Source organism: Bacillus sp. AY3-1 (assembly GCF_008368785.1).
Classification (GTDB): domain Bacteria; phylum Bacillota; class Bacilli; order Bacillales; family Bacillaceae_G; genus Bacillus_A; species Bacillus_A wiedmannii.
This window is the reverse complement of the sequence record NZ_QORZ01000012.1, coordinates 57,672-173,014: the sequence shown is the minus strand read 5'-3', so window position 1 is coordinate 173,014 and position 115,343 is coordinate 57,672. Positions and strand designations below refer to the sequence as shown.

The window sequence follows — 115,343 nt, the reverse complement described above, 5'->3', positions numbered from 1 at the left end:
CCTTTTCAATCACATCTTTTAACATTTTCACAAGTAAGTATCCCGTTGCTTCTGTATCATAAATCGCACGGTGATGTTGCGTTAATTCAATATCAAGCTTTTTACACATCGTATTTAATCGATGGTTTTTCATTTCCGGGAATAAGAATCTTGCAAGTTCTAACGTATCAATAACAGGATTATTCGTTTTTTCTAGTCCAGCCTTTTTAAAACCTACGTTAATAAAGCCCATATCAAAACTTGCGTTATGAGCAACAAGTGTATGGTCGCCCATCCATTCTTCAAACTTTTTAAACACTTCGTCCACTTCTGGTGCATCCGTTAACATATCATCTGTAATACCTGTTAATTCAATAATCGTCGCGGATAATGGTTGATGTGGATTTGCGAAAGATTCAAAGCGGTCAATAATTTCGCCACCTTTTACTTTTACAGCCGCTAACTCGATAACAGTATCATATACAGCTGATAAACCTGTCGTCTCAACGTCGAAAACAACATAAGTTTCCTCTGCAAGTAAACGATGCGCTTCGTTATATGCAATCGGTACACCATCATTAACTAAATTCGCCTCTACACCATATATAACTTTAACCCCAGCCTTTTTACCCGCAGAATATGCCTCTGGGAAAGACTGCGCAACAGCATGGTCTGTAACAGCGATTGCCTCATGTCCCCATTTACCTGCTTGGGCAACAAGTCTAGAAACAGGAGTAACAGCGTCCATTTGGCTCATCGGTGTGTGAAGATGCAGCTCTACACGTTTTTCACCTTCTGGCGCTTTATCTTTACGAGACGGTCCTGTTATTTCATTTATATCATTTGCAATCATTACTAAATCTCGAACGAATGTATCATTTTGAACAGAACCACGCGCTTTCACCCACATTCCTTTTTTCAAGGATTGCAGCATTGGAATATCTTCTTTGTCACGCGAGAACATTTTGATCATAATTGAATCCGTATAGTCTGTTATTTTTAAAGTTAATAACGTACGGCCACTACGTAGCTCTTTCGTTTCTACATGGAAGACATACCCTTGAACTGTTTTTCTTCTTTCTTCATCTTGAATTTCTCGCATCGGTGTAATCTCTTCATCCGGCTTAATAAGATATCCGAGTACAACCGGTCCTTCATGCACAACGCTACTTTCTTCAGCTTGCTTCTTTGCCATTTCTTCCATAGCTTGTATAACACGTTCACGATCTTCTTGCTGCGTTTGCTCACGAAACTTTTGCATTTCTTCTGTATTTTGCTGTATATGTGTGTCTAACTGAAAACGCGGGAATCCAAAAGTTTCGTATTGATCCCCTACTGGTTTCGCAACGTTTTTCTTTAAAGCAGTAGATTCCAGCTCATTATTCACATTTATTAGCAACTTCACTCCATTCACCTGCGGAAGCTGCTTTTTTAAGTAAGCAAACATAGGTGAAAATGTAATTCGTTCCGTACAAAGTGGCCAATACGCCCTCACTTCTTCTTCTGTAAATTGTTTATTCTCTGTTTCTAATGCAAATGTTGTTCTTGCAATATGAGAAAATGATTGCTTAAGCTTTGTTTCTAGCAATTCATATAATTCTGTAGGCAAAATTCGTGGCACTTGTAAATCAAAATGCCAACTTTTATTCGTTTTATCAATAACGAGCCTTTCAATGCCACCACCTTGTAAATATTGATTTATAAGGTCGTCTGGTATTTGCAACTGCTGGAGCAAAATTTGAAATCGCTCTTGTTGTTCATTTGTTAAAGACATAAGCACTCTCCTTCCATTTGCTATTATAAATTGAAACGTACTACAAAGAAAGATTTCTCCCTTCTTCTTTTACAAAATACGTTTACAAAGAAAGAGAAGGTACCTCATTACGAGGTACCTCTTCTTATTTTAAAATATTTGCAATATATGTTTGAAGTTCTTCTACTTTCACTTCTTCAGACTCGCCTGTAGCACGTACTTTCACTTCTACAATACCTTCGTCTGCTTTTTTACCAACTGTCACGCGAACTGGAAGGCCGAATAAATCTGCATCTGCAAATTTAACACCTGCACGTTCTGCACGATCATCTAGTAATACTTCGTACCCTTGCTCTTGTAATGAGTTGTAGATGTTTTCACCCATTTCACATTGCGCATCAGATTTCATATTTACTGGAATTACATGCACATGGAACGGTGCAACAGCTTTTGGCCAAACTAAACCGTTCTCATCATTAAACTGCTCTGCGATTGCTGCCACTGTACGAGATACACCGATACCGTAACAACCCATAATAAGTGGTTGTGTTTTTCCGTTTTCATCTAGGAATGTTGCGTTCATTGCTTCACTATAACGAGTTCCTAATTTGAATACATGGCCAACTTCAATTCCGCGTGCGAAAAGAATTGTTCCATTTCCATCTGGAGACTGGTCTCCTTCTTGAATGAAGCGTAAATCTGTATATTGACTTACTTTAAAGTCACGTTCTGGATTTACATTTACATAATGGAATCCTTCTTCGTTCGCTCCTGAACATCCGTTAACAATTGATGCTACAGCATGGTCTGCGATAATTTCGATATCCCCTGTTACACCAATCGGTCCTAACGAACCAACTTCACAGTTTAATAATTCTTTCACTTCTTCATGAGAAGCAAGCTCAACAACTGAAGCGCCGTATACATTTTTCACTTTTACATCGTTTACTTCATGATCACCACGAACAAGTACAACTACTAATTTCTCATCTACTTTAAATACCATAGACTTAATGCACTTGTCAGCTTCAATGTTTAAGAATGCAGATACTTCTTCAATTGCTTTTTGATCTGGTGTTGCTACTTTTTCAAGTGCCTTTTCTGCTTCATCACTCTTCGTATACGTAGCTACCACAGGAGCCATTTCGATGTTTGCTGCATAATTAGATGTATCAGAGTATGCAATTGTATCTTCACCAACTTCAGATAATACCATAAATTCATGCGTATCTTTTCCGCCCATTGCTCCAGAGTCAGCAATAACTGCACGGAAATTCAAGCCACAACGAGCAAAAATGTTAGAGTATGCTTTGTATAAGCGATCGTATACTTCATCTAAGCTCTCTTGTGTAGCATGGAAAGAGTATGCATCTTTCATTAGAAACTCTCTTCCACGTAATAAACCGAAACGAGGTCTTTGTTCATCACGGAATTTCGTTTGAATTTGGTACAATGTTAACGGTAATTTTTTATATGATTTCACTTCATCACGTACAAGATCCGTAATTACTTCTTCATGTGTCGCTCCTAATGCGAATTCACGAGCGTTACGATCTTTCATACGCATTAATTCAGATCCGTAAGAATACCAACGGCCTGATTCTTGCCATAATTCTGCAGCTTGCATCGCTGGCATTAATAATTCTACAGCTCCTGCGCGCTCCATTTCTTCTCGAACGATACGTTCTACTTTGTGTAGTACTTTTAATCCAAATGGTAGAAAACTATAAATACCAGAAGCATTTTGACGCATAAAACCTGCACGAAGTAATAACTGATGACTCTTAATCTCCGCATCAGCTGGAACTTCACGTAATGTAGGACTGAATACCATACTTTGTTTCATTTATTCGCACCTCTTCATTTTACTCTTACACGCAGTAAAACCCCTCACCTCGAGTTAGGTGAGGGATTTTATTCTACGAGCTCTATTTCATTATAAGTTTCACTTTATTTTACAAGAAAAACTTACGAATGTCATTCCAAGTTACAACTAACATAAGTAACATTAATAATGCAAAACCAATAAAGTGAACCATTCCTTCTTTTTGGCGGTCAATTGGTTTCCCTCGTAACGCTTCAATTAAGAAGAAGAACAAACGTCCACCGTCTAAAGCAGGGACTGGTAGTAAATTAAATAAACCAAGGTTAATACTTAAAACTGCTGCTAAACTTAATACACGCGTAAATCCATAATCTACGACTTGATCTGTTAGATTATAAATTCCTACTGGACCTGACAACTCATTAATAGAGAATTGACCAGTTACTAATTTCACAAGTGAATCAAAAATTAGTTTTGTCCATTGGTATGTTTGTTCAAATCCTGATTTAATAGAACCCATTACTGTTTTCTCTACTGGAGAGTAAACACCAATTCTACCTACTTCGTCTTTTCCTTCTTTATCGAGTGTTGGCGTTACTTTTACATTAAACTGTTCATTATCACGCTTTACTTGTAACGTAATTTCTTTATTTGGGTTTTCACGTACAATGGTAACAACATCTTTCCATGTACTTGTGTTTTTCCCATCGATTGCTTGAATTGTATCATTTTCTTTTAATCCGGCTTGCTCGGCTGCACTATTCTCCATTACTTTTCCAACCATTGGCTTGTCAACAGGAACACCTTGTACAAATCCAAGAATCACAAAAATAACAAATGCTAAAATGAAGTTCATTGCAGGACCTGCAAAGATTGTTAAGGCACGTTGACCCAATTTCTTGGAGCCGAACTGCCTATTATACGGAGCAATTTGTATTTCTTCACCAGCAGTAATAATACGAGCCTTTTCATTCACTCGGAATGTTTGAAGCTCTTCCTCGTACTCTTCATAGCCCGAAATTGCTAAATTATGCTCTAAATCAGCTTGTTCGACTTCAATGACACGAACATTTGGATACTTTTCATATCCATCAAAAACTAATTTCGTAACTTCGTCTTTTTCATTTAATACAAGGCCAACCTTTTTTCCAGGCTTTAACTCAACTGTGTCTGCATCCTCGCCAGCCATTCTTACATAGCCACCAAGGGGCAGTAATCGAATCGTATACACCGTTTCATTCTTTTCAAATGAGAATATTTTCGGACCAAAACCAATCGCAAACTCACGGCATAAAATACCTGCTCTTTTTGCGAAATATAGATGCCCTAGCTCATGGAAAAATACGAGTGCACCGAAAATTAATATAAAGGCAATCGCTGTATTCAATTCCATACCACCTTTGCTAAATTTGTTCCATCACAAACCGTCTTGTGGTTGCATCAATTTCCAGAATTTCCTCTAAGCTCGGACGTGCAATGACATTGTGATGGTTCATTGCTTTTTCAATGAGGTCTTCCACTGTTAAGAAACCAATTCTCTTTTGTAAAAAAGCTTCAACAGCTACTTCATTCGCTGCATTCATTACAGCTGGCATACTTCCACCTGTTTTTCCAGCTTCATACGCAAAACGCAAACAACGGAAACGTTCTTGGTTCATTTTCTCAAAATGCAATGTTCCCATTTCCCATAAATTTAACTGCTTTGTGTCTGAAAGAGGTAATCGATCAGGATATGTAAGTGCGTATTGAATTGGTACTCGCATATCAGGTGAGCCAAGCTGTGCCATCACACTACGATCTTCAAATTCAACCATAGAATGAATAATACTTTCTTTATGTAAAACAACATCGATTTGCTCATAAGGGATACCAAAAAGCCAATGTGCTTCAATTACTTCTAGCCCCTTATTCATCATTGTAGCAGAATCAATTGTAATTTTCGAACCCATTGACCAGTTTGGATGTCGAAGCGCATCTTCTACCGTCACATGATGCAATTCATCTCTCGTTTTATCACGGAAACTTCCTCCAGAAGCTGTAATAATCAGTCGAGAAATTCTTTTTTCATTTTCACCATTCAAGCATTGAAAAATAGCTGAATGTTCACTGTCTACTGGAAGTAACGAAACATTATGTTTTCGTGCTGCTTCCATTACAAGATGCCCTGCGGTTACTAACGTTTCTTTGTTTGCAATTCCGATTGTTTTTTTCGCCTCAATTGCACGAAGTGTTGGTAACAACCCTACGCTACCTACAACAGCATTTACTACAATCTCTGCATCTGGATGTAATGCTACTTCTAAAAGCCCTTCACTACCATATACAATTTTTGTATTACCAGAGACAGCTTGTAATTTTAAAACATCTTCCTCTCTTTGCACAGAGACAATTTGCGGAGAAAATTCTTGAATTACCTTTACTGCGTAGTCAATATTTTTCCCTACAGAAAAAGCAACGAGACGGAATTGGTCTGGGTGCGAGCGTAATACATCTAAAGTTTGTGTACCAATTGATCCGCTTGCACCTAATAAACTAATGTTTTTCATGACTCCAACCCCTCGTTCATTTATTAATTGTATTGTAATAAGAAGTAGAGAATTGGTAAAACGAATAACCAACTATCTGTTCGATCTAATATACCACCATGTCCAGGTAAAATTGTACCTGAATCTTTTACGCCATAATGACGTTTAAATGCAGATTGTACTAAATCACCAATTTGTCCAAAAATAGAAATGATAATTGTCAACACAATTAAAATCCCTACATTAGCCTCAACTGGGAAGAACATATTGTAAACAAGTGCCACAACAATCCCACAAACGATGCCGCCTAATGAACCTTCAATCGTTTTATTCGGACTAATTTCTGGCCATAATTTTCTTTTTCCTAATGCTTTCCCTACGAAATATGCGCCTGAATCGGTAGCCCATATAACAAATAATGCGCAAAACACATATTTAATTCCTAAAATTCTCGTTTCATTCAAATATAAGAATCCCATTGCAACATATGTTGTTGCCATTAGTAAAAAGGAAGCATGGTCAAAAGTAAATGTATTCTTAGAAAGGACTGTATATGATAAAAGTAATAAAACAATCACAAATGTGATTTCTAATTTACCTAATCCAATCCAAGTAAACAGTTCTGATGCACTACTTGGAATTAAAATAACCCATAATAATACTGCAGCTAAAACTGTTGGTACTGAAATAAGCGTAAGCTTATTCATACGAATTAATTCATATAAACCTATAGAAGCAAGTGCATACACTAAAACCGTAAAAGGCACGCCACCGTAAATTACGATGGGAATGAATAGCGCGGCAGCAACCACTCCAGTAATAATTCTCTGTTTCACTACCAAACCCTCTCTTTCTACACGCCTCCGAATCTGCGCCCTCTATGTTGAAAGTCTGTAATCGCATTTAGCAAATGTTCCTCGGTAAAATCTGGCCAATACACATCTGTAAACCAAAACTCCGAATATGCAATTTGCCATAACATGAAATTACTAATACGTAGCTCTCCGCTCGTACGGATTAACAACTCTGGATCAGGTAAAGAACTCGTCATTAAGTAGGAAGAAAGCATTTCTTCACTTACATCTTCAACACGAATTTTTCCTTCCTCACTATCTTTCACCATATGTTGCACAGCAGAAACGATCTCATCTCGACTTCCATAGTTTAATGCGAAATTAAGAATTAATCCCGTATTCTCTTTCGTATCTTCCATGGCCTTTTCCATCGCTCTGCGTGTATGCGTAGGAAGACGATCTTGTTGTCCTATCACTCGGACTTGTACGTTCTCTTCAATCAATTCTGGTAAAAATGTACCTAGAAATTCTTCTGGAAGCCTCATTAAATAGTCAACTTCCTTTTTCGGTCTTTTCCAGTTCTCAGTTGAAAAAGCATAAAGAGTTAACACTTTCACATTAAGTTTGCTTGCAAATTTTGTGATTTTCTTTACAACTTGCATGCCTTCATGATGTCCCGCAATACGAGGCATCGCTCTCCTCTTTGCCCATCTTCCATTACCATCCATAATGATGGCAATATGTTCTGGGATGTATCCTTTTTTCACTTTTTCAACGAGATGATCAAACGATGCGACCTTTTTACTTTTAAAAAAAGGAAAGTTTTTAAACATCATTCATACCCTCCAGCAAGCAGACGTATGCCTAAAAGTGTAAAAAGACCCCCTTAAGAAGAGGGTCATATTTGCGAAGGTATCGCTATTACACTTCCATGATTTCTTTTTCTTTGTTTTTTGCGATTTCGTCAACTTTTGCAATATATTTATCTGTTTCTTTTTGGATATCTTCAGTATATCCTCTTAAATCATCTTCTGTAATATCGCCAGCTTTTTCAAGCTTCTTAAGATCATCGTTACTGTCACGACGTACGTTACGAACAGCAACTTTTGCTTCTTCAGCATATTTTTTCACAACTTTTACAAGATCGCGACGACGCTCTTCTGTTAATGCAGGGAATGCAATACGAATTACAGTTCCATCATTAGAAGGATTTAAGCCTAAATCTGCTTTTAAGATTGCTTTTTCAATATCACCGATAGAAGTTTTATCATAAGGTTGAATTACAAGTAAACGTGCTTCTGGAACTGTAATGTTCGCTAATTGCACAACAGGTGTTGGTGCACCATAGTAATCAACTTGTACCTTATCTAATACAGACGAGCTTGCACGACCTGCGCGAACTGTTGCCAATTCACGAGAGTAAGCAGCAACTGCTTTTTCCATTTTTTCATTTGAAGACTTCAATACTTGTTGTCCCATATTTATTTCCCCCTTACAACTGTTCCGATATTTTCGCCTAAAACGGCACGTTTAATGTTACCTTTTTCCATAACCGAGAATACAATTAATGGAATATCATTGTCCATACATAAAGAAGAAGCTGTTGAATCCATTACACCTAAACCTTCTTTTAATACATCTAAGTAAGTAAGTGTTTCGTATTTCGTAGCTGTTGGGTCAAGAGATGGATCTGCATTATATACGCCATCTACATTGTTTTTCGCCATTAAGATAACGTCTGCTTCGATTTCCGCTGCACGTAGTGCTGCTGTTGTATCTGTAGAGAAATATGGGTTACCTGTACCTGCTGCAAAGATCACAACACGTTTTTTCTCTAGATGACGCACTGCTTTACGACGAATGTAAGGCTCTGCTACTTGACGCATTTCGATTGAAGTTTGAACACGAGTTTGAATTCCAATGTTCTCTAGGCTATCTTGAAGAGCTAATGAGTTCATAACTGTTGCTAACATACCCATGTAATCTGCTCCAGCACGATCCATTCCCATTTCACTTCCGATTTTTCCACGCCAAATGTTTCCGCCACCAACAACAACAGCAACCTCTACATCAAGTTCTGCAATTTCTTTCACTTGTTCCGCAACTGATTTAATAACAGATGGGTTAATTCCAAATCCTTGTTCTCCAGCTAACGCTTCTCCGCTTAGCTTTAATACGACACGATTATATTTCGGTTTACTCATAATGAACCTCCAATTGCTTACATCTTTATTTTAAAAAAGGGAACACAATGTGTTCCCTAATCTTTATTAGTTGCTACCTTTTACTTGGTTCATTACTTCTTCAGCAAAGTTGTCTTCGCGTTTTTCGATACCTTCACCAACAGCGTAGCGAACGAATCCTTTTAATGTTCCGCCTTTAGACTCAACGAATTGACGAACTTTCATATCAGGGTTTTTAACGAATGCTTGGTCAAGTAAGCAAATTTCTTCGAAGAATTTACCTAGACGGCCTTCAACCATTTTTGCAACGATTTTTTCAGGCTTGCCTTCGTTTAAAGCTTGTTGTGTTAATACTTGACGCTCATGCTCAACTTCTTCAGCTGTTACAGCATCGCGGTCGATGTATTTAGGGTTAACTGCTGCGATGTGCATTGCTACATCTTTAGCAGCAGCTTCGTCAGTAGAACCTTCAAGAACTGTTAATACACCAATACGTCCACCCATGTGTAGGTAAGCGCCGAATGCATCAGCATCAGTTTTTGATACGATTTCGAAACGACGAAGTGTAAGTTTTTCACCAATTTTAGCAATTGCTTCGTTGATGTGCTCTTCTACTGTTTTGCCGCCTTCGATTGTTTGAGCCATAGCTTCTTCAATGTTAGCTGGTTTGTTAGTTAATAAGTGTGCAGCTAATTCTTTAATTAACGCTTGGAAACCTTCGTTTTTCGCAACGAAATCAGTTTCAGAGTTTAATTCTAAGATTAAACCTTCGTTACCGTTTGTTTCGATGAAAGTTAAACCTTCAGCAGCGATGCGGTCTGCTTTTTTAGCAGCTTTTGCAATACCTTTTTCACGTAAGAAGTCAATTGCTTTCTCCATGTCGCCATTAGTCTCAGTTAAAGCTTTTTTGCAGTCCATCATACCTGCGCCTGTTTTTTCACGAAGTTCTTTTACCATTTGTGCAGTGATTGCCATATTTTTCATCCTCCTAAAATATGTATTTATACCTTTTATAAAGGTGTTTATACCTTAAAAAAGGTGATAAAAGGCCGAACCCCTTATCACCTTTCCAAATTTGTTACGCAGTAACAGTTTCTTCACCTTGTTTTGCTTCAAGGATCGCGTCTGCCATTTTAGATGTAAGAAGTTTTACAGCACGAATTGCATCATCGTTTGCTGGGATAACGTGATCGATTTCGTCTGGATCACAGTTTGTATCAACGATACCGATGATTGGAATGTGTAATTTGCGTGCTTCAGCAACTGCAATACGCTCTTTACGAGGGTCTACTACGAATAATGCACTTGGAAGACCTTTCATATCTTTAATACCGCCTAAGAATTTCTCAAGACGCTCTAACTCTTTTTTAAGTTGAACAACTTCTTTCTTAGGAAGTACTTCGAAAGTACCATCTTCTTGCATTTTTTCGATGTCTTTAAGGCGCTTGATACGCTTTTGGATTGTTTGGAAGTTTGTTAAAGTTCCACCTAACCAACGTTGGTTAACGAAGTACATACCAGCACGAGTTGCTTCTTCTTTAATAGCTTCTTGTGCTTGTTTTTTAGTACCTACGAATAAGATGTCTCCGCCTTCAGCAGCGATGTCACGCATCGTTCTGTAAGCTTCCTCAACTTTTTTCACAGTTTTTTGTAAGTCGATGATGTAGATACCGTTACGCTCTGTGAAAATGTAACGCTTCATTTTTGGGTTCCAACGACGAGTTTGATGTCCGAAATGAACACCAGCTTCAAGCAATTGCTTCATAGAAATTACTGACATAATATAGTTCCTCCTAAATGGTTTTTGATATCCTCCGTTTACTTCATCTCTAAGCGAAACTACAAACGTAGCACCAACACTTAAATCAGTAAACGTGTGTACTTTGTACTGACACCACTGCTTACTATATCATACTGAAATATTACAATCAAGTCGAAAATGCGAACAATGTAAAACTTTCTTTGTTCACACTCGAATTCTAGTATTACCAACCTGTATTTCCTTTAAGCAAAAAAATAAAATTCAATTCATAGCTTTTCCGAAAAATACGATTATGACGCTATTTACAAACAACATCAATCTTTTATACACAAAAAAACTCTCCTCAAAAAATGAGGAGAGTTTTTTAAATTAGTTTGTTTTTAATTTAGCAAGTTCCTGTAGAAACTTGTCGTTTAGCACTTTAATGTATGTTCCTTTCATACCTAAAGAGCGAGACTCAATAACACCAGCACTCTCTAATTTACGAAGTGCATTTACGATTACAGAACGAGTAATTCCTACGCGATCAGCAATTTTACTTGCAACAAGTAAACCTTCTGTTCCATTTAATTCTTCGAAGATATGCTCGATTGCTTCTAACTCACTGTAAGATAATGAGCTAATCGCCATTTGAACAACAGCTTTACTACGTGCTTCCTCTTCGATTTCTTCTGCTTTTTCACGTAAGATTTCCATACCTACTACAGTTGAACTGTATTCAGCAAGGATTAAATCATCGTCTAAGAACTCTTGACCAAGACGAGCTAACACTAATGTGCCTAGACGCTCACCGCCACCAACGATTGGTACGATTGTAGTTAAACCTTGACCAAATAATTCTCTATTTTCTACTGGGAATGCTGTGTAAGCACTGTTTACATCTAAGTTTGAAGATGTTTCTGTAATGTTGAATAAGCTTTGCGTGTATTCTTCCGGGAATTGACGCTCTGCAAGCATTTGTTTCATACGCTCATTCTCAATTTGTTGGTGAATTGCATAACCTAGTAATTTACCACGACGGCTTACTACGAATACGTTCGCTTCGATTACTTCACACATTGTGTCAGACATTTCTCTAAAGTTTACAGGCTTTCCTGCTGCGCTCTGTAATAACGCATTTAATTTTCTTGTTTTTGCTAATAATTCCATTTCAAAAGTTCCTCCTACATGTTACTTACATATTTTTTCATCACTTGGAAACTAGGGCGAGTCACCTGATGACACTATTACAAAATAAACTGGCTCACATCTTTATTTTTAGCAATCGTTGCTAATTTCTCCTCAACGTATTGAGGTGTTATCGTTATTTTCTCTAACGTAATTTCAGATGCTTCAAACGATAAATCTTCAAGGAGTTTCTCCATAATCGTATGAAGTCTTCTTGCTCCAATATTATCTGTATCCTGATTAACTTGATAAGCAATCTCAGCAATCTTACGAATAGCTTCGTCTGAAAATTCAATTTCTATACCTTCAGTCGCTAATAAAGCCATATATTGTTTAATTAACGCATTGTCAGGCTCGATTAATATTTTAACAAAATCATCTGTCGATAATTTTGTTAATTCTACTCGAATCGGAAATCTCCCTTGCAGTTCCGGAATTAAATCCGACGGTTTAGACATATGAAACGCTCCAGCTGCAACGAATAAAATATAATCCGTTTTTACTGATCCGTATTTTGTCGCAACATTCGATCCTTCTACAATTGGTAAAATGTCACGTTGCACACCTTCACGTGATACATCTACGCTATTCGACTGCTTACCAGCAATTTTGTCAATTTCATCGATAAAAATAATCCCGAGCTGTTCAGCACGATAAACAGCCTCTTGTGTAACTTCATCCATATCAATTAAGCGCTGTGCTTCCTCATTTGTCAAGAGTTTTCTTGCTTCTTTCACAGAAAGTTTACGTTTTTTTGTTTTTTTCGGCATAAAACTTCCTAACGCATCTTGGAAATTCATTCCCATTTGTTCCATGCCAGTTCCTTGTAACATATCGAACATGGAAGACTGTTGCTCAGTCACTTCAATCGATACAATTTCATCTTCAAGAAGTCCTGCAGCAAGCTTTCTTTCCACATCTTGACGTTTCTTTTCGATTTCAACATCTTCCTGTGCATCAGATGTTTGATTCGAATTTTGAGCACCGCCAAATAGCATTTCTAATGGGTTTTTAAATCCAGATTGTTTCTCCGGACTCGGCACTAAAATTTCAACAAGACGTTGGTTCGCTTGTTCTTCTGCTTTGTCTTGTACTTTAATTACCATTTCTTCTTTCACGATACGAACTGACGTTTCCACAAGGTCACGTACCATCGATTCTACATCTCTACCTACATATCCAACTTCTGTAAATTTGGTAGCTTCAACCTTAATAAAAGGTGCTCCAACGAGTTTCGCCATTCGTCGTGCTACCTCTGTTTTACCAACACCTGTCGGTCCAATCATTAAAATATTTTTAGGTGCAATTTCATCACGTAGATTTTCAGCTAATTTACTTCGACGATATCGATTTCTTAAAGCTACAGCAACCGCTTTCTTCGCATCTTTTTGACCGATAATGTATTGATCTAATTTTTCCACAATTTGACGCGGAGTAAAATGTAAATGCATATAAAATGCCTCCCTTACGATTCTACAATTCTTCCACAATTATATTGTGGTTTGTATAAACACAAATATCGCCAGCAATGTCTAAACTCGCTTTCGCAATTTGCTTCGCTGTTAAATGTTCACTTGCATATTGCTTTAAAGCACGACCTGCAGAAAGCGCATAATTCCCACCAGATCCAATCGCTAAAATACCATCATCCGGTTCAATCACTTCTCCTGTACCTGAAACAAGAAGCATAGTTGTTTTATCCATGACAATGAGCATCGCTTCTAGCTGACGTAACATTTTGTCGCCACGCCATTGTTTTGCCATCTCAACTGCAGCACGCTGCAAGTTCCCATTGTACTCTTCTAATTTCCCTTCAAACATTTCAAAAAGAGTAAATGCGTCAGCAACGGAACCTGCAAAGCCAGCTAAAACTTTCCCTTGGAAAAGTTTACGGACTTTACGAGCTGTATGTTTCATTACAACTGCATTTCCCATTGTCACCTGACCATCTCCAGCCATTGCACATTCTCCATTATGATGAACTGCAAATATCGTTGTAGCGTGGAAATTTCCCATAGAAAAAACTCCTTTATATGTTTTTATAGCTTTAAAAGCAATTTATGCCCGCGGGTGATGCTTCATGTAGACCGAACGCAATCTTTCTTTAGAGACATGCGTATAAATTTGTGTCGTCGACAAATTCTCATGACCAAGTAGCTCCTGTACAGTACGTAAATCTGCCCCTTCATCTAACATGTGTGTAGCAAATGTATGCCTTAACATATGGGGACTTATCCGCATTGTCAGTGAAGCCTTCTTAATGAGTTCGTTTAATACATAACGTACCCCTCGACTTGTTAGCGGCGTGCCTTTCGCATTTAAAAATACCATATGAGAGTGCTCTTCAGTTTTGTGAGCTAACTGTTTTCTCCCGTTCTCTATATAAGTAATTAAAGCATCTTGCGCATAGCTTCCGAACGGAATATACCTTTGTTTTTTTCCTTTTCCCATTACTAAAATTGTTCCCACCGCGAAGTCAATATCGGTAAGTTGTAAATTGACACATTCACTCACACGGATTCCAGTCGCATACATCAACTCTAATAAAGCTTGATTCCTTTGACCTAGCGGCGTTTCCGTATCAGCAACTTCAAATAATTCCTCTAATTCTTCAGCATATAAAAACTTTGGGATTGACAATTCTTTTTTGGGGAGTGACGCAAGTGCAAACGGATTATCTTTCCGATAACCTTCACGCATCAAAAAACGATATAAACTTCGTAAGCTTGATACTTTTCTTGCGACAGATTTACGGGCTAACTTTTCATCGTGCAACGTCGTTAAGTACAAACGAACATCCGCGTATGTAACATCTAAAAAAGAGGATATGCCTTCTCGCTCCATAAATTGCACAAAATGTTCTAAATCATTTTGATAACTTGCAATTGTATATTTTGAATAATTTCTTTCAATTTGTAAATATCCAACGAATAATTGTAACAATTTCTTCACATTCACACAATTCACCTCAATAAAGGCTACTAAATCGTATCACAACTTAGTAGCCTTTGCAAGAAATTTAACTAAATATTTACAAAATTTTGAATTGTTTCTAAAGCGCGTGTTGCATATGCTTCATTTCGTTCTGCTTTCCTCTTAATTTTTTTCTCTAACGGTGCAAACAAACCGAAGTTTGCATTCATTGGCTGGAAGTTTTTCGCGTTTGTCGCAGTAATATAATTCGCCATACTTCCCATTGCAGTTACAGGCGGTAATACAACCGGTTCTTCACCTTTCACAAGTCGAGCAGCGTTAATACCCGCTAGTAATCCTGACGCCGCTGATTCAACATATCCCTCTACTCCAGTCATTTGACCAGCGAAGAATAAATCATCACGTTGTTTATATTGATATGTTGGACGAAGCAAGTTAGGTGAATTAATAAACGTATTACGATGCATTACACCATAACGTACAATCTCTGCGTTTTCCAGTCCTGGAATCAACTGTAACACTTCTTTTTGTGGTCCCCACTTTAAATGCGTTTGGAAACCTACGATATTGTATAACGTTCCTGCTGCATCATCTTGACGTAACTGAACAACAGCATATGGCGTTTTCCCTGTTTTCGGATCTTCTAATCCAACAGGTTTCATCGGTCCAAATACTAGCGTCTGTCTTCCTCTACTTGCCATAACTTCTACCGGCATACAACCTTCAAAGAAAATTTCTTTTTCAAATTCTTTTAAAGGTACTGTTTCAGCAGCAATTAAAGCCTCGTAAAAACGGTCAAATTCCTCTTCCGTCATTGGGCAGTTTAAATATGCAGCTTCACCTTTATCGTAACGAGACTTTAAATATACTTTATTCATATCAATGCTGTCTTTTTCAACAATCGGTGCTGCAGCATCATAGAAATAAAAATAATCTTCACCTGTTAATTCTTTTAATTGTGCAGCAAGATCAGGAGACGTAAGTGGACCTGTCGCGATAACAGTAGGTCCTTCTGGAATTTCAGTAATTTCTTCATTCATCACAGTTACGTTCGGATGGTTTTTCACATACTCCGTTACCTTTGCCGCAAATTCATGACGATCTACAGCTAAAGCCCCTCCTGCTGGTACAGAGCACTCATCAGCTGCACGAATAATAACAGAGTCCATTAAACGCATTTCTTCTTTAATAACACCAACAGCGTTTGTTAATGTGTTTGCGCGAAGCGAGTTACTGCATACTAACTCTGCAAATTTATCTGTGTGATGAGCTGGCGTTTGCCTTACTGGTCTCATTTCATATAATTTTACTTGGACACCACGTTTTGCAATTTGGTAAGCTGCTTCACTTCCTGCAAGACCTGCGCCAATGACGTTTACTACTTGTGTTGTCATATTTATCACCTTTCCTTTTCTTCCCGAAAAAAATGTGAGCAGTTACGCTCACATTTGTTGTTCTTCTTCATAATCACACGAAATACATTGTACTTGCACGCCTTTTTTCAACTTCTTCTCTACAAGCATTCCTTCGCACTTCGGACATTTACGACCAATTGGTTTATCCCAAGATACAAAGTCACACTCTGGATACGTACCGCATCCATAGAAAAGACGTTTCTTTTTATTACTACGGCGTTCAATAATTTGACCTTTATCACACTTCGGACAAGTAACACCGATTTCTTTCACAATCGGTTTTGTATTACGACAATCTGGGAAATTCGAACAAGCCATAAATTTCCCGTATTTACCCATTTTAAAGACCATTGGATGATCACACAATTCACAGTCTTCCCCAGCTGGTTCATCTTTAATTTCCACTTCACGCATTTCTTTTTCCGCTTTTTCTAAACGCGGTTCAAAGCCTACGTAGAAATCATCAACAATTTTTACCCAATTCGCATTTCCTTCTTCTACTTCATCAAGACTTTGCTCCATGTTAGCAGTAAATTCAATGTTAATAATTTCTGGGAAAAACTCTAAAATAAGTTCAATTACTATTTCACCAAGTTCAGTTGGAACGAAGCGTTTATTATCCAAACCTACGTATCCACGTTTTTGAATTGTTTCAAGTGTCGGTACGTAAGTCGATGGTCTTCCAATTCCAAGCTCTTCAAGTGTTCTTACTAGACGAGCCTCTGTATAGCGCGGCGGAGGTTGTGTAAAGTGTTGCTTCGGTTCTAAATCCTTCGAAAATACCGTTTCCCCTACTTCTAAAGGTGGCAACATTTTATCCTTTTCTTCAGCCCCGTCATCTTTCGACTCTACATACACTTTCATAAATCCTGGAAACTTTACAACCGATCCACTTGCACGGAACTGAACATTGTTATTAATGAGTCTAGCTGTCACAGTATCCATTATAGCAGACGCCATTTGACTTGCAACAAATCGCTCCCAAATCAGTTTATACAACCGAAGTTGATCCCGACTTAAGAAACTCTTTAGTTCCTCTGGCCTTCTCATTACCGAAGTAGGACGAATTGCCTCATGCGCATCTTGCGCGTTCGACTTTTTCGTTTCTTTCTTCTTTTCTGTCCCTATGTATTCCGCACCAAACGCCTCAGTAATGTAAGTACGCGCCTCTGTTTGAGCTGTTTCTGAGATACGTGTTGAGTCAGTTCTCATATACGTAATAAGACCTACAGTCCCTTGCTTTCCAAGATCTATCCCTTCATACAATTGCTGCGCGAGCATCATTGTTTTCTTTGCTCGCATGTTTAACTTACGAGCTGCCTCTTGTTGCAAGGAAGATGTTGTAAACGGTAATGCAGGATTACGTTTTCGCTCTTTTCGCGTTACATTTTCAACTGAAAACGCATTATCTTTCATCTGTTCAATTATTTCATTCACTTGCGTTTCATTCGTTAATTGAACTTTTTCACCATCTACACCGTAAAAACTTGCTTCGAATGTGTCTTTCCCTTTCACAAATTCTGTCTTAATTGTCCAGAATTCTTCAGGCTCAAAGATTTGAATTTCTTTTTCACGTTCGATAATTAAACGAACTGCTACAGATTGTACGCGTCCTGCACTTAATCCTTTTTTTACTTTCTTCCATAATAAAGGACTAATATTGTAACCAACAAGACGATCTAGTATACGCCTTGCTTGCTGTGCATCTACTAAATCCATATTAATCGCACGAGGATGTTTAAATGATTCTTTTATTGCATCTTTTGTAATCTCATTAAACACAACTCGGCAATCTGATTCAACGTCCACATTTAACGTATTGGCTAAATGCCAAGCAATCGCTTCCCCTTCGCGGTCTGGATCGGCCGCGAGATAGACTTTCTTTGCTTTTTTGGCCGCTGATTTTAAATCTTTTAAGACGGGACCTTTACCACGAATGGTAATATACTTCGGGGTGAAGTTGTTCTTTACTTCTATCCCCATTTGGCTTTTAGGTAAATCGCGAACGTGTCCCATAGACGCGACAACTTTGTATTTTTTCCCTAAATATTTCTCAATGGTCTTCGCCTTAGAAGGCGACTCCACGATTACGAGGTAATCTGACATGCTAGTGCCTCCTTAAGAGGTGGATTCAAGTCTTCATCAATCTTATTGATTTCTCTTGTTTTTGTCAATCAAGAATGAATATACCATACAGTGCCTATCTACCATTTGTCAATAATTGTTTAATAAAAACATAAAAATATAAGGTTAATTTAAAACTTCTTCCAAGATATCTTCTGCATTTCTTACTAGTTTTGCTCCTTGTTGAATGAGATGATTCGTTCCTGATGCACTATCTATAAATATAGGTCCAGGAAGTGCAAATACCTCTCTATTTTGCTCTAAAGCAAGGTCCGCAGTAATAAGTGTTCCACTTCTTGATTTCGCTTCTACAACTAAAACACCCTTACTTATACCACTAATAATCCGGTTCCTTTTTGGAAAATACCATTTTTTCGGTGCATAGTGCGGCGGATACTCTGTTAATAACAATATATATTCATTCCACGTTTCATATAAATGTCTATTCTCTTTTGGATACATATACGATAATCCATGTCCTAGTATTGCAATAGTCGGGCAATGCCGTCTTACTGTAATTTCATGAGACATTGTATCTATCCCTCTTGCAAACCCACTGACAATAAGCCATTCCCTTTCTAATAATGGGTGTAAAATAAATTTTAAACTCTCATGTCCATATAAAGTCGGTTCTCTCGTTCCAATAACCGCCAATTTATTCGATTTATTGAGAAAATATTTCTCTCCTTTTCCATATAACACAAAGGGGGGATCTTGTATTTCACGTAATAATTGTGGATAATCTTCATCCCATATAGTCATATAAAAAATTCGATTTTTCTCTAAATAAGATATATATTGCGGGAGATTTGAACTTTGAAGAAAATTTACTAATTCTGAAGATTTTTTCGAGGATATTCCAGTGTAGTATTCCATTTGTTTTGTATTAAAAGTGTATATTCCCTTCAATTCAGGATCGACATATAGTAGTCTTTCCATCGCCTTCCAATGATCTGCTAAAAAATAATGAAGATGTAATAATCGTTCTCTTTTCATCTTAATTCTCCTTACCCATAATTTTTATTATGTAAACAAAAAATGCGTAAAAAGACACCTTCAAGCAAGAAGGTGTCTTTCAACAGATTAGTAGTTTTTACAAGTCTCAAATAGACCTTTTTCTTTTAAGACAGAGATTAGCGTTTCGCCCATAACCGCTGGAGTTTCCGCTACTTTAATACCACAAGCTTCCATCGTTTTAATCTTTTCTGCAGCAGTTCCTTTACCACCAGAAATGATTGCACCAGCATGGCCCATACGTTTGCCAGCAGGCGCTGTTTGGCCACCAATGAAGCCTACAACAGGTTTTGTCATATTAGCTTTCACCCATTCAGCTGCCTCTTCTTCTGCTGTACCACCGATTTCACCAATCATAATTACAGCATGCGTTTCTTCATCTTCATTAAATGCTTTTAACGCATCAATAAAGTCCGTACCGTTAACTGGGTCCCCACCGATACCTACAGCAGTAGATTGGCCAATACCTTCTTGTGTTAACTGATGTACAGCCTCATACGTTAATGTACCAGAGCGAGATACGATACCTACATGGCCTTTTTTATGAATGTACCCTGGCATAATACCAATTTTGCATTCATCAGGCGTAATAACACCAGGACAGTTTGGTCCAAGTAAACGTGTATGTTTACCCGCCATATATCTCTTTACATTTACCATATCTAATACAGGAATTCCTTCAGTAATACATACTACTAAATCGATTTCTGCATCAACTGCTTCCATAATTGCATCAGCCGCAAAAGCGGGTGGAACGTATACAACCGAAGCATTTGCGCCTGTTGCCTTCACTGCATCTTCTACAGTATCAAATACTGGTACACCTTCAATATCAGTGCCACCTTTACCTGGCGTTACACCACCGACAATTTTCGTACCGTATTCAATCATTTGTTTTGTGTGGAATAAACCTTGAGAACCTGTAATACCTTGAACAATAACTTTTGTATCTTTATTAACTAATACGCTCATTTTTCTCCCCCGCTTTCTATTAGCCCACTAGTGAAACAATTTTTTGTGCACCGTCTGCCATAGATTCTGCTGCAACAATATTTAAGCCAGACTCATTTAAAATTTTCTTACCTAACTCGACGTTTGTACCTTCAAGACGCACAACTAAAGGCAATTCAAGACCTACTTGTTTCGTCGCTTCAATAACACCTTCTGCGATAACATCACACTTCATAATGCCACCAAAAATGTTAACGAAGATACCTTTTACATTTTTGTCAGAAAGGATAATTTTGAATGCTTCTGTAACTTTTTCAGCTGTTGCACCGCCACCAACATCTAAGAAGTTAGCTGGATCGCCATGGTAATGTTTAATGATATCCATTGTAGCCATCGCTAAACCTGCACCATTAACCATACAACCGATATTTCCATCTAAAGGAATGTAGTTTAAGTCATATTTAGAAGCTTCAATTTCTTTTGAATCTTCTTCATCAAGATCACGAAGTTCTAAAATGTCTTTATTGCGATATAAAGCATTAGAATCAAAGTTTAATTTCGCATCTAATGCCATAACTTTACCGTCACCTGTTGTAACAAGTGGATTGATCTCCGCGATTGAGCAATCTTTTTCGATAAACGCACGGTATAAGCCCATCATAAACTTCACAGCTTGTCCTACAAGCTCTTTTGGAATATTGATGTTAAACGCGATTCGGCGCGCTTGGAAGCCTTGTAAGCCTACTGCTGGATCAATATATTCTTTAAAGATCTTTTCAGGTGTTTGCTCTGCTACCTCTTCAATTTCTGTTCCACCTTCTTCAGATGCCATTAAAACAACTTGAGAAGTTGCACGATCTAAAACTAAACCAACATAATATTCTTTTTTAATATCGCAACCTTCTTCGATAAGTAAGCGTTTTACTTCCTTACCTTCAGGACCTGTTTGATGTGTCACAAGTGTAGTTCCTAAAATGCTCTCTGCATATGTACGAACTTCATCTAAATTTTTTGCAACTTTTACTCCGCCAGCTTTGCCGCGTCCACCAGCGTGAATTTGTGCTTTTACTACACATACATCCGTTCCTAATTCTTTCGCTACTTCTACAGCTTCTTCTACTGTAAATGCAACCTTCCCGTTCGGAACGCTAACCCCATAGCTTTTAAGGACTGCCTTACCTTGGTACTCATGGATATTCATGGTCCCATCCTCCCCTGTTTTCCTGTTTTACTCGAAAAGTTTTTTAATGTTTAAAAAACATTACATTGCCATTGTATAAGATGATTGGCACGCTGTCTACAATAAAGTGTCAGAAAACTGAAATCGCTTTATTCTTTTTTGAAAATAATAATGTTCATATACCAAAATAAAAAAATAAGCTGCATATTCGCAGCTTATTTTTGAATCGTATCTTTAATTGGTGCAAAAGATTTCCGATGTTCTTCTAATACTCCATGCGCTTCAATCGCTTCTAAATGTTGTTTTGTGCCATATCCCATATGTTGTTCAAATCCATATGCAGGATACTTTTCTCCAAGCTCTTTCATCATACGATCTCTCGTTACTTTCGCAATAATGGATGCAGCTGAAATAGAAATACTTTTCGCATCCCCTTTAATAATGGACGTTTGCGGAATTGGTGTAGGAAGTTTTATCGCATCAATTAATAAATGTTCTGGTGCACAAGATAAATTCGCAACAGCATCTAACATCGCTTGTTTCGTCGCTTGATAAATATTTATCTCATCAATAACTTGTGGTGATACAATTCCAACTCCAATTGCAATTGCTTGTGCTTTAATTTCATCATAAAAACGCTCTCGCTTCGCCTCACTCAGCTTTTTCGAGTCATTTAACCCTGGAATATAAAAATTTTCCGGAAGGACAACAGCTGCCGTCACGACAGGCCCAGCTAGCGGCCCACGCCCTACTTCATCTATACCGGCGATAAGTGCGAGCCCTTTTTCACGTAATGCGATCTCGTACTTGGACATTTCGAAAAACTTTTCTTTTTCTTTCTGCGCTAACTCTTTTTGTTTATGCCACTTCAAAATAAGCTTTTGTATTCCTTTTCGCTCGTCTTTCATTAATATTTGGAAGCGGTCGTCCTCCTCACTCATTATTTCATGCAGTAAACGTTCCGCTTCTTGAATAGTCACTTTTTGCATTCATGCCACTCCCTTTATATACAAAAAAGAAAAGACGTACAAACGCACGTCTTATACTTCTTCTACTTTTTCTGCATCTTCTGTCTGCTCTGCAAACTCTTCTGGTGTTTCAAACGTCATTTTTCCAAGTTTTCCACCACGAAGCTCACGAAGTACAAGCTCAGATGTTTTATCATAATCAATCATTCCGCCGCCCATTAAACAGCCTCTATTTTTTCCAATTGCATCGAATAACTCCACAATATCTTCTGGAATTTCATTTAAATTATATCGCTCTTTCAAACGTTCTGGGTAATGTTTCTCCATAAAACGTAAAGCGTAAACAGCAACATCTTGTAAATTTAAAATTGAATCTTTAATTGCGCCCGTTGTCGCTAATCGAAGACCCACTAATTGATCTTCAAATTTAGGCCATAAAATACCAGGTGTATCTAACAGTTCCATTTCCTTCCCAACTTTAATCCACTGTTGAGCTGTTGTCACACCAGGACGATCTCCTGTTTTAGCAATATTTTTCTTCGCTAACTTATTAATTAACGTAGATTTACCAACATTCGGTATACCTACAATTAATGCACGAATCGCTCTCGGTCTAATACCTTTTGCAACCATTTTATCAAATTTTTCTTTCACCAACACTTTACAAGCCGCTGCAATTTCCTTCATACCTTGTCCAGCTTGCGCGTTAATTGAAATTGCCATTTGGCCTTTTTCTTTAAAATATGCGATCCACTGCTTTGTTAATCGATCATCTGCCATATCCGCTTTATTTAAAACAACAAGCCTCGGCTTATGTGTAATAATCTCATCGATCATTGGATTTCGAGAAGATAAAGGTAATCGAGCATCTACAAGCTCAATTACAACATCAATTAACTTTAATTTTTCTGTTACTTGGCGTCTAGCCTTTGCCATATGTCCCGGGAACCATTGAATTACCATGTTGCCACCTTCTTTTTCTTTTATTTCACAATACGAGCATCTTTTAACGGCCAATATAGTATATTTGCTTTTCCAATCACTCGGTCCATTGAAATTGTACCAATCGAACGGCTATCTTTACTAAAACGACGATTATCGCCTAAAACAAATAATTGACCTTCTGGAACAGTTTTCTTCCCTGTCATTTCTTCAAGAGTAAAATCATATGTAAGCGGTCCGTCAGCAATTTGTTTTTTTTGCTTGTCTAAATACGGCTCCTCATAAGCCTTTCCGTTAACATATAGTTTATCATTACGATACTCTATTTCATCGCCTGGCAGGCCGATAATGCGCTTAATATAATCTTTATCTTCCGTCGCTTGGAATACGATAATATCAAATCGTTTCGGATCTCCTATGTGATAACCAATTTTATTGACAATCATTCGATCGCGATCATGTAAAGTAGACGCCATCGATACTCCATCTACGAGAATTGGAGCAAAGAAAAACTGTCTAATAACACCCGCTAATACAACAGCAATCAAAATTGCTTTGATCCATTCCCAAAGTGAACTCTTTTCTTTCTTCATGCATTTCCCCTCCACGATTATGTAAGCTGCTCGTATTATATCAAAATTTTATATAGATTGGAAAAAGGGAGCTTGTGTATTTACAAGCTCCCATACATGTCTTATCGAATTTCTTTAATACGTGCTTTTTTACCGCGAAGGTTACGTAAGTAGTATAACTTAGCACGACGTACTTTACCACGACGAAGTACTTCAAGTTTCGCGATTCTTGGCGTGTGAACTGGGAATGTACGCTCAACACCTACACCGTAAGAAATCTTACGAACTGTGAATGTTTCACTGATTCCGCCACCACGACGTTTAATTACAACACCTTCGAAAAGCTGAATTCTTTCACGAGTTCCCTCAACTACTTTTACGTGTACACGTAAAGTGTCTCCAGGACGGAATGAAGGAAGGTCAGTTTTTAATTGGCCTTGAGTAATTTCTGCGATTAATTGTTGCATATTAAATTCTCTCCTTTAAACAGATGCTCTTATAAAGTCTTAATAAATTACAGCGGAACATCGTTAATACGGCCACTGATTTCAGTAGCACAAGTGTTATAATAGCATATTGCTAGGACTGTTGCAATAGAAAATATATCAAGCCCTTACTTGTCTTCTTTAATTTGTTCCAGCCATTTCGCTTCTTGCTTAGATAATTCTCGTTCTTCCAGTAAATCCGGTCTACGCGTGTACGTACGACGTAGTGATTCTTTGTGTCGCCATTCATCAATATTTTTATGATTTCCTGACATTAGTACATCCGGTACCTTCATACCACGAAAATCAGCTGGACGTGTATAATGAGGATGTTCTAATAAACCTGTACTAAACGAATCCTCGACTTGTGAAGCATGATTTCCTAGCACTCCTGGGAGGAGACGCACGACACTATCCGTAATAACCATAGAGGCTAACTCTCCGCCGGTTAATACGTAGTCACCGATAGAAATTTCATCCGTTACGAGATGCTCACGAATTCGTTCATCGTACCCTTCATAATGACCACACACAAAAATAACATGCTCTTCTTCAGCAAGTTCTTCTGCCTTCTTCTGCGTAAAACGCTCTCCTTGTGGACACATTAGGACAACTCTCGGTTTACGGTCTGTTTCCTTCGTTAACTCTTCCACTGCATCAAAGATAGGCTGGGGGGTTAATACCATCCCAGCGCCACCACCATACGGATAATCATCTACGCTATTATGCTTACTCGTTGTATAATCGCGGAAATTGACAACACGAAGCTCTACCGCTTCTTTTTCTTGTGCTTTCTTTAAAATTGAAGATCCAAACACACCCGTAAACATATCTGGAAACAATGTTAAAATGTCAATTTTCATTATAATAGCCCTTCCATTACATGAATGGTTACTAATTTATTCTCAATGTTAACTTGAAGTACAACATCATCAATATAAGGAATTAATAGATCTTGACCTTTTGGACGTTTAATTACCCAAACATCATTTGCACCAGGAGATAAAATTTCTTTTATTGTTCCTAACGCTTCTCCTTCTTCCGTTACAACACTGCAACCAATAATTTCATGGTAGTAGTATTCGCCTTCAGCTAGTTCACCTAACTGCTCTTCTGGTACTTTTATTAAAGAACCTTTAAACTTCTCTGCTTCATCTACATTGTTGTATCCTTCAAATGTTAATAAATCAAATGTCTTATGTTGACGATGAGAAGTTACTTTCACTGGAAGGTAGTCTGTACTTTTCTCATTACTTATGTATAACGTGTTTCCTACTTTATATCGCTCTTCTGGAAAATCAGTACGAGAAATAACACGAATTTCTCCTCTTACGCCATGAGTATTTACAATTTTCCCTACGTTAAACCACTTTGTCATAAATAGTATGTCACCCCTGGTTTCTATATAAATTAAGCATCTCCATTTCACATATGGAACATGCAACTTCTCTTTAAATGTTAAAAAAGGGAGAGGAAATAACTCCTCGCCCTTTTTACGTTTATTGAATTTCCAGTGTTACTTTTTCATCATTATGATGTCCCACTGAATACAAGAGCATTCGAATTGCTTTCGCAACTTTCCCTTGCTTTCCAATGACTTTTCCAACATCCTCAGGATGTACAGTTAATCGATACTTTATCTCTCCGTTGTAAAGTTCCTGTGTAACTTTTACATCTTCAGGATGATCGACAAGAGGCTTGACAATCGTCTCGACTAACTTCTTCATAGTCATTGCCTCAATTACTTACCTTGTTTAGATAAGTGGAATTTCTCCATGATACCTTGGTTAGAGAATAAGTTACGAACTGTATCAGATGGTTTAGCACCATTTCCTAACCATTTTAATGCTGCTTCTTCGTTGATCTTAACTTCAGCTGGTTGAGCAACCGGATTGTAAGTACCGATTTCCTCAATGAAACGTCCGTCACGAGGAGAACGAGAATCTGCAACAACTACACGATAGAAAGGAGTTTTTTTAGCTCCCATACGTTTTAAACGAATTTTAACTGCCATTTATAAAGCACCTCCGAATTTATTTCACACAGATAATTATATTAGCAAAAAGACTATTGCTTTGTAAAGTATTTTTTCTTAACAGAGCCATCTTTTTTCCTTACATGAATGGAAACTTCAATCCACCTAGTCCTTTTTTCTTACCTTTTTGCATTCCCGTCATCGTTTTCATCATCTTTTTCATATCATCAAATTGCTTGATTAAACGATTGATTTCTTGTACCGTTGTACCGCTACCTTTGGCAATGCGCTTTTTGCGACTAGCATTGATTATTTCCGGTTGTTCTCGCTCTAATTTAGTCATAGAACGAATAATTGCCTCAATATGCCCAATTTGTTTTTCATCAACTTGCGCATTTTTCAGCCCTTTAATTTTATTTGCACCAGGAAGCATTCCTAACAATTCATCAAGCGGTCCAAGTTGACGCACTTGTCCAAGTTGTTCTAGGAAATCGTCAAGCGTAAACGAAAGCGTACGCATTTTTTGCTCAAGTTCTTTTGCTTTCTCTTCATCAACTGTAGCTTGCGCTTTTTCAATTAATGTTAAGACGTCTCCCATCCCTAAAATACGGGATGCCATACGCTCTGGATGGAACGCTTCAATCGCATCTAGTTTTTCACCCATACCAGCAAATTTAATCGGTGTATTTGTTACCGCCTTAATAGATAATGCCGCACCACCGCGCGTATCACCATCTAATTTCGTTAATACAACACCTGTTAAACCTAACTGTTCATGGAAACTTTGTGCAACATTTACCGCGTCTTGTCCCGTCATCGCATCGACAACAAGGAAAATTTCATCCGGTTTCGCAACTTCTTTCACTTTCGCTAATTCATCCATTAGTTCTTCATCAATATGCAGGCGACCTGCTGTATCAATTAAAACATAATCGTGATGATCTTCTTTTGCTTTTGCAATCGCTTGTTTCGCAATTTCAACAGGACTTACTTGATCTCCTAAAGAGAATACAGGCATGTCCAATTGCTTCCCTAATGTTTCAAGCTGTTTAATCGCTGCTGGACGGTAAATATCCGCTGCAACAAGCATTGGTTTACGATTATGCTTTTTACGAAGCAAATTCGCAAGCTTACCTGTCGTCGTTGTTTTACCCGCACCTTGCAGACCAACCATCATTATAACAGTCGGTGGCCTATTAGCAACAGCAATTTTACTTTGCTCTCCGCCCATAAGCTCTGTAAGTTCTTCCTGTACGACTTTAATTACTTGTTGTCCAGGTGTCAAACTTGTCATTACATCTTGTCCGACAGCACGTTCAGACACACGCTTTACAAAATCTTTTACTACTTTAAAGTTAACGTCCGCTTCTAAAAGAGCTAGACGAACTTCTCTCATCATTTCTTTCACATCGGCTTCAGAAACTTTTCCTTTGCCGCGGATTTTTTGCATTGTCTGTTGAAGTCGGTCGGCTAATCCTTCAAATGCCATATTGCCGCCCTCCTAATCTAATTTTTCGATAGCTTCAACAACTTGTTTCATTTCTTCATTCACATGCTCTTCTTCGCTGATTAGCTGTTTTAGCTTTGCAACAAGTCGCTGTCGCTCTTGAAACTTTTGAAGTAATACTAATTTATCTTCATATTCTTCAAGCATCGCTTCAGTCCGTTTAATGTTATCATACACGGCTTGGCGGCTTACATCAAATTCTTCCGCAATTTCACCAAGAGATAAATCATCTAGATAATAAAGCGACATATAACTTCTTTGTTTTTGCGTTAACAACGATTGATAAAAATCAAATAAATAGTTCATTCTCGTTGTTTTCTCGAGCATGTTGGATCATCCTTTGTTAAGTGATTTCCCTTTACATGAATTAGTTTACATGGAGTACAAAAGAGTGTCAAGTTTTTTTCTTAACATCACATATTTTTATAGAAAAAGAAGCGGAAAATGCCGCTTCTTTCACTTACACTTCTTCTGTTTCTACTAAGTTCGCAAATAAACCATACACATATTGTTCTGGATCAAACTGCTGCAAGTCATCCATTTGCTCTCCTAATCCAACGAATTTCACCGGTACATCCATTTCGTTACGAATCGCTAATACAATACCACCTTTAGCAGTTCCATCTAACTTCGTTAAAACAATACCAGTAACGTTCGTTGCTTCACGGAATGTCTTCGCTTGACTTAAACCGTTTTGTCCTGTTGTTGCATCAATAACAAGTAATACTTCGTGAGGAGCCCCCGGTACTTCACGCTCAATTACACGCTTCACTTTCTCTAACTCTTTCATTAAGTTTACTTTATTTTGTAAGCGTCCTGCTGTGTCACATAGTAATACGTCTACTTTACGTGCTTTCGCGGCTTGTACAGCGTCATACATAACCGCCGCTGGATCAGATCCTGACCCTTGTTTAATCACTTCTACACCAACGCGATCGCCCCATACTTCTAATTGTTCAATCGCTCCTGCGCGGAATGTATCTCCTGCCGCCAATAGGACAGACTTACCTTCTGATTTGAATTTATGTGCTAGTTTACCAATCGTCGTCGTTTTCCCTACGCCGTTAACACCGACAAATAAAACAACTGTTAATTGATCCTCTTGCATATTAATTTCGTTACTAAACTCACTGTCGCCTTTGTAAATTCCTACTAACTTTTCTGAAATAACAGCTTGTACTTCTTTTGGATCTTGGATGTTACGACGTTGCACTTCTTCTTTCAATTGATCAATTAATTCCATTACCGTCGAAACTCCGACATCTGCACCAATTAAAATTTCTTCTAATTCCTCAAAGAAATCTTCATCTACTTTACGATAACGATAAACTAAATCATTTACTTTATCTGCAAACGAATTTCTCGTTTTTTCTAATCCATGTTTAAATTTCTCTGTTACCGTATCTGTTTGTTTTGAAATTTTTTCTTTTAATTTTTTAAAAAAACTCATACTGTCCCATCCTTCCTAATTACTTGCAACTAGTTCTTCTCCATCATCTAAACGAACCGAAACAAGTTTAGATACCCCTGACTCTTGCATTGTTACACCGTACAATACGTCAGACTCTTCCATTGTACCTTTTCTATGTGTAATGACAATAAACTGTGTCTCATCACTAAATCTCTTTAAATACTGCGCAAAACGGGCAACATTCGCCTCATCAAGAGCCGCCTCTACCTCATCTAATACACAGAATGGGACTGGGCGCACTTTTAAAATACCGAATAACAGCGCAATTGCTGTTAAAGCACGCTCCCCACCAGAAAGTAAACCTAAGTTTTGCAGTTTCTTCCCTGGCGGTTGCGCTACAATATCAATACCAGTATTTAATAAGTCCTCTGGATTCGTCATGACTAAATCCGCTCTACCGCCTCCAAATAATTCAGAGAATACCGATTGAAACTCCATTCGAATTCCTTCAAACGTAGTAGAAAAACGTTTTTTCATTTCTTCATCCATTTCAGTAATAAGTTGGTGCAATGTCGCTTTCGCTTCTTCTAGGTCATCTTTTTGCTCTAGTAAGAATGTATGACGCTCTGCTACACGCTCATACTCTTCAATTGCCCCTAAGTTCACTGTGCCTAGCTCTTCGATGGATAATTTAATTAGTTTCACCTTTTTACGTGCATCCTCTGCAGGCATCATCATTGTATACTTCAGTTTTGCTGCTTCAAATGAAATCGTATATGTTTCACGTAAATGTTGTAATCTATTTTCTAACTCTACATCAAGTCGGTTTATTTTTACTTCTTGATTTTTCAGCATCTCAAGAATGTATTTATGTTTACCTGTTGTTTCTTTCAGATTACGTTCTAAATGTTCTACCCTCTCTTGTAACGATATGCGTTGTTCACGACGAGAGCGAATTAACTCTGAAGTTTGATTACGATCATATGCTTTCTTCTCAATCATATTCGTAATCTGTTCTTCACCACTTGAATTAGATGTCATTTCTTGTTTTAAGAATGCTAAATCCTCTTTCGTTTTGACAAGCGTTGCATCCGTTTCTTCTTTTTCCTTCGTCAATCGTTCAACTTTTTCTTTTTGATTAGATAAGCGTTGTTGCTTTTCAGCCGCCAACACTTTTAACTCAGTCATTTCTTTTTGCACTTTTTCTTTCGAAGAATGCTGCTCACTTTTTTGTTTTGTTAAAGCGACAATTTTGCTATCTAATTCCGTAATCTCCGCTTGAAGCGTTGCTAAAATCTTTTCTAGCTCTTCTTTACGCCCTTGTATCTTCACTTGATCTTGTAAGAATCCTTCAATCTCTAAATCGTAAATAGATAAACGATCATTAATACGATGTTCTTCTAATTCTAAGCGACTAATTTCTTCTCTTAATTTCTGTTCATCTACACGCTCTGCTTCTACATTTTGCCTTAGTTCCCGTATTTTCACTTCTTTTTCTTGAATCTCTTGCTTTACTGCTTTAACAAAGTTTTCTAACTTTGTCGTTTTTTCTTCCATATCAATTAACTTGTTCGTCCACTCTTCTAGCTCACGTTGACGTCCTAATAAAGAAGATTTCGCCTGTTTTACCGCTCCACCAGTCATAGAACCACCAGGGTTCACTACATCACCTTCGATTGTTACAATGCGATAACGGTATTGCAGTTGTTTCGCCAACTCATTCGCCCCACGTAAATCTTTCGCAACAATAACAGTACCTAATAAATTTGAAACTACATTTTCATATTTATTGTTATATTGCACAAGTTCTGCCGCCACACCTACAAACGATGGGTGTTGATTTACAATACGTAATTGTTCAAATGATAACGATCTACTTTTAATAACAGCTTGCGGTAAAAACGTTGCTCGTCCATGTTTATTTTGTTTTAAAAACGTAATTGCATTACGAGCATGTTCTTCTTTTTGTACGACAATATGCTGCATCGCTGCACCTAGAGCAATTTCCATTGCAATTTCATATTCTTTCGGTACCGTTAGCAGTTCTGCAACAGCACCCTCGATACCTTGCAACCTATCTTCTCTAGCTTTTAACACTTCACGTACCCCTTGATAGAAACCAGAGTAATCCTCTTGCATCTCTTCTAGCATTTCTTTTCGAGAACGTGCCTGTTGTACAAATTGATACGCTTGATACAGTTTTGTTTCATTTTCACTATACTGCGTCTTGCATTTCCCAAGTGCCGCTTCTGTCTTTTGTATATTCGAAAGGATACCAGCTACTTTTTCTTTCACTTGTTCATAACTTTCCACAAGTTTCGTCTTTTTCGCTGTAATTTCCATGCGTATTTCTACATATTTCGCATTTTCTTCATCGAGGCGTTCATTTTTTGAGTTTTGTTGTTTAGATTGTTCTTCAATCATAGATAACTCATTACGATGACTAGCTTGTTGATTTAAAAGTTCAATATAGTCACCTTTTAAATTCTCAATTTGTTCCTCTAAATTGTCAGCAAAAGTTGCAAGCAGTAGCTCATTATCATGCAATTTTGTCTCCAACTCTTTTACTTGATTTACAAATTGCATCAACACTTCTGTACTGGATTCAATTTCACCATCATAACTTGTAGCTTTCTCTGTTAATTCAACAATTAACTGTTCGAGTTGTGCACAATGCGTCGTTGCATTTTGTTTTCTCTCTTTTAATAACTCACGCTGTCCTTCTAACTTTTCTAGCTCTTTACTAGAAAGAAGCAGCACTTCTTGTAAGGAATCTACAGACTCATCTACTGCTTGTAATTGTCCTCGTAATTCCTCAAGCTCTTCTTCACCTTTTTGTAAATGCGTTGACATTTTAGCTTCTTCGTTTTTATTATGCCCAAACTGATTTCGAAGCGCTTCCCATTTCTCATGTAATTCTTCAATTTCATGTACAATAAGCGCCGCTTCTACTTTCTCTAATTCTTCTTTTTTCTCGAGATAATCTTTCGCAATAGAAGCTTGTCTTTCTAAAGGTTCTACTTGACTACTTAATTCGTGAATGATATCTTGTACACGATTTAAGTTTTCTTGTGTGTCTGCTAATTTCACTTCAGCTTTCTTTTTACGAAGTTTGTATTTCAGCACTCCCGCAGCTTCTTCAAATACACCACGACGTTCTTCTGATTTACTACTTAAAATCTCTTCAACTTTCCCCTGGCTAATAATCGAAAAAGCTTCTCTTCCCATACCAGAGTCCATAAATAAATCGATAATATCTTTCAATCTACATGATTGTTTATTAATATAAAAATCACTATCACCAGAACGAGATACACGACGCGTTACACACACCTCATTATATTCAATCGGTAAACGTTGATCTTCATTATTTAAAGTTATTGTTACTTCAGCAACATTAACTGCTCTTCTCGTATCACTGCCTGCAAAAATAATATCCTCCATCTTTGCACCACGTAATGATTTTGCAGATTGTTCACCAAGTACCCAGCGAATCGCATCAGTAATATTACTTTTCCCACTTCCATTTGGTCCTACTACGGAAGTTACACCTGGGACAAAATCAACAGACACACGCTCAGCAAAAGACTTAAACCCTGCTATTTCTAATCTTTTTAAAAACACGAAAGGCCTTCCTCCTATTCTCCGTTGTTATAACTGTTGTCTATACAAAAACAAGCTATTATACGGATTTCCCTTCCCTTTATTCACAAACAAAAAGAAAGTTTCATTCTATGCATAAGGAATCCCCCTCATTCAAAGGGGGATTCCTTATAGTTGTTCTTTTAATTTTTTCAATGCTTCTGCAGCAGCTTGTTGCTCTGCTTCTTTTTTCGACTTGCCACTACCAAGACCTAAAGCCACGTTATTTAACGTAACACGTGACACAAATTCTCGATTATGGGCCGGTCCTTTTTCCTGCAAAATTTGATACTCAATATTGCCACTACCATCACGCTGAATCAACTCTTGTAATTGACTCTTATAATCCATCACATGAGAAAAAGCACCTTCATTAATTTTAGGGTATACAATTTCTTTTAAGAAGCCCCATACTGTTTCTAACCCTTGATCAAGATAAAGGGCACCAATAAACGCTTCAAAGACATCCGCTAATAAAGCTGGTCGTTCACGTCCACCTGTCATTTCCTCACCTTTTCCTAATAAAACAAGGCTACCAAATGACAACTCGTTTGCAAAACGAACAAGAGATGGTTCACATACAATAGCTGCACGTAGTTTCGTTAACTCTCCTTCGCTCATTGTCGGATATTTTTGAAACAGATACTGTGACACAGTAAGTTCCAATACTGCATCTCCAAGGAATTCGAGACGCTCATTGTCTTCATGCGGTTTTTTTCGATGCTCATTCACATACGATGAATGCGTAAATGCTTGAATCAATAATTTTTCATCTGAAAACGTAATACCTATCTCTTCTTGAAATACTTTAAACGCTTCACGATATTTTGTTTCGTATTTTTTTTCTCTATGTTTTCGGTACGGCATAGGTCCCTCCAGATATAAGCCGAGAAGCCCCGCTAAAAAACGGGACTTCACTTAAGCATTATAGATGACTCTCTATGTAAGTCACAGCATCGCCAACAGTAGCAATCTTTTCAGCATCTTCATCAGAAATTTCCATTTCGAATTCATCTTCCAATTGCATTACAAGTTCTACTACATCTAGGGAGTCTGCGCCTAAATCTTCTTTAAAGCTCGCAGCTGGTACTACTTCAGTTTCTTCTACACCTAAACGATCAACGATGATTTTTGTTACACGCTCTAAAACATCTGCCATTCCATTCACCTCCCCTCAAATATTATATTAAATATTGGCCAAAAAAACTAGTTGAAATCAATTCTTTTATTACATTACCATTCCGCCATCAACATTTAACGTTTGCCCTGTAATATATTTGCTTTGATCAGAAGCAAAAAACGTTACAGTATTTGCGATATCTTGCGCTTCACCAAACTGAGCTGCAGGAATTAACTTTAACATTTCGGCTTTTATATTTTCATCTAATATATCCGTCATATCAGTCGCAATAAAACCTGGAGCAATTGCATTTACAGTAATATTACGGCTCGCTAATTCTTTTGCTGATGTTTTTGTTAATCCAATTACACCCGCTTTAGCAGCAACATAGTTTGCTTGTCCTGGATTACCTGTCACTCCAACAACAGAAGCGATATTAATAATACGTCCATGACGCTGGCGCATCATGTATCGAGATACTGCCTTCGTACATAAGAATACACCTTTTAGGTTTGTATTAATAACTGTATCCCATTCTTCTTCTTTCATACGCATTAATAAATTATCTTTTGTTACACCTGCATTATTTACAAGAATATCAACTTGTCCAAATGTATCTACAGTTTGTTTCACCATATTTGTAACGTCTTCAGCCTTTGCAACATCTGCTCTTACTGCAATTGCATCCGAACCTAATTTCTTTATTTCATCAACTACTTCATTCGCCTTTTGCTCATTACCAGCATAATTTACTACAACATTTGCCCCTTGTTTCGCTAAATCAATCGCAATCGCACGACCAATTCCACGTGAAGCGCCAGTTACTAATGCTACTTTCCCTTTTAACATCAGTTTTCTCCTCTCAAATTTGAAATGGTATCTTTTAATGTCTCTTCATCGTATATCGCATATGCTTTCACTGATGAATCAATTGACTTCATAAGTCCAGCAAGTACTTTCCCAGGTCCAATCTCAATAAATGTATCTACCCCTTGATTCACCATGTTTTCAATGGACGGGTACCATAAGACAGGCGAATAGAGCTGTTCAATTAGCTTTTCTTGAATAAGTGCACCATTTGTAATAACGTCTGCTGTTACATTTGCGATAACAGGAATATTCGTATCTTGAATTGTAATTTCTTTTAAGACACTTTGGAACTTCTCCGCTGCTGGCTTCATAAGCGAAGAGTGGAACGGTCCACTTACCTTAAGCGGAATTGCTCTCTTTGCACCATTTTCTTTCGCTCTTTGAGAAGCAATCTCAACTCCTTGCTTTGTTCCAGAAATCACAATTTGCTTCGTACTATTCATATTAGCGATTTGCACTGCATATCCTTCACTTGTTACTTCTTCTGTAACTTGTTTCAGCATATGTGGATCAGCACCTAAAATAGCCGCCATTGCACCTTCTCCACCAGGAACAGCTTCTTCCATATATTCCCCACGTTTTCTTACAGCATATACAGCGTCTTCAAAAGTTATTGCACCCGCTGCTACAAGAGCGCTATATTCACCTAAACTATGCCCTGCAACAAAGTCTGGTGTAATATCATACTCTTTCAAAGCTGTCAAAATAGCAAAACTCGTTGTTAATAAGGCCGGCTGTGCATTTGTCGTTAACGTAAGCTTTTCCTGCGGCCCTTCAAAAATCACTTCTGAAAGTGAATCTTGCAACACCTCATCTGCTTTCGCAAACACATTTGCAACCCCTTTATTATTCTCCGCTAACTGTTTACCCATTCCAACTGCCTGTGAACCTTGGCCCGGAAAAAGAAATGCTAGTTTTCCCATTTCAAATCCTCCTCTTATTGGAGTGGCTCTTTCTCCATTACGCTTGAAATAGTAGGAATAACTTCTTTCGCTACCATTTCTCTCGTTTGACGAATCGCACTAAATATTGATTGGTCATTGGAAGAACCGTGAGCCTTAATGACTGGAGCTTTCAATCCAAATAATGCCGCTCCTCCATACTCCGAATAATCCATTTTATCTTTTAATACCATAAGTTTTGGCTTTAATACCGCTGCTGCTAATTTGCTCGTAAACGAACTCATTAACTGCTCTTTTAACATAGAAAATAACGCAAGTGCTGTTCCTTCTAATGATTTTAGCGCTACATTCCCTGTAAAACCATCACATACAACAACATCTGCTACACCTTGCAATAAATCTCTTGATTCAACGTTCCCAACGAAATTAATTGGGGCATCCTTAAGCATTGCAAAGACTTGTTTTGAAAGCTCGTTCCCTTTGCCATCCTCTGTTCCAACGTTCAAAAGTCCAACGCGAGGATTTTTAATTCCTCTTACTTTCTCAGCGTATACAGATCCCATTACTGCATATTGATATAAATGAATTGGTTTTGCATCAACGTTCGCTCCAACATCTAACATAACAAAACCTTCTCCATCAACCGTTGGCATTGTAGGGGATAAAGCTGGTCGCTCAATCCCTTCCATACGACCTACAACGAACAATCCAGCCGCCATTAAAGCTCCTGTACTACCAGCTGATATACAAGCATCCGCTACGCCGTCTTTCACTTGCTGCGCTGCTAGTACCATTGAGGCTTGTTTTTTTCGACGAACCGCTCTTACTGGTTCATCTGTCGATTCGATTTTTTCATCTGTATGAAGTATAGTAATTCGTTCTTCACTCGTTAAGTATTGACGAATTTCCTCTTCTTTCCCTACTAACGTAATATGTAAATCAGAATATTCCTTAATAGCTTTCATTGCTCCTAATACGACAGCCTTTGGAGCATGATCGCCGCCCATTGCATCTATTGCGATTTTCATAAGTTGTTACCTTCCTCACTATAATTACTAGATCGATACATTTCAAAAGTGCCTGTAAAAACAAGTTCTTCTCCAACAAAGCTACGCACTTTGACAACGGTCCGTCCTTTATCATTCTCTACATCTTCAACGCGCGCTTTTGCAACAACACGCTCTCCTAATTTTACAGGACGAATGTATCGAATGGTAGACTTTGCAGTTAAAGCTAATTCTTCATCAATAACCGCAACAGCTAGTGAGTTTGCTTGTGCAAACAAATGATGCCCACGGGCAATCTGATTTCTTTTAAATACGTGTTCTACCTTCACTTCAAAGATAGAAATCGCATGTCTATCTAATTCTATATCGATAATTTCTCCGACAACCTCTTCTAACGGTAAAGATTTCACATCTTCTTCATGTTGCTTTGTAGCTACATGTTTAATTCTTTCTCTTAATTCAGGAATAGATAATTCCATACGGTCAAGACGTACGGTTTGTATACTCACTTGAAATTTTTCTGCTAAATCTTCATCCGTAATAAAAGGATTCGTTTCTATTGTTTGTTGTAATAATTCTTGTCTTTCTTTTTTACTTCTTCTTTTTTTCATACCGCACCATCCATTTTTATGACTAGGTACTAACAGTAGTATATAATCATTAAAAGTAGAATGCAACAAAAACTTTCGTTGCCTCCCTTTAATCGAGCTTCTCTCCTTGGAACACACCTGTCCCGTCAAGATAAGTACGCAGCGAAGCATACTGATCATTATGCCAAAACGCTTCTGATTCTACTAGTAACGCCGCATCTTGTCTAGCTGTTTCTAACGCTCGATAATCATGTACCATATCAGCAACCTTGAATTCTGGTAAACCACTTTGCTTACTTCCAAAGAAATCTCCAGGACCTCTTAACTCTAAATCTTTTTCTGACAATACAAATCCATCATTCGTTTCGGTCATAATACGCATTCGCTCTTTTCCCGTTTCCGATTTTGGATCCGCGATTAATAAACAATATGATTGTTCACTACCACGCCCAACGCGTCCCCTGAGCTGATGGAGCTGCGATAAACCGAAACGCTCTGCATCATAAATAACCATTACAGTCGCATTCGGTACGTTCACACCTACTTCAACAACTGTTGTCGACACAAGAATTTGCACTTTATTTTCACTAAATTGTCCCATTATCTCTTCTTTTTCTTGAGATGAGAGTCTGCCATGCATTAATCCGACTTGACATTTCCCTTGATAATGATGAGTCAGCATACTATGTAAGTCAATCGCATTTTGTACATCAAGTTTCTCAGATTCTTCAATAAGGGGACAAATAACATATGCTTGTCTTCCTTTTTTTATCTCCTTCTCCACAAAACCGAGAACTCGATCTAACATATCATGTTTTGCCCAGTATGTTTCAATTACCTTTCTACCAGCTGGCATCTCATCGATTATAGAAACATCCATCTCTCCAAATGCAGTAATTGCTAACGTACGCGGAATTGGCGTCGCCGTCATAAATAAAACATCCGGACTTTCACCTTTCTCCCTTAAAACTCGTCGCTGCGCTACACCAAATCGATGTTGTTCATCAGTAATAACGAGACCTAACCTATGAAAGATAACTTCATCTTGAATTAAAGCATGTGTTCCAACAAGGATATCTATTTCTCCTTGTTCTAATTTTGCCAAAATCTCTCGACGCCTTACACCTTTAACAGAACTGGTTAACAATTCAACATTCATACCAAAGTGCGAGAACGTCTCTGCAAGCGATTGATAATGTTGCTCTGCTAAAATTTCTGTAGGAACCATTAAAGCACCTTGATAATGTGCTAACTTCGCTGCATAAAGGCCAATCGCTGCAACGACTGTTTTCCCAGAACCTACATCACCTTGCAACAGACGATTCATCCGATAAGGAGATGTCATATCTTTCATAATTTCATCTACTACCCGACGCTGCGCACCAGTTAATGGAAACGGAAGTGCATCAATAAACTCTTGCAATTCTGCTGAAGGAATTTCTTTTTTCGTCCCTTTCGAATTTTCCCTCTCCATTTTCCGTAATGTTTGCATTTTTAGCTGAAATAAGAAAAACTCCTCATATACAAAACGGCGACGTGCTTGTTTTAAATCTTCCTGTCCTGCTGGAAAATGCAACGACCGAAGCGCTTCATAACGCGGCAATAATTTATATCGACTTAGCAATCCATCAGGTAACACTTCAACTATAGATTCTCCATACTCCTTGAACGCTTGGGCAATAAAACGGCGCATCTGTTTTACTGTAAGTTTCCCTTTCACTGAGTATACAGGCTCTACTTCTTGTTGACGTACAACTGGTCCAAAATGAAGCTCTGATACCGCAATCGTTTGACGGTGCTGATCCCATTTACCAGTAATCGTTACTGTTTCATTTAAATTTAACTTCTGCTTATAGTACGGCCTATTAAAGCATACAGCTGTAATTAAATAACGACCGACGAGGACACGAACCGTAAGACGCGACTTCTTCTTCCCATAATATTGCAGTAAAGGAGCACTATGAACCTTCCCCTCAACTGTTACACGTTCATCATGCTTTACTTCAGCAAGATCTTTCATCGCATAATCTTCATAACGGTACGGAAAATGTTCTAATAGATGAGAAACTGTATAAATCCCCATCTCGTTTAGTAATTCAGATGTTTCTCCTCCGATTCCCTTTACATCCGTAACAGGAACTTGTACAACTTCATTCAAGATTCTCACGCTCCGTCACATTATTTTCTTTGATTCATTCATACTATTGACATCTGTAATCGCTCTCTTTCACCCTATATATTCTATCATAGGCATTCTTAGAGAAACTACTCAAATCCCTCATAAACAATACGAAAGAAAAGAGCCTCACTATTAGCAGCAAGGCTCTTTTTTATCTTCAATATGCTAGCCTTTTGAATAAAAACTAGTAATAAACCTCATATTACTACTTCTTATCCATTAGCAAGTAAGTAATCCATTTATTTTCAAAACGAATTTTCTCTTATTCTACAGAGAAGATGAACGAATACACCGGTTGGTTTCCAGCATGTACTTCTACTTCTGCATCTTCAAAATTCTCTTCTACAAATGCAACTAACTCAGCTACTTCTTCGTCAGTTGCATCTTCACCTTGAAGAATCGTTACAATTTCAGAATCTTCATCAATAAGTGCTTCTAGTAATTGCTTTGCAGCTCCTACTTTTGCAGCGTTTGTTGATACAATTTTTCCATCTGCAATACACATGAAATCATCTTTTTGAATCGCTACACCATCAATTTCCGTATCACGTACAGCATACGTAATTTGACCGGTTTTCACATGAGATAAAGCTTCTTTCATGTTTTCTTCGTTCTCTTCTAACGTTCCCACTGGATTAAATGCTAACATTGCAGCCATACCTTGAGGAACTGTTTTTGAACGAATTACAATCACTTCTTGATCCACAACTGACGCTGCTTGTTCTGCTGCCATCACGATATTTCCGTTGTTCGGTAAAATAATGATTTTTTCAGCATTCGCTTCTTCAATCGCCTTCACAATATCCTCCGTACTTGGATTCATCGTTTGGCCACCTTCGATAACTTTCGTCGCGCCAATGCTCTCAAATAAAGTTTTGATACCAGATCCCATAGCAACAGTTACGATACCGTACGGTTGTTTCTCTTTAGACTGGCTAGTTGGCTCAGGCATCATAGTAGGCTCATCTAATAAAGCAGTATGCTGTTCACGCATATTTTCTACTTTAATCTTAATTAAACTACCATAGCGTTGTCCATAATTCATAGGATCTCCAGGATGTTCCGCATGAATATGAACCTTAACAACCTCATCATCTGATACAACAAGTAGTGAATCTCCGTACACACTAATATCTTCACGGAATTTTTGTTCAGAGAAATTATGTTCTTTCATTTTTTCAGGCTCTAATTTCACCATGAATTCCGTACAATATCCATACTTAATATCTTCTGTACTCAATTGGCTTTGTACACTACGGTGATGTTCTGCGCGTACCATGTCATTCATAGATGGTTGGGCAGACACATTAGAAGAAATCGTTTCTCCTTTTAAGTCAGCTAAAAATCCTTCGTATACAACAACAAGACCTTTACCACCGCTATCTACAACGCCAACTTGTTTTAATACAGGTAATAAATCCGGCGTACGATTTAACGATGCATTCGCTTCTTTCACAACGTCTTCCATAAACAAAACAAAGTCGCGCTGTTTTTTCGCAACTGTCACTGCATATTTACCCGTTTCTCTTGCAACCGTTAAAATCGTTCCTTCAATCGGTTTCATAACCGCTTTGTAAGCCGCTTCTACCCCAGCATCTAAAGCTGCAGCAAAATCAACTGTTGTTAATTCTTCTTTTTGTTCAATGGATTTAGAGAAACCACGGAACAACTGAGATAAAATAACTCCAGAGTTACCACGTGCTCCCATTAATAATCCTTTGGCTAAACTTACGCCGACTTTACCAGCATGCTGTGAAGGATTTGCTTTCACTTCACGTGCGCCTGAAGTCATTGATAAGTTCATGTTTGTACCGGTATCGCCATCTGGAACCGGAAATACGTTTAATGCATCAACAAGCTGAACATTATTTGTTAAATTATTCGCTCCTTGCATGATCATTTGTGATAAACGTTTCCCATCAATTTTTTGAATTGACACAGATTTTCCTCCTTAATGCACATTACAAGTTTATTACTTTAACTCCTTGTACGTAGATGTTTACAGAATCTACTGCTAGTCCTACAGTTTGATCTAATGTATATTTCACTTTCGTCTGCACGTTATGTGCTACTTCTGAAATTTTCGTACCATAGCTCACAATAATATACATATCAATATGTACTTCATCTTCATCTTTACGAACAATAACACCTCTAGTGAAGTTTTCTTTTCGTAAAATGTCTGTTAAACCATCTTTTAACTGATTTTTTGATGCCATACCTACGATACCGTAGCAATCTACTGCGGCACCTCCAGCAATTGTTGCAATTACATCTGTACTAATATCAATTTGACCATACTTCGTTTTAATTTCAATTGACATCTCGTTTCCCCCTTCATAAATGGTGAAAGTGAGCTAGACTACTTTAGTTACTATCATATAATCTTTTTAAAGAAAATTCCATCGTTCTTTCTTTTCACTCTCATATTTTATGTTTTAAATCACATTTTTTATGATGAGCAAAATAGTCCATTGTTATTATACAACATGTACCACTATAATATGTCAAGCAATTTTTCTTGATTTCAACTTTTCATCATCGACATATGGTGTCAAGTAATTTTTCTTGATTTCTTTTTTCTACGGTGTTGCATTCTCTTTTTAGTTGTGTTAAATTATAGTAGTGTTTTTAGCATCGCAAAAAAGACTAACATTGAAAAATTACGTATGGTAAGGTATCAAGGGAGGGAAATATAAATGGCTCGTGTTTGTGCTATCACTGGAAGAAAAGCTCGTTCTGGTAACTCTCGTTCTCACGCAATGAACGCTACAAAACGTAAATGGGGCGCTAACCTTCAAAAAGTTCGCGTACGCATCGACGGAAAAGTTCAACGTGTTTACGTTTCTGCTAGAGCATTAAAATCTGGCAAAATCGAACGTGTTTAATAATAAAAAAAAGAGCCGATAGGCTCTTTTTTTACTATGACAATGGAAAAAGCACCGGTAATAGGTGCTTTTTTTAATCTTTTTTGAAGGTATTTAACATGGCACGAACAATTCCACCAAGAAATTTAGGTAACTTAATTGTATAAAATCTCATGGTTTCCCTCCTAATCCCCATTACTCCACTTGTTCACTATATGATGTAAGGAGCAAAATTGTTTCTTTAATCAGTGCTTCTTATCACCATTAATATGCCAGAAGTAAATGAAAAAGTACCTTTTTCCTCAACGAGTTCATTACTAATACAAAGTGTTGATCCCCATTCTATTGTTTTATTAGTTAGAGGATACTTAAAACCAAGTAATGTAATCCCTTCTACTATTTCAGTAACCGGCACAAAAGATACATAAGGGAAATTTTTATTTTCTTCAATTATATGTGTACCCACTTTTTTCACGCTTATTTCATTTTTATTGTCTACAATACACATTTCTATCCCTACTTCTAACCCTCTTAAAAGCATCTGTATATTTGCTAAACCGTGATCCAGCCTTCCACCGGTGGCACCAAAAATACGAATCAATATCGGATTTTGTTCTAACGCCCAATTAATCGCAATTTCTAAATCTGTTTGATCTTTTTCACGAGGAACAATATGTAAGTCATTTGTTTGCTGGCCCATCCATACTAATTCCTCTTCAGTAACTGAATCGTAATCTCCAAATGCAACAGCTGGAGTAATCCCTCCTTTTAATAGACGATATACTCCTCTATCAACTGCCGCCCACACTACTTTCTCATTTTCATATCGAGAAAAATCTGCACAATATTCCGCAGGTCCACCCGCTAAAATATGAATAATCATGTTTCCTTCCCCTTCTATTGTAAAAAGGCAATCTGCCATTCGGTAGATTGCCTTTTTACATATTTTTTCTCTATCCTTTATAAATAGTGAAAACTTACTACACTAGCAGTTTCACTAGGATAAAGACTCGTTCATTCATTATCCACGAATGACACGAATTGCTTCACCACGGTCTTTTTGATTGTATACTGCTGATCCAGCTACAAGTACATTTGCTCCTGCTTCAACACAAAGTCGTGCTGTTTCAGTGTTTACACCACCATCAACTTCAATTTCTACTTCTAGATTGCGCTCTTTAACCATTTCTGCCACTTGTTTAATTTTCGGTAATACAGAATGGATAAATTTCTGTCCACCAAATCCAGGGTTTACTGTCATAAGCAATACCATATCGATATCTTCTAATACATGCTCAATCGTCGAAACTGGCGTATGCGGATTTAATACAACTCCCGCTTTAATGCCATGAGACTTAATTAGCTGAATTGTACGATGCAAATGAGGGCACGCCTCTACATGAACAGTAATAATATCCGCTCCCGCTTTTGCGAAAGTCGGGATATAGTTATCAGGATTTTCAATCATTAAATGTACATCTAATGGTAAAGATGTAATTGGACGGATAGCTTCTACAATTAATGGTCCAATCGTAATATTTGGTACGAAATGTCCATCCATTACATCGACGTGAATGTAATCCGCTCCACCTTTTTCTACATCTTTAATCTCTTCCCCTAATTTTGAAAAATCTGCTGATAAGATCGATGGTGCAATTTTAATCATAACTAATACCTCGGCTTTCTCTCTCTAATTTCTTCTACGAATTGTTTGTAATTTTTATAACGATATTCTGTAATCTTCCCTTCTTCAACTGCTGTCTTCACAGCACATTTCGGTTCAGAAAGATGTGTACACCCTCTAAATTTACAGTATTGGCTCGCTTCTTTCAACTCTGGAAAACAATATGTAAGATCTTCTACCTCTATATCTATGAAATCAAGTGAACTAAAACCAGGTGTATCTGCAACTAGTCCGCTTCCAACCGCAATTAATTCCACGTGTCTTGTCGTATGTTTCCCACGTCCTAAATGGGAAGAAATATCATTCGTTTTCAGTTCTAACTCTGGACGTAAAACGTTAAGCATAGAAGATTTTCCAACACCAGATTGCCCTGCAACGACAGAAATACAACCTTCTAAGAATGGTTTTAAAATATCAATACTTTCCGATGTATTTATAGAAGTAAATAATACATCATATCCCATTTCACGATAGTCATTTGCATAAGATTCAACAGTCTCTCTCATTTTTTCATCCACTAAATCCATCTTACTAATGCAAATAATCGGCTTAATGTTATGATATTCAATCAGCACTAAAAATCGATCTAATAGTCCCGGATTAAAATCTGGTTCTACTGCAGAGAAAACGAGAATTGCTTGATCAACATTAGCAATAGGAGGCCTAACAAGTTCATTTTTCCGATCAAATACTTCAAGCACATATCCTTCAGTTGGATTATCTGCTTGAAAGACAACTTGGTCTCCTACCAGTGGCGTAATTTTATTTTTTCTGAACACACCACGCCCACGGCATTGTGTAATCCCTTCTTCATGCTGCACATAATAAAATCCACTTAGAGCTTTTACAATTTTTCCTTCTGGCATATAATTCTCCTTTATTTTGTATAAAGTGAAGCTGTCATTAATATTAAATGGTTTAAAATTCTTTAAATACTTATTTCAAAACCCGTCATATATACAAGTTAATATATTTAATCTACCATCAAATTTAAAATATTATTTATAACAGTATCACTTTTATAGCTTTTTGAATCATATATTTTTGCCTGTCATACAGTCCACTATATGTAGACAGCATAACAGGCAAGAGTAATACATTCCATCCCCTCTAGAAAGAAAATGGAAGTCATTATTATTGAGTTGGGTATGGTACTTCTTTGTCGATAATCGTTACACCATCTCGTACAATTTTATAGTGTCCTTTTGTACCTTCTTGAATTACAAATTCTAAAGAAATAGTTGCCGACTCTGAAATTGTTCTAGTTTCAATTGGTCTATCCATTTTTTGTTGCATATCTTCTTTATAAATTTCTATTGTTTGCGGTTTTTTCTCACCAATTATAGAAGACTCATACGGAATAGAAATATTATCCACTTTCACTGTTTTCGTTACTTTCGGCTTAGGCCCCTCTGAGATGATAATCGTCACTTTATCTCCTTCTTTTAACGGCGTTCCTGGTTTTGGAGATTGCGAAATTACAAGTCCTTTATCAACAGTATCGGAATACTCTCGTTTTATATCTGGAGTTAGCTTTCTCTCATTCAAATAACCGTTTACGCTATTTTCAGTCCATCCTGAAAAATCACCTGGTCTAATTTGATAAGGACCTTTACTTACCCAAATTTTCAGTTCTTGTTCCGCCTCTACTACCATTTGATCAGGCGTCGGAATTTGCTCTACGATTTCACCTTTCGGCCTATCATTTTCAATATAATTTATTGTAACTTGCTTATATTTTTCTTCTAATTCATTCCTTATACTCTCAAAATCTTTTCCTGAGAGATCACTCATCTTACTTTTCTTTTTTCCACCTGATTGATAGATAGTAATTTTAGAGTTTTCTTTCACGACTCTACCTGCCACAGGGTCTGTTTTTATCACATCACCTGCTTCAACATCATCTGTATATACAATGTTAGGTTCCGTAACCTCAAAACCCTTTTCAACTAATTTATTTACTGCTGTCGTATACTTCATACCAGCCACATCAGGGACTTTTACATCTTTTGGAATAAAGAATCCCGGAATAACAGTAAGCGCTAACGTTATTCCAATTGCTAAAAGTAAAAATGTCGTAATTAAAACTTTGATCCATTTATTACTTCGCTTTTTCTTCTTATTTAATTCCGTTTCTTCTTTTCTTTTCTGTTCATCCACTTTACTTCCTTTTAAAACAATTGTTTCATCAGTTACATTTTCGAATAATTGTTCTTGTTGAATAATCGGAATCGCTTTTGTCGCTTCCATATCTTCCGGTATGTAAAATGGCTGCTCATTTATCCTCTCTGGATATAGCGCAGTTTCAATATCTCGTTTCATCGCATTGGCAGATTGATATCGGTGAAACGGATCTTTCGCAGTTGCCTTTAATATAATATTTTCGACACTTTGCGGAATATTTTCATTCCATCTCTTTGGAGACGGAATTTCACTTTGTAAATGTTTTAAAGCTATAGCAACAGCAGATTCGCCAGAAAACGGTTGTCTTCCTGTTAACAACTCAAACATAACGATTCCTAGGGAATAAATATCTGATTGTTTATTTGCTATCCCGCCGCGTGCTTGTTCTGGTGATAAGTAATGCACCGAACCGAGTACCGAATTTGTATGTGTAATTGTTGTTGCACTTGTAGCTGTCGCAATTCCAAAATCTGTTACTTTTATTACTCCATCAGCTCGAATTAAAATATTGTGCGGTTTAATATCACGGTGCACAATTTCAAAATGATGGGCGTGTGCCATGGCGGATGTTAACTGCTCCATAATATCAAGAGCTTCTCCTATAGGTAACATCCCTCGCTCAATTATGTATTGCTTCAATGTTTGTCCTGGTACATACTCCATTACAAGATAATATATACCATCTTCTTCTCCGACATCATACATATTCACAATATTTGGATGCGACAACGTTGTAACAGACTGCGCTTCTCGATGGAAACGTTTAATAAACTCTTCATTATTTGAATAGTCGAGTCTTAATATTTTTACCGCTACATCTCGGCCAAGTATATCATCATGAGCTAAATACACATTGGCCATTCCACCACCACCAATCATTTTCAGCAGCTTATAACGGTCATTTAAGCGTTTTCCAATCAGCACGTTGCACTTCACCTACTTTCGTTTGTCGAACCCGCATAATCAATAAGAACAAGGGTGATATTATCTTCCCCGCCACGATCATTCGCCAATTGAATGAGACGTTGTCCCTTAGTTTCAAGCTGTTCATTTAACTGTAAAATTTGTTGCATATCAGCAATAGAAACTTTGTTAGATAACCCATCCGAGCAAAGAAGTAACTGATCATCTTCCTCAAGCACCAATGTTTTAACATCTAATCCGACTTTTTCTTCTGTTCCTAATGCCCTTAACAAAACATTCTTTTTCGGGTGATATTCTGCGTCTTCTTTTGAAATTTCACCATGTCTTACAAGTTCATTTACAAGTGAGTGATCTTCCGTTACAAGCGAGATTTCTCCCTCTGATACCATATAACAACGACTATCTCCTATATGACCTATTGTCACAAAGTTTGGCGTACAAATCGCTATTATAAGTGTTGTTCCCATACCATTACATTCTACATGTTGCTTAGAGTACTCATATATACGCTCATTAATAATCCCAACACTCGTATGTAACCACTCTTCTACTTTTTTTGGTTCATTCATATTATGCGTTTGCTTCCAATAATCATGGAATAATTGAATGGTCATCGAGCTAGCTACATCACCAGCTCGATGACCTCCCATTCCATCTGCTACTACCGCTAAAATATTTCCATCTAAATTGTGAAAAACTCCTGCACTATCTTCATTATGTTGGCGAACTTTTCCTTTATCTGATAGAAACACGGCTTTCATCTCGTCACCTCGTCTCTTCTTTACGCTCCTTCGCACGTAACTGACCGCAGGCTGCATCAATATCATGACCTTGTTCACGGCGAATTGTTACATTCACTCCACGATCTTTTAACGTTTTTTCAAATAAGAAAATTTGTTCACGTGGCGTACGTACATAATCACGTTCAGGTACGTAGTTTACCGGAATTAAGTTTACATGACATTTTACACCTTTTAAAAGCGCAGCAAGTTCTTCAGCTTGCTCAACTTGGTCATTTTCTCCTCCAAATAAGCCATATTCAAACGTAATACGACGCCCTGTTCTATTTACATAGTATTTAACAGCTTCCATTAAGTCTGGTAGCTTATAAGCACGGTTAATCGGCATTAATTTTGAACGTAACTCTGTATTTGCAGAATGCAATGAAATCGCAAAATTAATTTGCATATCTTCTTCAGCGAACTTATAAATTTTTGGAACAATTCCACTTGTTGAAACTGTCATATGTCTTGCACCAATATGAATTCCTTTTTCATGGTTTACAATGCGTAAGAATGACATTAAGTTGTCGTAATTATCAAACGGCTCTCCAATTCCCATAACAACAAGCGAACTTACACGTTCTTCTGTTTCATCAAGTGCACGTTGCACTTCTACTACTTGCGCTACAATCTCTCCAGCCTCTAAGTTTCGTTTTAACCCACCAAGTGTAGATGCACAGAACGTACAACCAATACGGCATCCAACCTGTGTTGTTACACAAATAGAATTTCCATATTCGTGTCGCATTAACACTGTTTCAATAGAATAACCATCATATAATTGGAATAAGAATTTAATTGTTCCATCAGAAGATGTTTGTTTTACTAATGTATTTAAAGTAGTAATATCAAAGGAATTCGACAATTTATCGCGTAATCCTTTAGAAAGATTCGACATGTCGTCATAATTTTTTACACGTTTTTTATATAGCCAATCAAAGATTTGTCCTGCACGGAATTTAGGTTCTCCTTGTTCCTTTAACCAATCTTGCATTTCATGAAGTTGTAAAGAATAAATTGATGGTTTCTTCGTTTCTAGATTTTTCTTTTGTTTTCTCACAGTCGTTTCCACGATGCTACACCTTCTTCCTTAAACAAGCAATATAAAAGCCATCTGTTGCAAAATAATGCGGTAAAATTCGTACTTGACCTTCATCAATATACGGATTTAACTTTTCTGGCATGCGATCTTTTATCGTAGTATCCCATTCAAATTCAGGATGCTCTTGTAAAAATTGCTTTATTACTTGTTCATTTTCTATTTTTTCTATTGTGCACGTACTATAAACAAGGCGACCACCTTGTTTTAATAACGGTGCTATTTTTTCTAGTATTGCAAGTTGAATCGTCGATAATCTTTCACTATCGCCTTTATTTTTACCTAACTTAATATCAGGTTTACGTCTAATCACACCAAATCCAGAACATGGTGCATCTACTAATATTTTATCAAATGTTTCATTCGCAAAGTGTTCTTGCACTTTTCTAGCATCTAGTGCTTTTGTTGCGACATTTTCTAGACCAAGTCTCTCTGCTTGTTGTTTAATTAAACGTACTTTGTGTGCATGTAAATCAAGAGACATAACTTGACCTGTTCCTTTTAATCGCTCTGCAATGTGCGTTGTTTTTCCGCCCGGAGCAGCACAACTATCAAGAACTTCATCTCCCTCATTCGGTTCTAAAGCGCGTGCTACAAGCATAGAACTTTCATCTTGAATAGAAAGAAAACCTTTTTTGAACGCATCTGTATGCGCTACATTCCCTCTTTCAATTTGAATTGCATCCTCTGATAAATCGCCGCGCTTCGCTTCTATACCTTCACCAGCCAACAACTCAATTGCTTCTTCTACTGTTATTTTATCAACATTTACACGCGCTGTTGGTACCGGGGGTAACATGTTCACTTCACACATTTTCTCTGCTGTCTCTAAACCATATTCAGAAGCCCAGTCTTGCACAAGCCACATTGGATGACTTGTTGCAATTGCCAAACGTTCTATTGGATCCTTGATTTCATCTACAGAAGGTACCCCTTCTCTCTGAATCGAACGTAATACCCCGTTTACCATACCAGCAATCCCTTTATGCCCGCGACGCTTTGCAATTTCAACTGCTTCATGAATAGCCGCTCTTTCTGGCACTCGGTCTAAATAAATCATTTGATATAAAGATAAGCGAAGTAATACTCTTACCCACGCCTCAACCTTCTTTTTTAAAAAAGGCTGTAAATAATAATCTAATGTGTCACGACGTTGAATCGTTCCATATACAATTTCAGTTAACAAACCAATATCTTTTCTATCAATTGCATTTTTTTCAATTAGATTATTTAAAAGTAAGTTACTGTATGCACCACTTTTTTCTACTTGAATTAAGCCATCAAGAGCTAACTCACGAACATTTTGTCTCATGCATTTTCTCCTAACTTCGTTCCAATTTCAGGTTTTGTGCCACGTAAAAATTGCGAACAACTCATACGTTTTTTACCAGAAGGTTGCAATTCAGTGATTTTAACACCTGTCTCATTCCCTGTTGCAACAACAAATCCATCTTCTTCAAGAGCTACTATTGTACCTGGTTCAGCTTTCTCTGTAATAGAGACCTTCTCTCCCCACCATACTTTAATAACTTGTCCTGCCAAAGTCGTATAAGCGACTGGCCATGGATTCAATCCGCGAATGTGATTGTATACTTCTTCACCTGTTTTTGTCCAATCAATTTTCTCTTGCTCACGTTTTATATTATATGCAAACGTTACTTCTTCTTCGTTTTGTTTAATTGGTTCTAACTTACCTTGAATTAATAAAGGTACTGTTTTAGATAGAAGGTGTGCCCCTGCTTCACTTAACTTATCGAATAAAGAGCCTGTCGTTTCACGCTCTTCAATCTCGACTTCTACTTGCGTTAAGATATCACCAGCATCCAATTTCTCTACCATATACATAATTGTAATACCCGTTTTTTCTTTACCTTCCATAATTGCATAATGGATTGGTGCACCACCACGAAGTTCAGGTAGTAAAGACGCGTGGACGTTAATACATCCATACTTCGGTGCTTCTAAAATTTCATTTGGTACAATCTGACCGAAAGCAGCTGTTACAATTAAATCTGGCTCTAATGCCAAGACTTGTTCATATTCGTCTTTTTCACGAATTCTTAACGGTTGTAACACCGGAATACCATGTTTTTCTGCTTCAACTTTAACAGGTGTAGGTGTTAATACTTTTTTTCTACCTACCGGACGATCAGGCTGCGTCACAACACCTATTACATCATAGCCATCTTCGATAAGACGACGAAGCACCGGCACTGAAAAGTCCGGTGTTCCCATAAATACTACTTTTATCATTCAAAAACCGCTCCTTTTAATACCTATTCTAATTCGTTTTCCTCATAATATCTTGTCACTTTCGATGTAAATAACACACCGTGTAAATGATCGATTTCATGTTGAATTGCACGTGCTAAAAATCCTTCTGCTTCTAGTAAAAATACTTTACCTCGGCGATTTTGAGCACGTACTTTAATATAATCCGCACGTTCCACTTCACCATAAAGTCCCGGGAAGCTTAGACAGCCTTCGGGACCTACTTGTTCACCACGTTTTTCTAGTATCGATGGATTGATTAACTCGATTTTCCCCGTATCATCACCGATATCAACTACCGCAACTTGCAAGCTTACACCTACTTGAGGCGCAGCTAAACCGACTCCGTCCGCAATTAACATTGTTTCATGCATATCTTTCAACAATTTCACTAACTTTTTATCAAAGTTAATTACTCTTTCGCATGGTGTTTCTAACACTTCATTTGGATGCTTTACTATTTCTAAAACTGCCATATTTCCCTCCGCTACATTAACATTGTTGGATTAAAATCAATTGAGATTTGTAGCTCTTTTTGCATTTCTGCTTGATAATGTTCATTTACCATTTTGAGCACGTTCTTTAAGTTTGGTTCCCGTTTGTATTTTATCATGCATTGATAACGATATCTATCTTTTATCCTTGGAATTGCTGAAGCAACCGGTCCTAACACCATCGTTTGCTCTGTGCAGTGCGCCCGTAAATGACCGACAATTTTTTCCGTCACTTGCACTGCCTTTAATAATTCTGGATGAGATACTGTTACAAGTACAACATAGTAATAAGGTGGATATTGTCTTGTTCGTCTCATTTGCATTTCTTGGTCAAAAAACACATCATATTGTTGGTTCTTTGCTAACTCTATACTGTAATGTTCTGGCGTATACGTTTGAATTATAACTTCCCCTGGCAATTCATGTCTGCCTGCTCGTCCACTTACTTGCGTCAATAACTGATACGTCTTTTCACTCGCTCGAAAATCAGGCAAGTGAAGCATCGTATCTGCAGTTAAAACACCGACAAGAGTTACTTTAGGAAAATCTAATCCTTTCGCAATCATTTGTGTTCCAAGTAGTATATCTGCTTTTTCTTCCCCGAACGCCTTTAATAATTTTTCATGCATTCCTTTGCGACTTGTCGTATCTACATCCATTCGAATGACTCGTGCCTCTGGAAATAGTTTTGTAATTTCTTCTTCTACCTTTTGTGTACCTGTACCAAAGAAACGAATATATGTACTTTGACAAGCAGGACACGCAGTCGGCATATTCTCTTCGTGACTGCAGTAATGACATTTTAAACGATGGTTCATTTTATGATATGTCAGCGAGATATCACAATGCGGACATTGTACAACATACCCACAATCACGGCACATAACAAATGTAGAATGACCTCTTCTATTTAAAAAGAGCACCATCTGTTCTTTCTTTTCTAATCGATCTGCTATTTTTTCATGCAATGCCTTCGAAAACATGGAACGATTCCCGTCACGAAGTTCCTCACGCATATCAACAATCTCTACTGTTGGTAACGCTTGTTTATTCATACGTTTTTCCATCGTTAGTAATTCATACACACCTTTTTTCGCTCTTGCAAACGATTCAAGTGTCGGTGTTGCACTACCAAGAACGATAGGACATTTATGATATTGCCCCCTCCAGACAGCTACATCCCTTGCATGATACCTCGGATTATCTTCTTGCTTATAGCTCGATTCATGCTCCTCATCAATAATAATAATCCCTAAATTTTCAAAAGGAGCAAATACAGCTGAACGTGCACCAACTACAACTTTCACTTCTTTTCTTAAAATCTTACGCCATTCATCATATTTTTCTCCAACAGACAGCGCACTATGAAGAACCGCAACTTGCGAGCCAAATCTGCCTTTAAAACGATCTACCATTTGAGGCGTTAGTGCAATTTCAGGAACAAGTACAATAGCTTCTTTCCCTTTCGCGAGCACCGCTGCTATAGATTGTAAATATACTTCTGTTTTTCCGCTTCCTGTAACACCATATAGTAAAAATGGATTGTAAGTTTCATTTGTAATTGATGATAAAATCGGTGCAATAACTTGCTTTTGTTCCTCCGTAAGTGGGAATGGTTTCGTTTGTTCAAAATCATCATCGTCATACGGATTTCGGTACACTTCCACATACTTTTCTGAAATTAGCCCCTTTTTAACAAGTGCTTTAATCGGAGCGTCTGTTATTTGCAACTCTTCTGTTATCACTTTCAACGGCACACTTTTATAATTTTCCACAAAATAATAGAGTACATCTTGTTGTTTTTTACTTTTCAGTTCAAATGCTGCTAATTCCAATTTATCTTCTAACAACTCCGGTTGAACGACTCTTTGTTTCTTCTTTTGCACTTTATCTTTTACCTGATAAACAACTTCAATCGTGCCATTTTTAATTTCTTGTTGAATCGTGCGGTATAGATGCGGCTGCGTCTCAATAGCTTCCCAATCTATCGCTTCTTTGTCCTGAAATAAAAACAGTAGTTCAGGTGCTACTTCTTCTTGTTTACGAAGTTGTAGACGCTTTTTATACGTAGCTTTTATCGCCGTTGGAAGCATGACTTGAAAGGCTGAAATCATATAACATAACGTTTCGCTTGTAAGCCAATATCCAAGCTTTAATAATTCCTCGTTTAAAACTGGTGTTACATCTAATATTTCATGGATTGTCTTTAGCTTCTTACTTTCTACTTCAGCCGAATCTTTGATCCCAATAATAAAGCCTTGCAATTTCCTTGGGCCAAATGGAACTACTACACGCATGCCTGTCTGAACAATATCTTCCCACTTTTTAGGGATAATATAATCAAATGGTCGATCTGTCTGACGTGCAGGTACATCAACAATTACACTTGCAAATTTCATAGACGATCATCTTCTAACATCATTTCAATTTGCTTTAATATTTCACGAGCAACCTCTTTCTTCGTTAAAAGTGGTAACTCGATAACTTCTCCATCTTTTCTATACATTGTTACAATGTTTGTATCTGTACCAAATCCAGCTCCTTGTGCCTTTACATCGTTCGCAACAATCATATTCGCATTTTTCTCACGTAATTTTTTTGTTGCGTATTCCTCTACCTTTGTCGTTTCAGCCGCAAAACCGATAAGTAACTGTTTATCCTTCATCTCACCTAACGTTTTTAAAATATCTACTGTTCTCTCGAGTTCGATTACAGCATCACCATTTTTCTTTTTCATTTTATTATCATGAACATATTTCGGGCGATAATCTGCAACTGCTGCTGTTTTAATGACAACATCTACGTTTTGATACTGTTGCAGAACTACTTCTAACATATCTTGTGCAGATTCCACTTGTACCGTATTTACATGTAATGGTGGGTTTAATGCTGTCGGTCCCGAAACAAGTATGACATCAGCACCTAAGTTCGCTGCCACTTCCGCAATTGCATATCCCATTTTCCCAGAAGAAAAATTGGTCATAAAACGCACTGGATCAATCTTTTCACGAGTTGGGCCAGCAGTTATTAATATTTTTTTTCCTTGCAACGGTTTTTGTTCGGAAAAAGCCTCTTCTAACCGTGCAATAATTGCTTCCGGTTCTTCTAGTCTTCCCTTCGCAACATAACCACACGCTAAAAAACCTTCTCCAGGCTCAATAAATGTATATCCTAACGTTTTCAACGTCATCATATTTTTTTGTACAATTTTGTTTTCATACATATGCACATTCATAGCAGGTGCAATCCACACTGGGGCTGTAGTAGCTAACAAAGTAGTTGTAATCATATCGTCTGCAATACCACCAGCTAACTTCCCAATACAATTGGCAGTAGCAGGTGCAACAAGTACTACATCTGCCCAATCTGCTAAATCGATATGTGCAATAACAGCCGAGTCTTTCTCATCGAATGTATCTGTATATACGTCATGGCGAGAAAGTGCTTGAAATGTAAGAGGCGTAACAAACTTCATTGCCGACTCACTCATCATTACTTTTACAATAGCACCAGCCTGTGTCAATTTACTAGTTAACGCAGCCGCTTTAAAGACCGCAATGCCTCCTGTTACACATAGAAGTATCTTTTTCCCTTTTAGCATATGGCTCGTCCTCTTTCTTTTTCAAACTTATAATACTGAAACAGAATTCCCAGCTCATCAGTACCAATATTTCTTCCCTATCGTAAAAAAATAACAACCTACTTGTAAATAGGTTGTTACCGTTACATAGAAAATTATAAAGTCTATGTTTTAATTTGTCGAAAAGAATGTCTTAATCGATGATTTTGCCTTCGCTTGGTACATATTTTAATACTTCTGCATCGATTTCTTCTAATGATTTACCTACACATTTATGAGAAACAGGTTGCTCGATAACACAGTTATCAGCAAGTTGCATTTCACGCGCACGTTTTGCAGCTACTGTTACAAGTGTATATTTAGAATCGATTTTTGTTAATAATGAATCAATTGATGGATTTAACATAATTATAGACCCTCCGTCATTTCTTTATAATATTTTGCTACTCTTTCGCGGCGGCAATGTTCACCAACCACAATTGCTTTAATTCTTTCACAAGCTAATTCAACTTGATCGTTTTCTACAACATAGTCGTAAGCGTCCATCATTTCGATTTCTTCTTTCGCTACCGTTAAACGATTTTCAATAACATCTTCAGTTTCTGTACCACGGCCGACAATACGGTTCTTTAGTTCAGATAAACTTGGAGGTGCTAAGAAAATAAATACACCTTCTGGGAAAGCTTTCTTAACTTGAATTGCTCCTTGCACTTCAATTTCTAAGAATACATCTTTTCCTTCTTGTAATGTTTTTTCAACATAGTCAATCGGTGTTCCGTAATAATTACCTACGAACTCAGCCCACTCCAGTAATTTTTCATTACGAATCATTTCCTCAAATTCTTCTCTCTCTTTAAAGAAATAATCCACACCATCTACTTCACCTTCACGTGGCTTACGTGTCGTTACTGAAATGGAGTACTGAAAACGTGTATCCTCATGACTAAACAGCTCTTTTCGAACCGTTCCTTTACCAACCCCAGAAGGTCCTGAAAGAACGATGAGCAATCCTCTTCTACTTCTCATAAATATGTAAAACCTACCCTTCCTCACTTAAATCTTCTTTATTATTCAAACGATGTGCAATCGTCTCTGGCTGAATTGGACTTAATACCACATGCCCATCATCCATAACAATAACCGCCCTTGTTTTTCTCCCATACGTAGCATCAAGCAAAGCATTATGTTCGCGTGCTTCCTGTACTGTTCGTTTAATAGGAGCTGACTCCGGACTTACAATAGCAATAATTCGATGAGCAGATACAATATTTCCGTATCCAATATTTAAAAACCGCATGGCCATAGTTTGCGCCTCCTAGTAAGTCTATCCGATTTCTCCACCACGTATAACTTTATATATTTTTTGAAAGCTACTCAATATTTTGTACTTGTTCACGAATTTTTTCAAGGTTATTTTTCATTTCTACAACATATTTTGAAATTGTTAAGTCATTTGCCTTAGAACCAATCGTATTAATTTCTCTATGCATCTCTTGCACGATGAAATCCATTTTCCTTCCAACAGGCTCTTCAATCTGCAGTGTTTCACGAAATTGCTCTAAATGACTTTGCAAACGAACTAACTCTTCGTGAATATCACAACGCTCTGCAAAGATTGCGACTTCTGTTAACAATCTTTGTTCATCTAGATCTTGATTATGTAATTCTTTTAAGCGATTTTCTAATCGTTCACGATATTTTTGTGTAACAATCGGTACATGCGGAATAATTGCATTTACACAATTGTGAATCTCTTGTAGACGATACGCTATATCTTTATGTAATCGTTCTCCTTCGCCATCTCTCATCGTTTTTAACATATGAGCAGCTTGGCGAACAGCCTCATATAAACCGTTCTCAAATTGTTCATTTACATTTTCTACTTCTTCAATCGCTGTTACTTCTGGCATTTCCATTAATTGCTGAAGTGTAATAGAATCTTGTAATTGAAATTTTCCTTTTATATCTTCCATAATCGATTGGTACTGCTCAAGAAGCGACCAATTCACACTTAATTTTCTTTCAACAAGCCCTTCACCCGTTATACTAATAGACACTTCAATGCGTCCACGCCGAACTTGTTCTGCAATTATTTTACGAATTTTTTCTTCAAATATCATCATTTGCTTCGGAAGTCGAATACTCATCTCTAGGAAACGGTGGTTCACCGATTTCATTTCTACTGTAATTTGAAAAGTATCATTTTCTACTTTCGATCTTCCAAATCCTGTCATACTACAAATCATTTTTATCACATCCAAGCCATGAAATAACTCAATGAAAAAGGTAATAGAGACAAGGCTCTACTACCTTCTGTAAATTATATCACATTTTCATATCATTGACTATTTCAAGTTTAATCCCTTCTTATATAATACTGGCTTTTCCTTCTTCCCCTTTTTCCCTGTTAATAAAGAACCTACTAATAAGAAGGTCGGAATTGATGACAAACCTCCAATTAACAACCAATCTCTCGCTTGTATTGGCATTGTACTAAAGATCGGTTGTAGCGGTGGGTAATATATAACCACTAACATTAACAGTAAAGAAATAATAACCGCTCCTACTAAATACACGTTCCCAAACGGATTACGGTGGAAGATTGAATGTTCACTTCGGCAATCAAATACATGAATAAGTTGTGCAAGTACCAACGTCGCAAACGCCACAGTTTGTGCATATTTCAGTTCATTTGGATGTTGATTATATGCAATAATAAACGCCACTAACGTCACTGCTCCAATTAGAAAGCCACGGCTTATAATTTTCCAGGCAAGCCCTCTAGCAAATACCCCTTCTTTCGGATGACGCGGCGTTCTCTTCATAACGTCTCCTTCCGCCTTATCCAATCCTAATGCCATCGCCGGTAATCCGTCAGTCACTAAGTTCACCCATAAAATTTGAATGGGAACCATCGGCAGCGGTAATGCAAGTAACATTGCAAATAACATGACTAAAATTTCTCCTACGTTCGATGCTAATAAATAACGAATAAACTTACGTATATTCTCGTATATATTTCTACCTTCTTTAATTGCTGATTTAATCGTAGCAAAATTATCATCTAGCAAAACAAGAGAAGAAGCTTCTTTCGCAACGTCTGTCCCTGTAATTCCCATCGCTATCCCAATATCCGCTGTTTTTATAGCCGGAGCATCGTTTACTCCATCACCTGTCATCGCTACTATATGCCCTTTATTTTGCAACGCCTTAACAATTTTCAATTTATGTTCAGGTGATACTCGAGCAAATACATACGTATCTTCTACAACACTTTCTAGTTCCTCTACATCCATATTCGCGAGTTCTACTCCTTCAACAACACGTCCACCAGGTGGTAAAACCCCTAATTGTTCCGCAATTGCCATTGCTGTCACTTTATGATCTCCTGTAATCATCACTGTTCGAATACCAGCTTCTCTGCACTCTTTTACAGCCTGTTCTACCTCTGGTCTTGGCGGATCAATCATTCCCTGTATCCCGACCAACATAAAATCTTTTTCAACGTCTCTTTCATGTTCAATAGAATCTGTTACTTTTAATGGCTTAAATGCAACTGCAATTGTTCGGAGCGCTTGACTACCTAAACTATGAATAGCCGCCTGTACTTCTTTTCTATACAACTCACTTAACGGTTGTTGCTTATCCCCCCATAAAATCGTTTGACTCATTTGCAGGAGGACATCTGGTGCTCCCTTCGTAACAAGAAACTTTTTCCCCTCTCTATCTCGCACAATAACACTCATCATTTTTCGAGTTGAATCGAATGGAAATTCACGAATAATTTCAAATTTCCCTTTCAGTGCCTCACGCGTTATCCCCGCTTTCATTGCTGCAGCTACAAGTGCTCCCTCAGTTGGATCTCCATCTAATACATACGCCTTTTTCTTTTGAATAATATTTGCGTTATTACAAAGTGAACCAAATGTTAGTAGTTGATACAGTGCTTTTGTTTTAGCTGGATCGCATTCTTTTTCACCTTTCAAAAAAGAGCCATTAGGTTCATATCCTTGACCCGTAACTTTCCATAATTCCCCACCTGACCACATATGTGTTACCATCATTTTGTTTTGCGTCATTGTTCCTGTTTTATCAGAGCATATAACAGAAGCGCATCCTAACGTTTCTACCGCTGGTAACTTCCTTACAATTGCTCTCTTTTTAATCATACGCTGTACACCAAGCGATAAAGCTACTGTAACAATTGCTGGTAATCCTTCAGGAATAGCAGCAACAGCTAGCGACACGCCTGCTAAAAACATATGATACACTTCATTCCCTTGATACACACCGGCTAATACAACAAGCGCTGTCAAAATAAGAGCCACAATAATTAATATTTTCCCGAGTTGCTCTAATCTTCTTTGCAGTGGTGTTTCCATTTGCTCTGCATTTTGTAACATATTTGCAATTTGGCCCATCGCTGTATTCATACCAGTTGCTACAACGACCCCTGTTCCAGCTCCTCGTGTAATCATCGTACCCATAAAAGCCATATTTTTTTGATCACCAATTGAAACATCTTTCCCCTGCAGAGCTTCTACCTTCTTCTGCACCGGTACTGACTCTCCTGTCAAAGCTGATTCTTCGATATATAAACTTGATGCCTCAACAAGACGTACATCCGCCCCAATACGATCACCACTAGAAAATTTAATGATATCACCTAAAACAAGTGCTTTAGACGGTGCTTTTACCCAATTTCCATTCCGCATTACAGTAACTTGCGGGGCGGCTAGCTCTTTTAAAGCTTCCAGTGACTTTTCAGCCTTTCTTTCTTGAAAAAAACCAAGAATACCATTGATAATAACAATCGCAACAATCGCAATAGAATCAATGTATTCACCTAAAAAAGCTGAAACTATTGTTGCACCAAATAAAACAAGTACCATAAAATCTTTAAACTGCGCCAAAAATACCATCAGTGCAGAAGGCCTTTTGGCTTCATCTAATTCATTTGTACCAAATTTTTTTATTCGCCCTTCTGCTTCCTTCTCTGTAAGCCCAACCTTCACATTCGTATTCGTTCTTTCTTCCACTTCGTGTGCGCGCATTCCATACCAGTTCATCCCGCTATCGACCTCCTGATTCCAGACATACTCTATTGAAAGCTTATTCAGCCTCGTCCAAAAAAATGCTATAATTAACTTTTAGTTAGAAAGGAGTGTTCATTTATGGCATTCGATGGATTATTTACAAGAGCAATTACACATGAAATTGCAAATTCTCTTTACACAGGAAGAATTTCCAAAATATATCAACCTTCAAAATACGAGATTTTATTACATATTCGAGCAAACGGAAAAAATCAAAAACTAATTCTTTCCGCTCATCCGACATATGCACGTTTACACTTAACAAATCAAAATTACGATTCACCTGCACTTCCGCCAATGTTTTGTATGCTTCTTCGTAAGCATTTAGAAGGTGGGTTCATTGAAAAAATTGAACAAATTGATTTAGAGCGCATTATTCAAATTACAGTTCGTAGCAGAAATGAAATTGGTGACGAATCGCTAAAAACATTAGTAATTGAAATAATGGGACGACATAGTAACATCATTTTAGTAGATACAAAAACAAACAATATTTTAGATAGCTTAAAACACGTTTCTTTAGCGGTAAACCGACATCGAACTGTATATGCTGGAGCGGAGTACATTGCACCACCAGCACAACATAAAATTAACCCACTCCAGATTGAAACAAATGATGAATTTATTAGACCGCTAGACTTTCTATCTGGAAACATGGATAAACAGCTTGTCGGCACCTTTACGGGAATTTCGCCGTTATTCGCAAAAGAAGTAGTGAAAAAAGCAGGTATGGTAAATGAAAAAGCATTAGCGGACGCATTTTTCTCCATACAAAAACCATTACTAACTCATACATATTCACCAACAATGACTACTTCAAATGGGAAAGAATTCTTTTATCTTTTCCCTCTTGCACACTTGCAAGGAGAAGACAAGACATTCTCATCTGTTAGTGAATTGCTAGACCGTTTCTTTTTCGGAAAAGCAGAGCGAGACCGTGTAAAACAGCAAGCCTATGATTTAGAGCGCTTTATGCAAAACGAAAAAAATAAAAATGAGAAGAAACTCATTAAACTAGAAAAAACATTACAAGATGCCGGAAAAGCAGATAAATATCAACTATTTGGAGAACTACTTACAGCCAATATGTACGCTTTGAAAAAAGGTGATAAAGATATTGAAGTCGTTAACTATTACGACGAAAATGGCGGAACTGTAAAAATTACATTAGATCCTTTAAAAACACCATCTGACAATGCGCAACGCTATTTCCAAAAGTACCAAAAAGCGAAAAATTCAGTTGTTGTTGTAGAAGAACAAATCGAAAAAACAAATGAAGAAATTCTTTATTTTGATAGCTTACTTCAACAAATGGAAGCTGCTTCTTCAAAAGATATTGAAGAAATTCGCGAGGAATTAGCTGAAGAAGGTTATATGCGCAATCGTAAAGCAAAAAATGCTAAGAAGAAACCAACTAAACCGGTATTAGACAAATATTTAGCTAGTGACGGAACAGAAATTTTCGTCGGTAAAAACAACAAGCAAAACGATTATTTAACAACGAAGTTTGCCCGTCGTGATGAAATTTGGTTACATACGAAAGATATCCCTGGGTCTCATGTTGTCATTCGTTCTCTTGAACCTACCGAAGAAACCGTGTTAGAAGCTGCTAAAATCGCTGCCTATTTCAGTAAAGCAAAAGATTCTAGTTCTGTTCCTGTAGATTTCACCAAAATACGCCATGTCAAAAAACCGAGTGGTGCAAAACTTGGTTTTGTTACGTACGACAATCAGCAAACCGTATATGTAACACCTGATGCTGATACTGTAATGAAATTAAAAGCGTAAATAAAAAATGCGTTGCTTATAAGCAACGCATTTTTTATATTTTTTCAATTTAGTTCCTATATCCATTCAATAACTCAAAACATCTTTCTCCCTTTCAATATTGTCAAAAAAAATTGACAGTGTCATTTCACAGTTGTATAAAATTTTTTACAGCATGTAAATAAAGTGCAACTCCAATCAATATTTTTTCATCCCCCTGCTATTTATTGAAGCAATCTGGATTTTATGAACAAACCGTCTCCCACAAATAGCGAGCTATTTTTTATCTCCCCTAAAATATATGTTGTTCCTACTATCTTTTCTTCAAATATATATTTTGGCACACTATTTGCTTTATTCAATACTGTGAATAGGGGGAATTAACATGACTTTAAAAATTAATAAAATCCAAAATCAACTACAAAACTATGAAATTGACGGATTACTGATTACAAAAAAAGAAAACCGCCAATATGCAACTGGCTTTACAGGTAGCGCTGGCGTCGTCTTACTCTCTGCGGATAAGGCTGTTTTTATAACTGATTTTCGCTATGTAGATCAAGCAAAATCACAAATAAAAGATGCTGAAATTATTATGCATAAAGGAAATTTAGAAAAAGAAATTGCAAATCAAGTATCGAAATTAAACATTCAAAAACTCGGAATTGAAGAAAACAACATGACATTGCAACAATATAAAAACTTACAAAAATACGTACATGTAGAAATGGTTCAAGTGTGCGAAATCATCGAAAATATTCGTATCATTAAAGACACGCCTGAAATAGAAACAATGAAAATCGCAGCTAATATCGCGGACGAAGCATTTCATCACATCCTTACGTTTCTAAAACCAGGAATAAGTGAAAATGATGTACGAGATGAGTTAGAATTTTTCATGCGAAAAAAAGGGGCTACATCCTCTTCATTTCAAATCATTGTAGCTTCTGGCGTTCGTTCTTCTCTTCCTCATGGAGTTGCATCAAATAAAATAATCGAACGAGGCGACGTCGTTACATTAGATTTCGGTGCACTTTACGATGGATATTGTTCCGATATAACTCGCACTGTAGCAATCGGGGAACCGTCAGAAGAATTCAAAAAAATATACAGTGTTGTCCTAGAAGCTTTAAAACGTGGGACTGAAGCAATTAAGCCTGGAGAAACTGCGAAAAGTATCGATGATATAACGAGAGATTACATCACTGAGCATGGATACGGCCAATATTTTGGACACTCTACTGGTCATGGTCTTGGGTTAGAAATACATGAACCTCTCCGCTTATCCCAAGAAAGTAAAGCTACTTTAGAAGAAGGTATGGTTGTTACAGTGGAACCAGGCATTTATATACCAAACTGGGGCGGTTGTAGAATTGAAGATGATATTGTCATCACAAAAGACGGATATGAAGTTATTACAAAATCAAATCGGGAACTAATTGTTATTCCTTGTTAAAATCATGACCTTTTTTAAAAGGAGTTTTTCTCTGCACATAGAATTCTTTCTCTGGAGTCATCGTTTAAAGAGGGGGAATTTTAATTGAATTTTGTAATTGATAAAATAGATGGTTTACAAGTTGAATTTTCAAAACTTGTTTCCATGATGAATTACGCTCGTTATACAACAATGCAGGCGGTGGAAGGTTTAACAATTGAAGAACTTGATTATTTATATGATGAGGAAGCAAATTCAATTGGCATGCTTTTGTACCATATGGCCGCTATTGAATTTTACTACCAAATTCATACTTTTGAAGACCGTGAACCAACGGAGGCTGAATTAGAACAGTGGTTACCTGCTATTGAGTTAGGAAATATTGGACGCGAGAAAATAAAAGGAAACCCTATAGAATTTTACATAAACACATTACAAAAAGTACGTTCCAAAACGATCGAGACTTTTCAATCGTTACCTGATGAATGGCTATTTAAAACGACAGAATTTTGGTATGACAAACGAGCGAATAACTATTTTAAGTGGTTCCACGTATTTGAAGATGAAATCAATCATCGCGGACAAATTCGTTTAGTTAAAAAGATGCAAAAATCTCATTCAGTAAAATGAGAAAATGCCACCGAATAAGGTGGCATTTTCTTTTATTCATTAACGAATAACTTTTCGTTTACTTTTTTAGCGACTACCGCTATCGACATTAAAATACATATTAAATATAGTAATTTCGCGATAAATAACCACCCTTGAAACATTACAATTCCATCTATTATCTCATTTCCTTTCAATAACAAAAAAGGAATCGTGCTAATTATAATGACAAACTCGATGCTGAAAACAATTTTCTTTTTTCTGCTATATGCTTTCCATTCATCCCAGCGATACATAGGAGCAAATATGAATACTCCTATACATAATATAATTGGTACCCATTCACTTTTAAGAAATTGCCCTGAAATAACTGATAATAGTAAACAAACGAGCACACCATAATAACCTATTTTCTCTCTCATTCGTACTCCCCCATTCTACTTCTCCTTTAATATGTAACTTACTATGCTTATAACAAATCTTAGTAAAATAACAACTACAATTACAATATAAAGACCCTTCGCAGATGACATCCATTCTTGAAAAATAGACATTTTCTCCATTTGCTTCTGCCCCTCTATTAAAATAATCCCTGCGACAAATGAACAAATAACAATAATGCCTATCATACATCCGATACTTTTCTTACTATATTGTTTCATATCATCCCAGTTATATAAAAGTATAAATACAAACCCGAAAACAGGTATGATACTGACCCATTCATTACTTGTAAACAGATTCAAAATGATTAATAGACTACAAGAAAGGATGAATCCCCAAAACCCAATTTTTTTGCGCATAAACCCTCTTATAATTCCATTTTTAGGATTAATTGTATTGTAACATCCATTTCCATTTCTTACCATTACAGTACATGAAATTTCACTTTTTTTCTTTTTCCTATACTCACATACTTTTACTGCTTTCATACAATAAACTACACGAATGCCTAAAGGATGTGAATGTTATGGGAGTTGAATTAACGCTATTGCATGCTCTCTATATTCTTTGTTTACTCACTATTATTACTTTTTTTATTCTCCGGAAAGATACGACGATTATTTGTATCGTTTTTATCTTTTTATTATCATTATCTGCTACAAGTTCTATCCCTCTTGCCGTTAGCGGTATTTTTCAAAGTTTCATTTACGCTATTACTGAACTATTACCAACTATATTAATCATCTCCGTTATCGTATCAATGAGCAATCTACTCGTTCATACTGGCATAAATGATACGATGATTTCACCATTTACAAAGATGATTCGTACCCCTACCCTCGCCTACTGGATTATCGGCCTTTTAATGATGACAATTTCTTTCTTCTTTTGGCCTTCTCCAGCTGTCGCTTTAATGGGAGCTATTTTATTACCCGTCGCTGTACGCGTCGGCCTTCCGCCAATTGGAGTTGCCATTGCTATGAACTTGTTCGGACACGGCATCGCCTTATCTGGTGACTTCGTTATTCAAGGTGCACCGAAATTAACAGCGGATGCTGCTGGTCTTCCTGTTTCCAGCGTTGTTTCTGCCAGTGTTCCCCTCGTTATCGTTATGGGTATTGTGACAACTTCCGTCGCATTTTTCTTCTTACGAAAAGAATTCCATACAGGCTTATCTATACAAGAATCTATCCCATCAACTGAGTCTTCTAAAACGCTCACTTCATTATCTCCTCGAACAAAAAAATGGCTCGCTATTTGTATTCCGATCGTATATGCCATCGATATCCTTTGCATGATTCAATTTAAACTACAAGGAAGCGACGCAACTGCACTTATCGGCGGGACGACTGTTATTATGATTATCATTATTTCTCTCATCGCCTACAAAGGTAATGGACTGAATAAAACGACCGATTATTTTATAGAAGGGCTCCAATTTGGATTTAAAATTTTCGGCCCAGTTATCCCAATTGCTGCACTCTTTTATTTAGGAGATAGCGGCTTTATAAAAATTATCGGAGCCTATTTACCGAAAGGTTCACATGGAATCATTAACGACTTAGGAATCGCCTTATCCCAAACTGTACCTTTAAATCAATATGTATCGGCAGGAACATTAACTATTGTTGGTGTCATAACAGGCTTAGATGGATCTGGTTTTTCCGGTATATCACTTGCTGGTTCGATTGCAAACCTTTTCGGAACAGCACTTGGGCATGGAACCGCTACATTAACAGCACTCGGGCAAATTGCAGCAATCTGGACCGGCGGTGGCACTTTAATTCCTTGGGCGCTTATTCCTGCCGCTGCCATATGCAAAGTAGATCCGTTTGAACTTGCACGCCGAAACTTTTTACCAGTTGTGATTGGCTTAATCGTCACCACAATCGTTGCGATGTTTATTCTATAACGTAAGCGAGTATTCTCTTGCTTACGTTTTTTATTGTGAAATCAATCATTTATTACTGACTTTCAAAAGGGATTATGTATATGTTAGCGAAGTTATATTAGGAGAGTATTTATTTCAAAACGTTTACGAGAAACAGATTACTTCAATTAGAAAAGGGGACATAACTATGAATGAATTGATTTTCGTCTTATTAATTTGTCCATTACTTATCTTTATCATTTCTGTTATTGGAACACGCAAGACGAAAACGTATTACGTAATGCCGATTGTAACGTTTGCTAGTTTTTTAATAATAGGTGTTATCGCCTTTACTCCAAAATTTTTCTTTTGGGTTGGCATGTATAGCATCTTCTCATTTATTGTTTCTTATATGACGCTATTGTTTGTAAGAGGATATGAAGTTGTAGAAAACGCTAAATAGTTATTAGCGAGGAGATTGTAATATGTTTTTCTTTGATGTCGATGGAACTTTACATAAAATTTTAGCAATGATATAAAAAAGGCGACCGCGTTCCCCCGCGGTCGTCTTTTTTCGTGTTACGCTGTGATCCAAGCTTCGTTTGCTGGATTTTTACGCCACTCTTGTAATTTTTTCGTTTCAGCTTGTCCGATCATACCTTTTTCTGCTGCTACTTCAGTTAATGCACTGTAGTCGCTTAAAGAGTATGATGCTACGTTAGCTGCTTCTAGTTTTTCTTTTCCTGCTTCTAGCTCGTATGTGAAGATTGATACGATTCCTAATACTTCACATCCAGCTTCGCGAAGTGCTTCTACACATGTAATTGCACTACCGCCAGTTGAAATTAAGTCTTCTACTACTACTACTTTTTGACCTTTTTCAGCTTTTCCTTCAATTTGGTTCCCTTTACCGTGACCTTTTGCTTTACTACGTACGTAGCACATTGGTAAATCCATACGATCGCTTACCCATGCAGCGTGCGCAATACCAGCAGTTGCTGTTCCTGCAATAACTTCTACAGTTGGGAAGTGCTCTTTAATTAACTCTTCTAATCCAGCTGCAATCGCTTGACGTACTTTTGGATAAGATAAAGTTAAACGATTATCACAATAAATTGGTGATTTCATACCTGAAGACCAAGTGAATGGATCATTTGGTTGTAAAAATACTGCTCCAATTTCTAATAAATGCGATGCGATTTCTTTTTTCATACTGTTACACCTTCCCACTGTTGTTTTACTGTTTTATACGCTTCAAGCGGATTTTCTGCTTTTGTAATACTACGTCCAACTACGATGTAGCTTGAGCCAAGTTCCCTCGCACGTTTCGGTGTTGCTACGCGCACCTGATCATTTACATCATCGCTTGCAAGACGAATCCCCGGTGTTACTGTTACAAATTCATTTCCGCATACTTCACGTAATTTTGGAACTTCAAGTGTTGAACAAACAACGCCATCAAGTCCACTTTCTTTCGTCAGTTTTGCATAATGAGCAACCGCTTCTTCTAACGTTTTCTCAATGCCGATCTCTTTTTTCATCATAGCTTCCGAAGTGCTTGTTAGTTGTGTAACTGCAATACAAATCGGTCTCTCTTTTCCTTCTTGCTTACCTTCCTCTAATCCCTCAATCGCAGCTTTCATCATACTGCTTCCCCCAGCAGCATGAACATTTACCATATCAACATCTAGACTAGCTAGGCTACGCATAGCGCTTTTTACTGTATTCGGAATATCATGAAGTTTTAAATCTAGGAAGATCTTATGCCCTTTTTCTTTTAAGTACGTAATAATCGCAGGGCCTTCTTTGTAAAATAACTCCATACCAACTTTGACAAATAACTCTTCCCCTTCAAAGTGGTGTAAGAATTGTTCTACATCTTGTTTCCCTGGAAAATCTAGTGCAACGATTAACGACTGTGACATGTTTGCTTCCAGCTCCTTCCTTGACATTCCGAAATGTGATCAAATCCTAATTCATCTAGTAATGCTGGTAATTCTTCAATAATTGTCGGACATACGAATGGATCGATAAAGTTCGCTGTTCCAACTGCAACCGCGCTTGCGCCAGCATAGAAGAATTCAATTACATCTTCCGCAGTTTCAATACCACCCATTCCGATAATCGGAATGTTAACCGCTTGGCTTACTTCATGTACCATACGAATTGCTACTGGCTTAATCGCAGGACCTGATAATCCGCCTGTACGGTTTGCTAAAATTGGTTTAGCTGTTTTTAAATCTAGACGCATACCAAGCAATGTATTAATCATCGTTAAACCGTCCGCACCCGCATTTTCAATTGCTTTTGCAATCTCCACAATGTTTGCCACGTTCGGTGACAATTTCACATATACCGGTACTTCAGAAACCTCTTTTACTCGCTTCGTTAAATCAGCAGCAATTTCAGGATTCGTACCAAAAGCGATACCACCCGTTTTTACGTTTGGACAAGAAATATTTAATTCTAGCGCATGAACATTAGGTGCCTTTGAAATTTCTTTCGCAACTGCTACATAATCCTCGGCTTGTGAGCCAGCAACATTCGCAATAATCGGAAGATCAAATTGCTCAAGAAAAGGTAATTCAGAATTCATTACCTTTTCTAATCCAGGATTTTGAAGCCCGATTGCATTTAGCATTCCGCCTGGTGTTTCCGCAACACGAGGCGTTGGGTTTCCGTAACGAGGCTGTTCTGTTGTCGCTTTAATCATAATTGATCCAAGTACACTTAAATCATAGAACTGTGCATACTCACGACCAAATCCGAAGCAACCAGATGCTGGGATGATTGGATTTTTTAATGATAACCCTGGTAATTCAACTTGCAATCTGTTCATAGTACAACCTCCCCGATTGGAAATACTGGTCCGTCGCTACACACCTTCTTGTAAGAATGTCCACTTGGATCTGCTTGTAAATGGCATACACATGCGAAACATGCTCCAATGCCACAGCCCATACGCTCTTCTAATGAAATGTAGGCTTTTCTCTCTTTATAGCGTCCTTCTAATGCACGAAGCATCGCTAAAGGTCCACATGAGTATAGAATGTCAAAGTCGATTCCATAGCTATCAATTACATCTGTTACAAAGCCTTCTGTACCATGCGTACCATCAACTGTTGCAACATACGTATCACCAAGCTCTGCGAATTTCTCTTCATAGAAGACAACATCTTTCGTTTGGAAACCTAAGATGTGAATAACGCGTACTCCCTTTGCTACAAGACGCTGTGACAATTCATATAGTGGTGGTACACCAATTCCCCCTCCAACTAATAGAGCCGTTTGTCCAGCTTCCGCTTCTTCTACAGGAAAACCATGTCCAAGTGGTCCTAACACATCTACAAGTTCGCCTTGTTTTCTTTTCGCTAATGTTTTTGTTCCTTGTCCTTCCGCACGATATAGCATTGTAAATTCGTTCTTGTCTTGATCGACATTACAAATACTAATTGGGCGGCGCAGAAGGGGCGTAATGCCCTCTGCTACCTTAATGTGTACAAACTGCCCCGGATCGTTCATTTGCTGCACTAGATCCCCTTGAAGCACTAATTCGTAAATGTTTTTTGCGATTTCTTTTTGGTTAACGACGATCATATTTTGCTTTTGCATCATGCATGTACCACCTCGTGACGCTTCGTTTGCGTAATTTCTTTCATTGAATGAGCTGAGAATGTCATAGATTCTAGTACTCGTAAGATTGCTCTCGTTGTATCAAGTGATGTTAAGCAAGCCACACCATTTTCTACTGATTCACGGCGAATGCGGAAACCATCACGCGCTGGTTGTTTGCCTTTTGTTAATGTATTGATTACAAACTGTGCTTTTCCTTGACGGATAATATCAAGTAAGTTGTATTCTTCAGAATCAATTTTATTTACAACTTGCACTGGAATGTTTTGCTCTGCTAACGATTGTGCTGTTCCAGCTGTTGCTAATAAGTTATAGCCGATTTCGTGGAAACGTTTTGCAATTTCCATCGCTTCTTCTTTATCTTTATCCGCTACAGTGATGATTACTGATCCGTGCGTTGGGATGTTAATTCCTGAAGCAACTAACCCTTTGTATAATGCTTTTTCAAGCGTTAAGTCTTTACCCATTACTTCCCCTGTTGATTTCATTTCAGGTCCTAATGTTGTATCAACTGAACGTAGCTTCGCAAATGAGAATACCGGTGCTTTTACATACACTTCTTTCTCTTCTGGGTGATAACCAGTTCCATATCCTTGTTCTACAAGATCTTGACCTAAAATAACTTTCGTTGCAACATTCGCCATCGGTACGCCTGTAATTTTACTTAAGAATGGTACTGTACGGCTCGCACGTGGATTTACTTCAATTACATACACTTCATCTTTGAATACTACAAACTGAATGTTTAGTAATCCAACAATGTTTAAACCTTTTCCAAGTGCAATTGTATGTTCAATAATTTGTTCTTTCAGTTTTGCAGATAAGCTTTGCGGTGGATATACTCCGATTGAGTCACCAGAGTGAACTCCAGCGCGTTCAATATGTTCCATAATACCTGGAATGAATACATTCTCACCGTCTGAAATTGCATCTACTTCAATTTCTTTACCAACCATGTAACGATCGATTAATACTGGGTGATCTGCGTGAACTTTAACTGCATTTTTCATGTAGTGCAGCAGTTCTTCTTGACGATATACGATTTCCATCGCGCGTCCACCTAGTACGTAAGATGGTCTTACTAATACTGGGTAACCAATTTTGTCAGCGATTGCTACCGCTTGCTCTACAGTCGTTGCTGTTTTACCAACTGGTTGCGGGATACCAAGTTGTGTTAGAGCTGCTTCAAACTTATCACGATCTTCTGCACGGTCTAAATCTTCAAGTGATGTTCCTAAGATTTTCACACCGTGAGCCTCTAATTTAGCAGCTAAGTTAATTGCCGTTTGTCCACCGAATTGGACGATCACACCTTCTGGCTTTTCTAAATCGATAATGTGCATTACATCTTCGATTGTTAATGGTTCAAAGTATAATTTGTCAGAAATACTGAAGTCTGTTGAAACTGTTTCTGGATTGTTATTAACAATGATTGCCTCATATCCCGCTTCTTTAATTGCCCATACAGAGTGAACTGTTGCATAGTCAAACTCAACACCTTGACCGATACGGATTGGACCAGATCCTAGAACTACTACACTCTTACGATCTGTTCTAACCGATTCATTCTCGTCACCATATGTGCTGTAGTAGTATGGTGTTGCTGATTCAAACTCTGCCGCACAAGTATCTACCATTTTATAAACAGGAGTTATATTGCTTTCTTTACGCATATCGTAAATTTCACGCTCTGTTTTGTTCCAAGCATTGGCGATGTAATGGTCACTGAAGCCCATTTCTTTCGCTGATTGTAATACTTCCATATTTCCTACATTTGCTTTTACTTCGCGTTCCATATTTACGATATTTTCAACTTTTTGTAAGAAGAAGAAGTCCATTTCACACCAATTGTTGATTTCTTCTTTCGTTACACCTTGACGAATTGCTTCTGCTACAATAAACAGTCGCTCATCATCAGCTTTTATAATGCGTTTTTTCATTGTCTCTTTATCAAGCTCTTTTAAATGCTCTAACTCTAAGTGATAAACACCAAGTTCTAAAGAACGAATCGCTTTTAATAATGATTGCTCTAAGTTACGTCCGATTGACATAACTTCACCAGTTGCCTTCATTTGTGTACCCAGTGTTCTGTTTGCTGATTCAAACTTATCAAATGGCCAGCGTGGAATTTTTGAAACAACATAGTCTAATGCTGGTTCGAAACAAGCATATGTTTTTTGTGTTACTGGATTTATAATTTCATCTAATGTTAAACCGACTGCAATTTTTGCCGCTAGCTTCGCAATTGGATATCCAGTTGCTTTAGATGCTAGTGCAGATGAACGACTTACACGCGGGTTTACTTCGATTACATAATATTGGAAGCTATAAGGATCAAGTGCAAGCTGAACGTTACATCCACCTTCAATTCCTAATGCACGAATAATTCGTAATGAAGTGTTTCGTAACATTTGATATTCACGGTCACTTAATGTTTGGCTCGGTGCTACAACGATAGAATCACCTGTGTGAACCCCAACTGGATCGATATTTTCCATGTTACATACTACAATCGCGTTATCATTTGAATCACGCATTACTTCATATTCAATTTCCTTACAACCAGCAATGCTCTTTTCTAATAAACATTGTGTTACCGGACTATGTTTTAATCCACCTGATACGATTTCAATTAGTTCTTCTTCATTACTACAGATTCCGCCACCTGTCCCCCCCATTGTAAATGCTGGGCGAACAATAACTGGATATCCAATTTCTTTTACAAATTCATGTGCTTCTTCTAGCGTATGAATAATGGTACTAGATGGAATTGGTTCATTTAATTCCTGCATTAAGGTACGGAATAAATCACGATCCTCCGCTTGCTCGATTGCTGATAATTTTGTTCCTAAAATCTCAACTCCGCACTCTTCAAGTATGCCTGATTTCGCAAGTTCAACAGCCATATTCAGGCCTGTTTGACCACCTAATGTTGGTAAGATTGCATCTGGACGTTCTTTACGAATGATACGGCTTACGAATTCTAGTGTTAATGGTTCTATATATACTTTATCTGCCGTTGCAGTATCTGTCATAATTGTTGCTGGGTTAGAGTTAACAAGGATTACTTTGTAACCTTCTTCTCTAAGAGATTGACAAGCTTGTGTACCAGAGTAGTCAAACTCTGCTGCTTGCCCAATTACAATTGGTCCTGATCCGATTACTAAAATTGTGTTAATGTCTAGGCGTTTTGGCATAACTCTTCCCCTTCTTTCTTGAAGTTTTCAATCATTGCTAAGAAATCTTCGAACAAATCGTTTGCATCTTCTGGTCCTGCAGAAGCTTCTGGATGGTATTGTACTGTAAATGCTGGGAACTTCGTATGACGAAGACCTTCTACTGTTCCATCATTTAAAGCAACATGTGTAATTTCAAGTTCTGTATTTTTAACTGATTCTTCTTCTACTGCGTAACCATGATTTTGAGATGTAATTGCTACTTTTCCAGTTGCAAGATGTTTTACCGGATGGTTTAAACCACGGTGACCGAATTTTAACTTACTTGTATTCGCACCAGATGCTAGAGCGAATAGTTGATGTCCTAAGCAAATTCCGAATAAAGGAACTTTACCGATAATGTTTTTTAACATTTCAATTGCTTCTGGTACATCTTTTGGATCTCCAGGTCCGTTACTTAACATAATTCCATCTGGGCTAAGACGTAAAATTTCTTCTGCTGTTGTATTGTAAGGTACTACAATTACATCACAGTCACGTTTATTTAATTCTCGTAAAATACCATGTTTCATTCCGAAGTCTACAAGTACAACTCGGTGTCCACGGCCTGGGCTTGGGTATGGATCTTTCGTTGATACGCGTTTCACGTGATCTGTAAATACTGTCGCTTTTAATTGGCTCACGATGTATTCTACATCTGCATCCATGTTACATAGACGTCCACGTAATGTACCGTATTGACGAATTTTTCTCGTTAATTTTCTTGTATCAATTCCTGCTAACCCTGGGATATTTCTTTCTTTTAAGTAATCATTTAACGAAATTTCATTACGGAAGTTTGATGGATGATCACAAATTTCGTTTACGATTAAACCATTTACAGATGGGTGAATCGATTCAAAATCATCACGGTTGATGCCGTAGTTTCCGATTAATGGGTACGTGAATGTTACGATTTGACCGCAATATGATGGATCAGATAATGTTTCTTGATATCCAGTCATTCCTGTTGTAAATACAACCTCACCTGACTTTTCGATTTCTCCTCCGAAACCTTTTCCAATTAATACTGTTCCATCTTCTAAGATAAGTTGTCTTTTCATACTAATGCACTCTCCTTTTGCCATGCGATCTTACCACCAACGATTGTCATTACCGGCCATCCTTGGCATTTCCAACCTGCGAATGGTGTATTTTTTCCTTTTGATAAGAATGTTGTTGGGTCAATCTCTTCTTCTTGTTCTAAATCAATGATTGTAATATCAGCTGTTCTACCTTCTTTCAGGCGACCAGCTTCTAAGCCGAATGTATCAGCTGGTTTTTCTGTTAAGAATTGAATTAACTGCTCTAATGTAATAATTCCTTTTTTCACAAGGTTTGTGTATAGAAGTGGGAATGCTGTTTCAAAACCAGTAATTCCGAATGGTGCTCTTTCAATTCCTTGCGCTTTCTCTTCCGCTGTATGCGGTGCATGATCAGTTGCGATCATATCAATCGTTCCATCTAATAAACCTTCAATTAGTGCTGCGTGATCTTCTTTCCCACGAAGCGGTGGGTTCATTTTAAAGTTAGGATCAGCTGATGGGATATCATCTTCACATAACACTAAGTGATGAGGTGTTACTTCTGCTGTTACTTTAATTCCAGCGCGTTTCGCATCTCGAATTACGCGTACAGAACCTTTCGTACTTACGTGACATACGTGATAGTGACAATCTGCCCCTTCAGCAAGCAGTATATCCCTTGCAATATGTACAGATTCACATACTGATGGGATACCGTTTAATCCGTGTTTCTCAGAAAACTTCCCTTCATGTACACAACCTTTATTAATAAGAGTATTCTCTTCACAATGCGCAACTACTGCCATATTTAATTTCGCTGCACGCTTCATAGCAGCTAACATCATGCTAGCATCTTGTACGCCTACACCGTCATCAGTGAAAGCAAATGCTCCAAGTTCTTTTAATGTTTCGAAATCTGTCATTTCAGAACCAGCTTGCCGTACTGTAATTGCTCCGTATGGTAGTACGTTGACATGCGCTTTTTCTTTAATACGATTTTGCAAGTCTTCCATATGTTCTCTACAATCTGGTACTGGGCGTGTATTTGGCATTGCACAAATTGTAGTGAATCCACCTTTTGCCGCTGCTAGTGTACCTGTTTCAATTGTTTCTTTATGTTCACCACCTGGTTCACGAAGATGTACGTGTACATCTACTAATCCAGGTGCGATTAACTTTCCGTTCACATCGATTACTTCAGCATTATCTGCCGTAATATTTTCTGCTACCTTAGCGATTTTACCGTCTTGTACGAGAAGATCTGTTGCTACGATTTTTCCTTCTTCATTCATATAACGACCATTTTTAAACAAGTAATTCATGTTTCATTCCTCCTAATACATTTGGTAAGGCGCGTTTTAGTACAGCCATTCTTACGTAAACTCCATTTTCCATTTGTTTAAATATGCGTGAACGCTCACACTCAACAAGTTCACTTGCAATTTCAACATCACGGTTTACAGGAGCTGGATGCATAATAATGCTTCCTTCTTTCATACGCTTTTCTCTTTCCACTGTTAATCCGTGTTTCTCATGATACTCTTTCATAATGTCTGTTTCATAATGATCATGACGCTCATGTTGTACACGAAGTAACATCATTACATCCACTTCTGGAACAAGTTCATCTAATGGTTTGTATGTTCCAAACGTGCTGTCTTCATCTTTCCACTCTTCTGGACTTGCAAAGTAAATTGTTGCACCCAGTTTCGTTAATGCTTCTGCATTAGAACGTGCTACTCGGCTATGACGAACATCTCCTACTATCGCAATCTTTAATCCTTCAAATCTTCCAAACTCTTGTTTAATTGTAAGAAGATCGAGTAGGCACTGCGTTGGATGGTTTCCACATCCATCTCCAGCGTTTAAGATTGGGATATTTACCTGTTCTTTTAGTTCATCGAAGTAGCGATCTTGCTCATGGCGGACGATCACCGCTTTTGTTCCGATTGATTCTAGTGTTCTTACCGTATCGTATAAAGTTTCTCCTTTTTGTACGCTAGATGCATCCGCTGAAAAGTTTAAAACTTCAAGTCCTAATCTCTTCTCAGCAACTTCAAAGCTAAATCTCGTTCTCGTACTATTCTCAAAGAACAAGTTCGCAACAAAAGTTTGCTCTGTCGTTTTGCTCTCTTTTCCATTCGCGAAATCTTCTGCGTCTTTTAGGATTTCTGAAATTTCTACTTCCGATAATTCACTCATCGTTAACAAATGGCTCATCGTCATCCCTCATCTTTCTGATTTTTATGTTACCACTTTTGTATTTTTATAACAACTTTCGTATAAAAATACCCTAGTCATGTGAGACTAGGGTGCAAGGAAGAAGCCACCCTTTCCGGTCTCACAGGACTGAATTAAAAGGTTGTTATTATGAAGCAATCTGCTTAGATTGTTTTATTTGTTTCGTTTCCGGTAGTAGTAGATTTAACAGTACACCTACAATTGCTGCTAGTGCCATTCCTTCTACTTGGAACGATTCTCCTACATGAAGTACCGCTCCACCAATACCGATTACTAGTATTACTGATGCAATCATTAAGTTTCGTTTGTCACTTAGGTCTGTTTTATCATCTACCATCATGCGTAATCCGCTTGATGCGATTACACCGAATAGTAAGATTGATACTCCACCCATAACCGGTGTTGGTATGGAGTGAATCAGCGCGGAAATCTTACCGATAAAACCAAACATGATTGCGAATACTGCTGATCCGATGAATAAGTATACGCTGTAAGCTCTCGTAATTGCTAGCACACCGATATTTTCACCATACGTTGTATTCGGTGGTCCACCTATTAGTGATGCAATCAATGTTGCTATTCCATCACCGAAGATTGAGCGATGTAAACCTGGTTTTTCAATTAAATCTCTTTTAATAACGTTTCCAAGTACAATTTGATGTCCGATATGTTCTGAAATTGTTACTAGTGCAACTGGTACCATCAAGAGTACAATCTTCCACGAAAACTCCGGAGTATATGTTACAAATGGTACTGTGAAATCTGGTACAACAAACCATTTTGCCTCAGCTACCGGCTTTAAGTTTACTAGCCCTTGGAAGTAAGCGAAGATATATCCGCCGATAATGCCCAGTAACACTGGTATGATACTGAAAAACCCTCTTCCGAATATAGAGCAGATAATTGTAATTGCTAATGTTACTAATGCTACTGAAAAGTGTGTAAAGCTATATTTGCCATCCGCACCGTTCATCGCCATGTTAACTGCTGTATGTGCTAAAGCTAGACCGATTACCATTACGACTGGACCAACTACGATTGGCGGAAGTAATTTCATAATCCACTCTGATCCTGACTTCTTAATTCCGAGTGAGATTAAGATGTACACAAGTCCTGCAAACAAACCACCGAGCATTGCTGCTCCAGGTCCACCTGCTGTTTTCGCTGTTATAATCGGTGCGATAAAGGCGAATGATGATCCTAGATAGGCAGGTACTTGACCTTTCGTTATAAGAAGAAACGCTAGCGTTCCTAATCCACTTGATATTAATGCTACTGACGGATTCAATCCTGTTAAAAACGGAACAAGCACTGTTGATCCAAACATCGCGAACAAATGTTGTATACTTAAAAATAACCATTTTCCCGGTTTCGGTACTTCATTAACGTCTAACACTGGCTTTTGTTCCATTGTTACATCCTCCTTCAGTTTAAATCTTTGCAATAAAAAAACTCTTTGTGCCTGTGCACAAAGAGTCCTACACTTTCGTATGCCAAATTTGACATATGAAAGCCAAGACCCTTTGGCAGCCTCACAGGACTACATTTAAAAGGGCTTTACTTATCGTATATGCTTACTCGATCTTGTTGATCTGTCTCTTGCAAATCAACTTCGATACGCTCTTCACTTGATGTTGGAATGTTCTTTCCTACATAATCAGCGCGAATTGGTAGTTCACGATGACCTCTATCAACAAGAACCGCCAGTTGGATTTGTGATGGTCTACCTAAATCCATAAGAGCATCCATTGCCGCTCGAACTGTTCTTCCTGTATATAATACATCATCCACAAGGATAACTTTTTTCTTCGTAATATCTACAGGGATATCAGAACCTTTTACAAGTGGTTCTTCATTTTTCGATTGTAGTGTTAGATCATCACGATATAACGTAATATCTAGCTCTCCAACTTCCATTTCTTTTCCTTCAATTTGACCAATTCGTTCTGCCAAACGTTGTGCAATAAAAATTCCACGAGTTTTAATTCCGACAAGAACACAATTATCGACACCTTTATTTCGTTCCACGATTTCATGACTAATTCGTGTTAAAGCGCGGCGAATCATTTGGTCATCTAAAACGACAGCTTTCTCTTGCATGCTCTACACCTCCAAGCTTTTTTCTTGCGTGAGAGTAATGGTATAAAAAAAGTCCTCTCAGCGTGTGCGAGAGGACTTTTGAAAAAAGGGTACAGCATACCCTATGTATTTCAAACCGTTACCTTCTCAACCTCACGGGGCTGTGTTAAAGGATCATTATTTAACTGTTGTCAGTATCTCAGTTTTCTTATGATTTGTCAATACTATTTCCGTAAAATATTTAATGCGTCTTCAAACACTTCTGGAATCGGTGCCTCAAACTGAATATATTCACCAGTACGAGGATGGTCAAACCCTAAAATACCTGCGTGAAGTGCTTGTCCATTCATGTCTAATGTTTTCTTCGGACCATACTTCGGATCTCCTGCAAGTGGATAGCCAATGTATTTCATATGAACACGAATTTGGTGCGTACGTCCCGTTTCTAAGCGACATTCTACAAGTGTAAAATCTTTAAAGCGTTCTAACACCTGGAAGTGTGTAACAGCATTCTTACCATTTTCATCAACTGTCATGCTTTGACGTTCTTTCTTATCGCGACCAATTGGCGCATCGATCGTTCCTTTATCATGCGGAATCACACCGTGTACAATCGCTTTGTAACGTCTTGTTACTGTTTTTGCTACAAGTTGATTTACAAGTGACTCATGCGCCACATCATTTTTAGCAACCATTAATAGTCCAGATGTATCTTTATCAATACGATGCACGATACCAGGACGCATTACACCGTTAATACCTGACAGGTCTGTACAATGGTGCATAAGTCCGTTTACAAGCGTACCGCTTGTATGCCCTGGAGCTGGATGTACAACCATACCACGTGGCTTATTTACAACGAGTACATCTGCATCTTCATAATAAATTTCTAAGCCCATATCTTCTGCTTGGATATCTAACTCTTCTGGATCAGGAATCGTTACTGTAATTTCATCGTTTTCTTTAACTTTATAATTCACTTTTACCGATTTTCCATTAACTGTAACGACATCATCTTTAATCCATTGTTGTACTTGTGAACGTGACCATTCACTGTTTATTTCTGCAACGAATTTATCAATTCGCTCACTTTTTTGTTCTTCTGCAACTGTTACTTGTACTACTTCACTCATTCAATTACTCCTTCGTTTTCTTGCCTTCTAATAATGTTTGAATAATAATTAATACAACACCAATACATAATGCTGAATCAGCTATATTGAATACTGGATAGTTGTACGAGAAAATATACACGTGAATGAAATCCACTACTTCTTGTCTAAATACACGATCAATGAAATTACCAATTGCTCCGCCTAGTATTAGACCTAATGAAATCCCTAGAAGTTTGTCTGTTTTCGCATATTTTTGCATATAAATTACGATAAATACTACAAAAACGACTGTAATAATGTAGAAAAACCACATTTTATTTTCTAAAATCCCCCAGGCAGCTCCTCTATTTCGATGTGATGTTATGTATAATACATTATCGATAATCGGAATGCTCGTACCCAATTCCATGTTCTTTACAATTAGCCATTTCGATATTTGATCGATGGCAATGACAAATAACGCTATTACATAATATATCATTTTCATTTCCCCCACAAAGACAGTGTACCTCAAAATTTTAGCATAGCTGCAACCTTTTCACAATGAACCTTTATAGAAGAATAAAATAAATTAAAAAAAGGTAATATAATATCGTTGTGCGCATTCATACATTTACTTTTTCATAGAAAAATTCATGAATGGTACGGGCAGTCGGCATCGTCTTCATTTGTTTTACCGAAATTGCTCTCCCCGTTTCTTCACAAATACCATACATATCTATTTCCATTTTAAATAATGCACGTTCTACATCTTTTAAGTCCTCTTTTATATCATGTAATAGGAGTTTTTTCTTTATCTCTTCCTTAATTTCATATCCAAGCTCTTCGCTAAACTCTGTATCATATTTGTGCATGACCTCTTTAGCTAGCCTCTCTTGTAACTCTTTTCGCATCAATTGCAATTCTTCTTTGATTTCCATATACATTTCATTCACGTGTACATTCCTCCTAGCTGCAATGTACGATTAGTGTGTCCGAAATTTCTATGCTTACCTCACACACATTTTTCCTTCATAGGAAAGAGAGTGAAAGTTATTTTAATATATCATCAACAAAAAAACTGACTGTACTTACGCACAGTCAGTTTTTTTATTATTTTACATAGTTTTCTTTAACAACTGTTGCACAACGCTCACATAATGTTTCATGTTCAGCGTCTTTACCAATTGTTTCTGAAACTACCCAACAACGTTCACATGTTTCACCAGTTGCTTGAGCAACAACAACCGCTGTATGCTCATACTTCGGCGCATCTGCTGGCGCTTCTTCCATCATACCACCAAGTTTATACTCAGAAACGATGAATAATTGCTTTAAGTCTTCGCTAATAGACTCTAACATAGTTTTCATTTCTACAGTCGGATATAGCGTAATACTTGCATTTAATGACTTACCGATTACTTTCTCATTACGAGCTACTTCTAACGCTTTTAATACGTCATCACGCAGCGTCATAAATGCATCCCATTTTGTTTTTAATGCTTCCGCACCATCTAATTGTACAGCTTCTGGCATATTAGTTAATTGTACACTTTCTTCTGTTACACCCGGAATGTATGGCCATACTTCATCAGCTGTATGCGGTAAGATTGGTGTTACAAGTTTCGTCAATGCAACAAGAACATCATATAATACAGTTTGAATTGCACGACGATCTTCATGGTTTGCACCTTCAATGTATAAAATGTCTTTTGCAAAGTCTAAGTAGAATGAACTTAAATCAATTGTACAGAAGTTATGAATTGCATGATACACAGCAGCGAAGTCGTATGTTTCATATGCTTCTTTTACTTTTGTAATTAAGTCATTTAATTTCACTAACATGTAACGATCTACTTCACGAAGTTCAGCTACAGCTACTGTATTTTCACTTGGCTTAAAGTCATCTAAGTTTCCTAATAAGAAACGGAATGTGTTACGGATTTTACGATACACTTCTGCTACTTGTTTTAAAATATCATCTGAAATACGTACATCAGATTGATAGTCAACAGAAGATACCCATAAGCGTAAAATATCTCCACCTAATTGATCCATAATTTTCTTCGGTACGACGATGTTTCCAATCGACTTACTCATTTTACGTCCTTCACCATCTAATACGAAACCATGGCTTAGTACGCCTTTATATGGAGCTTTACCTGTTACAGCAACTGCTGTTGATAATGAAGAGTTAAACCAACCACGATACTGGTCAGATCCTTCTAAATATAAATCAGCTGGACGTTGTAAGTCTTCGCGCTCTTCTAATACTGCTTGGTGAGAAGAACCTGAATCGAACCATACATCCATGATGTCTGTTTCTTTACGGAATTCACCATTTGGGCTACCTGTATGTGTAAATCCTTCTGGTAATAGATCTTTCGCTTCACGCTCAAACCATACGTTAGAACCGTGCTCACGGAATAAATCTGCTACATGGTTAATTGTTTCATCTGTAATAATTGGATCACCATTCTCTGCATAGAATACAGGGATTGGCACACCCCATGCACGCTGACGAGAAATACACCAGTCACCACGGTCACGAACCATATTATGAAGACGAGTTTCTCCCCATGCTGGTACCCATTTTGTTTCCGCAACAGCTTCTAATAATTCTTTACGGAACGCTTCAATAGATGCAAACCACTGTGCTGTTGCACGGAAAATAATTGGTTTTTTCGTTCTCCAATCATGCGGGTATGAATGCGTAATGAACGTTAGTTTCAGTAACGCGCCTACTTCTTCTAATTTTTCTGTAATTGGCTTGTTAGCTTTATCATAGAATAAGCCTTCAAATCCAGGTGCTTCATTTGTTAATACACCTTTATCATCAACTGGGCAAAGTACTTCTAATCCATACTTTTTACCAACAACGAAGTCATCTTCCCCGTGTCCTGGTGCTGTATGAACACAACCTGTACCTGCATCTGTTGTTACGTGATCTCCTAGCATAACTAATGAATCACGATCGTAGAATGGATGTTTTGCAACTGTATACTCAAGTTCGCTACCTTTTACCGTTTTCACAACTTCAGCATTTTCCCACTCTAACGTTTTTGCAACTGTCTCAAATAGTTCAGAAGCAATAATATATTTTTCATCATTTACTTTTACAATAGCGTATTCAAGTTCTGGGTGAACAGAAATACCTAAGTTTGCAGGTAACGTCCAAGGTGTTGTTGTCCAGATAATAAATTTCTCATCACCTTCTAATACGTTCTTTCCGTCTTTTACAGGGAATGCTACGTAAATAGATGCTGATTTTTTATCTTGGTATTCAATTTCAGCTTCTGCTAAAGCTGATTCACTCGTTGGAGACCAGTAAACTGGTTTTTGTCCTTTATAAATATAACCTTTTTTCGCCATATCACCGAACACTTTAATTTGTTGCGCTTCATAAGCCGGCTCTAAAGTAATATATGGGTTATCCCAATCTGCACGTACACCTAAACGCTTAAATTGTTCACGTTGACGTTCTACTTGTTCATATGCATACTCTGCACATAACTTACGGAACTCAGCAACTGTCATTTCTTTACGCTTTACACCTTTATTTGTTAAAGCTTGCTCAATTGGTAAACCGTGTGTATCCCAACCCGGTACATATGGTGCGCAGTAACCTGTCATTGATTTATAACGAACAATAAAGTCTTTTAGCACTTTATTTAATGCATGTCCCATATGAATGTCACCATTCGCATATGGAGGTCCATCATGCAGTACAAATAAAGGACGACCTTTCGTATGTTCTTGTACCTTTTCATAAATATTCATTTCAGCCCACTGTTCTTGCATTGCAGGCTCACGTTTTGGTAAATTCCCACGCATTGGGAACTCTGTTTTTGGCATTAGTAATGTATTTTTGTACTCCATGCTCAATTCCTCCTTACATGTATAAAAGAAACACTTAAAAAACGGAATAGAAAAGAGACCTTCTCATCCCAAAAAGGGACGAGAAAGTCTCCCGCGGTACCACCCTAGTAGATCCTATACGTATGTATACAATCCTCTTTATATTCTTAACGCGAATATACGCCTACGCTTACTCTATTTGTTCAGCGCGGAACTCCAGGGTGATATTCCCATTATCTCCTTATCCTGAGCTTACACCATCCTCAGTTCGCTATATAAGGTATGAAAAAGGTACTTATCCCTATCTTCGTTTTTCTTAATAAATATGTTGTTTAAAATTATATGTAATAATGAGAAAAACGTCAAGCTTACACTGTTTCTTCTTTTTTCAACAGTTCATCTACTTCGTCTTCTAACTCAATTAGTTTATCCCAATCATCGTTGTTTAACATTTCAAGCTGTGTTTCTAATAACATACGGAAACGAGTGCGGAATACTTTCGCTTGTTTCTTTAGCTCTTCAATATCAAAGGCAACTTTTCTTGATTTTACTAACGCTTCGTTAATAATACGGTCTGCATTCTTTTCAGCTTCACGTACGATTAATTTTGCTTCTTTTTGCGCGTTACGTTTTACTTCTTCCGCTGCTTCTTGTGCAACGATGATAGATTTGTTTAACGTATCTTCAATATTAGAGAAATGATCTAACTTCCCTTCTAATTGCGCAACTTTTTCTTCTAAAGCTTTTTTCTCACGAATGACTAATTCATAATCTTTGATAATTTGATCAAGAAACTCATTTACTTGATCTTCATCATAGCCACGGAATCCGCGACCAAATTCTTTGTTATGAATATCTAATGGTGTTAACGGCACAACGCCACCTCCAAGTAGTTATCTAAATTTCCTATTTCAATTATATCTTTTCTTCGACAAAATAGGAGGATTTCCTTCTAAAAAACCAATCATTTTAGTATACCATACAAAATTCTCCATTTGTCGCGCTTTGTTCTACCTTCTACAGAAAACAATTTACTTCGTCCATATCCTCTCACTGAAAAAACATCTCCTGGATAACATTCATAAGAGGTTTGCTCCACTGTTTTCCAATTAACTTTTACTAAACCATTTTTTATGAAAGGTTGTACTTTTTGTCTGGATATATGTAACATTTCAGCCAACATAACATCTAAACGAAGTGAAGAAACCGTTCCAGATTTCTCTCCCCACGTTTCTTGCATCTGTAGAATTTTTTCTCCTTGCACTGGTGATAAGGAGACTTTCACTTTCCCTATAGATTGTAAGTTCATCTCAATATAAGATACAACTTCTTTCGCGACTACAATTTGGGCACGATCTTCTTGAAGCAAAATATCACCACATTTTTCTCTCGTTAAACCAAGAGACATAAATGTACCTAATATTTGCCTATGTTCTAGCGTATAAAACTTGGAAGGATAGTCAATTTCCAATACTTCTACTTGAAATTCCTCTTCATTCACTACTAGATAGTCCGGATAAATGAGTGCTCTCTTACGCTCTGCATGAGGCGTTGCACCATCAAACTGTACAGCAACATCCCCTTGTCCTATTACCATAGTGACAATTTGTTGTTGTCTTGGATCAAGGAAGTCTGTTAACTTCACTTGATGGTACTCCGCTGCTCGCTTCCACTCTAACACCTTATCCACAAAGACCTCTTCATCGGGTCTGAAATGTTCATAGATGCTCATGTATTTAACCTCTTACTATAAGAAATAGTTGAATATACTTATTAAACCATTCGTAGCAAGCTTTAACGTGAAAATCGCAACGAGTGGAGAGATATCAATCATACCAAGCGGCGGAATAAATCTGCGAAATGGTTCTAAATACGGTTCACAAATACGCGCAAGAATTTCTCCAAAAGTTGATTCTTTTGCACCAGGGAACCATGATAGAAGAATGTAAATAATAAGTGCCCACGAGTAGATCTCGATAGCAGTAATTAAAACGTTTAAAACTGTTACCATGGCGTATTACCACCTCTTTATATTTGTGTCTTCTTCTTCACCGAATAACTCTGAAATTGCGCCAACAATATCTACATTTTCAGGGGTACACATAAATGTTTTCGGTCCTATTTTTTGAATGTCCCCGCCTATAGCGTATACAGTACCACTTAAAAAGTCAACGATACGTACAGCTTGATCAGTAGACATTCGTTGTAAATTAATCACAACAGCTCGTCTACCTTTTAAATGGTCCGAAATCCCTTGTGCTTCCGAATATGTGCGTGGTTCTAATAAAACAACTTTTGAAGATTGCTTTGCCGTTTCAATGCTCACAACATTTTGTTTCGGTTGCGCTTTTGGAAACGCAACATCTTGTTGTTCTGGCGGATCTTGCTGCTTCTTCATGTCTGTTTGCTCCTTTTCATAACTATATTGAGCTGCTTCTTTTTCTTCCGGTGTATCAAAAAAGAAGTATTTTACTTTTGACCAACTCATAATAAGATTCTCCTTCCTTTTACGCTTTTCCTACTAAAATCGTCCCCAAACGAATATATGTAGCACCTTCTTCAATTGCAATCGTGTAATCATTAGACATTCCCATTGATAATTCTTTACATGGCGCATGTAATAATTCTAGCTCCTGCACCTCTGTTTGTAGCATACACAACTCCTTAAAACAGCGTCTGATTTCTTCCTCTTCTTCTGTAAACGGAGCCATTGTCATTAGTCCCACCACTTCAATCTTATCCAATTCTTGCAAACTTTGAATAAAAGAAACGGTTTCTTCTATTGCCAATCCTTGCTTTGATTCTTCAGATGATGTTTTCACTTGAATAAAACATTTCACTTTCTTATCAGCACGTTTTTGAATTTCTTTTGCAAGTGAAAGACGATCTAACGAATGTAAATAATCAATTTCATTAATGATTTCTTTTACTTTTCTCGTTTGTAATGATCCAATAAAATGCCAATTCACTTTTGAACCGAAATGTTCGTACTTCTGTAAGAAACTTTCATTTCTATTTTCACCTAAATCGATAATTCCAGCTTCAATTACTTCGTTTGTTTTTTCAATTCCTACCGTTTTTGTAACCGCAACGAGTTTAATATCTTGCAACGAACGTCCCGCTCGTACGCAAGATTGTTTAATTGCTTCATTTACAGTTGTTAAATTTTTTTGTACTGTCACTTGCTTTCTTCCTCCTTAAAACCTATGAAACTCAACATTCTTCCTGTCTTACCTTGATCACGACGATGAGAGAAAAATAGTTGTTCTTCACAGCTTGTACAAAGAGATGACATTACAATATTCTCTTCTTTTATGCCTGATTGTACACATAATATACGATTAATTTCTTTTAAATTAATTGCGTACTGCCCATCAGAAATTTTTTTATAAGGGACAGAGCCGTTTACTACTTGCTCTGCTGCTGTTAACACTCGATCATCAACAACGTAACAACAAGATCCAATTGCTGGTCCAATTGCAACATGAATTTCATCACTTGAAATCCCTTCTGCATTCCATTTTTGAATCATTTCCTTTGCAATCTCTTTTACAGTCCCTTTCCATCCAGCATGCGCAAGTCCTATCATACCATGTGATGGTGCATAAAAATAGAGTGGAACACAATCCGCGTAACATGATGTTAGAAGAACATCATTATTAGTCGTATAAATGCCATCTGTTTTTGAAATGCCGTCTTCATATGAATAGACGCCACTTCCTTTTTCCTGTTGTCCTACTTTTTCAACATGATGATCATGAACTTGTTCAGAGCAAATCCAGTTTTCTAATGGTTTTTGTAACTTATTTGCTAAAATGCGTCTGTTTTCATGAACGTTCTCCACGATATCATTCACATGTAATCCTAAATTCATCGCATGATAGGAGCCCGTACTTACCCCACCATCTTTTGTCGTAAATCCAGCAGTAATGTTTCCAAGTTCTTTCCACGCTTGTAAATACAGTATACCGTCCACATATTTAAATGGTTGTCTCATAAAGTGACTCCTTTTAATTAAAATAACATAAAAAAGCATGGTACTTCCTGTCTATTTTACCATACTTTTATTTTTTCATAATGCCAACAGAAAAAAAAGAGGAATTTGTAATATTCTTTATGAAATTGTCGGTGTTTGTATTGATTCTGTTACAGAATTAACAGGATTTACTCTAACAAGTATGACATCTTCCCCAATTTTCATAATTTCCTCCCAAGGAATTACAATTTCTACATCCTTCCCAAAGATCCCTAACATACGTGCCTGTTTGGAAATAATAATAGACCCGATCTTCCCTGTGTTCATATCAATTTCAATATCTCCAATATTCCCAAGCCTTTTTCCATCTGAAACATTTATTATCTCTTTCATCTGCAACTCCGAAATTCTTATCATTTTCATCCTCTCCCTTATATATGACGAATTGAAAAAACACTGTTTCTCAAATTAACAGGAAGCACCCTCTACTAATCCCATATTATTTTCATTATATGAACACAGCTTCCCTACTATGAGCGAAGACAAACTATATTACATATAAAAAGGTTTCACCATAAATGGTGAAACCTTATCCTTGAATCGTCTTATTCATTTGTTTAATAGCTGATTTCTCTAAACGTGACACTTGTGCTTGAGAAATCCCAATTTCTTCTGCAACTTCCATTTGTGTCTTTCCTTGAAAGAAACGTTTTCGAATAATCATTTTCTCACGATCATTTAAACGCTTCATCCCTTCTTTCAGTGCTAACTCTTCAACCCACTGCTCGTCCTTTTGTTTTTCATCACTTAACTGATCCATAACAAAGATAGGATCTCCCCCATCGTTATAAATCGGTTCAAATAATGAAACTGGATCTTGAATCGCATCTAATGCAAAAACAATTTCTTCATGAGTCACTTCAAGCACTTTTGCAATATCCATTGCTGTTGGTTCTTTTGAATTTTCTGCAATCAATTTCTCTCTTACTTGTAACGCTTTATACGCAATATCTCGTAATGATCGAGATACGCGAATCGGATTATTATCACGCAAATATCTGCGTATTTCCCCAATAATCATCGGCACAGCATACGTTGAAAATTTTACATTTTGGCCTAAATCAAAGTTATCAATGGATTTCATAAGTCCGATGCAACCAACTTGAAATAAATCGTCAACATATTCTCCTCTGTTATTAAATCTTTGGATGACGCTCAGTACAAGACGTAAGTTTCCATTCACTAATTTCTCTCTTGCGCTTATCTCTCCACTTTGCATTTCACGAAATAATTTACGCATTTCATCATTTTTTAGTACGGGAAGTTTAGCTGTATCAACACCGCAAATTTCTACTTTGTTTCTCGTCAAAGTGTTCCCTCCTATCGGGAGTTGCTGTACAGTGTAAAGTATTTCCTTTGAAGGGGATTTTATGCATGCGGTTTTCTCTTCATTTTTCATTTTCTTTGTCTCTTCTCATACAACGAAAGAGAATAAGACCAGCCTAGATAACGGCTGGTCTTATTCTTTACACCATTTTATTAAATTCTTTTCGTAATCTTTTTATGATTCTTTTTTCTAAACGCGAAATGTATGACTGTGAAATCCCAAGCATATCCGCCACATCTTTTTGCGTCTTTTCCTCTTCTCCAGCAAGCCCAAACCGAAGTTCCATAATTTGTTTTTCACGATCATTTAATTGATGCAATGCTTTCATTAGAAGATGACGATCTACAGTAGCTTCTAAATCTTTTGTAATAATATCATCATCTGTACCTAATACATCTGATAACAAAAGTTCATTCCCATCCCAATCAATGTTAAGCGGTTCGTCAAAAGAAACTTCTGAACGATTTTTATTATTCCGACGCAAATGCATTAAAATTTCATTTTCTATACAACGTGAGGCATATGTCGCTAATTTTATTTTCTTTTCCGGATTAAATGTATTCACTGCTTTAATAAGGCCGATTGTTCCTATACTAATCAAATCTTCAATATTTATCCCTGTATTTTCAAACTTTCTTGCTATATATACAACTAAGCGTAAGTTGCGTTCAATCAGTAACGATCTTGCTGCCTGATCTCCTTTTGGCAATTTATTCAAAAGAACTTCCTCTTCTTCTTTCGTTAACGGTGGTGGCAACGCTTCACTTCCACCGATATAATAAATTTCATCGGTCTTAATTCCTAATTTCAACAATACTTTATACCAAAGGTATACTAAATAAAATTTTAATTTCATCATATTATCCCGCCTCCCATTATTAAGCAATTACCATTTTTTGCGAAATTAACATTTTCGGATGCACAATACATTGATACTCTCCATTGGTTGACAACTGTTGTGTATTCAACCCAATCAATACTTTGCTGACTACAATAGAACTACCTTCATGATAAATTTGCACACTGTCTGGCTTAATTGCCCATAAAAATTGATTCTCTACTCCTACTGCTCTGAAAGGAATTAAGCGTAATTTTGTCGCCCAGCCAGAATCATTTTCTGGTATTTGAGGAATCTCTGTTTTGGAATAAATTTGTTCTGTTAACCAAGCTGGCAAGCAATGCTCTAATGATGAAATATGCATAATCATAACGGGTGTTTTTGTTAACGGGTCGTAAAGTTGGTTCCCACTATCAATTAAACCTGCGAGTTCTAGTTCCTCTTCAGCTAATTGAATTTTCAATTTCACAATTTGGTCATAGTGTATTTTTGTAACCTCTACGCTTTCAATACGCTTTTTAGAAAAATAATAAATTACTGGAAAACCAAAAACAACAAACAACCAGCTAATTGGATCACCGTAAGAAATTGATTGAGATTGAACCAATCCATTTACCATTTCATTCGTTTGCAAAAAGAAATGAGTCCCAATTAACCCTCCGCCAACCATAAAGGTTACAAAGTAAAAAGTAAAAACAGTTTGTGCATAGTTTCTAAACGTTGTAAACCCAAATGCTGTATACACAATAAGTAACGAGTACAGTAGTTTCATAATTGGATGTGTCATCATAGAAGCAAAAGGAGTAAAGGCAAAAATAACAATGGTTGAACCTATAAATGCCCCTAACACAAGCCTCCATCTTTTGATCTTCTTTTTTAACACGGTTGCTGTTAATAAAAGTAAAAGAAAATCAATGCAGGCGTTTAACAACCAAACAACGTCGGCGTAAACAACCAAACAATTCACCTCTTTTTTTAAGTTGAGACTAGTATAATGCATATCCAATAGGAAAGTGTGTCAATTTGCGGAGGTGTTTTTTTGTTATTTTGTGCTTTCTAGACAAAATCTGTCGGTAAAAAATAAAAGTATATGTTTCATAGAATACTATATCTTTTTACTTATATATTAAGTGAAACTTTAATCACCCCGCACGAATCAGGCTGCCCAGCAAATAGCGGGATAAATCGAAATATATAAAATAAAAAAAGACCTGCTTAGCAGATCTTTTCCCTGTATAAAACAAAAAAGGAGCATAAAAACTCCTTTTCTTTTATCGTCTACGACGGTTACGTAAGAATGCTGGAATATCGATGTCATCTGAATCTGTATGACGCTCATGCACAACCGGCTCTTCACGTTTCATTTCACGCTTAACTTCACGTTGTTTTGAAGGTTGAGCTACTTGCTGTTGCTGTTGTTGCGTGTGATTCGCAGTCGGACGGATAATTGGTTTTGGTGGCTGCGTCGAAGCACTATCATCAAAACCAGTTGCAATTACAGTTACAACGATATCATCTTTTAATCCTTCATTAATAACAGAACCGAAGATCATATTTACTTCTGGATCTGAAGCTGAAGCTACAATGTCTGCCGCTTCTTGTACTTCATATAAGCTTAAGTTAGCTCCACCCGTAATGTTCATGATAACACCTTGAGCTCCATCAATAGATGTTTCTAATAATGGACTAGAAATCGCTTTTTTCGCAGCTTCAGCAGCACGATTTTCTCCATTACCAGAACCAATACCCATTAAAGCAGAACCTCTATTAGACATAATTGTCTTTACGTCTGCGAAGTCTAAGTTAATTAAACCTGGTGTTGCAATTAAATCAGAAATACCTTGAACACCTTGACGTAATACGTTATCTGCTTCACGGAATGCTTCTAACATCGGCGTATTTTTATCAACAATCTCTAATAAGCGATCGTTTGGAATTACAATAAGCGTATCTACATTTTCTTTAAATGCCGCAATACCAGATGCTGCTTGCGTTGCACGTTTACGTCCTTCAAATGTAAATGGACGTGTCACAACACCAACTGTTAATGCACCTAATTCTTTTGCAACTTGAGCAACAACTGGAGCTGCACCAGTTCCAGTTCCGCCGCCCATACCAGCAGTTACGAAGACCATATCCGCACCACGAAGTGCTTCTTGGATCTGTTCTTTACTTTCTTCTGCAGCTTTTTTCCCTACTTCAGGGTTTGCACCTGCACCAAGTCCACGTGTTAATTTTCCACCAATTTGCATTTTTGTTTCAGCTTTTGATAGATTTAATGCTTGTGCATCAGTATTCACAGCGATAAAGTCTACACCTTGTACACCGTGTTCAATCATACGGTTTACAGCATTGTTTCCGCCACCGCCGACACCGATAACTTTTATATTCGCTAATTGATCTTGAGTAGTATCAAACTCTAACATGTCGAAATCCCCCTAGAACCTCATTTTTCGTGTCCAATTTTAATCCCATAAATAACGGAATACACGTTTTACTTTTGACATCATACGTTCATCATTTTGATTATTATTGTTTTGATTACGAGTTTTTTGTTTCGCAGGTTGCTGTTGTACCGGCGTTGGTGCTGGTGCTGGTACTGGTTCAAAATGTTCTTGCTTTTCCTGCACATTTTTCCCACGTAATTTAGCTTTTTGATAAGAATGTTTAATTAATCCTACTCCACTTGTATATTGGGGCTCACGCACACCAATATAATCAGGAGTCGCTATACGAACATTTTCATGTAAAATATCATATGCAAGATCAAGAACACCCGGCATAGAAGCAATTCCACCAGTTAGTACATAGCCAGAAGCTACTTGCTTTACTCCTAACTTACGCACTTCATCTTGAACAAACATTAAAATTTCCTCTACACGAGCCTCTATTATATCCGATAATTCCAACTGAGAATATTGTTCTGTTTGATCGCTTCCCATAATAGGAACCGTAAACATCTCTTCTTCAGATGCTGTATCATAAAAAGCATGTCCATATTTCAACTTTATTTGATCTGCATTGTCTGTTGAAGTTTTCAACCCAATCGCAATATCCTTCGTTATATGGTCTCCACCTAACGGTAATACGCTCGTCGCTTGTAACTCTCCATCTTTAAAAATAGATAAAGTTGTAGATCCTCCCCCCATATCAACAAGGGCTACTCCTCTATGTTTCTCATCTGAAGATATAGCAACTGTTGCAGCCGCTAAAGGTTGAAGACAAATATCAACTATTTCAAGACCTGCTTTTTCTACACAACGAAGTAGGTTATGTAGTAAAGTTCTCGAGCCTGTTATAAGTGTACCTTCCATTTCTAATCTTACACCGATCATCCCGCGTGGATCGTTAATCTCGTCAAGACCGTCTACGATGAACTGTCGAGGTACCACATCAATAAACTCACGCTCTGGAGCAATTGACACAACTTGTGCTGCATCTAGAACGCGTAAGACATCTTCATTCCCGATTTCACGATCTTCATTTGAAACAGCGACTACTCCGTGACAAGGAAGTAGCTGTACCTGGTTTGCATTGACACCTACTACAACTTGCTCAATGTGGATTCCCACCATGCGCTCAGCTTGTTCAATTGCTTTTTTAATTGATCGAACAGTCTCGTCTATATCAACTATCGATCCCTTCTTTAAACCATTTGATTTTACATTTCCAACACCAATAATGTTTAAGCTGTCATTAACCATTTCACCAATGATGACTTTAACATTGGATGTACCGATGTCAAGACTAACATATATTTCATTGCTGTTCATTCTTTGGCACCTCCTTCTTTATTTATACCATACAACTCAATATATGGAACAACAATCGCAACTTTACTATTTATAAGAAAAATATTCAACGTCTTTATACGTTTCCCTTTTTTAACCCTATATTTTTCTTATTTTTATTTAACATTCATTTAAGAATATCGCAGTAAACTGTGAATAACTGCTTATCTTGAAATAATTCTATTTCAAGTGTAAAGATTACCGCCAAGTATAAGTCTACACTAAGATGTACTCATAGAAAAGTGAAACTTGTACCAATCCTAGTATGAATCTAAGAATTTTTACATCTTTTTCATCAAATGAACCATTCTTGTAAATTCAGATGCATTCAATAGAACGTTCGTTTCGTTTTTTCTACAGGGACGTAGTAAAAACTATCGTTCTATTCTTTTTTTTCTTCTGCTCCTAATTCTTTCGTATATGCCCCTACTTCTAAATCAATTAATACCTTTTTACCCGGTTCAATTGTTTTTAAGATAAGCGGATAAGCTTCCATACGCTTTGCGAAATTTTGAATCGTAGTGCTCACTTCGTACCCTTCGTTCATATATAAAGTAAGGTGATCTTCATTCGCATTCGTCGGTGAATAACGAATTTCAGAAATAGACCTTAAAATAGTTGGTGTTAATTTTTCAAGCTCAGCAATTAACTCCTTCATTTTTTCCTCTTTAAAAGGTTCAAAAATTGGTGCTGCAACAGGAAGTTTTCCATTCGGAAGTACATCAAGTGTTTTCCCGTTCTCTAGTAACGGTTGTAATTTCCCATCTTTGTTTATATAACCAATCGTTAAATATTCTTCAATATGAACATCAATTTTATTTGGAAAACGTTTTTTTACATTTACTGCTTTAATTTCTTTTCGTTTCGTTAGGTTTTCTTCTGCTTTATGTGCTGTCACTCGGAAATAACTTGTATCATACGTCACACCTGATTCCTTCATCACTTGTTCATCTGTCATATAATGATTTCCAAACACACTTATCTTTTTGATATTGCTTAGCGGAGACCGAAAATAAATTAAAAAGAGCACTAATAAAAATAAAATTGATATGTATAAAATCAACCGATGATTAACATTTTTCTTGTTTTTCTTCTGTTGATTTTTTAACTTTGGTACACGATCCTGTAGTTTAATCACTTTACTATTTTTCATGTACGATCCCCCTACGTAACATAAAAAACGGCATGTTCCTCATGCCGTTCTTATCTTCTTATTATAACATAAATGATAATGAGCGGAACGAATAACCGTTATCTTCCAATGATTTCTACTTCTGTATGCATTTCTACGCCAAATTTATCCTTGATTGTTTGTTTTATTAATGCAATTAAAGATAAGACATCTTGCGCACTGGCTCCCCCAGTGTTAATAATAAAATTCCCATGCATTTCAGAAATTTGAGCTCCGCCTATTTGATAACCACGAAGCCCCGCCTTTTCTATTAAGTCTCCTGCAAAGTATGGGATTGGATTCCGAAATATGCTTCCTGCACAAGGATGATTCCACGGCTGTGTTTCACGACGGTAGTCTTTATTCTTTTGCATGACGCTTACGATTCCCTCACGCTCTCCTACCTGCAATTGAAACTCAGCTTCCAAAACAATACCAGGACGTTTCGTTTGCAATACAGAAGTACGATAGGAAAACTCCATTTCTTCATGTGTTAACCAATCAATTGTTCCGTTTTCAAACAAAATAAGAGCTTTTGATAATATGTTTGATATATCCGATTTATGTGCTCCAGCATTCATATACACTGCACCACCAACACTTCCTGGAATACCACTGGCAAATTCCAGACCGGATAACCCTTGACGACTAAGTAAAGTTGATAATTTAATAAGGGGATACCCACCACCAACTCTTACTCTATGTTTTTCGACTTCTAAGTGGTCTAATCCTTCTCCTAAACGAATAACGACACCTTCTATACCTAGATCAGATACAAGAAGGTTCGAACCTCGACCAATTACAGTCCACTTTGTTTTATATTTTTTTACTAACTGCAACGTTTTTTCAATACTGGCAACATGCTTTGGCACAATTAAAATATCAGCTGGTCCACCTATTTTCATAGTGGTATAACGCGCTAACGCTTCATTCACTAACACGCGACCAACATTTGCTTCTATAAGCTCATTTACTAATTGCTCCATAAACAATCTCCCCCATACTAAGTATCCTTATTACAGTAGTATGCAGGGCGTTCACCTAACGTTATTTTTTTACAAGCTTATTCATTACTTCATACAGCTTATTTGCTGCATCTGGAATACCTAATTGCCCCGCAGCCAGCTTCATATTTTGTAATGTTTGTGCATCTAATAAAATCTCATCAATATCACGAATAAGCGTTTCTGCTGTTAAGTCTTTTTCAAGCAACATTTTTGCTGCTCCTTTATCGACAACGGAACGTGCATTCTTTTCCTGATGGTTATTTGTTACGTAAGGACTAGGTATTAACACACTTGGCTTACCTAACGCGGTTAATTCTGCAAGTGTTGTTGCCCCCGCTCTTGAAACAACAAGATCTACCCCTGTAAGTACCTCTGGCATATTATGAATGAAAGGTTTAATAATAACATTATTCGGATTCCCTTTTTGCTTCACTGCTTCCATCACTTTGTCATAATGAACTTCACCTGTTACATACAATATTTCGTAACTTTTATTTCCAAACTGTTCAATTGCCTCTACGAAAGCATCGTTAATCGGTCTAGCCCCACGACTTCCACCAAAAATAAGTACCGATTTTTTAGGAAGAGATAAACCTACTGAACGTTTTCCTTTCATTCCATTCTGATCCATTACTTCTGATGCTCTTGGATTTCCTGTCATCACCACTTTTGACTGTGGAAAATGTTCTGCAGCCGCTTCAAAACAAACCGCAACTTTATCAACATAGCGGCTTAAAAATTTATTCGTTACACCAGGTACACTATTTTGTTCATGTACAATGGTTGGAATACCTAATTTTGCTGCAGCATATACAACTGGTCCACATACATATCCACCCGTTCCAATCACAATATCCGGATTAAAACGACGAATATATCGTTTACTATCTTGTACACCCTTTAGGAAACGCATCACCGTTTTCACGTTATCTAACGATATTTTACGCTTAAATCCACTTATAACAATAGATTGAAACGGTATGCCTGCTTTTGGAACGATTGTGCTCTCTAATCCACTCTCCGTACCAATATATAAAAACCTTGCTTCCGGATTTAATTTTTTTATTTCTCTTATTAGAGCAAGAGCCGGATAAATATGACCTCCAGTGCCCCCACCACTTACTAATACACGCACTACTAACTCCTCCGCTTCTCTTTTCTTATTTCAGTCGTATTTATTTCTATATACATCATGTTTCTTCGCGCACATACGAAAAACCCTGTCTTATAAAACAGGGTTTAGTAGCGAGAATGGCGACTTATATTTAATAATACACCTACTGCCATTAACATTAATGTCAAACTTGATCCACCATAACTTAAAAACGGCAAAGTAATACCTGTTACAGGCATCAATCCTGTTACAACACCAACATTAATCATTACTTGAATCGCAATCATCGCCACAATACCTACTGCTAAAAACGTACCATATAAATCTGGCGCTCCTAAAGCTATACGAATCCCACGCCATAATAATAGACTAAATAATAATAACACAAATGAACCACCAATAAAACCTAATTCCTCGGATAAGATTGCAAATATAAAGTCTGTTTGCGGTTCAGGTAAATAAAGAAACTTTTGTCTACTTTGTCCAAGTCCAAGCCCGAATAATCCACCAGGTCCAATTGCGAGTAACGATTGAATAATTTGAAATCCACTTCCAAGCGGATCTGACCACGGATCTAAATATGATGTAATACGTTTCATTCGATACGGTGCTGATGCAATTAGCCCTACAAATCCTGCTACACCAAGCAAACCAAACATTGCAAAGTGAAAGACCCTTGCTCCCGAGATAAATATCATAATAATACATGTCCCAACCATTACCGTTCCTGTGCCAAGATCTGGCTGTAACATAATCATCCCAAAAGCAAGAAATACAAAACTAAGAGCTGGCAGTAAACCACGTTTAAAAGAGGTAATTAATTTTTGTCGTTCCGCTAAAAATTTTGCTAAAAAAATAATCATCGCAAACTTCATAAATTCTGACGGTTGAATGGAAAATGCCCCGATTCCAATCCAACTTCGCGCTCCTCCTCGAACAAGTCCTACCCCAGGAACAAGAACAAGAATAAGAAGAATGAAGCAAACTAGCAAAATTACTTTTGAATACGTACGCCACACCCAATAATCAATTTTCATAATTAAAAACATTGCCACTACACCAATACTTGCAAATAGCAATTGCCTTTTTGCAAAAAAGAATGAGTCCCCCATTTTATAAGAGGCCCAAACCGCACTCGCACTATACACCATAACCATTCCGATTGTTAACAACGCAAGTGTAACGATGATGAGAATAAAATCAGGGGTTTTCTTCATTACCCATAAACACCACCTCTTTAGGCAGAAACTTTTGCCCTATGTAACAAAACATCAGTAGGTATTAGCCTACTGATGTTTTGATTTACTTTATATAAGTTTATGCACAGCTTGTATAAACATGTCTCCTCTTTCTTCAAATGTTTTAAATTGATCCCAGCTTGCACATGCTGGAGAAAGAAGAATTACATCGCCATCTGTAGAATGAGCATAAGCTTTCACTACCGCTTCATCTAAAGTATCGACACTTTCAATTGTATCTAATCCCGCTTTTTCTGCAGCTCTTACTAATTTTGGAGCTGTTTGTCCAAATGTCACAATTGCTTTTACATTTTTGAAATACGGAATTAAATCATCGAATTCATTTCCACGATCAAGCCCACCTGCTAATAACACAATCGGTTGTGTAAACGCAGATAAAGCTTTCTCAGTCGCTAACATATTCGTTGCTTTTGAATCATTATAAACCTTACGATTGTTAATAGTTGTTACATATTCTAAACGATGTTTTACACCTGTAAAACGTTTTAACACCGCCGTAATCGCTTCATTAGAAACACCTAATAATTTTGCGATACTCATCGCTGCTAAAATATTTTCTAAATTATGTTGACCAGGTAAAACGATATCGCCTACTTCAACAACTTTTTCACCTTTAAAACAAAGAGCATTCTCTTTTATACACGCACCATCTTCAATTTCTTTCGTTGTCGAGAATAGTACTTTTTGCCCTTTACTATAAGCAGATAAAGCCATCACATCTGCATCATCTGCATTTATTACACTATAATCATTTTCTGTTTGGTTTTTAAAAATATTTGCTTTTGCTAAACCATATTCCTTCTTCGTCCCGTGATAATCTAAGTGGGCCTCAAATAAATTTAAAAACGCAGCAATTTTAGGTTGGAACAATTCTACTCCCATCAGTTGAAACGATGAAAGTTCTGTAACTACAACTTCATTTTCTTTTGCATCCTGTGCTACTTCACACGCTACAGTTCCTATGTTCCCTGCAATTACAGGATGCTTTTGTCCTTCTTTTAGCATTTCAAATGCAAGTATTGTCGTCGTCGTTTTACCGTTAGACCCCGTAATCCCAACAAATGGCGCTTCTGAAATACGATATGCTAATTCAACTTCCGTAACAATTGGAATTTGCTTCTCTTTCGCAGCAACTAATATTGGATTAGAATACGGGATTCCTGGATTTTTTACTACAAGAGAAATATTTCTCTCTAACAATTCTAAAGGATGACCACCGCATACAACGTCCATTCCTTTTGCTTGTAATTCTGCAGCAAGTACATTATCCGCTAAAGGCTTTCCGTCATTTACAATTACATTTGCCCCTAATTTTTGTAACAGCGTAGCTGCTGCATAACCACTTTTTGCAATGCCTAATACAAGAATATTTTTATTTTGAAATTCAGTTACAGTTTTCAATTACATCCACACCCCGATATAAATTCCTAACACAGCTAATAAAAAGCCTACAGACCAAAATGTCACAACAACACGCCACTCTGACCAACCACATAATTCATAATGATGGTGTAATGGACTCATTTTAAAGACACGTTTTCCTGTTGTTTTAAAAGAAATGACCTGAATAATAACAGATAAAGTTTCCATTACGAATACTCCACCAATGATTACAAGTAGTAATTCTTGTTTTAATAAAATTGCTACAGCTGCAATGGCTCCACCTAAAGCTAAGGAACCTGTATCTCCCATAAACACTTTCGCTGGATTTGCATTGAATACTAAAAATCCAAGTACAGCTCCTACAACTGCCATACAGAATATCGCTACTCCAAATTGCTCTTGCGCTACTGCAATAATACTAAACGCTCCAAATGCAATAGCAGCTGTTCCTGATAATAAACCATCTAAACCGTCAGTTAAGTTAACTGCATTTGATCCACCAATAAGCATAAATAATACAAGTACAAAATACGCCCAACCTAGTTCAAACTTAACATCTGTTCCCGGAATCATGATGTATGTGTGGAACGCTTGCCCTTTTCCAATTAAAAAGAACGCAATAGCAATAACAAGCTGACCTACTAATTTTTGTTTTGATGTTAAACCAAGATTTCTCTTCTTAACTACCTTTATGTAGTCATCTAAAAATCCAATTAATCCGTAGCCAAATGTCACTAATAATAATAACGAAACCTCTGCACCTAAATGATTAAACTTAATCGCCATAATAAGTGAAGTTACCATCATAGATACATATATGACAATACCACCCATTGTAGGTGTCCCTGATTTTTTTTGATGTGACTTTGGTCCCTCATCACGAATACTCTGTCCGAACTTTAATTTCCTTAAAAATGGAATAAACAATGGCGAAAGGGCAACAGAAATTAAGAATGCTACCCCAGCCGTTACTAATAAACCTTGCTCAAGCACATGTAGTCCTCCTCTCACGTTGTTACTCTTCGTTGTTTAAACGCTCTGTAATTGCTTCTTTAGCGACTTCACGATCGTCAAAATGATGAACGTCTTTACCAATAATTTGATACGTTTCATGACCCTTACCAGCAATAATGATGATATCTTCAGCTTTCGCGTTAGCAATTGCATGGTATATCGCTTCTTTTCTATCAATAATTACTTCATAATTATTCCCATTTGCACCCTGCACCATATCATCTAAAATAGCCCCTGGCTCTTCACTTCTTGGATTATCTGAAGTGTAAATTGCATGAGTTGCATATTTTGTTGCAACATTTGCCATGATTGGTCTCTTTGTTCGATCTCTATCTCCACCACAACCGACGATGCAATATACATCGCCTTTTGCAAACTGTTTTGCTGTTTTTAATACATTCTCTAAGCTATCTGGTGTATGTGCATAATCAACAATAACTGTATAATTTTGTCCACCATCAACTACTTCAAAACGTCCTGGAACTCCAGCTAGTTGCTTTATTACATCAATAACCGTTTCTAAACTTACACCAGAAACAAGTCCTGCCGCTGTTGCCGCTAGTACGTTATATACATTAAATTTCCCAATCAATTTCATCGTAACATTTACACTTTCATACGGTGTTACAAGCGTAAATGTAGTTCCACCACTCGTCATAACGATATCTTTGGCCATAATATCACTTGTTGTATCAATTCCATACGTTACAACAGTTGCCGCAGTACTTCTCATATATTCCGCAGTTACAGCATCATCGTTATTCAGTACCGCGTACTTTTCACGATCATGGTTATAACTATTGCCAAGTTGTGCAAATAGCAACCCTTTTGCATGTTTATATTCTTCCATCGTTTTATGATAGTCTAAATGATCTTGTGTTAAATTTGTAAACACTGCTACATCGTAATCACATCCGTGTACACGACCAAGATCTAAAGCATGTGACGAAACTTCCATTACTGTACTATCTACACCGTGCTCAACCATTTTTAAAAATGTCTGTTGAAGTGTTAGTGCATCTGGTGTTGTATTTTTCACCTCAAATGTTTCATCACCGATTTTCATATTAATCGTTCCAATTAGCCCCGTTTTATGACCATGTGCGCGCATAATCTCATCCATAATATGCGATGTTGTTGTCTTTCCATTTGTACCTGTAATTCCGATTAAATGTAACTTGTGTGTTGGTTGACCATAAAAATAATCAGCTAAAACCGCTAACGAACGAAAAGTGTTTTTCACAAGTACAACTGGAACGTCAACATCAATTGGTCTTTCCGCAACAATAGCAGCCGCTCCTTGTGCCGCTGCTTGCTTAGCAAAATCATGGCTATCAACCGTATATCCTTTCATACATACAAATAAGCTTCCCTCTTTCACTTTACGTGAATCAGCTTCTATAGATGTGATTTCTGGATTTTCTTTTGGAACAACTGGAAAATCATGCAAACATGATAAAAGTGTATGCAACTTCATTTCACTAAACCCTCTCTACATTGTGTATTTATCTCTTTTTTAATAAGCAACACGTTACCTCCTAAATATGTAAAATAGGAGGTAAATGCTACTGTGTCTAATAAATAGACTTATTTATAATTGGGGCTCTTACAGCCTCAAATTAAGTAACTCTTCTATAAAGAACTCACTTCCACCAATTGTACCATAAAACGTACTAGGTTACCTTTAATTCCCGAAGTAAATTCTAATTTTTGAGCCTTCTTTCACTTTAGCTCCTGCTTCTGGGGATTGTTTAATTACTTTCTCTCCGTCTCCACTTATATCAAGCTTCAAATCGACGAGTTGTGTCTGTAAGTCTTTCTTTTTCATACCAATTAAATTCGGAACTTCCACAGTTGGTGTATCGCCCCATTTATATTCTCTCTCAACTTGTTCTTTTCTCGGTTTCACTCCTATAACAGGAAGTGCATCCCGAAGAATATTCCCAACAATTGGAGCTGCTACTACTCCACCAAATTGCGTTACACCTTTCGGATTATCAACAGCAACATAGACAACAATTTCCGGATCATCTGCTGGAGCAAAACCGATAAAAGATACTATATAATTATTCTCTAAATATTTACCATCTTTCACCTTTTGAGCCGTACCTGTTTTTCCACCTACACGATACCCATCAATGAAAGCACCTTTACCAGATCCCTTTGCTACAACATTCTCTAATGCATACCGAACTTTTTCTGAAGTTTCCTTGGAAATAACTTTTCTTTTTTCCACAGGTGTCTTTTTACTTACAACTTGATTATTTTTCGGATCAATAAATTCCTTAGCTATATACGGTTGATACAATGTCCCACCATTTACAGCCGCTGCTACTGCTGCTACTTGTTGAATTGGTGTTACAGAAACTCCTTGACCAAATGAAGTAGTTGCTTGCTCAACTGGACCGACTTTATCTAAATTAAATAAAATCCCACTACCTTCACCTTGCAAATCAATTCCGGTTTTCTGTCCAAAGCCGAAATTACGAATGTATTTAAACAATCGGTCTTTACCAAGACGATCACCAAGTTCAATAAATCCTGGGTTACATGAGTTTTGAACTACTTCTAAAAACGTTTGGCTACCATGGCCTCCCGCTTTCCAGCATTTCAATCTAGCTCCACCCACTTCAGCTGCTCCATCATCATAAAACGTATCTTTCTCTAAGTCTACTAAATTTTCATTCAAGGCTGCTGCTAACGTAATGATCTTAAATGTTGAACCAGGCTCATACGTACTCCATACTGGTAAATTTCTATTATACACTTCTGGAGAAACACTTTGAAAATCTGCTGGATCAAAACTCGGCCGACTCGACATACCTAAAATTTCACCATTTTTCGGATTCATTGCAATCGCAATCATACCATCTGGATTATATGTCGACTCTGCAATATTCATTTCTCTTTCCATAATTCTATTAATACGTGCATCAATTGTTAAACCTAAATTCAAACCAGCTTCTGGTTTTTTGAAATCATCGCCAACATTAGGCATCCTTTGGCCTTTTGCATCTGCAAAAAAACGCACATGACCTTCATCACCATTTAGCTCTTTATCATAATATTTTTCCAGTCCCATAAGACCTTGGTTATCACTACCTGCAAACCCTAATACGTGTGATAAAAAGTTGCCAAATGGATAGTACCGGATAGAGTCCTCTGCGATATAAACACCTTTCAAACTTAATCCTCGTACCTCTTTCGCTTTATCATGTGATATTTTTCTTCCACCTTTATCTAACCTTACAATCGATTCTTTTTTTGTAATCCGCTTATAAACCTCATCTTTTTCCACACCTAATACTGCAGCTAACTTCTCTGCAGTCTCTGCTGGTTTTTCAATTTGCCTCGGTACAACAAAGACAGTTGGGGCACTTTTATTCGTAGCAAGTTCCACACCATTCCGGTCTAAAATCTTCCCACGTTCAGGTTCAAAAGTAATATTACGACTCCATGAATCTTTCGCACGATCCGTTAACATATTCCCAAGAAAAAATTGCACATATCCAAGACGAATATCGATGATAGTGAAAATAAGTATACCTGATATGAGTATAAAAATAAGTCTTTTTCTAACTGTTACATTTGATACACGCATATTGGAACAAGCCTCCCTTACGCCTAGCTTGTTCCAATATATGCTTGTACTTATTTAATTAGAACTTCTTCTCTTTTACCATTACTGTTTTTCTGCTTCTTGTTGTGGTTCAAGTGGCGGTACAAGTGTTACACCTAACTCTGTACCAGGTTGTAACAATGTTCCTTCTGCCACACTTTGTTCAGTTACATATCCGGTACCAGTAGGTTTTAGGTTAAGCTTTAATGTTTTCGCTAAATTCATAACATCACGCAGTGCCCAGCCTTGTATATTTGGCATTGTAGGTTTATCTCCTACTAAGAAGACTCGGTCACCTTTTAATGTTTGCTCAGTTGCTTTTGGCACTTGCTGCTGCACTTTCCCTTCACCTAATACGATTGGACGAAGTTTTGCTTTATCAATTGCTTTTTTCGCTTCTTCCATCGTTTTCCCTGTTACATCCGGAACGACAGTTTGTTGTTCTTTCACATATTTTTTCGGGTCTTTTATTTCATTTGGCTTAATCTTTAAATACTCTAAACTATTTTTAGTTACATATTTAAAAATATCAGCTAAAGGCTGTGCGCCATTCTCATCATCTTTCAATTTCGGCTGTTTTACAGCTACATACACAACAAGTTGTGGATCGTCCATAGGTGCCATCCCTAAGAATGAGAATATATAATTCTCTCTTCCCGTCATATAGCCACCTTTTCCATCCGGAATTTGCGCTGTCCCTGTTTTACCACCAACTGAATACCCATCAACTTTATAAGCAGTTCCTGTTCCTTTCGGCGATGTAACAACACGTTCTAATAACTGTCTTACTTGCGCTGCTGTTTCTTTCGTAACAGGTTTTCCCACTTCCTCTGGCTTATGTTCTAATTTTACTTCGGCTGTTATTGGATCTACAATTTTATCAATTGTATAAGGCTTCATCATTTTTCCATCATTTGCAATAGCAGTTGCAGCTTGCACAAGCTGAATTGGCGTTACAGTAGAACCTTGTCCAAAAGCTGTTGTTACTTGCTGTATTTGTTGCTCAAATACAATTGCATTTGAACCTTCACCAGGTAAATCAATGTTCGTTTTTTCATCTAATCCAAAACTATGAATATACTTTCGGAAACGTTCGGGGCCAAGTTTTTGATCCCCTAAAATTGCAAACGCTACGTTGGAAGAACGCTCTACCCCTTCATCAAATGTGATAGATCCCCATCCAGCGCCACCGTTATGATCTTTTATTTTTCGGTTCCCGACTTGATATGTACCAGACTGATAATAATCTTGTCCTTTATACACACCTTCATTAATAGCTGCTGCTAACGTGAAAATTTTCATTGTTGATCCAGGTTCAAATGCATTTGCAATTGCATCATTGAAGAAATATTTAATTTGACGATCATTTGGATCATAACTAGGTTTACTAGACATCGCTAATATTTTCCCTGTTTTTGGATCCGCAACAATCCCTATTAAACTTTCTGGGTCGTAATGCTTACTTGCAGCTTTCATCGCATCTTCTAAATAACTTTGAATACGTTGATCTATCGTTAAATACGCGTTATCTCCGTTTTTAGGTGCCTCTACGTTCACTTTTCCACCGTCAAGAGACACTCCTTTACGATCGCCTGTATAAGCTACTTTGCCGTTAGAAGCACTTAAATATTTATCTAAACTTTTTTCTAAACCAAATTGCCCTACCGAAGTCCCCTCTTCATTCGGTTTAGCATGACCTATAACGTAAGATGCAAAATCACCGTTCGGATACACTCTTGCATTTTCAGTAATAAAAGATATGCCTGGCAATTTCAATGCTTCTATTTGTTCCTTCTGTTCTTTCGTCAAATCTTTACCTAGTGTTCCAAATTCGACTTGACTTTTATCTTTTTTATTTAACGTGGCTAAAATCTTCTCTTCATCTTTTCCGAGTACTCCCGCAATTTTCTTTGCAGTATCCTCTTTATTTTCAACATGATTCGCACCTTTTAATTCCGCTACAAGTTTATAAGAGTTTGCATCTTGCGCTAGTACATGACCGTTTTGATCATAAATCGTCCCGCGATTTGCTTCTAGAACTCCTTTTTTACTATGTTTTTGCTGAGCAAGTTTATCCAAATCTTGATTATGAACAGTTCCTGTTGCTTGTATGTAAAAAAATCGGGCTAACAATAGCAAAAAGAGCAGGAGGAATAAAATCATAAAATACCCTGCTCCCTTATTGGTATGAAATTTAGTCATATTTCTTTTCATTTTCCCTTCACACCTATTGCCTTATTTGAGGCCCTTCACATTATTCGCATTAATTTCTAGCCCGTGTTTTTTTGCAACTTCAGCGATTCGTTCATAGCGACTTAACTTCTCTACTTCAGCCTGTAACTCTTGATTTTCTTTTTGCTGCTGTACAATTTTTTGTTCTATCGTCGCTGCTTCTACATTAACTTGATAAAGGCCTGCTTTATTTCCAATAAACGCTACACAGGCATACAATAAAAAGCCAATAAATGCTACATACAACAGTTTTTCGATTCTTGTAATCTTCGCTTTAGCTTTTGGCTGAACCATCTGCTGTGGGGGCGTTTGAATCTGTATCTCTTCTTGCGCTTGTTGTTTGTACTTTACAGCTAAGTTACTCATACCTCTCTCCCCTTTTTATCGTTTTTCAGCGATTCTCAATTTCGCAGAACGCGCTCGATTATTTTCTTCTAACTCTATATCAGAAGGTAAAATCGGTTTTCTTGTAATAAGTTTTAATTTCGGCTTAAATTCATCAGGAATAATCGGTAATCCTGGTGGCAATTGTGGCGTTGTACTATTTCGCTTAAACGTCGTTTTACAAATACGGTCTTCTAAAGAATGGAATGTTATAACACTAACTCTTCCACCTGGCTTGACCATGTCAATTGCAGATTCCAACGCTTCTTCAAATACTTTCAATTCATCATTTACAGCAATACGGATTGCTTGGAACACTCGCTTCGCAGGATGTCCACCCGTTCTACGAGCAGGAGCTGGAATACCCTCTTTAATTAGTTCTACTAATTCTCCTGTCGTTTCAATAGCTTTATTCTCACGATACGCCTCAATTTTCCTTACTATTTGTTTTGAAAATTTCTCTTCACCATACTGGAAGAAAATTCTTACAAGTTGTTCATATGACCAGCTATTTACAACATCATATGCTGTTAATGGGGCATCTTGATCCATCCGCATATCTAACGGTGCATCATGATGATAACTAAAGCCACGCTCTGGTGTATCTAATTGTGGGGATGAAACACCTAAATCAAATAAAATACCGTCTACTTCTGTTATACCTAATTCCTGTAGTTTTTCAGATAAATAACGGAAATTACTCTTTACTGTTATGAACTGCTCACCGTATGAAGAGAATTTTTCTTTCGCATTTTGAATCGCTATCTCATCTTGATCAAACGCGATTAATCTTCCACCTTCAGTTAATTGGGATAATAAATAAGAACTATGTCCTCCTCCCCCCAGTGTACAATCTACATATGTACCATCTGGCTTTATATCTAAGCCGTCTACTGTTTCCTTCAAAAGCACTGTTACATGTTTAAACATTGTTGCACCTACTCTTTTTCCAATTAATTATGTTGAATGCATCTCCTCCCCCAAACGCATATTTCACGATTAGAGAACGAAATACTATGAAAGAACGACTCATTTAACTTGCCTACAAAGGCAGCATACTATACAAATCGCTATTTTCTTTTATTATATACTAAATTTTATCATCTTTTGCGGGAATTTAAATAAAAAACTGTCGAAAAAGATGATAATACGTTTACATTTTGTGCTATTTTGTCATATATTTAAGTATCCTGCATAATTACGATATTCACTTTTTTTAAATTAATAATTCAGAAAAATTTCACTTCACAGTAAATTCAACAGGACAAAAATAAAATCCTGCTCCTAAGAGCAAGATTCTATAGTTTTATAACATGATGTTTTCCGTCCCAAGAAAACGGTTTTTCCATTACACGATCAACGAAATCCAAACCGAACTGATTTAAATAGTAACATACATTCCACACACGCTCTTGCGGCGCCCCTAATGGACGAAGTGCAAATTGTATGCGACGGAATTTATTTAGCTGTACTTCATGTTTTTTCTCAACATTTCTTTTCAACATTCTTTCCAACAGTTCAATTTGTTCATTAATTTTGAATTCATTTTTCCCTGCAAACGCACTTAATCCAGGATCTATTTTCTTCACAAACTGTTGTAATGACGTATGGATATCAATTATTTCTTTTTTCGCCTCTACAAATCGATCATCTATCGGTTCCTCTATTTGATTAGATAACCAGTTTTCACGCAACTTATCTACGTTATTTAAAAACGGATCACTGTCTTGCAATTGCAAATCGTATAAATCTGTCGCTATATCCCTCTCTACATAAGTGATTGTAATACGCGGAACGACAGGCGGCATTTGGAAACCAATCGTATGGAAAACTTGTTGCAATTCACTCCAGTAAGCTAATTCCCCTGGTCCTCCAATAAACGCAAGCGTAGGAAATAGATACTCTTGCATAAGAGGGCGCGTTACAACATTATTACTAAAGCGTTCCGGACTTCTTTCCATCTCTTCCATCAATTCCTCATATGAAAAGGAATACGCTCCATCCTTCCCTACAAACTTCCCTTGATCGTCTTCAAGTAATACTCGCTCATTATCAATTTCCATGAATATATGTACTGCATTATACTTTGTTTCAATAATTGGTTTATATCCTAATTCTTTAATTACTTCCTGTTGGTTATGAAGCCCCTCTTGCACTTCTTTATACTTACCTATAATTCGCTTGAAAAACGGCACTTCTAATTTTCTTAATTCAGGATGATGCGAATCAACAAGAATTAAACCAGAATTAACGAACATTTTCATAATAAGATGGGCAAAGAAATCTACATACGTATTCGATTTCCCCAAAGAATCATCAATAAATTGCAGTACATCCTTTGTAAAATTCGTTTCAGGGTATGTTTTGAAAATTTCTTCAATCCACTTTCTACAGTCTTCCAAAGAAAGCTCGGACTCTGAAGCACTCGCCACTTTCGGATTACGGTCATGAAAAATAGTCTTTTTTATTTTTTTATTCTTCGTTACAAAAGTATGATTAATTTCATCCATATCATGGTCTTCACCAGCAATCCAGAAAACAGGAACGACTTTAACACCTAAACTTTCTTCCTTTTCCCTCGCAAGCTGTAAAACTGAAATAATTTTATGAATTGTATAAAGTGGTCCAGTTAATAACCCAGCTTGTTGTCCAGCTATAACAACATATGTATTTTCATCTCCAAGCGCTTTTACATTTTGAATCGTAGCTTCTCCCGCTTGTAATTTTGTATTATATTCTAATAAATGCGCTACTAAGTCTTGGCGGAAAAACTCCCTCTCACACAAATCATGTACACGCTGTTTAAAAGCATCTTCTGTTAACATATAGTCAAAACACGACTGTATCTCTTTTTTACCGTTCATATAGTCCGCTACAACACCTTGTTGCGGAACAGAGATTTCTTTTATCTCCATATAATTCTTCCTTTCGTATCCTGTTCTCTCACCAATCCACATTGTAGTCAATGTTGCACGTAAAAGCAAAGAATTACACTTATTCTTTTACTTCTAATCCTTTTATTGCATCGAACAAAAATTGCAGTGTCGGAACAGATCGTTGCTGTTTCTTAGCTTCTTCTAATACATATCCAACAATCGCACCGATTTCCGTTTGTCTATTTGCCCTTACATCTGCCAGCATAGATGATGTATTACGAGACGTTCTTTCACATACGCGATGTACCATTTTCCATACCATTTCTTTTTCTTCTTTAACAAGAAAAACGACTTCCTGAAAAACTTGCTCCATCAATCGATAAAAAAACGGGTTCGTAATCAACTCTCCGTTCTGGACTTGTAATAATGCTGTCAATGGATTGATACATACATTAACTACTAATTTTTTGTGCATGACATCCTTCCAATCATCTTCTATTTGAATCGGAAAATGAGGAAATGGAAAGCAATTAAATATTTTTTCAAAATGTATAGACTGGCCGTGCACGATTCCAAACTTCGTTACACCTATCCCCGTATGATAAACGATATGGCTTTCTTCTTTTTTTGCACCATGCTCTACAATCCCAACCGCAATATTTTTATTCCTTATTTGCTGCATAGCATGAAGGTGCGACATTCCGTTTTGCAAAAAGATTAATGAGGATTCCCCTCGCACAAAAGGTAGTATGTCAGTTATATGATATTGCTTAACAGCAATAAATATATAGTCTAGCTTCTGGTCTAGCATACTTTCTATTGGTAAAACAGGTGGGAATACGGTTTCACGTTTTTCCTCCCTCATACAAGTTACACCCGTTCTATTCAATTCCTCAGCCTGTTTAGCTGTCCTTGTAAACAACGTAACATCTTGATTACTTTTTTGTAAATAAAATGCATATAACAGACCGATAGCTCCTGGTCCCACAACTCCGATTTTCATTTTCACACAAGGAACTCATATAAATACGTTACACAAGTCCCTTTCCCTCCCCCTTTTTATCCCGCAAACGCCTGATTGGTGCGGAATCATAATTAACTAAAGGTGAACAAATCCCACCGATTACAGTTTCACTTTACCTTTCTCAATTCCATGAACATAGTTTACAATTTCATTGCTCTTTAACAAACAAATGCAACCTCTACTTTCAATATGTATATACTACCTATTAATATGCTTCTACTCTTAGTTTAGCAAATCCTCAAAAAAATAATAAAAGAAATATACTATCTTCTTCATAAAAATAAAAAAATGAGTTATAATATTATTATAAATATTTTTACTTTTCTGCATTCAATGAGACAATAAAAGGATGTGATGTTATGGGATTCCCAAAAGTTGAGCGCTTGCTCATCAATTATAAAACATTAGACGAATTTAAAAAATTTAAAGGTTGCGGAGCTCAAGAACTATCCATGTTAGAAGAATTACAGGCAAACATTATTGAAAACGATAGTGAATCTCCATTTTACGGTATTTATTATGGCGGATCACTAATTGCACGTATGAGTCTATATATGAAAAGGAACGGCGGAGAACCATTCGAAATTACAGGTACTTACCTAGAACTCTATAAACTTGAAGTGTTACCGACTTTCCAAAAACAAGGATTCGGAGAAATGCTTGTAAATTATGCGAAGGGGCTACAGTTCCCAATTAAAACGATCGCACGTATCCATTCAGCTGGTTTTTGGGATAAATTAAATTTCCAGCCTGTATCAGTACCTGATGGTGATTTTTATGTTTGGAACCCAGAAACAAATTTGAATACGGTTACAAACGAAGAGTCTGCATAAGAAATAAAAAAACAGCTACATAGCAGCTGTTTTTTTATTTCTTTAACTTTTCTAATTTCCCATTCGAACGAGCGCTATTTCTTTCCGCTACCATTACACTTCTTTTTTGATCGATATAATCAAGCAATGTTCTATACTCTTCCTCATATACTGATAATCGCTCCAAAAGACTCTCTCTCTCTGTTTGTAACGATTCAATTTGCTGTTGCAACACCATTAAAGAGTTTTCATCTTTATAATTTTGCAAGAAATCAATAACATCATTCAATGTAATTGACGTAGGCTCTACTACCTTTGTCTCTTTTACTTCATAATTTTCTACTTTACGTAGTTGCTTCGCTTCTTCAATACGTTCTTTGTATTGCTTTCTAACGTAAGAATTCCATCTAAAGCCACATGCTGCTGGTGTACGAGATAAATGTCTTCCCACTTCTTTAAAGGCAGATAATTGCGTTCCACCTTCTCGAATATGCCGGAGTACTACTTCTGCCAGAAGCAAATCTTCATCATCAGTCCAAGCATCTTGTCTTGTTGTCGCCATCTCTCTAGTCCTCCCTATGCATTTTTTATTAAGCATATGCAGTTACTAGAAAAGATAGAATACAACAAATAAAGAATAAGACAAAAAAAATAAACGCAGAAGATATCTTCTACGTTTATTTTCCCGCAATTACTTGCTGATTACTTCTTTACCTTTGTAAGTACCGCATGCTTTACATACACGGTGAGCTAATTTCGCTTCACCACAGCTTGGGCACTCTACCATACCAGGTACTGATAATTTGAAATGCGTACGACGCTTTCTTTTTACTGTTTTAGAAGTTCTTCTAAAAGGTACAGCCATTCTTCCCACCTCCTTAAAAGAAATAGTTATTTTCATATGAAGGCCTAAACCAGTCTTCCGATTATTTGTCAAAAAACTTTGCAAGTCCTGCTAATCGTGGATCAACAGTCTTTTCTTTGTTTTCTTCCGAAATCACTTGCCAGTCTTGACCTTGCATCGGTGCTCCACCAGAAACATCATCACTGAAAATTTGCATTGGAATCTCCAAAAGTATATTTTCCTTGATTACGGGCAGTAAGTCAAGTACTTCTCCTTCTAAACAATGAATTTCAGCTTCAGTTTCAAATTCTTCTTGTGAAGTTTGGAACACCTCAGTTGTTTTAATGTCAAATGGTAATGTCACATCTACTAAAGAGCGAGAACATGGTAAAACCATGCTTCCAGTTATATGTAGATGGAACGTAAACTTACCGGAGCCAAAATCAACTCTTCCTGTTACATGAGCAGGATTAATTTCACGAATATCTTTCTCGACCTCTTGCAGCTCACTTACATCTACCATCTCATCCAATGTCAATCCTTTATTTCTCAATTTATTCAATTGATGGATGGACCATTTCATATCATATCACCTCAAGGCAACAAACAAAATTATAGCTAGCCATTTTATATTTGTCAATGTTTTTTCTTTACACTATAATGAAGTCATCATAGTAAATAATATATAGAGTATCACGTTTTTGAAAAAGATGCTACATCGAAAGGAGAGATTACCATAAAAGCCAGTGGCATTGTTGTTGAATATAACCCTTTTCATAACGGTCATGATTATCATGTGCAACAAACAAAAAAGTTAACACACGCCGATATTACAATCGCTGTTATGAGTGGCCCTTTTTTACAGCGTGGTGAGCCAGCACTCATATCCAAATGGTATCGTACCAAAATGGCCTTATCATGCGGTGTAGACCTTGTTGTAGAGCTTCCATACGCCTTCTCAACACAAAAGGCTGAAACCTTTGCAAATGGCGCTATTTCTATTTTAAACGCCCTGCGTGTTTCTGAAATTTGTTTCGGTAGTGAAGATGGGCAGATTGAAAATTTTCATAACACCATCTCTGTGCAAAAAAATGAAGAAGATACTTTTAATCATCTTGTAAAGCAATTTATGAATGCAGGTAACAGTTACGCAAAAGCTACATCTGAAGCCTTCCTACACATTTTACCATCCGAAAAAAACATAGACATGTCACAACCGAATAACATATTAGGATTCCAATACATGAAATCAATTTTCTTACAAAATAGTTCTATGCAAGCACAAACGATAAAAAGATTCGCATCTCATTATCATGATGAAACATTTAGCGACCAACATATTGCAAGCGCAACTAGTATTCGTAAACAACTTTTTAGCGAAAATAGTTCTTTTACAGAAATTGAGCCTTTTATCCCAAAAGCGACTGCTTCTCTTTTAGCAAGTTACAAACAAAACTACGGGATATTACATAATTGGGAACAATACTTTTCATTTTTTAAATACAAACTCATGACGATGTCTCCAGAAGACTTACGACATATATATGAAATAGAAGAAGGTTTAGAGCATCGTATTTTATCAAAAATACAAAACAGTTCCTCCTTCCATTCATTCATGGAAGCATTAAAAACGAAGCGTTATACATGGACTAGATTACAAAGAGCTTGTACACACATTTTAACAAATACAACAAAAGAAGAAATACATAGCGCAAATATAGAGCAGCATGCACCGTACATTCGTCTACTAGGCATGTCACAAAAAGGACAAACTTACCTTTCAAAAAACAAAAAAAAAATAGAGCTTCCCATCCTTACCCATACAAAAACATTTGACCATCCTACTTTACATATAGAGCGAAAAGCCAATTCTGTATATTTCTCCATCATGCAAGAACCATTACGAACACAACTACTAAAACAAGATGCAACACACCATCCAATTCGTTATGATGAAACAACTGCAAAATTTCTATAAATAAACCTCTCTTTTTCAGAGAGGTTTATTTTTTCTCGCCCATTTTTTCCAAATACAGCAATGCATCATCCAGCGTATCAACTGGTACAACTTTCATTTTTGTTTTAATATCTTTCGCAGCCTCAAGCGCATCTTTATAATTCGATTTCTCCGCACCTTTTTCATTTGGCGCAAAGAACACTTCAGCACCAGCATCACTTGCAGCAACCACTTTTTGCTGAATACCACCAATCGGGCCAATTTCTCCCTTTTCATTTATCGTCCCTGTTCCAGCTATTTCATGCCCTCTTGTTAAATCATCTTCCACAAGTTGATTATATATTTCTAATGTAAACATTAGGCCTGCCGATGGTCCGCCTATTTCATGAGAATCAATTTTCACTTTCGGATCTACCACTAATTCTCTTTCAGTAACGATAGAAACCCCTATACCAACACGCCCATTTCCATTCGGAATGGCCTTTACATTTAAATTTTCTTTTAACTGTTTTCCATTTCTCTTGTACTCAATATTTACTGCTTCCCCTTCTTTTTTCCCTGTCATATATTCAATAAATTGCTCCGTCTTTTCAAATGTTTTTCCGTCGACAGCTATGATGACATCTCC

110 protein-coding genes and 1 other annotated feature (2 of these 111 cut by a window edge) are annotated in these 115,343 nt (G+C 37.2%); of the genes, 8 read left to right on the top strand and 102 right to left on the bottom strand.

Annotated elements, in window-relative coordinates:
- The 40 genes from DN389_RS08915 to DN389_RS08720 all read right to left on the bottom strand — a co-directional run.
- On the bottom strand, window positions 1-1,753 hold the start of the coding sequence (locus DN389_RS08915; RefSeq protein ID WP_088123294.1) for a PolC-type DNA polymerase III. It extends 2,549 nt beyond the left edge of the window; the window shows 1,753 of its 4,302 coding nt (coding positions 1-1,753); the start codon lies at window positions 1,751-1,753; the stop codon falls past the left edge of the window.
- A 124-nt stretch (window positions 1,754-1,877) separates the two neighbouring features.
- Window positions 1,878-3,578, bottom strand: coding sequence for a proline--tRNA ligase (locus DN389_RS08910; protein WP_149237022.1), 1,701 nt, complete (start codon window positions 3,576-3,578; stop codon window positions 1,878-1,880).
- Between the two features lie 109 nt (window positions 3,579-3,687).
- On the bottom strand, window positions 3,688-4,944 hold the full coding sequence (rseP, locus tag DN389_RS08905; protein WP_142343571.1) for an RIP metalloprotease RseP: 1,257 nt from the start codon (window positions 4,942-4,944) through the stop codon (window positions 3,688-3,690).
- A gap of 16 nt (window positions 4,945-4,960) precedes the next feature.
- Window positions 4,961-6,103 (bottom strand): 1-deoxy-D-xylulose-5-phosphate reductoisomerase, encoded by a 1,143-nt coding sequence (gene dxr, locus DN389_RS08900; RefSeq protein ID WP_000790363.1) that lies wholly within the window; start codon window positions 6,101-6,103, stop codon window positions 4,961-4,963.
- Between the two features lie 23 nt (window positions 6,104-6,126).
- Window positions 6,127-6,918: a phosphatidate cytidylyltransferase gene (cdsA, locus tag DN389_RS08895; RefSeq protein WP_000813596.1), complete on the bottom strand. Its 792-nt coding sequence runs from the start codon at window positions 6,916-6,918 to the stop codon at window positions 6,127-6,129.
- 17 nt (window positions 6,919-6,935) lie between these two features.
- The gene (gene uppS, locus DN389_RS08890; protein WP_000971311.1) at window positions 6,936-7,712 is read right to left on the bottom strand and encodes an isoprenyl transferase; all 777 of its coding nucleotides are present in this window, start codon (window positions 7,710-7,712) and stop codon (window positions 6,936-6,938) included.
- Between the two features lie 85 nt (window positions 7,713-7,797).
- Complete coding sequence (gene frr, locus DN389_RS08885; RefSeq protein ID WP_000531506.1) at window positions 7,798-8,355, bottom strand: ribosome recycling factor; 558 nt, start codon at window positions 8,353-8,355, stop codon at window positions 7,798-7,800.
- A gap of 2 nt (window positions 8,356-8,357) precedes the next feature.
- Window positions 8,358-9,080: a UMP kinase gene (pyrH, locus tag DN389_RS08880; RefSeq protein WP_000042667.1), complete on the bottom strand. Its 723-nt coding sequence runs from the start codon at window positions 9,078-9,080 to the stop codon at window positions 8,358-8,360.
- Window positions 9,081-9,146: 66 nt separating this feature from the next.
- A complete protein-coding gene (gene tsf, locus DN389_RS08875; protein ID WP_048545999.1) occupies window positions 9,147-10,034 on the bottom strand; it encodes a translation elongation factor Ts in 888 nt (295 codons plus the stop codon).
- A 103-nt stretch (window positions 10,035-10,137) separates the two neighbouring features.
- The gene (gene rpsB / locus DN389_RS08870; protein ID WP_000111484.1) at window positions 10,138-10,839 is read right to left on the bottom strand and encodes a 30S ribosomal protein S2; all 702 of its coding nucleotides are present in this window, start codon (window positions 10,837-10,839) and stop codon (window positions 10,138-10,140) included.
- A gap of 351 nt (window positions 10,840-11,190) precedes the next feature.
- Entirely contained in the window at window positions 11,191-11,970 is a 780-nt protein-coding gene (gene codY, locus DN389_RS08865) for a GTP-sensing pleiotropic transcriptional regulator CodY (RefSeq protein ID WP_000421290.1), read from the bottom strand.
- Between the two features lie 77 nt (window positions 11,971-12,047).
- The gene (hslU, locus tag DN389_RS08860; RefSeq protein ID WP_000550070.1) at window positions 12,048-13,439 is read right to left on the bottom strand and encodes an ATP-dependent protease ATPase subunit HslU; all 1,392 of its coding nucleotides are present in this window, start codon (window positions 13,437-13,439) and stop codon (window positions 12,048-12,050) included.
- A 22-nt stretch (window positions 13,440-13,461) separates the two neighbouring features.
- Window positions 13,462-14,004 (bottom strand): ATP-dependent protease proteolytic subunit HslV, encoded by a 543-nt coding sequence (gene hslV / locus DN389_RS08855; protein ID WP_000526271.1) that lies wholly within the window; start codon window positions 14,002-14,004, stop codon window positions 13,462-13,464.
- 42 nt (window positions 14,005-14,046) lie between these two features.
- Window positions 14,047-14,946 carry a tyrosine recombinase XerC gene (gene xerC, locus DN389_RS08850; RefSeq protein ID WP_001101235.1) on the bottom strand — a complete coding sequence of 300 codons (900 nt, stop codon included), beginning with the start codon at window positions 14,944-14,946 and terminating at the stop codon, window positions 14,047-14,049.
- Between the two features lie 65 nt (window positions 14,947-15,011).
- Window positions 15,012-16,316: an FADH(2)-oxidizing methylenetetrahydrofolate--tRNA-(uracil(54)-C(5))-methyltransferase TrmFO gene (trmFO, locus tag DN389_RS08845; RefSeq protein ID WP_000211996.1), complete on the bottom strand. Its 1,305-nt coding sequence runs from the start codon at window positions 16,314-16,316 to the stop codon at window positions 15,012-15,014.
- A 48-nt stretch (window positions 16,317-16,364) separates the two neighbouring features.
- A complete protein-coding gene (gene topA, locus DN389_RS08840; RefSeq protein WP_001286953.1) occupies window positions 16,365-18,443 on the bottom strand; it encodes a type I DNA topoisomerase in 2,079 nt (692 codons plus the stop codon).
- Between the two features lie 144 nt (window positions 18,444-18,587).
- Window positions 18,588-19,457, bottom strand: coding sequence for a DNA-processing protein DprA (gene dprA, locus DN389_RS08835; RefSeq protein ID WP_088123296.1), 870 nt, complete (start codon window positions 19,455-19,457; stop codon window positions 18,588-18,590).
- A gap of 87 nt (window positions 19,458-19,544) precedes the next feature.
- Window positions 19,545-20,447, bottom strand: coding sequence for a succinate--CoA ligase subunit alpha (sucD, locus tag DN389_RS08830; RefSeq protein ID WP_000115178.1), 903 nt, complete (start codon window positions 20,445-20,447; stop codon window positions 19,545-19,547).
- 19 nt (window positions 20,448-20,466) lie between these two features.
- Window positions 20,467-21,627 (bottom strand): ADP-forming succinate--CoA ligase subunit beta, encoded by a 1,161-nt coding sequence (gene sucC, locus DN389_RS08825; RefSeq protein WP_088023164.1) that lies wholly within the window; start codon window positions 21,625-21,627, stop codon window positions 20,467-20,469.
- Window positions 21,628-21,821: 194 nt separating this feature from the next.
- Window positions 21,822-22,595: a ribonuclease HII gene (locus tag DN389_RS08820; protein ID WP_098802323.1), complete on the bottom strand. Its 774-nt coding sequence runs from the start codon at window positions 22,593-22,595 to the stop codon at window positions 21,822-21,824.
- 51 nt (window positions 22,596-22,646) lie between these two features.
- On the bottom strand, window positions 22,647-23,537 hold the full coding sequence (gene ylqF / locus DN389_RS08815; RefSeq protein ID WP_000236709.1) for a ribosome biogenesis GTPase YlqF: 891 nt from the start codon (window positions 23,535-23,537) through the stop codon (window positions 22,647-22,649).
- Between the two features lie 20 nt (window positions 23,538-23,557).
- Window positions 23,558-24,109 (bottom strand): signal peptidase I, encoded by a 552-nt coding sequence (gene lepB, locus DN389_RS08810; protein ID WP_149237021.1) that lies wholly within the window; start codon window positions 24,107-24,109, stop codon window positions 23,558-23,560.
- 101 nt (window positions 24,110-24,210) lie between these two features.
- Window positions 24,211-24,555 (bottom strand): 50S ribosomal protein L19, encoded by a 345-nt coding sequence (gene rplS / locus DN389_RS08805; protein WP_001186518.1) that lies wholly within the window; start codon window positions 24,553-24,555, stop codon window positions 24,211-24,213.
- A gap of 146 nt (window positions 24,556-24,701) precedes the next feature.
- A complete protein-coding gene (gene trmD, locus DN389_RS08800; RefSeq protein WP_000686894.1) occupies window positions 24,702-25,436 on the bottom strand; it encodes a tRNA (guanosine(37)-N1)-methyltransferase TrmD in 735 nt (244 codons plus the stop codon).
- On the bottom strand, window positions 25,436-25,951 hold the full coding sequence (rimM, locus tag DN389_RS08795) for a ribosome maturation factor RimM (protein ID WP_000170282.1): 516 nt from the start codon (window positions 25,949-25,951) through the stop codon (window positions 25,436-25,438). Before rimM ends, trmD begins: the two co-directional genes overlap by 1 nt.
- Before the next feature lie 121 nt (window positions 25,952-26,072).
- Window positions 26,073-26,300 carry a KH domain-containing protein gene (locus DN389_RS08790; protein WP_000737397.1) on the bottom strand — a complete coding sequence of 76 codons (228 nt, stop codon included), beginning with the start codon at window positions 26,298-26,300 and terminating at the stop codon, window positions 26,073-26,075.
- A 14-nt stretch (window positions 26,301-26,314) separates the two neighbouring features.
- On the bottom strand, window positions 26,315-26,587 hold the full coding sequence (gene rpsP, locus DN389_RS08785) for a 30S ribosomal protein S16 (protein WP_000268750.1): 273 nt from the start codon (window positions 26,585-26,587) through the stop codon (window positions 26,315-26,317).
- A gap of 100 nt (window positions 26,588-26,687) precedes the next feature.
- Window positions 26,688-28,037, bottom strand: a complete 1,350-nt coding sequence (ffh, locus tag DN389_RS08780; RefSeq protein WP_000863466.1) for a signal recognition particle protein — start codon at window positions 28,035-28,037, stop codon at window positions 26,688-26,690.
- A 12-nt stretch (window positions 28,038-28,049) separates the two neighbouring features.
- Window positions 28,050-28,382 (bottom strand): putative DNA-binding protein, encoded by a 333-nt coding sequence (locus DN389_RS08775; protein ID WP_000891061.1) that lies wholly within the window; start codon window positions 28,380-28,382, stop codon window positions 28,050-28,052.
- Between the two features lie 133 nt (window positions 28,383-28,515).
- On the bottom strand, window positions 28,516-29,505 hold the full coding sequence (gene ftsY, locus DN389_RS08770) for a signal recognition particle-docking protein FtsY (RefSeq protein ID WP_000007644.1): 990 nt from the start codon (window positions 29,503-29,505) through the stop codon (window positions 28,516-28,518).
- Between the two features lie 15 nt (window positions 29,506-29,520).
- Window positions 29,521-33,090, bottom strand: coding sequence for a chromosome segregation protein SMC (gene smc, locus DN389_RS08765; RefSeq protein WP_060488425.1), 3,570 nt, complete (start codon window positions 33,088-33,090; stop codon window positions 29,521-29,523).
- Between the two features lie 147 nt (window positions 33,091-33,237).
- Entirely contained in the window at window positions 33,238-33,975 is a 738-nt protein-coding gene (rncS, locus tag DN389_RS08760; RefSeq protein ID WP_001146867.1) for a ribonuclease III, read from the bottom strand.
- A 58-nt stretch (window positions 33,976-34,033) separates the two neighbouring features.
- On the bottom strand, window positions 34,034-34,267 hold the full coding sequence (gene acpP, locus DN389_RS08755) for an acyl carrier protein (protein WP_000786062.1): 234 nt from the start codon (window positions 34,265-34,267) through the stop codon (window positions 34,034-34,036).
- Window positions 34,268-34,336: 69 nt separating this feature from the next.
- Window positions 34,337-35,077: a 3-oxoacyl-[acyl-carrier-protein] reductase gene (fabG, locus tag DN389_RS08750; RefSeq protein WP_098189990.1), complete on the bottom strand. Its 741-nt coding sequence runs from the start codon at window positions 35,075-35,077 to the stop codon at window positions 34,337-34,339.
- Entirely contained in the window at window positions 35,077-36,021 is a 945-nt protein-coding gene (gene fabD, locus DN389_RS08745) for an ACP S-malonyltransferase (RefSeq protein WP_098189989.1), read from the bottom strand. The genes fabG and fabD overlap by 1 nt, the downstream gene beginning before the upstream one ends.
- 14 nt (window positions 36,022-36,035) lie before the next feature.
- Complete coding sequence (gene plsX / locus DN389_RS08740) at window positions 36,036-37,028, bottom strand: phosphate acyltransferase PlsX (RefSeq protein WP_000684108.1); 993 nt, start codon at window positions 37,026-37,028, stop codon at window positions 36,036-36,038.
- A complete protein-coding gene (fapR, locus tag DN389_RS08735; protein ID WP_000747352.1) occupies window positions 37,025-37,618 on the bottom strand; it encodes a transcription factor FapR in 594 nt (197 codons plus the stop codon). The genes plsX and fapR overlap by 4 nt, the downstream gene beginning before the upstream one ends.
- A gap of 88 nt (window positions 37,619-37,706) precedes the next feature.
- Window positions 37,707-39,755, bottom strand: coding sequence for an ATP-dependent DNA helicase RecG (gene recG / locus DN389_RS08730; RefSeq protein ID WP_001006891.1), 2,049 nt, complete (start codon window positions 39,753-39,755; stop codon window positions 37,707-37,709).
- Window positions 39,756-40,038: 283 nt separating this feature from the next.
- The gene (locus DN389_RS08725) at window positions 40,039-41,715 is read right to left on the bottom strand and encodes a DAK2 domain-containing protein (RefSeq protein ID WP_000027123.1); all 1,677 of its coding nucleotides are present in this window, start codon (window positions 41,713-41,715) and stop codon (window positions 40,039-40,041) included.
- 22 nt (window positions 41,716-41,737) lie between these two features.
- Window positions 41,738-42,100, bottom strand: a complete 363-nt coding sequence (locus DN389_RS08720) for an Asp23/Gls24 family envelope stress response protein (RefSeq protein WP_000021109.1) — start codon at window positions 42,098-42,100, stop codon at window positions 41,738-41,740.
- Between the two features lie 375 nt (window positions 42,101-42,475).
- Here DN389_RS08720 and rpmB point away from each other — a divergent pair, with 375 nt between their 5' ends.
- Window positions 42,476-42,664, top strand: a complete 189-nt coding sequence (gene rpmB, locus DN389_RS08715) for a 50S ribosomal protein L28 (protein WP_000124776.1) — start codon at window positions 42,476-42,478, stop codon at window positions 42,662-42,664.
- 73 nt (window positions 42,665-42,737) lie between these two features.
- Here the strand turns inward: rpmB and spoVM are convergent, their stop codons facing one another.
- The 17 genes from spoVM to DN389_RS08630 form a co-directional block, all read right to left on the bottom strand.
- Window positions 42,738-42,818, bottom strand: coding sequence for a stage V sporulation protein SpoVM (gene spoVM, locus DN389_RS08710; RefSeq protein ID WP_001213599.1), 81 nt, complete (start codon window positions 42,816-42,818; stop codon window positions 42,738-42,740).
- A 66-nt stretch (window positions 42,819-42,884) separates the two neighbouring features.
- Entirely contained in the window at window positions 42,885-43,565 is a 681-nt protein-coding gene (locus tag DN389_RS08705) for a thiamine diphosphokinase (protein WP_002008369.1), read from the bottom strand.
- 99 nt (window positions 43,566-43,664) lie between these two features.
- The gene (gene rpe, locus DN389_RS08700) at window positions 43,665-44,309 is read right to left on the bottom strand and encodes a ribulose-phosphate 3-epimerase (protein ID WP_000589963.1); all 645 of its coding nucleotides are present in this window, start codon (window positions 44,307-44,309) and stop codon (window positions 43,665-43,667) included.
- Window positions 44,310-44,311: 2 nt separating this feature from the next.
- On the bottom strand, window positions 44,312-45,193 hold the full coding sequence (rsgA, locus tag DN389_RS08695; RefSeq protein ID WP_001113945.1) for a ribosome small subunit-dependent GTPase A: 882 nt from the start codon (window positions 45,191-45,193) through the stop codon (window positions 44,312-44,314).
- A 268-nt stretch (window positions 45,194-45,461) separates the two neighbouring features.
- A complete protein-coding gene (gene prkC / locus DN389_RS08690; protein WP_098189988.1) occupies window positions 45,462-47,435 on the bottom strand; it encodes a serine/threonine protein kinase PrkC in 1,974 nt (657 codons plus the stop codon).
- 8 nt (window positions 47,436-47,443) lie between these two features.
- Window positions 47,444-48,196: a Stp1/IreP family PP2C-type Ser/Thr phosphatase gene (locus tag DN389_RS08685; protein WP_000648694.1), complete on the bottom strand. Its 753-nt coding sequence runs from the start codon at window positions 48,194-48,196 to the stop codon at window positions 47,444-47,446.
- A gap of 4 nt (window positions 48,197-48,200) precedes the next feature.
- Entirely contained in the window at window positions 48,201-49,289 is a 1,089-nt protein-coding gene (gene rlmN, locus DN389_RS08680; protein ID WP_000450539.1) for a dual-specificity RNA methyltransferase RlmN, read from the bottom strand.
- Window positions 49,290-49,293: 4 nt separating this feature from the next.
- Window positions 49,294-50,628, bottom strand: a complete 1,335-nt coding sequence (gene rsmB, locus DN389_RS08675) for a 16S rRNA (cytosine(967)-C(5))-methyltransferase RsmB (protein WP_098189987.1) — start codon at window positions 50,626-50,628, stop codon at window positions 49,294-49,296.
- A complete protein-coding gene (fmt, locus tag DN389_RS08670; RefSeq protein WP_000598793.1) occupies window positions 50,625-51,569 on the bottom strand; it encodes a methionyl-tRNA formyltransferase in 945 nt (314 codons plus the stop codon). The genes rsmB and fmt overlap by 4 nt, the downstream gene beginning before the upstream one ends.
- Window positions 51,570-51,592: 23 nt before the next feature.
- Window positions 51,593-52,063 carry a peptide deformylase gene (def, locus tag DN389_RS08665; protein ID WP_000279468.1) on the bottom strand — a complete coding sequence of 157 codons (471 nt, stop codon included), beginning with the start codon at window positions 52,061-52,063 and terminating at the stop codon, window positions 51,593-51,595.
- Between the two features lie 11 nt (window positions 52,064-52,074).
- On the bottom strand, window positions 52,075-54,480 hold the full coding sequence (gene priA, locus DN389_RS08660) for a primosomal protein N' (protein ID WP_000666705.1): 2,406 nt from the start codon (window positions 54,478-54,480) through the stop codon (window positions 52,075-52,077).
- Window positions 54,477-55,682 carry a bifunctional phosphopantothenoylcysteine decarboxylase/phosphopantothenate--cysteine ligase CoaBC gene (coaBC, locus tag DN389_RS08655; RefSeq protein WP_000911721.1) on the bottom strand — a complete coding sequence of 402 codons (1,206 nt, stop codon included), beginning with the start codon at window positions 55,680-55,682 and terminating at the stop codon, window positions 54,477-54,479. Before coaBC ends, priA begins: the two co-directional genes overlap by 4 nt.
- 172 nt (window positions 55,683-55,854) lie before the next feature.
- The gene (gene rpoZ, locus DN389_RS08650; RefSeq protein WP_000933965.1) at window positions 55,855-56,067 is read right to left on the bottom strand and encodes a DNA-directed RNA polymerase subunit omega; all 213 of its coding nucleotides are present in this window, start codon (window positions 56,065-56,067) and stop codon (window positions 55,855-55,857) included.
- A 2-nt stretch (window positions 56,068-56,069) separates the two neighbouring features.
- Window positions 56,070-56,687, bottom strand: a complete 618-nt coding sequence (gmk, locus tag DN389_RS08645; RefSeq protein ID WP_001257740.1) for a guanylate kinase — start codon at window positions 56,685-56,687, stop codon at window positions 56,070-56,072.
- 13 nt (window positions 56,688-56,700) lie between these two features.
- The gene (gene remA / locus DN389_RS08640) at window positions 56,701-56,964 is read right to left on the bottom strand and encodes an extracellular matrix/biofilm regulator RemA (RefSeq protein WP_001251456.1); all 264 of its coding nucleotides are present in this window, start codon (window positions 56,962-56,964) and stop codon (window positions 56,701-56,703) included.
- 67 nt (window positions 56,965-57,031) lie between these two features.
- Window positions 57,032-57,907 (bottom strand): YicC/YloC family endoribonuclease, encoded by an 876-nt coding sequence (locus DN389_RS08635; protein WP_000563111.1) that lies wholly within the window; start codon window positions 57,905-57,907, stop codon window positions 57,032-57,034.
- A gap of 99 nt (window positions 57,908-58,006) precedes the next feature.
- Window positions 58,007-60,730 (bottom strand): calcium-translocating P-type ATPase, SERCA-type, encoded by a 2,724-nt coding sequence (locus DN389_RS08630; RefSeq protein ID WP_001104753.1) that lies wholly within the window; start codon window positions 60,728-60,730, stop codon window positions 58,007-58,009.
- A gap of 105 nt (window positions 60,731-60,835) precedes the next feature.
- Between DN389_RS08630 and DN389_RS08625 the strand changes: the two genes are divergently transcribed.
- The 3 genes from DN389_RS08625 to DN389_RS08615 all read left to right on the top strand — a co-directional run bounded on the left by DN389_RS08625 (window position 60,836) and on the right by DN389_RS08615 (window position 64,589).
- Window positions 60,836-62,545 carry an Rqc2 family fibronectin-binding protein gene (locus tag DN389_RS08625; protein WP_000863260.1) on the top strand — a complete coding sequence of 570 codons (1,710 nt, stop codon included), beginning with the start codon at window positions 60,836-60,838 and terminating at the stop codon, window positions 62,543-62,545.
- 364 nt (window positions 62,546-62,909) lie between these two features.
- A complete protein-coding gene (locus tag DN389_RS08620) occupies window positions 62,910-63,980 on the top strand; it encodes a M24 family metallopeptidase (protein ID WP_098189986.1) in 1,071 nt (356 codons plus the stop codon).
- An 84-nt stretch (window positions 63,981-64,064) separates the two neighbouring features.
- Window positions 64,065-64,589: a DinB family protein gene (locus DN389_RS08615; RefSeq protein ID WP_088123302.1), complete on the top strand. Its 525-nt coding sequence runs from the start codon at window positions 64,065-64,067 to the stop codon at window positions 64,587-64,589.
- Between the two features lie 32 nt (window positions 64,590-64,621).
- On the opposite strand, the gene DN389_RS08610 is transcribed toward DN389_RS08615, so the two are convergent.
- Window positions 64,622-64,990: a YoqO family protein gene (locus DN389_RS08610; protein WP_001208261.1), complete on the bottom strand. Its 369-nt coding sequence runs from the start codon at window positions 64,988-64,990 to the stop codon at window positions 64,622-64,624.
- A gap of 15 nt (window positions 64,991-65,005) precedes the next feature.
- Window positions 65,006-65,437, bottom strand: a complete 432-nt coding sequence (locus DN389_RS08605) for a YoqO family protein (RefSeq protein ID WP_098802330.1) — start codon at window positions 65,435-65,437, stop codon at window positions 65,006-65,008.
- A 101-nt stretch (window positions 65,438-65,538) separates the two neighbouring features.
- On the opposite strand from DN389_RS08605, the gene DN389_RS08600 reads away from it, so the two are divergent.
- Entirely contained in the window at window positions 65,539-66,924 is a 1,386-nt protein-coding gene (locus tag DN389_RS08600; RefSeq protein ID WP_098189985.1) for a hypothetical protein, read from the top strand.
- A 166-nt stretch (window positions 66,925-67,090) separates the two neighbouring features.
- Window positions 67,091-67,345 (top strand): YbeF family protein, encoded by a 255-nt coding sequence (locus tag DN389_RS08595; RefSeq protein WP_001003926.1) that lies wholly within the window; start codon window positions 67,091-67,093, stop codon window positions 67,343-67,345.
- A 116-nt stretch (window positions 67,346-67,461) separates the two neighbouring features.
- On the opposite strand, the gene pyrE is transcribed toward DN389_RS08595, so the two are convergent.
- The 39 genes from pyrE to panE form a co-directional block, all read right to left on the bottom strand.
- Entirely contained in the window at window positions 67,462-68,094 is a 633-nt protein-coding gene (gene pyrE, locus DN389_RS08590; RefSeq protein ID WP_000711449.1) for an orotate phosphoribosyltransferase, read from the bottom strand.
- Entirely contained in the window at window positions 68,091-68,807 is a 717-nt protein-coding gene (gene pyrF, locus DN389_RS08585; protein ID WP_000083488.1) for an orotidine-5'-phosphate decarboxylase, read from the bottom strand. Before pyrF ends, pyrE begins: the two co-directional genes overlap by 4 nt.
- Window positions 68,792-69,721 carry a dihydroorotate oxidase B catalytic subunit gene (pyrD, locus tag DN389_RS08580; protein WP_001081053.1) on the bottom strand — a complete coding sequence of 310 codons (930 nt, stop codon included), beginning with the start codon at window positions 69,719-69,721 and terminating at the stop codon, window positions 68,792-68,794. Before pyrD ends, pyrF begins: the two co-directional genes overlap by 16 nt.
- Window positions 69,718-70,497 (bottom strand): dihydroorotate oxidase B electron transfer subunit, encoded by a 780-nt coding sequence (gene pyrK, locus DN389_RS08575; protein WP_000983346.1) that lies wholly within the window; start codon window positions 70,495-70,497, stop codon window positions 69,718-69,720. Before pyrK ends, pyrD begins: the two co-directional genes overlap by 4 nt.
- On the bottom strand, window positions 70,494-73,712 hold the full coding sequence (gene carB / locus DN389_RS08570; RefSeq protein WP_048563197.1) for a carbamoyl-phosphate synthase large subunit: 3,219 nt from the start codon (window positions 73,710-73,712) through the stop codon (window positions 70,494-70,496). Before carB ends, pyrK begins: the two co-directional genes overlap by 4 nt.
- Window positions 73,697-74,794, bottom strand: coding sequence for a carbamoyl phosphate synthase small subunit (locus DN389_RS08565; protein ID WP_000828673.1), 1,098 nt, complete (start codon window positions 74,792-74,794; stop codon window positions 73,697-73,699). The genes carB and DN389_RS08565 overlap by 16 nt, the downstream gene beginning before the upstream one ends.
- Entirely contained in the window at window positions 74,791-76,077 is a 1,287-nt protein-coding gene (gene pyrC, locus DN389_RS08560; RefSeq protein ID WP_149237020.1) for a dihydroorotase, read from the bottom strand. The genes DN389_RS08565 and pyrC overlap by 4 nt, the downstream gene beginning before the upstream one ends.
- Window positions 76,061-76,975 (bottom strand): aspartate carbamoyltransferase, encoded by a 915-nt coding sequence (gene pyrB / locus DN389_RS08555; protein ID WP_048565657.1) that lies wholly within the window; start codon window positions 76,973-76,975, stop codon window positions 76,061-76,063. Before pyrB ends, pyrC begins: the two co-directional genes overlap by 17 nt.
- Before the next feature lie 148 nt (window positions 76,976-77,123).
- Entirely contained in the window at window positions 77,124-78,407 is a 1,284-nt protein-coding gene (gene uraA, locus DN389_RS08550; protein WP_000435919.1) for a uracil permease, read from the bottom strand.
- A gap of 146 nt (window positions 78,408-78,553) precedes the next feature.
- Window positions 78,554-79,096, bottom strand: coding sequence for a bifunctional pyrimidine operon transcriptional regulator/uracil phosphoribosyltransferase (gene pyrR / locus DN389_RS08545; protein WP_001156490.1), 543 nt, complete (start codon window positions 79,094-79,096; stop codon window positions 78,554-78,556).
- Window positions 79,097-79,299: 203 nt separating this feature from the next.
- Window positions 79,300-80,208: an RluA family pseudouridine synthase gene (locus tag DN389_RS08540; RefSeq protein WP_000005846.1), complete on the bottom strand. Its 909-nt coding sequence runs from the start codon at window positions 80,206-80,208 to the stop codon at window positions 79,300-79,302.
- Window positions 80,209-80,212: 4 nt separating this feature from the next.
- Window positions 80,213-80,671 carry a lipoprotein signal peptidase LspA gene (gene lspA, locus DN389_RS08535; RefSeq protein ID WP_000642186.1) on the bottom strand — a complete coding sequence of 153 codons (459 nt, stop codon included), beginning with the start codon at window positions 80,669-80,671 and terminating at the stop codon, window positions 80,213-80,215.
- Between the two features lie 124 nt (window positions 80,672-80,795).
- Window positions 80,796-81,125, bottom strand: a complete 330-nt coding sequence (locus DN389_RS08530) for a TraR/DksA C4-type zinc finger protein (RefSeq protein ID WP_001004658.1) — start codon at window positions 81,123-81,125, stop codon at window positions 80,796-80,798.
- 157 nt (window positions 81,126-81,282) lie between these two features.
- On the bottom strand, window positions 81,283-84,048 hold the full coding sequence (gene ileS2, locus DN389_RS08525; RefSeq protein ID WP_000455964.1) for an isoleucine--tRNA ligase: 2,766 nt from the start codon (window positions 84,046-84,048) through the stop codon (window positions 81,283-81,285).
- Between the two features lie 71 nt (window positions 84,049-84,119).
- Window positions 84,120-84,344 (bottom strand) — a binding site (T-box leader).
- A 51-nt stretch (window positions 84,345-84,395) separates the two neighbouring features.
- Window positions 84,396-84,902 (bottom strand): septum site-determining protein DivIVA, encoded by a 507-nt coding sequence (gene divIVA / locus DN389_RS08520; protein ID WP_001131609.1) that lies wholly within the window; start codon window positions 84,900-84,902, stop codon window positions 84,396-84,398.
- A gap of 89 nt (window positions 84,903-84,991) precedes the next feature.
- Window positions 84,992-85,759, bottom strand: coding sequence for a YlmH family RNA-binding protein (locus tag DN389_RS08515; protein ID WP_000029706.1), 768 nt, complete (start codon window positions 85,757-85,759; stop codon window positions 84,992-84,994).
- Window positions 85,760-85,774: 15 nt separating this feature from the next.
- The gene (locus tag DN389_RS08510; protein WP_000259082.1) at window positions 85,775-86,038 is read right to left on the bottom strand and encodes a YggT family protein; all 264 of its coding nucleotides are present in this window, start codon (window positions 86,036-86,038) and stop codon (window positions 85,775-85,777) included.
- A 6-nt stretch (window positions 86,039-86,044) separates the two neighbouring features.
- Entirely contained in the window at window positions 86,045-86,515 is a 471-nt protein-coding gene (locus tag DN389_RS08505) for a cell division protein SepF (RefSeq protein ID WP_000119131.1), read from the bottom strand.
- 19 nt (window positions 86,516-86,534) lie between these two features.
- Window positions 86,535-87,209, bottom strand: coding sequence for a YggS family pyridoxal phosphate-dependent enzyme (locus tag DN389_RS08500; protein ID WP_000218035.1), 675 nt, complete (start codon window positions 87,207-87,209; stop codon window positions 86,535-86,537).
- Window positions 87,206-88,024 carry a peptidoglycan editing factor PgeF gene (pgeF, locus tag DN389_RS08495; RefSeq protein ID WP_001249694.1) on the bottom strand — a complete coding sequence of 273 codons (819 nt, stop codon included), beginning with the start codon at window positions 88,022-88,024 and terminating at the stop codon, window positions 87,206-87,208. The genes DN389_RS08500 and pgeF overlap by 4 nt, the downstream gene beginning before the upstream one ends.
- Before the next feature lie 117 nt (window positions 88,025-88,141).
- Window positions 88,142-88,420 carry a YlmC/YmxH family sporulation protein gene (locus DN389_RS08490; RefSeq protein ID WP_000619414.1) on the bottom strand — a complete coding sequence of 93 codons (279 nt, stop codon included), beginning with the start codon at window positions 88,418-88,420 and terminating at the stop codon, window positions 88,142-88,144.
- A 172-nt stretch (window positions 88,421-88,592) separates the two neighbouring features.
- A complete protein-coding gene (gene sigG / locus DN389_RS08485) occupies window positions 88,593-89,372 on the bottom strand; it encodes an RNA polymerase sporulation sigma factor SigG (protein WP_000197753.1) in 780 nt (259 codons plus the stop codon).
- Window positions 89,373-89,529: 157 nt separating this feature from the next.
- Window positions 89,530-90,249, bottom strand: coding sequence for an RNA polymerase sporulation sigma factor SigE (sigE, locus tag DN389_RS08480; protein ID WP_000976947.1), 720 nt, complete (start codon window positions 90,247-90,249; stop codon window positions 89,530-89,532).
- 19 nt (window positions 90,250-90,268) lie between these two features.
- Window positions 90,269-91,186: a sigma-E processing peptidase SpoIIGA gene (gene spoIIGA, locus DN389_RS08475; RefSeq protein WP_000261976.1), complete on the bottom strand. Its 918-nt coding sequence runs from the start codon at window positions 91,184-91,186 to the stop codon at window positions 90,269-90,271.
- Window positions 91,187-91,499: 313 nt separating this feature from the next.
- Window positions 91,500-92,654 carry a cell division protein FtsZ gene (gene ftsZ, locus DN389_RS08470; RefSeq protein WP_000888983.1) on the bottom strand — a complete coding sequence of 385 codons (1,155 nt, stop codon included), beginning with the start codon at window positions 92,652-92,654 and terminating at the stop codon, window positions 91,500-91,502.
- Window positions 92,655-92,693: 39 nt separating this feature from the next.
- Complete coding sequence (gene ftsA / locus DN389_RS08465; RefSeq protein ID WP_001087543.1) at window positions 92,694-94,001, bottom strand: cell division protein FtsA; 1,308 nt, start codon at window positions 93,999-94,001, stop codon at window positions 92,694-92,696.
- 400 nt (window positions 94,002-94,401) lie between these two features.
- Window positions 94,402-95,172, bottom strand: a complete 771-nt coding sequence (gene divIB, locus DN389_RS08460) for a cell division protein DivIB (protein WP_000798232.1) — start codon at window positions 95,170-95,172, stop codon at window positions 94,402-94,404.
- 98 nt (window positions 95,173-95,270) lie between these two features.
- Complete coding sequence (gene murB, locus DN389_RS08455) at window positions 95,271-96,176, bottom strand: UDP-N-acetylmuramate dehydrogenase (protein ID WP_000437052.1); 906 nt, start codon at window positions 96,174-96,176, stop codon at window positions 95,271-95,273.
- A gap of 61 nt (window positions 96,177-96,237) precedes the next feature.
- Complete coding sequence (gene murG / locus DN389_RS08450; RefSeq protein WP_001265424.1) at window positions 96,238-97,332, bottom strand: undecaprenyldiphospho-muramoylpentapeptide beta-N-acetylglucosaminyltransferase; 1,095 nt, start codon at window positions 97,330-97,332, stop codon at window positions 96,238-96,240.
- A 104-nt stretch (window positions 97,333-97,436) separates the two neighbouring features.
- A complete protein-coding gene (spoVE, locus tag DN389_RS08445; protein WP_000753517.1) occupies window positions 97,437-98,528 on the bottom strand; it encodes a stage V sporulation protein E in 1,092 nt (363 codons plus the stop codon).
- Between the two features lie 90 nt (window positions 98,529-98,618).
- Complete coding sequence (murD, locus tag DN389_RS08440) at window positions 98,619-99,971, bottom strand: UDP-N-acetylmuramoyl-L-alanine--D-glutamate ligase (protein ID WP_149237019.1); 1,353 nt, start codon at window positions 99,969-99,971, stop codon at window positions 98,619-98,621.
- A complete protein-coding gene (mraY, locus tag DN389_RS08435; protein WP_000893058.1) occupies window positions 99,972-100,946 on the bottom strand; it encodes a phospho-N-acetylmuramoyl-pentapeptide-transferase in 975 nt (324 codons plus the stop codon).
- Between the two features lie 22 nt (window positions 100,947-100,968).
- Window positions 100,969-102,444, bottom strand: coding sequence for a UDP-N-acetylmuramoyl-L-alanyl-D-glutamate--2,6-diaminopimelate ligase (gene murE, locus DN389_RS08430; RefSeq protein WP_048565658.1), 1,476 nt, complete (start codon window positions 102,442-102,444; stop codon window positions 100,969-100,971).
- 207 nt (window positions 102,445-102,651) lie between these two features.
- On the bottom strand, window positions 102,652-104,568 hold the full coding sequence (locus DN389_RS08425; protein WP_149237018.1) for a stage V sporulation protein D: 1,917 nt from the start codon (window positions 104,566-104,568) through the stop codon (window positions 102,652-102,654).
- An 81-nt stretch (window positions 104,569-104,649) separates the two neighbouring features.
- Window positions 104,650-106,800, bottom strand: coding sequence for a penicillin-binding protein (locus tag DN389_RS08420; protein WP_081257501.1), 2,151 nt, complete (start codon window positions 106,798-106,800; stop codon window positions 104,650-104,652).
- A 21-nt stretch (window positions 106,801-106,821) separates the two neighbouring features.
- Window positions 106,822-107,184 (bottom strand): cell division protein FtsL, encoded by a 363-nt coding sequence (gene ftsL, locus DN389_RS08415; RefSeq protein WP_000067079.1) that lies wholly within the window; start codon window positions 107,182-107,184, stop codon window positions 106,822-106,824.
- A 15-nt stretch (window positions 107,185-107,199) separates the two neighbouring features.
- Entirely contained in the window at window positions 107,200-108,132 is a 933-nt protein-coding gene (rsmH, locus tag DN389_RS08410) for a 16S rRNA (cytosine(1402)-N(4))-methyltransferase RsmH (RefSeq protein ID WP_000472509.1), read from the bottom strand.
- A 368-nt stretch (window positions 108,133-108,500) separates the two neighbouring features.
- Window positions 108,501-110,117, bottom strand: coding sequence for a bacillithiol biosynthesis cysteine-adding enzyme BshC (gene bshC / locus DN389_RS08405; RefSeq protein ID WP_000403047.1), 1,617 nt, complete (start codon window positions 110,115-110,117; stop codon window positions 108,501-108,503).
- A gap of 79 nt (window positions 110,118-110,196) precedes the next feature.
- On the bottom strand, window positions 110,197-111,087 hold the full coding sequence (panE, locus tag DN389_RS08400; RefSeq protein WP_149237017.1) for a 2-dehydropantoate 2-reductase: 891 nt from the start codon (window positions 111,085-111,087) through the stop codon (window positions 110,197-110,199).
- Between the two features lie 374 nt (window positions 111,088-111,461).
- On the opposite strand from panE, the gene DN389_RS08395 reads away from it, so the two are divergent.
- Window positions 111,462-111,935 (top strand): N-acetyltransferase, encoded by a 474-nt coding sequence (locus DN389_RS08395; RefSeq protein WP_000506704.1) that lies wholly within the window; start codon window positions 111,462-111,464, stop codon window positions 111,933-111,935.
- Window positions 111,936-111,969: 34 nt separating this feature from the next.
- Here the strand turns inward: DN389_RS08395 and DN389_RS08390 are convergent, their stop codons facing one another.
- The 3 genes from DN389_RS08390 to DN389_RS08380 form a co-directional block, all read right to left on the bottom strand.
- Window positions 111,970-112,476, bottom strand: coding sequence for an RsfA family transcriptional regulator (locus DN389_RS08390; protein WP_000246481.1), 507 nt, complete (start codon window positions 112,474-112,476; stop codon window positions 111,970-111,972).
- 129 nt (window positions 112,477-112,605) lie between these two features.
- Window positions 112,606-112,779: a 50S ribosomal protein L32 gene (gene rpmF / locus DN389_RS08385; RefSeq protein ID WP_001984764.1), complete on the bottom strand. Its 174-nt coding sequence runs from the start codon at window positions 112,777-112,779 to the stop codon at window positions 112,606-112,608.
- A 61-nt stretch (window positions 112,780-112,840) separates the two neighbouring features.
- Complete coding sequence (locus DN389_RS08380) at window positions 112,841-113,341, bottom strand: YceD family protein (RefSeq protein WP_000872150.1); 501 nt, start codon at window positions 113,339-113,341, stop codon at window positions 112,841-112,843.
- Between the two features lie 153 nt (window positions 113,342-113,494).
- On the opposite strand from DN389_RS08380, the gene DN389_RS08375 reads away from it, so the two are divergent.
- Window positions 113,495-114,736, top strand: coding sequence for a nucleotidyltransferase (locus tag DN389_RS08375; protein WP_164085692.1), 1,242 nt, complete (start codon window positions 113,495-113,497; stop codon window positions 114,734-114,736).
- A 25-nt stretch (window positions 114,737-114,761) separates the two neighbouring features.
- Here DN389_RS08375 and DN389_RS08370 read toward each other — a convergent pair whose 3' ends face one another.
- On the bottom strand, window positions 114,762-115,343 hold the 3' portion of the coding sequence (locus tag DN389_RS08370) for a SepM family pheromone-processing serine protease (protein ID WP_000476310.1). The gene runs 444 nt beyond the window's last position; the window shows 582 of its 1,026 coding nt (coding positions 445-1,026); the start codon falls outside the window, past its right edge; it ends in the stop codon at window positions 114,762-114,764.

Coding starts and splice junctions, on each gene's coding strand:
- pyrH (WP_000042667.1), bottom strand. CDS start 9,080: ATGAGTAAACCGAAATATAATCGTGTCGTATTAAAGCTAAGCGGAGAA.
- lepB (WP_149237021.1), bottom strand. CDS start 24,109: ATGAAGAAAGAAAAGAGTTCACTTTGGGAATGGATCAAAGCAATTTTG.
- ylqF (WP_000236709.1), bottom strand. CDS start 23,537: ATGGTAATTCAATGGTTCCCGGGACATATGGCAAAGGCTAGACGCCAA.
- carB (WP_048563197.1), bottom strand. CDS start 73,712: ATGCCAAAACGCCTAGACATTAACACAATTTTAGTAATCGGATCAGGA.
- bshC (WP_000403047.1), bottom strand. CDS start 110,117: ATGGAGATAAAAGAAATCTCTGTTCCGCAACAAGGTGTTGTAGCGGAC.
- divIB (WP_000798232.1), bottom strand. CDS start 95,172: ATGAAAAATAGTAAAGTGATTAAACTACAGGATCGTGTACCAAAGTTA.
- DN389_RS08605 (WP_098802330.1), bottom strand. CDS start 65,437: ATGGTAAGAAATGGAAATGGATGTTACAATACAATTAATCCTAAAAAT.
- pyrB (WP_048565657.1), bottom strand. CDS start 76,975: ATGAGCCATTTGTTAACGATGAGTGAATTATCGGAAGTAGAAATTTCA.
- sigE (WP_000976947.1), bottom strand. CDS start 90,249: ATGATGAAATTAAAATTTTATTTAGTATACCTTTGGTATAAAGTATTG.
- rpmF (WP_001984764.1), bottom strand. CDS start 112,779: ATGGCTGTACCTTTTAGAAGAACTTCTAAAACAGTAAAAAGAAAGCGT.
- rsmH (WP_000472509.1), bottom strand. CDS start 108,132: ATGTTTAAACATGTAACAGTGCTTTTGAAGGAAACAGTAGACGGCTTA.
- spoVM (WP_001213599.1), bottom strand. CDS start 42,818: ATGAGATTTTATACAATTAAGTTACCTAAATTTCTTGGTGGAATTGTT.
- rpoZ (WP_000933965.1), bottom strand. CDS start 56,067: ATGTTAAATCCATCAATTGATTCATTATTAACAAAAATCGATTCTAAA.
- DN389_RS08540 (WP_000005846.1), bottom strand. CDS start 80,208: ATGAGTGAAGTAGTACAAGTAACAGTTGCAGAAGAACAAAAAAGTGAG.
- DN389_RS08610 (WP_001208261.1), bottom strand. CDS start 64,990: ATGAGAGAGAAAATAGGTTATTATGGTGTGCTCGTTTGTTTACTATTA.
- DN389_RS08790 (WP_000737397.1), bottom strand. CDS start 26,300: ATGAAGAAGTTAGTCGAGACGATTGTCAAGCCTCTTGTCGATCATCCT.
- ftsA (WP_001087543.1), bottom strand. CDS start 94,001: ATGAACAGCAATGAAATATATGTTAGTCTTGACATCGGTACATCCAAT.
- coaBC (WP_000911721.1), bottom strand. CDS start 55,682: ATGCTAAAAGGGAAAAAGATACTTCTATGTGTAACAGGAGGCATTGCG.
- rpsB (WP_000111484.1), bottom strand. CDS start 10,839: ATGTCAGTAATTTCTATGAAGCAATTGCTTGAAGCTGGTGTTCATTTC.
- DN389_RS08635 (WP_000563111.1), bottom strand. CDS start 57,907: ATGATTTGTAGTATGACAGGATTTGGAAGATCGAAAGTAGAAAATGAT.
- ffh (WP_000863466.1), bottom strand. CDS start 28,037: ATGGCATTTGAAGGATTAGCCGACCGACTTCAACAGACAATGCAAAAA.
- pyrK (WP_000983346.1), bottom strand. CDS start 70,497: ATGATGCAAAAGCAAAATATGATCGTCGTTAACCAAAAAGAAATCGCA.
- murB (WP_000437052.1), bottom strand. CDS start 96,176: ATGGAGCAATTAGTAAATGAGCTTATAGAAGCAAATGTTGGTCGCGTG.
- pyrD (WP_001081053.1), bottom strand. CDS start 69,721: ATGAACAGATTGCAAGTTGAATTACCAGGGTTATCATTAAAAAATCCA.
- lspA (WP_000642186.1), bottom strand. CDS start 80,671: ATGATATATTATGTAATAGCGTTATTTGTCATTGCCATCGATCAAATA.
- rimM (WP_000170282.1), bottom strand. CDS start 25,951: ATGACAAAGTGGTTTAACGTAGGGAAAATTGTAAATACTCATGGCGTA.
- pyrF (WP_000083488.1), bottom strand. CDS start 68,807: ATGTCACAGTCGTTAATCGTTGCACTAGATTTTCCAGGGAAACAAGAT.
- gmk (WP_001257740.1), bottom strand. CDS start 56,687: ATGAGAAGTAGAAGAGGATTGCTCATCGTTCTTTCAGGACCTTCTGGG.
- DN389_RS08515 (WP_000029706.1), bottom strand. CDS start 85,759: ATGAGCATCTATGAACATTTCAGACCCGATGAAGAGGTCTTTGTGGAT.
- DN389_RS08490 (WP_000619414.1), bottom strand. CDS start 88,420: ATGATAAGAATTTCGGAGTTGCAGATGAAAGAGATAATAAATGTTTCA.
- sucD (WP_000115178.1), bottom strand. CDS start 20,447: ATGAGCGTATTAGTTAATAAAGATACAAAAGTTATTGTTCAAGGTATT.
- ftsY (WP_000007644.1), bottom strand. CDS start 29,505: ATGAGTTTTTTTAAAAAATTAAAAGAAAAAATTTCAAAACAAACAGAT.
- ftsL (WP_000067079.1), bottom strand. CDS start 107,184: ATGAGTAACTTAGCTGTAAAGTACAAACAACAAGCGCAAGAAGAGATA.
- rpe (WP_000589963.1), bottom strand. CDS start 44,309: ATGATTAAAATTGCACCATCGATCTTATCAGCAGATTTTTCAAAATTA.
- dprA (WP_088123296.1), bottom strand. CDS start 19,457: ATGAAAAGAGAACGATTATTACATCTTCATTATTTTTTAGCAGATCAT.
- DN389_RS08425 (WP_149237018.1), bottom strand. CDS start 104,568: ATGCGTGTATCAAATGTAACAGTTAGAAAAAGACTTATTTTTATACTC.
- sucC (WP_088023164.1), bottom strand. CDS start 21,627: ATGAATATCCATGAGTACCAAGGTAAGGCAGTCCTTAAAAGCTATGGG.
- DN389_RS08820 (WP_098802323.1), bottom strand. CDS start 22,595: ATGCAAAAAGTGACTATTCAAGAAGCGGAACGTTTACTGCATGAAATA.
- pyrR (WP_001156490.1), bottom strand. CDS start 79,096: ATGCAAGAGAAAGCTGTCGTTTTAGATGACCAAATGATTCGCCGCGCT.
- pyrE (WP_000711449.1), bottom strand. CDS start 68,094: ATGAAAAAAGAAATCGCATCGCATTTATTAGAAATTGGAGCAGTATTT.
- trmD (WP_000686894.1), bottom strand. CDS start 25,436: ATGAAAATTGACATTTTAACATTGTTTCCAGATATGTTTACGGGTGTG.
- codY (WP_000421290.1), bottom strand. CDS start 11,970: ATGGAATTATTAGCAAAAACAAGAAAATTAAATGCGTTATTACAGAGC.
- spoVE (WP_000753517.1), bottom strand. CDS start 98,528: ATGAAGAAAACCCCTGATTTTATTCTCATCATCGTTACACTTGCGTTG.
- hslU (WP_000550070.1), bottom strand. CDS start 13,439: ATGCATTTACATTTTACTCCGCGTCAAATTGTGGAAAAATTAGATCAA.
- fabD (WP_098189989.1), bottom strand. CDS start 36,021: ATGGGAAAACTAGCATTTCTTTTTCCGGGCCAAGGTTCACAGGCAGTT.
- ileS2 (WP_000455964.1), bottom strand. CDS start 84,048: ATGGAGTACAAAAATACATTACTAATGCCAAAAACAGAGTTCCCAATG.
- DN389_RS08775 (WP_000891061.1), bottom strand. CDS start 28,382: ATGCTCGAGAAAACAACGAGAATGAACTATTTATTTGATTTTTATCAA.
- DN389_RS08395 (WP_000506704.1), top strand. CDS start 111,462: ATGGGATTCCCAAAAGTTGAGCGCTTGCTCATCAATTATAAAACATTA.
- DN389_RS08380 (WP_000872150.1), bottom strand. CDS start 113,341: ATGAAATGGTCCATCCATCAATTGAATAAATTGAGAAATAAAGGATTG.
- uraA (WP_000435919.1), bottom strand. CDS start 78,407: ATGGAACAAAAGCCAGTGTTAGACGTTAATGAAGTACCGAAACCGGGA.
- rpmB (WP_000124776.1), top strand. CDS start 42,476: ATGGCTCGTGTTTGTGCTATCACTGGAAGAAAAGCTCGTTCTGGTAAC.
- fmt (WP_000598793.1), bottom strand. CDS start 51,569: ATGATAAAAGTAGTATTTATGGGAACACCGGACTTTTCAGTGCCGGTG.
- DN389_RS08420 (WP_081257501.1), bottom strand. CDS start 106,800: ATGAAAAGAAATATGACTAAATTTCATACCAATAAGGGAGCAGGGTAT.
- DN389_RS08565 (WP_000828673.1), bottom strand. CDS start 74,794: ATGAAAAGACAACTTATCTTAGAAGATGGAACAGTATTAATTGGAAAA.
- DN389_RS08705 (WP_002008369.1), bottom strand. CDS start 43,565: ATGGCAGATTGCCTTTTTACAATAGAAGGGGAAGGAAACATGATTATT.
- DN389_RS08625 (WP_000863260.1), top strand. CDS start 60,836: ATGGCATTCGATGGATTATTTACAAGAGCAATTACACATGAAATTGCA.
- DN389_RS08505 (WP_000119131.1), bottom strand. CDS start 86,515: ATGAGTTGGTCAAAAGTAAAATACTTCTTTTTTGATACACCGGAAGAA.
- uppS (WP_000971311.1), bottom strand. CDS start 7,712: ATGATGTTTAAAAACTTTCCTTTTTTTAAAAGTAAAAAGGTCGCATCG.
- frr (WP_000531506.1), bottom strand. CDS start 8,355: ATGGGACAACAAGTATTGAAGTCTTCAAATGAAAAAATGGAAAAAGCA.
- hslV (WP_000526271.1), bottom strand. CDS start 14,004: ATGGGAAATTTCCACGCTACAACGATATTTGCAGTTCATCATAATGGA.
- DN389_RS08600 (WP_098189985.1), top strand. CDS start 65,539: ATGGGAGTTGAATTAACGCTATTGCATGCTCTCTATATTCTTTGTTTA.
- fabG (WP_098189990.1), bottom strand. CDS start 35,077: ATGTTAAAAGGGAAAGTAGCATTAGTAACTGGCGCTTCACGTGGAATT.
- rplS (WP_001186518.1), bottom strand. CDS start 24,555: ATGCAACAATTAATCGCAGAAATTACTCAAGGCCAATTAAAAACTGAC.
- DN389_RS08685 (WP_000648694.1), bottom strand. CDS start 48,196: ATGAAAGCCGTGTTTCTATCAGATAAAGGAAAAGTTCGCCAACATAAT.
- DN389_RS08390 (WP_000246481.1), bottom strand. CDS start 112,476: ATGGCGACAACAAGACAAGATGCTTGGACTGATGATGAAGATTTGCTT.
- trmFO (WP_000211996.1), bottom strand. CDS start 16,316: ATGACAACACAAGTAGTAAACGTCATTGGCGCAGGTCTTGCAGGAAGT.
- rsmB (WP_098189987.1), bottom strand. CDS start 50,628: ATGAGACAAAATGTTCGTGAGTTAGCTCTTGATGGCTTAATTCAAGTA.
- DN389_RS08595 (WP_001003926.1), top strand. CDS start 67,091: ATGAATGAATTGATTTTCGTCTTATTAATTTGTCCATTACTTATCTTT.
- DN389_RS08630 (WP_001104753.1), bottom strand. CDS start 60,730: ATGAACTGGTATGGAATGCGCGCACACGAAGTGGAAGAAAGAACGAAT.
- murE (WP_048565658.1), bottom strand. CDS start 102,444: ATGAAGTTGCATACACTTTTATCATGTTTGCATGATTTTCCAGTTGTT.
- rpsP (WP_000268750.1), bottom strand. CDS start 26,587: ATGGCAGTTAAAATTCGTTTAAAACGTATGGGAGCTAAAAAAACTCCT.
- rncS (WP_001146867.1), bottom strand. CDS start 33,975: ATGCCGTACCGAAAACATAGAGAAAAAAAATACGAAACAAAATATCGT.
- topA (WP_001286953.1), bottom strand. CDS start 18,443: ATGTCAGATTACCTCGTAATCGTGGAGTCGCCTTCTAAGGCGAAGACC.
- ftsZ (WP_000888983.1), bottom strand. CDS start 92,654: ATGTTAGAGTTTGATACTACTCAAGATCAATTAGCGAATATAAAAGTT.
- rsgA (WP_001113945.1), bottom strand. CDS start 45,193: ATGCCAGAAGGAAAAATTGTAAAAGCTCTAAGTGGATTTTATTATGTG.
- priA (WP_000666705.1), bottom strand. CDS start 54,480: ATGAAATTTGCAAGTGTAATTGTTGATGTACCTGCACGTCAGACAGAT.
- acpP (WP_000786062.1), bottom strand. CDS start 34,267: ATGGCAGATGTTTTAGAGCGTGTAACAAAAATCATCGTTGATCGTTTA.
- DN389_RS08510 (WP_000259082.1), bottom strand. CDS start 86,038: ATGGTAACAGTTTTAAACGTTTTAATTACTGCTATCGAGATCTACTCG.
- def (WP_000279468.1), bottom strand. CDS start 52,063: ATGGCAGTTTTAGAAATAGTAAAGCATCCAAATGAAGTGTTAGAAACA.
- remA (WP_001251456.1), bottom strand. CDS start 56,964: ATGGCCATGCGGTTTTTAAATATTGGATACGGAAATATTGTATCTGCT.
- DN389_RS08910 (WP_149237022.1), bottom strand. CDS start 3,578: ATGAAACAAAGTATGGTATTCAGTCCTACATTACGTGAAGTTCCAGCT.
- dxr (WP_000790363.1), bottom strand. CDS start 6,103: ATGAAAAACATTAGTTTATTAGGTGCAAGCGGATCAATTGGTACACAA.
- plsX (WP_000684108.1), bottom strand. CDS start 37,028: ATGAAAATCGCAATAGATGCAATGGGCGGCGATCATGCTCCAAAGGCT.
- tsf (WP_048545999.1), bottom strand. CDS start 10,034: ATGGCAATCACTGCACAAATGGTAAAAGAACTTCGTGAAAAAACAGGC.
- fapR (WP_000747352.1), bottom strand. CDS start 37,618: ATGAAAAAAAGAAGAAGTAAAAAAGAAAGACAAGAATTATTACAACAA.
- pgeF (WP_001249694.1), bottom strand. CDS start 88,024: ATGAGACAACCATTTAAATATGTGGACGGTATACTGTATTTACAAGCG.
- DN389_RS08720 (WP_000021109.1), bottom strand. CDS start 42,100: ATGTCAATTGAAATTAAAACGAAGTATGGTCAAATTGATATTAGTACA.
- DN389_RS08620 (WP_098189986.1), top strand. CDS start 62,910: ATGACTTTAAAAATTAATAAAATCCAAAATCAACTACAAAACTATGAA.
- pyrC (WP_149237020.1), bottom strand. CDS start 76,077: ATGAATTACTTGTTTAAAAATGGTCGTTATATGAATGAAGAAGGAAAA.